Origin of the sequence: Bacteroides sp. AM07-18, assembly GCF_003602695.1 — a bacterium.
GTDB classification, from domain to species: domain Bacteria; phylum Bacteroidota; class Bacteroidia; order Bacteroidales; family Bacteroidaceae; genus Bacteroides; species Bacteroides uniformis.
Genome location: NZ_QTLM01000003.1, coordinates 134,933 through 250,275, shown reverse-complemented (window position 1 = coordinate 250,275; position 115,343 = coordinate 134,933). Strand labels below are relative to the sequence as shown.

Below are 115,343 nucleotides of genomic sequence, written 5' to 3'. Positions count from 1 at the left end.
TTGCCACTGTTATGAAACGTGCCTTGCGCAAATGCCTGTTTCCCATGGGGAATGTAACACGTACACAGGTACCTTCCCCTTCCGTGCTTGATATAATGATCCTTCCCTTATGCAAGCGAACCAGTTTGCAGACCAGCATCAGGCCGATTCCGCTTCCCGGCACTTTCTGATTAACGGCATTGCTGCCCCTGAAAAACCTTCCGCCCAGATATTTCCTCTCCCCGGCGGGAATTCCGATCCCCGTATCACTTACCTCTATGCTCCATGTATTCTGTTCAGTGTAGGCACAAACATGGACATTACCATTTCGGGGAGTATATTTCAAGGCATTTGACAATAGATTCTTCAGTATAGAATCCATTTTGTCCCTGTCAAACCAGACATTCATAAAAGGGAACTTACTTTCACATGAGAGGTTGACGTTTTTCTGTGACGCATATGTCCGGAAAGTTTCGCAAGTACTTTCCAGGTAACTGTGCAGCTCATATTCGCCAACATACAATTGTGAGGTGTAAACGTCCGCCCTTTCGAAATTGATCAGGTCGGTAACTAATTGCAGGAGGTTATTCACGCTTCTCAAGGCCACTCCCACGTTATCCGTCCCTTCCTCTTTTACCTGCTGCCTTTCCACCACTTCTTCCAAAGGAGCTTTTATCAGGGTGAGGGGAGTACGGATATCATGGGCGGTATTTATGAAGAAGCGTGTCTTTTCCTCCGATAGCCTTTTTTGTCTGCGCAACATGACGATCCTGACTGCTATTGTAACGGCTGATATGGCAAGAAGTGCATATCCCGCTATGGCCCATGCGCTCGCCCATGGTGGACGGGCGACAACCACTTCAATACTTTTCTCCTCATAAACTTTGTATTTTTCTTCGTTGGATATGGCACAGATACGCAGGATGTACTTGCCTGGGGAAAGACCGGTGACCTGTATCTGCCCGTCCTGCAACGGGTGGCTCCAGCCGTTATAGGCGCCTTCCAATTTCCATGAGTACAGAATGTTTGAAGAATAATCATAGTTGATGGATATTGCTTCCAGGGAGAAGCTGCTCTGGTCATAAGCCAGTTCAAGTTTGTAATTACCGTCAATATCCTTTTTTAACGGTGACCCTTCCTCACCGGGATAGACCGGACATGAAGAGACTGCAAAATCCCTCAGGAGCATCTGTGAGAACTGTGGAACGGGAATCTGCAAGTCAACCGGGAATATGACGATGCCATCATTGCTTCCGAACACAAGACTGTCCCCATACTGGGTTGCAGCGCCGGCATTGAAGCATACGCTCATCAATCCTTGTTCCGCCGTCCAGTTTTGGAAAGTCCGGTCTTCACACAGGAAAGTAACTATGCTGTTTTCCGTACCGAGCAGCAAGCTGCCATCCGGTCTTGGAATGACAATATAAATGTTATCAGAGACAAGGGCACAGTTTTCCATGTGGTACTGGTGTATAAATTTATCGTTTGCACCGTCATATACAAGCAGTCCCGCTCCTCTGGTCCCCACATATAGTGTGCTGTCCGCAGCCTGATACAAAGTACTGACATGGACTGTCTCGACCGGGAAATCTATGCGGCGGTAATCTCCCCGGAGCTTGTCCAACAGGTATAATCCCATAGTTGTACCTACCCAGATGTGTTCCGCGTCCTTTTCCAGTATGGCGGTAATGGACCCCAGTCCCGGGTAGAGTCGTATGTCACCGCTTTCAGGGTTGATGCGTTTGAGATTACAGTATCCGCCTGACCATACATCCCCTCCGGAGTCCTTTATTATGTCACTGATATATTGGTCAGGGCTTATTCCTGCCAGGGAGGAAGGTGAGATGTATTCCACCGTGCCTTTCTTCTTGTCAATCCTGTATATACCTGATGTATACCCACCTGCCCAGATAATGCCGGGTAATACCTCACAGAGGCTCAGGAAGATATTATTGTCATCGCCTTTCAAGTGCTCGGAACTGCTAAGGAAGGAAGTCCACTGACCGGTTGCGCTGTGAAGCAGGCTGATCCCGTTGCTGGTGGCGAACCACAGGTCACCCTCGCCGTCCCGGACTACATCATGGACCTGGTTATTGGCCAGCGAACTGTTGTTGCCCGGTGAATGCTTGAGCCATTTGTAACTTCTGTAACGGTCGTTGCGTATTGTAATCCCGGTAGGATAATTGGCCATCCATATCCGTCCGTCCCCGTCCACATAAATATCATTGATGTTGTTCCCGTTCATACCGTTATAATTGCTGTAGTCGGCGGTTATATAAGGCCGGGCGGAGAGAGAATCAACGTCAATCTTGTATACTCCCCTGCCTCCCGTGGCTACCAGCAGTTGCCGCTTTCCAAAGGGGGTGATTCGTTTGATTGCCACGTTCTGTAGCGGACCGTCCGCGATGATGGTTGAAGTCGTGTTCATTCCGTATGCTATAATTCCTTCCTTGAAGGTTCCTATGAACAGTTTCTTTGAATCTTGGTGGAAATAAAGCTCACTTACCGGTATACAGATACTGTCAGTATATGTTCCGGCCACAGTTTCCAGGACACCTTCCTTTTCTATGGTTTGCAGTAACCCGTTTGATGTCCCTATAAAAAAGTTTGTACTGTCGGTCTGCGTGATTGCAGTAATATCGTTCGAGGCAGGGGAGTCTATTCTGTCCGTAGTGCCTGCGCGGGTATCATAGCGTATAATACTGTCACCATGGCAGAGCCAGATACGGTCATTACTGTCCATATAGGTACAATTGACGGTGCCTGATGTTACGTCATCCTGCAGGCCGTTAAGCTTGTAGGTCATAACAAAACGGTCACGGGCGGTGTCGTACCGGAATATGCGTCCTTTTCTACCCACAACCCACAGCCTGTGCCTGCTGTCGGTATATAGCCAGTTCAGGTTGATTTGCGGCGCCACCTCCATACTTCCGTCAAAGACGGCATAATGTTTAATCTTGCTTCCGTCATAACGGTCTATCCCTTCCTGGGTAAGGAACCACATGTACCCGTGCCCGCCTTTCTGGATGCGAAAAATTCTCCGGTTGCTTAGTCCGTCCTCTATGCCCAGGTATTTATAAATTTGACCCTTGCAGGTAGTAAAAGTGGCTATTAGTAAAGGGAACAGAAAAAGCGCCCTCTTTAAAATCTGAAAGTATGTCATTTGTAGTAAAAGTGTGTTAAGTTAAATGTTACCCGCAAAAATAATAAAAATAGTTTAAATTTAAAAAGGCAATGCAAGTTAGTCATTGCCTTTTATAATGCGGATATCAGTTGGCCCGATTTCAGAAAAGATATAACATGCTTAAAAATGACATCAACCTGTCATACTGTTTGGGGGACCGAACTTCTTACTTGATTTAATGAAATACTGTCAGATATCCACCCTTTCTTGGGTCTTCCTGCTACCGTAGGCACCTGCAATACAGCACAATACCGCTCCGGAGAGAATTGCAAGGAACGAAATCAGTGCGGACCTCGCTGCGGCATCCGTTGCCTTATCGGCAGCCACGAGTGCCTCATGCTTGATTTCTTTCCATTCCTGTGCGGCTTTCTTCAGGGTCACCTCCAGTTTGTCTATCTGTTTGCCGGCTTCCATACGTGCATTTTCCAGCAAGTTCATATATTGGTCAATAGTTTTATTTGCTTCCGCTTTTGACATATTGGTGTTGTTTGCTATAGCTTTAGCCAAATCATTCCGGTCTATATTTTTGCTGATACTTTCTGTACGTTGTTTCAACCGGTCAAGGAAACTGTCAATGCTCTCATCCGCTTGTTGTGGGGAACGTACTATTTTTTTTACGGACGCTTCCAGGTCATCCTTCACTTCCGCCAGTTGCTTCTGCAGGTAATCCGGCTGAAGTTCCTTCACATCGCTTTTTAGAAGTGCGGTACGGATATTCTGCGGTATATTCCCTTCTTTCAGGGTTGCATTAAAATCGATTTTTCCGAACAGCTCCTTTGCGTCTTCAGATAATGCGGCAACTCCGTTTCCAACGGTATCACCTGTTCCAGACAAAACGCTGCCCGTAACGGACGAGACCGCTCCAAGAGTATTCACCGTCATTTTTGCCGCACCGACAGCCAGAAAAATTCCCAGTACCACAGCCACAATCAGTGTGGTCGCCCAGACCAGAAATCCGTGTATCATTCCGTCCATACCGGCCAGTTTCCCGGCCACAAAGCCTCCTGCAGCCATGCCGGCAACCAGAATGATAGCGGATCCGATTCCAACAGCAGTGCCGATGCCCGCAACCGGGTGATCTGATAATGGATCAAACATAAACAAACCAATACTTGAATTTAAAATAGACAGTAACACGGATATTGCCAATACAGTCATGACACCGCCGAAAACACTGCCCCAGGACACTCTACCCTTCAGTCCTGCGAAACTTAATTTTTTCATAATTGTCAGGTTTTTAATTAATACTATGATTTGTATCTCTATAAAAAAACAGCATTGAAAGAATATTTGTTTGATGAATATTTGTCATTTCAACAGATATTTGTGTTAAAAAACGCATGTATATATAAAGTTATATTTGATGCCGTTATATATAAATCCAAGAATTTGCACCTTATATATCTATGATGTGCTTTCACTGCCAATACAGGCTTCTGGCACCATCCGACTTCTTAAATAGATGTTAAATCCATTTCTATTTTTCGAACCATCCTTTTTAACGGGCTGTTTTTTAAACAAAGGTTATGACAAAGTAATTCATTAGATTATGCACAGTCATAACTACACAACAGACAGTACAACGTGTGTGACATATTTATTGTATCACTATTAATTTATTTAATTATGAAAAAATCTATCTTTGTTTTAGCACTAAGCATGAGTATTCTTACCATGCATGCGCAAAATGACCGTACGGCCCTTGAAGGCACACGCCCTGGTGACAACTGGTCTATTGAACTGAAAGCTGGTGCTGTAACCCCTTTGACTCACAGCTCCTTCTTAAAAAATGCCCGACCGGCCTTCGGATTCGGAATCGGAAAACAACTTACTCCTATATTCGGTCTAGGTATTCAAGGTATGGGATATGTAAATACCTCAGCCAGCAAAACTGCATTTGATGCTTCCGAAGTGAGCTTACTCGGTAAAGTCAACCTGATGAATCTCTTTGGAGGTTATATGGGCGAACCACGCATTTTTGAAATCGAGACTCTGACAGGTATCGGCTGGCTACATTACTATCAGAATGGCCCCGGTGATACAAATTCCTGGTCTACACGCCTTGGTCTAAACTTGAACTTCAACCTAGGTGAGGAAAAAGCATGGACACTCGGTATCAAACCAGCTATCGTATATGATATGCAAGGAGACTTCAGCAAAACTAAAAGCCGTTTCAACGCCAACAATGCCACTTTTGAACTGACTGCCGGACTGACCTACCATTTCATGTGTAGCAACGGCTCACATCATTTCACAACAGTGAAGCCTTACGACCCAGTAGAAGTAGGCGAGCTAAATAATGCAGTCAACCGTCTGCGATCACAACTGAGCGACAAGGACATGCAACTGAGCAATGCCGTACAACAGGCCAACAACTTACAAAAGGAGCTGGCAGATTGCAGAACCCAAGCTGCCAACATAGAAACCGTGGTAAAAACCAACCGCATTCCAGAATCCATCATTACCTTCAGACAAGGAAAGTCCGTGGTTGATGCTTCCCAACTGCCTAATGTGGAACGTGTAGCCATTTACATGAAAAAACATCCTGAAGCTAAAGTCGTCATCAAAGGATATGCCTCTCCCGAAGGTAACCTCGCTTTCAATGAGAAACTGGCAAAAGCACGTGCTCAAGCTGTGAAGTCCATACTTGTAAAAAAATACAAGATTAACGACACCCGCATTACCGCCGAAGGACAAGGAATCGGTGATATGTTCTCCGAACCGGACTGGAACCGTGTCAGCATTTGTACTATCGAAGAAGGCAAATAATCTACTACCGTAAACGGAAAGCAAATTTCAATAAAACGGCTTTCCCATTTCTCACTCCCCCCTTACTTCACTCCTGTTTCTCAACAGGAAGAAAGTAAGGGGGAATTAACAAAATATATTATGGACTTACATTCAGGTTTACCCTATTGGATCGTCAGAAATTCCCTATTGGACTATTTCCACCCTTTGGAGGATGATCTGTCAACAGATATCGTCATCGTAGGTTCGGGTATAACAGGCGCTTTGATGGCACACGAATTGTGTCGTGCCGGAATAGAATGTTGCGTGATTGACAAACGCAGCATCGCAACCGGAAGCTCTGCTGCAAGTACCGCTTTACTACAATATGAAATAGACGTACCCCTCTGCCGGATGGCAAAAATCATCAGGGAAGAAAATGCAGCAACCGCCTATCATGCATGCCTGCAATCCATTTCTGATATAAAGAAAGTACTAAAGGAAACAGATGTCGATGCCGGATTTGAGCAATTGTCCAGCGTCTTTTATGCCAGCTGCTCGGCAGACAACAAACTTCTGGAACAAGAATACGAAATACGGCAAAAGCATGAATTGCCGGTCAATCTGCTCAAGAAACAAGAAATCAGAAAACGATATAAGGTGAAAGTGCCCGGCAATGCCCTGGTGAATGAAACATCCGCACAGATGGATGCCTACAGAGCTGCAACCGGACTGCTCACCTATCATATGAAGGAGAACGGTCTGAAGGTCTTTACCCATACCAACATAAAGAAGTGCACTGAAACATCTGATGGCTGTATCATGATAACAGACAAAGGAAATAAAATTAAGTGCGGATATGTAATCGTAGCCACCGGATTTGAGGCCGGACAATTCCTTCCCAAAAAAATTATGGATTTGACTTCTACTTATGCACTCATATCACATCCGGTAGCCCCCGAATATCTCTGGCCGGAACATTGCCTGATCTGGGAAACAGCCGATCCATATCTTTATATCCGTACCACCGACGGAAACCGTATTATTGTAGGTGGTGAGGATGAAAAGTTCAGCGATCCAGAGCACCGTGACTCACTACTCAGAAAGAAAATCCGTATTTTGGAGAGAAAAGTCAGAAAACTATTCCCCGATATCCCTTTCAAAACAGAAATGGCATGGTGCGGTACCTTCAGTAGCACCAAAGACGGGCTACCTTTCATCGGCAATTGGCCCGGCAAGGAACGAATATTTTTCGATCTGGGATATGGCGGAAACGGAATCACTTTCAGCATGATCGGAGCGCAAATAATTTGTCATAAGCTACAAGATATTAAAGATGAACGTAGTCACGTTTTCGGCTATGATAGAATCGAAAAATATTGGTAAGACAGACAAGAAGAAAAGACCTCTCTCTGTGCATTCTTTTAGGTACGGATTTCACGGTTTTAATTTACCCCGCGTAATCCGTGCCTAAAATATTATCATAATGACAAGTCTCATATACTTTTGACATTACCTTTGTATACTCCTATACAAACATCCCAAAACAAAAATAAATCGGTCACTTCTATCAACCAACACATTTTTATTTTGGGATATTCCTATCTATTCAGCATAAACAGCTATGTGACCATCAATACCTTTCAAGACCGGTCCCCAGCCACTGTGCCATACGAGGCTTACCATAAAAGTAATAGAACAACAATCCTACCCAACTGGTCAAAACTACCAGGATAATGGCTATTAACCTTCTTTCCGCCGGCGCATGAATACGCCATATCTCTAGAGCAGCTTTGATAGTTAAGACCAATCCTATAATCCATATTACAAATCCAATCATAATTCTTCTTTATATAAGATATTACTACTAACAGAATGATATATAAAAAAATCAATCAAGTTTTTTACTTGCTTCTTTTTTTACATCTTCATACCCTTCCTTTATTTCTGTCTTGGCCTTTTCAGCTCCTTGTTTGACATCTTTCTTCGCATCTTTCAATGCGTCCTTTACAGCATCAGCGCCATCTTGAACTTTATCGGCTACCTTATCCACTACAACTTTTCCGGTATCCGCCACTTTTTCCTTAGCTTCATCTAACAGGTCTTCCGTCTGACCGGTTATCTTATGAAAAACGTTACATACTTTTTCCTTCAATTTCTTGGCTTTTGAAGTACGTGAGAAACGATAAGCCAGAGTACCGATGACCGTACCTATTCCCAGGCCGATCCATAAACTAGAATTTCTATTTTCCATAATTAAGTTGGTTTTAAACGATTAAAATAATTAAAGTTCAATTTTCTTTCTGTTATAAGACAGAGAAGCGATCCCGATAACAATGTACCATAAAAAATACATAAACTATTTTTTAAAGTAACACACTCAGTTCTGAAATTTACATGTAAATATATAGATAGATATATCATCCGCTTATTTCCAATATAAAGGCATATCCTGCGATCCTTTATTTTATTATCACTTTACCTACCTGCGGGAACTTGAAAAGAAATAAACTATTGCCCCGATGACAGAACTGGCTATTAGCCTGACCCGCAAATCAAAACTTAGACTTTTCATGGCTGTAGATTTTAATAATGAAACAATCCTGATATTTTATCCTTTCGTAACAATGCAGGTTCAGTCAGTTACGACAATGTAATATACCACTTGCTCCTTTCTCTACAAACTGGCAATTCAAATGTAACCAACTTTAATCCCTGCCATATACTAAAAACACAGCATTAAAAAAAATGGTTCGAGGCATAAAAACGGAATTAACATCATTTTTTGCTTTATAAAAAATTGAGAAAAGCGCTCGTATATTAACATCAAAAGTCTTTGTATATGTAACAATATATAGCAAACAAATGTAAGCAAACGTTTGTTATTTCCATTAAAAGGAGATCATTCTTCTTTTAAATAAATATTTTATTAACTAAATGCCTTAATTATGAAAAAATTATTCTTGCTGGCCATGATTGCATTGGCATCTGTGGGCATAAATGCCCAAACAGTTAAAGGTGAAGGCTCTTTGATGGGCAACATCGGTTATCAAACGAACTATGAGAGGTTCGGTTTGGGAGTACAAGGACGTTACGCGATAGCGAATAATCTCCAGATTGCTCCGGATGTAACGTTCTACTTTCCTAAAGACAAAGTTACCGGACTGGATGTAAGCGTGAATTTCCATTATGTATTCAACTTTAAAGAAGACGGCCAAGGATTTTCGGTCTATCCCCTTGCAGGTATCGGCATGCAGAACAACTTCTATGGCAAAAAGAGTGTTGAGATAGACGGGAAAGAAATGGAAATGGACCGGAGCAACTCTACCAAATTCGCTTTCAATTTGGGAGGAGGTATCACATTACCCATCTCCGAACGGAGTTATCTGAATGCAGAAGCCAGGTTTATGTTTGCCAAAGATGACAATGTGGCAATCATGCTGGGATATGGATACAGATTCTAAAAAGCCAGCACGCTGATAATCTAATTGTTTTTCAAATAATAAACACCTTTATCAGGCATTTACAGTGTCATTTTACCGTTAAGTAAAATGACACTGTATCTTAAGTAACACATCGCTCACGCTCTATATTACCTGCTCTTCCATTACACAAATTCAATGCAGAATGACGGGGTCCTGGTCTACCCCATAATCTTCCGGTTTATAATATCTATCTTTGGAAGGAGTCGCCAAAAAACAACTATTTCCCAACACATCACAAATAGCAGGATACACTTTTCCTCGGGGCGTTCTCAACAGTAAGATACAATATTCGTCCTTAACAACATATCCCAGCTGGAAGGAAGTTCTATCCGGGCTTTTAAGCATCCTGCTATGTATTTCGGGTTCCCCTCCTGCAAAGAGCAAATCCAGTTCTACCACACCATCTTTTGCCAAATCCAACTTTAACAAATTACGATACGGAGAAGCAAACACAGCTCCCAAAACGTACCACTGCAAGCTATCCACTGCCTGTAAACCACCTGTTGCCTGCTCCGGTGCGGACAGCACATCACATCTTTTTTCCCTTATGCGTTGCATCAGGGAGAAATCGAAAGGACTTAACAAGTGAGAATTTCTCATTGCACAATTCACAAACGAAAAATTCCCCTCCACATCATTCTTTATAGCCTCAGGGCCGACATCAAAGATTCTATAACCCTGTTTTGCCACTTCGATGATACAGTTCGACATCTTCGCTTGAAACGGAGTCGCCGCCTTATGGTCCCGATAGAGGAAAGAAGTCCCGAAATCCGACAAATAGGAATAGAAGATGTTCTTGTCCAGCACCAACGTAGGATTCCTGTCTGCCGCAACCACAATGCCACGGTCCACCGTGTCATAATACACCTCGTTAAAAATGAAAAAGCCATCCGCTTCCACACGTATCCCTTCCGTAGAACGGAAACCTTTCAACCCCAAGTCCAGACCGCCAGTGGTGTGCATGGAGAGAATATGCAGGTTATTCAAAATATGTCCTGCCGACTTTGTCACGAGTCCATACTTCGTACTGTATATAAAGGTATTGGAAATCTTACAGTCACAGCAGGCTTGGTCTATATAGATACCATATACCTCTTCGTTGGACGAAATGCCTTGTATGGTCACATTGTCTATTTTGGTGTCACTGCTTCCCGTTCCTCTGAAGTCGTCGGTAACGCCGATGCGGATATGTGTGTTGCGCCCCTTAAACAGACTGATGTATTTCAGGGAAACCAGCTGCTTTAAACCGTTGACCATAATCCCGTTGTCCACGTTAGAACAGTCGAACATTCCTCCTTCGACATAAGAGAAGCGCCGATGAGTAACATCGGGCGTTGTCATCTCCGAATAACCGACTTTCAACAGTGCTTCCATCGGTAAATCGGTCTTTATCAGCGCATTTTTATCAAAGAGGATGTTCACGTTCTTCGTATAGTCGTAGGGAAGGACAACGGGTTCCGACAGATTATATATGCCGGCGGGGAAATACAATGTCTTCCCGTAACTTCTCGTTACAAGTTCATTCAGTTCAGAGCCTATCACAGCCCCATCGTTCCGAATGCCATGCTTAATGACAGAAACAATGTCACTTCCCTGCCCCACTCGCTTTCCCGCCCGGAGCGGCAGGAAAGCATACAGCAGAAAGCCACAAAGAATAATCAAACCATATTTCTTTTCTTTCATGATTCCATTTCTTCAGATTAAAAAAACTACTCAGCTTTGAACACCTTCGTCTGGACATCACGGCTGTTAGGACCGACCATCACTTGAAACTCACCCGGATCATACCCGTATTGCAAGTCCGAATGGTAGTATTTCAAGTCCTCCTCTGTCAACGTGAACACCACTTCCCGCTTTTCCCCCTTCTTCAAGAAGATGCGCCGGAAAGCTTTCAGTTCCTTGACGGGACGTGCCACCTCAGCCATCACATCACGCAGATAGAGCTGTACGATTTCCGTACCGTCACAAGTACCGGAATTGGTGACCTCCACAGAAACCGCCAGTTCTCCGTTCTTGGGAAGGCATTCCGAACCAAGCCGTATATCGCCATACTCAAAAGTCGTATAGCTCAGCCCGAACCCGAAAGGATAAAGCGGTTCATTACTTTGGTCAATATAGTTACTCTGGTAGCGGTTGAACACCCCATCTTGCGGATCGGGGCGACTGGCACTCAAATGGTTATAGTATAACGGCATCTGTCCTACGGCACGTGGGAAACTGGTAGTGAGCTTTCCGGCAGGCACGGCGTGCCCAAACAATACATCGGCTATGGCATCGCCCGCCTCACTGCCCGCAAACCATACGTTCAGTATAGCAGGAACATGTGCCGTTTCCCAATTAAGCACCAACGGACGTCCCGTAAACAATAACAGCACCACCGGCTTTCCCGTCTTCACCAGTTCTTTCAGCAACGCTTGCTGCGCATCCGGCAGTTCCAGTTCCGTACGTGAGGCCGATTCACCCGACATATCCGCACACTCACCCAAAGCGGCAACAATCACATCCGCACGGGCAGCCACCTGCAACGCCTCCCGAAGTAATTTCCCATTGTCTCCACGCTCCAAAGGACGGAAGCCGACGGCGCCTTTCTCCATTTCCTCCTCGTAATAGATATTGCTGCCTTTGGCATGAAAGACTTCGCCCCTGCCCTTCATCGCGTCGCGCATCCCATCGAGCAGGGAACGGTGGTCGGAAGGAACACAAGTCAGACTCCACATGCCGCACATATTGTTGCGGGCATCGGCCATAGGTCCTATCAGCGCTATCTTCTTATCCATAGAAAGAGGCAGCAGACTTCCCTCGTTCTTCATCAGCACGAAGGTTTCACGTGCCACCTCACGCGCTTCCTTGCGGTGCTCGGGCGTAAAGATTTCCTTCTCCGCACGTACCGTGTCGCAGTATTTGTAGGGATTGTCAAAAAGTCCCATTCTATACTTAGTCTCAAGCACCCTACGACAGGCACGGTCAATATCAGTTTCAGAAATGAGTCCTTCCTCCAATGCCGACTCCAAAGTATCCAGAAAACCGGCGGTGACCATATCCATGTCCGTTCCCGCCTTCAGAGCAAGCACGGAAGCCTCTTTCTTGTCGGCCACGCCGTAAGTTTTCATCTCTCCGATGGAATAATAATCGGTAACTACCATGCCGCCAAATCCCCACTCGTTACGAAGAAGATCGGTCAGCAGCCACTTATTGGCAGTGGCAGGAATGCCATCCACAAGGTTGAACGCGCTCATCACGCTCCCCACACCCGCCTCAACGGCTGCTTTATAGGGAGCCAGATAATTGTTGTACATGCTCAATCTGCTCATGTCCACCGTATTATAATCACGTCCCGCCTCGGAAGCACCATACAGTGCAAAATGCTTGACACAAGCCAGTATTTCATTATTAGCCTTCATAGCATCGCCCTGATAACCATGTACGTATGCCCTCGCCATCAAAGCGCCCAAGTAGGGGTCTTCACCGTTCCCCTCGGCAATGCGTCCCCAACGGGCATCGCGGCAGATATCCACCATCGGACTGAAATTCCAGCAGATTCCGTCGGCACTGGCCTCAGTAGCCGCCACGCGTGTCATCCGTCGGATGGCGACAGTGTCCCAGCTACACGACATGGCAAGCGGTATGGGGAATATTGTCTCATAACCGTGTATGACATCGGCTCCTACAATCAAGGGAATCTTCAAACGGGTTTCCTCCACGGCAATACGTTGCATCTCTCTGATTTTCCGTACTCCCTTCACATTGAAGAAGCCCGTGATTTCCTGCTTCCGTATCATTTCCGTGAGTTCGCCGTTCATCACCGTACCAGTCACTAAATCGCCTCCCGAGGGCAGGTTCAACTGGCCCAGTTTCTCCCGTACAGTCATCCGGTCCATCAGTCCGGTCACAAAACCGTCCATCTCCGTGCTATCCTTTCCCACAAACGAAGAACAAGCCTGCAGGAAGCATGCAAGCAGTACAACTGCAAAATATCCAACTTTCATATTTCTAATATTTTAATGGTTCACCTCTTCCAGATACAATATCCGACTGGCATAATCACTCATTTTATCTGCATCCATCCTATGTTCTCCGGGAATCTCCAGTCCGTGGCTCATCAGGAAAGAGCCACTCAGTACCTTTCCTTCAAAGGCAAGAGGAATATTGTCAATGCGGTTCAGCTCACGAATACGGTACTGTTTCCCCGCATCCAATCCTGCCATCCTGACACGCGGCAACTGCCGATTGACAAACTGTTCCAGCTTCCACCAATAGAAGACGGCTTTCGACTTATCTTCGCTGGCATACAACAGTGAGGCTACCCCCTGTCCGTCATACGGTGACACCAGCCGATAAAGTTCACCGAACTGCACCACCGGACGAATCTCTTTGTAAGCAGCAATCGCCTCACGGCAAAGATTCTTCTCTTCATCCGTCATATTCCGGGGTTGTATCTCCATACCGAGCCTTCCGCTCATTGCCACATCAATGCGATATTTCAAGGGCAAGCTGCGATGCGTCTGATGGTTGGGCGCAGCGCTGATATGCGCTCCCATAGCGATAGCAGGAAAGAAATAGGACGTTCCCCACTGGATATAAACGCGTTGCAAGGCATCTGTATTATCGCTGGTCCAGAATTCATCAAAATAGGGCAAATAGCCATAATTGACACGACCGCCTCCACTGGCACACGCCTGAATCGTCACATCAGGATATTTTCTACGGATGCGTCGGCACACATCCTCAAATCCCTGATGATAAAGAATACTCAGATGGCTTTGCTCGTCCTTGTCCAAATGGACAGAACCGTGGTTCAGCACCGGCATATTGGCATCCCACTTGATATATTCTATTTCCGGATAACGGGCCAGCAAGGTATCCACCGTATAAAAAATGAAATCCCGCACCTGGGGGTTGGTAAGGTCAAGCACCGCCTGCGTGCCACCGCGCGCCGTAATGAAGTCTTGTCCGGGGACTTTCATCACCCAGTCGGGATGCTTCTCGTATAGTTCGCTGCGTGTGTTAATCATTTCGGGTTCAATCCAGATGCCGAAACCGATATTATGTTTCGCGGCATCACGCAATAGTCCGGCAATGCCGTCAGGCAGTTTCTTCGGGTTCACCACCCAGTCCCCCAGCCCGGCGTTGTCAATATCACGCGGATGCTTGTCGCCAAACCAGCCATCATCCATCACAAAGAGTTCGCCTCCCATCAAGGCTATGTCTGCCATCATCTGCTCCATATCCTTCTGATTAATGTCGAAATAAACACCTTCCCAACTGTTCAGCAGTATCTTGCGGGGCTTGTCTCCATTGGCCAGTTTATGTTTCCGTCCCCATTTATGGAAATTACGGCTTGCGCCGCCCAATCCCTCTTCCGAGTAGGTGAGCGCCAACGGGGGAGTACGGAATACCTCGCCTTTTTTCAGCCTGAAGGAAGCACCTTCCTCATCCATACCAGCAAAGAAGTGGTGATAATCGCCGTCATCCGTATTGATTTTCAGCCTATAGTCACCGGTATAGCAAAGGGCTGCGCCGATAGTACGCCCTGTGTTTTCCTGTGGTTTCCCGTCCAGCGAAAACATTACTTCGGCATGAGCAGTATGCGAATTGCGTACGCCATCGATATTCTTTATCAGCCTGATGCCGGGTTTTAAAGGTTCCTGAAGCAACCTTGCCTCGTTGCCCCACCCACCGTAGAGGCTGGAAAGCCACACATCGCCTCTGCGGAGAGGAAGATAAGACGAAGCAAATTGAAGGAGCGTTACCGGAGTCTTCTCCGAATGGCTGAATTCAGTCCAGGTTTCAATCACATCCACATCGCGATATGCCTTGTAGCAGAGATTGACGTAGAAGGGATAAACACAATCCTTCAGTTTCACAAGGGTGAGCATAGCATCCGGCTCTTGCCTCACTTCCACATCCTGCACATAAAGCCGGGTGGCTATCGCCCCATCGGCATGTCTGATACGGAGAGCGGATTCACCGGGCCATCCTATTCCATAAGAAGGATAAGCAACATGATGGCACGTACCTGCCACATTCATCTGCCGCAAATCATCCTCCGATAATCCGGTTCCGTAGTAGAGATACCTTAGTTCGCCTCCTACCGGAGCATCAAGCACCAATGCGAAGGAAGGGGTGGACACAACAATCTGCCCGGCGACAGCGGGCAGTGCAGCCAATAACAGTCCTGCCAGACAGAGCCACAAAATATTTTTCAAATTTTCCATACCAATAATCTATAAACCAATTCATATCAATCAAGTCCCGAACAATGCGGCTCCCTGGCGTCACATTCAGGGAAGCATCATCGCAAAGTGTCGAATATCGCCTCGGCTATCTTTCGCATGCCCCGGTCGTCGGGGTGGGCAATAATAAACTCCTTGGTCACGGTATAAGGCTTTCCTTCCACATCATGGAGGGTATCGCCCACCTTGGGACGCGAATCATACAGACGGTCTATCCAGTCAATCGGAATAAAGGAAATGCCGTGGGTACGGGCGGCATGAATAATGGCACGCTCCTTCTCGGCATCTTCCCAAAAGCAACCGGTGATGACCACCCTGCCCGCTTTCTGTTTGCAATATTCCACCAGGCGGAGAATGCCCTGACGGAACGCCTGCTTATCCTGCACATTCTCACCCAGACGAATCACGACAAGGTCTTTGCCGCGAACAGCCGAACCTATCAATGAATCAATATCGCACGCCAGATTGCGTTCCCAGTAAGCGATGTTGAGCGGGGTAACCACCGTGCCGGGATGTTCTGCGCAGAGCAGCTTCTGCAACTGGTGGCAATAGTCGTTCTCTTCCTTCGAAGCTGCCATGCCCCACTCCGAGAACCATTCGATATCAGCCTTATATTCATGCCGCGTAATGGAATTTCCCAGGCAAAGCACTTTAAGGGAAGCTCCGCCCGGTCTAGACTTCTTATTGTTTCCTCCCGAAACGGGAAGACAGATTACGGCCATGATACAGGCCAGTAACAAATGTTTCATACTCTTGCTTGATAAAAATTAAAATTCATTCACCGTCTCTTTACCGTCCAGCCAGGCAGCCATGTTCAGCACCAGCAAGTTCCAGTTCTGGAAGCCCTTGTTGAGAATGGGCTCGCCGTTGTCGGGCATGTAATATTCGTGCAGCGCACCGAAACGCTCATAGTCGCGTCCCAGCAGCAACACGGTCTTCTCCGCCAACTCCCGGGCATCTTCCGTATAGCCGTAGCGGAGCAGTCCCCGGAAAACAAAGTAGTTGACGCATATCCATACCGGTCCTTGCCAGGAAGAAGGATTGCCGCTGGCACGCACGTCGTACATTTTTTCCAATGGAGAAAGAGAACGCACACCTGCCGCTGCATTGAACAAACGGGAATCGCGATATTGCCGTTCCACGATTTCGCGCGCCTGCTCGGGAGTGGCTATTCCTGCCCACAACGCCATGAAGCCGCTCCACACACTGAAACGTTGTATCAGGCAGTCGTAAGTACGGGGCTGCCCGGTGTGGTAATGAAAGCCCGGCGCAGCGGGCTTTTCCACCGGAAGCAGGTTAAGGTCTACACTGTAGTAGAAGCCGTCGCGAGGGTCCCAGCAATGCTTGCGGATATTTTCTTTCAGTTCCTCCGCTTCGCGGGTGAACCGATTTTCCAGATCGGGCATGCGGAGCTGTCTTGCCAGGTAAGCCATGGCAAGCAGTTCCCTATACATCAAGGCATTAAGGAAGATGGAGCCCGAGCTTCCGTGAGGACGATAGAAGGTACTGGGGTCATTGTCCACGCCAATCATTTCATCGTTTTCCCAATAGAGCAATCCGGTGGCCTTGTGGCGATGGTAGTTGAGGTACTTGCCCACAAACGTCTGCAAGTTATAAAATCCCTCACGCAGCCATTCGGCGTCACCGCCCGTCTGCTCCACTACGAAAGCAGCATGCTGCGCCAGGACGGGTTTGTGCATATTGGTCTTCCATGGATTGATTTTCTGCAGCAACTGCCAGCGCTCTTCCGTATTGTCAAAGATGCAAATGGGAATCCATCCGTCGCCTCCGCCATAGCTGAGGAAGTTGAGAATACAGCCTTTCTCGTAGGCAATCAGTTCCTCACGATCGTCACTGGTGCCGTTTTCCACGATGATTTGCCGCAGGGCTATGTCGCTCAGCCATGAATCCCAATCCCACAACTGGTTGGCATACTGCCCGCTGCCGGGCACAAGGAAAGGATACTTCAAAGCACCGACCGGTTGCCGGTACATGCCCTTCATATTCTTATAAATATGCTGCCGGCAGATTGCTTTGTATTTTTTCAGGTTGTCGGCATTCCTTTCGGGTAATTGCGCCGTCAATGAAACGCTGACCACAAGCCCGAAGCACAAAAACAGTATCTTCTTCATATATTTCAAAACACCTATTGATTTTTCATCTTAATCCCTTCTTCTCCAAGGCTGCAATCAACTCGGCAGGCACGTCCGTCTGAATCATCCGCACAGTGGGGAATATGTCAAACAGTTCGTCAAGTTGCCTGTCGTCCAGTGCATATTCGGGTATGGCCTGGTCGAGCACCCACAGCAGGCAGACGGAGGGAATCATGCCCAACTCTACCGAATCGCCCAAAGAGGGGCTTCTGCCTTCGGTGGCATACGATGTCTGTACGAAGAACGTACGCGGCAATCCCTCCAGCAACTTGTGCCCTCCTACCCAAGGATAGACGTTGGCATCCTCCACCACACCGAGCACCTCACGGGTACCCTCTTCCACGCCACTGTAGAAGAATACGGCTTCCATCATACCCGTCCGGCACACCACGTCCACCACTTTCCCGAAGATACCTTGTCCGGTACATTTGTCGATGTCTACATACGCCCGTCCGCGTACGGCGGTCAGATACTCTTCCAATGTGGGCATCTTCTCATCGGTGGGTTTTCCGGCACGGTCTTTCAGGTTGTACTGCAGGATTTCGTCATAGGTCATGTCGGCAATCCGGCCTTGTCCGGTGGTAGTGGCGTCGATGGTCTCGTCGTGACATACCACGAGAACACCATCTTTTGTATGCCTGACGTCGCACTCCAGAATTTCAGCGCCGGCGGCCACGGCAGCCTCTATCGCACTGAGAGAATTCTCGGGAATGGTCTTGTCCTGCGTATGCGCCCGGTGGGCCATGACCCACACCTTCTTGTACGAGGGGTCTTTGAACTGCTGCATGGCAACGCTGAGCGCCGGCAGGTTGCAGACGTGTATACCGGCAGCCAATGTTCCGGTTGCCGTCTGTGCCTTGATGGTGTAATCACCCTCCTTGGTATAAGCGTGTGTCAGGAGTCCGTTGTTCCTGCCCGTTTCCACAGTTCCGTCTCCGAAATCCACCGTCACCTCCATGTCCGGAGCAACGTTGTCCAGCTTTATCTTTACCACCTCATGCAACATGGCATACTCACTTACCGATATGCGGGGTGTTTGTGTCTCTACTTCCTTTTTCGCTCCCTGGCAAGCCGTCAGAAGAACCAGCAGAAGGCCGATGCACAGATTCATTTTCTTGTTATAGTTCATATTTTATCTCTTTAAAGGAATTTCTACCAGTTTTTCCATCAATATTTCCGGTAAGGTTCCGTCATCATATGCAGGGTTTGCGGAATCCATACCTTGTAGCGGCCTTTCGGAGCCCAGTCGTTGCCCGCAGAGGCAAAGTCACAGAAGCGCACGGGCTTGGCCGTCTTGTTGGCGGCATCTTCCAGGTCGGTGCCCAGCACAGCGGGAACTTCCAACGTAATCCAGGCAAATGAGCCGGACATATTTTCGTGTACTGCGGCCTGCACCACACCCCGCTCATCGCTCCGGATGACGGCACACTCATCCACATCGCCGTCGTCGAAACGGCTGTCGCGGGCAAATACCAGCGGACCGCGCACCACTGCCTGGTGGTTATGATTCTTCACTACTTTGGTTTGAAGGTCGAATTCCAATGTCACTTCATCGCCCCGCTTCCACATACGGTCCAGGCAGAGATAACCGCCCCGGTGCAGCACTTCCTGCTCTTGCCCGTTGACAAAGGCCTTCGCCCCGTCTACCTGCGAAGGGATGCGCAAGGAGAGTTTAAAGCGTTCGTCCCTCTGCGGTTCCACTCCGATGCTTACCTTTCCGTTTACGGGATAACCGGTCTCTACTTTCAGGGCCACTGCATTTTTCCTGCCCGTCTTCACCGTAGCTTCCATCGGCACATAGAGATTGAGGAATACACCGTCTTCTTTTGTCGCCACCGCCATCTTCGGAATCAGGGCGAATCCCCGGGGACCATTGGCGTTGCAGCAGTTGATGTGCATGCCGCATTGCTCCTCACCCGGCTGTCTGCGTCCTTCCAACGGACTGTACTTGGAAATCTGTCCTCCGTCGTGTTTCATCGAGGCGAACAAGGCATTGTACATCGTCCGTTCAAACTCCTCGACGTAGAGCGGATTGCCCGTGTCGCGCCACAAACGGCTGCAGAACTGCATGTAGGTGAACGTCACGCAAGTCTCCATCGTATGATAAGCCGGCAGAGTCTGCTTGTCCTTGCCTCCATACCAGCACTCGAAGGCCGCACCCGAACCGGCAATGTTTATCTCGTCGCACCGGATACTCCCGGCCGTACGCTCGGCGGCTTCCTTGTAAAGAGGGTCGTCCAGCACACGCCCCAGTTCTATCAGACCTTCGTAGCAGGACATCATCTCGTAAGCCTTCTGCCCGTTTTCGAACGACCACCACGATGCCGGATAAGCCGAACGTTGCGATACCGGCACATCTTTCAGCGCTTTGGCTATGAGTTGCGAACTGCCCTCCCGCTCGATGCCCGCCACGATGCTTTTGGCAAAGTCGAGGTAACGTCTCTCGCGGGTAATGTCATACAGATAGACCACCGGTTCCAGAATGGAACAACTTGCCATACCAAAGTAATTGCCGGTACGGGCAATGTCGATGTGCTGTTCGTGCAACTGCTTCATCAGGTAATCCACCGAACGCATAGCGGTCTGCAATGCCGCCTTGTCGCCGGTCAGGCGATAGTATGCCACCAAGGCAAGTGCCGAATATTTCCTGCCCCAGATGTCCCAGTTGGTCAGCCGGGCTTCGGGGATGTAGTTACCTATGTAGCCTTCCGGAGTCTGGGTCTGCATGAAACCCCGCACGCCAGTCTTTATCTGCTCCAGCAACGCAGGGTCCTTGCAATACTCGTAAGACGAAATGGCCCCCAGCAGCCACTTGCCAAAGAATTCGGACTGCCACAGGCTTGTCTCCCCGCGATGACGGAAAGGCTCTACCAGATGCTCCACATCCTGCGATTTCACCCGCTGCTCGATGCAGGTATGAATGCGTCCGCCTACAAAACCGCCAATGCGGATGTCCTCTACCCTGCTCTCCTGCCCCAAAACCGGCAAAGAGCCCCAGGCACACAGTCCTAACAACAATACTCTATAATTCATCGTATATCCATATTTTGATAATATCCATAAAAAACATGCAAGTGCAAACAGTATTTTTTGTCCGAATTTATATACACGCAATCCAACATTCCGCAAACAGCTAAGCATCAACCATTTACGGATCATCCTACCTCAGTCGTATACTTAGGGTATCTCACTATACGACTGAGATACCCTAAGTATACGACTGAGGTACCCTCATTATACGACCTTGCCTGAAAACAATCCATCTTGTAATCTTTTTATACCTTATTCCCCAAAAAGACGAAGTGCATAAAAAAAGACAAATCTCCCCCCGCAATCTTTTCCGGAGAACAGAATACGGAAGGAGATTCTTAGTGTTTGCATCCAATCATCATCCTGCTTTATCAATATCCGGGGTTTTGTTCAATCACACCGCCCGACTCGGTAATCACCTTCGGTGGAATGGGGAACAATACCATGTGGTCCTTGGCTGCGGTACATCCGCGATTTCTGGCAAACTCAATATATTTACCGAAGCGTATCAGGTCCTGACGGCGCCAGCCTTCCATAAAGAGCTCGCGCCCTCTTTCCATCAGCAGGAATTCTTTAAACTTCTCCTTGCTGGATTGTATATCTGCCGGAATGGTATGCGTGACGCCCACACGGTCGGTAATCTGTTTCAGATAGCCCAGTGCCTTGTCCGTAGGTCCGTTCAGCTCGTTCTCTATTTCGGCCAGAGAGAGGAGTACGTCCGCATAACGGAAAGCCACGATATGCGTATTGCCATTGGAATACTTCTCGGAGTCGTTACACAGATATTTCACCGGAACAGCCCCCTGCTGGATACGGTCATCACTTGCGCCACCTCCCCCGGGACGGGTATAAAGCGTGCCGTCTGCGCTCTTGTAAGAGTCAAATATCACCTCCAAGCGTGCATCTGCCTTGTCGTACGTATCGTAGAACTCCCACGGCATCAGGTAACCTCCCCAACGGTTTGCACCGGATTTATATTCAAAGTCCTTTCCAAAGGTGATACAGTTGGGCGGGAAAGCATAGAAGAAATATTCATTGCCGGCAAGCTCGCCACTCGGAACAGCCCACACCGTCTCATCGTTCATTTCATTGATAAAGATATCCTTATAATCATCAGACAGTTTGTAGCCCATCGTCTTCATACTCTCGGCATAAGGCAAAGCCTTGTCATACTGATGGTCATTCATATATGCCTTCATCAGCAGCATGGTGGCAAGCCCCTTGTTCACACGCCCCCAATTGCCCGTACCGTTGGTCTTGTCATAGAGGTATGGAAGCGATTCCTGCAAATCGCTCACCATCCGGTTGAAATAGGTCTCTTTCGTGGGACGTGGCGTATAACCGATATTGCTCAATTCTTCCGGTTCGAGTACACAAGATACCGGACCGTACAAGTCATAGAAACAGAACATCAGCCATGCACGCAATGTCTTCGCCTCGGCTATCTTGGTAGCCTTTGCCGCTTCGGGCAGACCACCCACCTTCTCCAGCTGGTCGAGAATGAAGGTGCATCGCGTAATGTTACGGCTAATGGTATAAGTCATGAACGTGTCCCAGGCACCTGCCCAGTTGAAATCGTATAAGCGGTTGCCCTGATGGCGGCATTCGTCCGAAGTAAATTCCGAATAAGCCCACCAGCCATCGCCTGCCGCATAGATAGGCATGGCCCAGCCACCGTTTGAATCGTCCCACATACCGCCTGAATTGGCCTTGAAATTAGCATACATCCCTACCACCAACGCATCAATATCTTCTACCGTTTGCGGAAAGTTTGCATTTGTCAGGCTCGAAAATACTTTTTGGTCCAAGTCGCATGAATGGAGCATCACACCCATGCACAAGGCAACCGCCCAACTGATTATCTTTTTTGTTTTCATCTCTTCTTGGTATTTTTAGTTTAGAAATTAATGTTAACACCCAATACGACTGTAAACGGAATGGGGAACGGTGCAAAGTTGGTTCCCATTTCCGGATCCAGACCATCGTAGTTGGTCAGCATCAGCGTGTTCTGCAAATCCACGAATACAGAAGCATCCGAAGCAATCTTATTTCTCTTCAGGAATTTCTCAGGCAGCATATAGGTCAGCTTGATATCCTTGAAGCGCCAGAAATGTACGTTCTTCAGTGTAAAGTCGTGCATGCCGGTCTTATTGTTTCCGCCCGTCACATCTTGTGCAATACCGGGATACCAGCCGGTAGGATTGTAGGAAGTCCATCTGTCCTTTACGCGTACACTGGTGTTATCGTCGCCGATGCCTCTGAAGTGCCATGCATCGTGTGATTTTCTGCCCAATACACCATACGTGTCAATATCCAGCATCCAGTTTTTGAAGCGCAGGCTGGCACCCAGACCGAAATTGGCCTTCGGATCCCACGTACCCAATTTCACGATGTCATTATCATCCATCACGCCGTCTCCGTTTACGTCCACATACCTCAGATTACCCGGTTTGGCATCCGGCTGGAGCACCTTGCCATTCGAAGTATAGGCTTGCACCTCTTCCAAAGAGTGGAAAATCCCATTGGTTTTCCAGCCGTAAATCGGACTAAGGTCATCTTTTTCCTTCAGCCATGGGCTGATAGCCACTTCCGGATTACGTTCCACCCACTTGGAACGGTTATGCGCCACATTGGCATACGCCGTCAGCGTCCAGTCTTTCTTATCGATGAGGGTACCTTTCAATGACACCTCGATACCTTGGCTTCGGGTAGAACCTACATTCTTGGCAATATTCGTCACCATACCGGTCACGGGAAGCGGAGTGAAATTGAGCAAATCCTTGGCTGTACGCACGTAGTAGTCCACACTACCGGTCAAGCGGTCATCGAAGAAACCGAAGTCGAGTCCGGCATTTATGGTAATGTCCGTTTCCCACTTCAAATCCGGATTACCTTGCTGTTTCTGAATGATACCCTTATGATAAACTCCACCGAAGTAGTAATAGTCACCGTTAATGGCATTGCCATACGTAGTCAGCGAATAAGTACCGCCGGTCAGGATGCTTTCGTTACCGGATGTACCGTAACCGGCTCTCAACTTCAGGAAGCTCAAAGCGTTAAAGTCTTTCATGAATTTCTCCTCAGAGATAATCCATGCAGCGGAAGCACCGGGAAACCATCCCCACTTGTGGTTGTCGGCAAATACGGAAGAGCCGTCGTTACGGAGCGTAACGCCCAGTATATAGCGGTTCTTGAAGGTATAGTTCAAACGGCCGAAGAAAGAGAGCTTGTTGCGCCAGGTCTTCCACGAGCCCAGATTGCTTCTTTCAAGGTCGGCCGTAGAGCCGATGTTGTTATTCTCGTACACATCCGTAGGAAAGTTGTAGCCCATCACGTTGTGCGCCTTGGAAGTGGTGATGTAGTATCCCGTACCCACCACTGCATTCAGGTGATGATTCTTGGCGATGTCCTTGTCGAAAGTCAGGTATTCTTCTATTCCGTAGTTGTCGTTGAACGAATCGGAGAAACCACCGTAGTTCTTTTCTATCTGTGCCGGCAACTTAGCCTTAGATGAGCCGAAAATCTCGCGGTTCTCGTCTGTCTTGTCCACGCTCAACTGCACGTTTGCCTTGAGCCACGGCAGGAATTTCACTTCCAGATTGGGCGAGAACATCAGGCGCTTTGTCACAGTCTGGTTCTTGATGTGGAACCAAACGGCCGGATTAGGCGTCAGCGGAGAGATGGAAGTGGTCGTATTTCCGTTTTCATCGTATAGCGGCATGTTCGACGGGAAGTAAATGGCAGCGTTGGTCTGCACCGCCTCATTGGCATTCGAATGGGTACCCGCATCTCCCGCCGACGGATTGTTTGCCGACAAATGGGAGTACATGCTTGCCACGCTCAGCTTGACGTTCTTATTGAAGTTGGCCTCAAAGTTAAGACGGCCGCTGAAACGTTTCATGTCACTGACCTTCAGAATGGAATTCTGGTCATAGTAGTTGAACGAAGCATAAAGCCTGAACTTCTCCGAACCGGCATTGATAGCCACATTGTGATTATGGATAAGTCCGGTACGCGTAATCTCGTCCACATGGTCGTAAGTCTGCGCATTGCGTATTTCCTCGGCCGTAAATGCCTCTGCCCACCCCGAAGCGGGAGCCGGTTCCGTACCGTAAGGGAAGTAGTTGCCGCGATAGAGGAACTGCTCCATTCTGGAAAGGTTGACGTTGGTCATGTATTCCTGAGCATTGAGTACGTCATAATATTTGCTCAGCCCCTGCACTGAAAAAGAGCCATTGTAAGAGATGCGGGGCTTTCCGGCCTGTCCTTTCTTGGTGGTAATCAGAATCACACCGTTGGCAGCAGACGAACCGTAAATGGCGGCAGCACTGGCATCCTTCATCACATCGATGGAAAGGATGTCATTGGGATTCAACGTAGCGAGCGGACTTCGGTCGGCACCGTCGCGCAAGCTCAGCTGGTTGGGACCTCCGTTGGAAGCCTTGTTTCCAGTGCTGCTTATCACTACCCCGTCAATGACATAAAGCGGAGAGTTAGAACCGTTGGGAGAAAGTTTTCCACGAATGTTCACACTCATTCCCGAACCGGGCTGTGCAGAGTTCTGCGTAATGGTAAGGCCGGCCACCTTGCCTTGCAGCAGATTGTCGGCACTCACCGCATTGGGCGCTTCAAGCTCCTCGGACTTTACGGAAGAGATGGCACCCGTCACCGAGCGCTTCAATTGTGAACCATATCCCACAACCACCACTTCTTCCAGCAACTCGGCATCGTCCTGAAGAACGACGGTATATTCCGACTTCGAGTCTACCGGAAAAGCGTAGGTCTTGAAACCGATAAACGACACCTCTATCACCTGCCCTGCTCCGGCAGAAATCGTAAAGCGTCCGTCTATATCCGTTATCACACCCGACGTAGTGCCTTTCACTATCACGTTGGCACCAATGACCGGTTCACCGGTCTTGTCTTTCACCACTCCGGTCACATTCTTCTTTTGTTGTACCACTTCCGTCCCGTCTGCTGAAGGATTTACGGCTTCTGCGTGTAAGCCCTGAACCGAACCGAATGAAAACAGACCTACCATCCCCACCATCTGGAGAAAACGGCGGCCACGGTATGTTCCGTTCAGGATTGTGCTTACCAAAAGCGTTTCATGCTTTTTCATAATACGAATGTATTTAAGAATTAATTAAAAAAATTTCGCTGCAAACTTACCTGCAAAAAAGATTAAAAAAGGATAATTGCTCTTCAAAAAAGGCAAATATCCGCTCATTCATGCGTTTTGAACAGTTTGTTTTCATCCTTCACCACCTTCACCTTTTCCCTCAACCTGCCTATCCACAAGCTTTTCCGGTGAAACCGGTTTTACCCTATGCCGCTTTCCCGATGAAACCTCTTTTCTTCGCACTTCCAATTCCCGACAACTCCAAAAACATCTGCAGTTCAAATCTGTTTCACTATAATATAACTATGTATAAATCAACAGATAATTACTGCAAAATTCTGCAATAGTTTTGCAGTAACACTGCAACCATACTTGCAGTAACGCTGCAATAGTTTTGCAGTGACGCTGCAACCATACTTGCAGTAACGCTGCAACAGTTTTGCAGTGGCGCTGCAACTAACTTTCAGTAGCGCTGCAACCAATTTGCAATGATGCTGCAAATCGGTTACAGTGAAGTTCGCCGCCGGCAATTGACAACTCCCGAAACATAAACGCGAGAGCGAACACAGAATTAAACCGGTTTCACCGGAAAAGCCTATGAATAGAGGGATTGAAGGAAAAGGTGAAGGAAGTGAAGAATAAAAAAAACGCTTTTATTCCATTTGGTTTACTCAAGTTTCACAAGCTCACTTCCGTAGCAGACTACGAATACCTTGTCAACATAAGAAGTCGGGCTTGCGAAACTTAAAGGCAGGCTATCGTTTGCATTTTACTAAAAAAGCAATCCGAAAACGGGATTAAAAGACACCCCCTATTTACCGGTACGTTGAACCACCTCCTGATACAACCGGTCGAAAGCAGGTTTCAGATGGCAGCTTCCGGTCTTTACACCCGGCTGGAATCCGTTCTGGTTGTAAGTGGCGTCTATTTTCTTCATCAATACCTGGAGGGCCTTGGCATGAGAAGCGGCTTTCTCCAGTTCCGTCTTTTTGCCGTCACACTGTGCCGCCAACATGCACAGCACTTCTCTTCCATATTCACCCAGCAACTTAAACTGTATCAGCCAAGGACTTATTTCCTTGATTAATGCCGGATTTTCATCGGAAGCCAGCAGCAGGTCGGCAGAAGCAATCATACGTTCGCATTCCTCGGTTACAGCCGATGCAGCGGCGACCTCCCGCTTTCCTTCGCGGCAATAAGCATCCAGCAACCGCTCCAAAGCAGGACGAATCTGTTCTGACTCTTCACGACGGAAATCATGTTCGTTCCCGCCAAGGTCGGAATTGTGTGAGGCAAAGACCTGAAGAGCTGCGGCATGGCCGGGCATCAGGTACCGGACAGCTCTTCTCCACGATGCATCACTCTTGTAGGCATCCATGTTCCAAGCATAATCGGCTATACTGAAAAGGGCGATTTTTGAAGCCTCGGCATGTTCCATAGGGTTGGATATAAAAGCACTTATATCGTCATCGATATCTGTCCCATTGCCATAGACAGCCCCCAGCAAAAGGCGGTCGCGCACATAGTCGGACACGGGGAAATTCCACCAAATGAATGCTTTGCGCTTCAACAGCGGATTGACAAACTGCATCGTAGGCTTATCAATACAAGCCACCACTTTATCGCCCGTCCACAAGATGCCTATGTCCGGATGAAGCTTGCCGCCCAGCGTCGCGAGATAACCTCCCTCGAGCTTAGTCCACAGACGGTTGTACTCCGTAGGACACATCAGCAACGGAGCAACATCCCCTTTCACTTTGACGAAGTTATGATAAATATCATTCAACAGCTCCACCTGCTTCTCCGCCGATGTCCCTTCGCCGGAAATATCATCAAAGAAAACGGCAAAGGCCCTTATCCCCAAACGATACATGCTTTCGAACTTTTCCATCAACAAATCACGGTCTTCCGTATTCCAGCGAATGTCCTTTCCCGGATGGATAGCCCAATAGAAAAGCACTTCGTTCCGCCGCGCACATTCCACCAGTTCTTTCAGCTGTTCGGCTTCCTGAGCAGGATAGGGCTTGCGCCAGTTGGGCGAACTGTGGTAAGGGTCGTCCTTAGGACCGTAAATATAGATATTCATCTTGTTGCGGCCATAGAAATCAAGCTGCGACAAGCGTGCTTCCCGGCTCCAGGGAACGCCATAGAAACCTTCCACCACACCACGGTAGGGTACGTCGGGATAATCCGTCACCTCCACCAACGGCAGTTTGGGCAATGCAATCAGTTGGACCAGCGTCTGCACACCGTAAAAAACCCCTCTACGGTCGGCACCGGCAACAACAATACCTTCCTTGTCTATCTTCAGATAATAACCCTCTGCCTGTTTAGGGATACGTGCAGCATACTTCCTCACAGACTTATCCCCCTTCATACCGATACAAACGGAAAAATCGGCAGTCACCGCAGCATCCGGAAAAAGACCGGCCAACAACTGCTCCGCCGCACTTCCCCGCAAAGTGGCTCCTACCTGCAAACTATATCTTGCAGGGATAAAAACAGAATCCTCACTTCCCACATATTTCTGCGGAGTGGGCTGGAGGTGAAAACCCTGCGCATCGGCTTCCGCCCATGAACAGAGAAACAAGATGCACAAAAGCAATACCATGTTTTTCATCAATACCATATTTTTTTAAGATTCATACTCACAGCAGAAGCACACGCAACTGCCGGATGCAAAATAAGGGCATTTTCCATGGAAAAAAGAAGAAATTCCGACCGAAAAAGGAGAATTTCCGCATCCATAAGGCAACTTCCGTGCCGATTTCAATCATCATTCGCATGTGGCGTCCCCGACGGCTTGCGCAACAGCGTATCCTGCCTTTGCGGACATCCCAGTATCGGAATACCGTCTTTGTCCCACTCCACCTTCTGCATACAGACTTCATACTTCTCTAAAGAAATGAACATATCTTCCAAGTCCTTACGCACCTTATACAGATAGTAATACTCCGTCTCGTCCGGCGAGGGTATGAAACAGACGATGCTGGGAGCATAGAGTTTATCGGCGGTGTTCGAGCTGAATACCGGAACCGGGCACTTCTTCCATGAAGCGGAATCAAGCAAATCGGCAGAAGCATCGGCCATCAGCATGCCTTCACAATAATAAGGGGTCCAACGGCCACTGGCAGCATAATAGAGCAGAATCTTGTCTTGACGAAGCGACCTGAACACCTGAGGACACTCATTCACATAAATCGGATAAGCCGTGCGGTTGCCGTCAATACCTACCCACTGGCACTCCCACTCATATTCGGGCCTCGATATCAGCACGCGCTCCGAAGACAAAGTCCAGGGATTCTCCATTTCGGCAATATAGATACACTGGTTTTCTTCATAAACCCTGCGGGAAGGCCAGCCGCACCACACCAGATACAAACGGCCGTCCTGCTGGAATACCGTAGAGAACATGGCCACATGATTCTCCTTATCGGTGTCAATGCGCCCTTTCAGCCTGAACGTACCCTTCAGCGGATCGGGCGAATCATTCTCCAGCACATAGATACAACGATTATCCAGGTTATTGTCATTCCCGGTGAAATAAACATACCATTTGGAATCAATGTAGTGCAATTCGGCATCATCTATGTTTCCGACAGAAGGATCGGCAGAACTCCACACATTCTTGAATTCTTTCTCCTTGAGCAAAGTGGCATCCTCAGCCGCACGCAGGTATATACCCGACATCCACCCCTGGATGCAATAATACATACCGTGATGAAACAAGACATGACACCCCAGAAAACCGGTAGAAATAGGATTGACATAGCACTGCAAAGAGTCTACTCCGTCCACGTTTTCAGAACGCTTTCCCGAATGGCAGGAACTGAACCACCCGACAAGCAAACAAAGAAAAGCACACTTGATTCTCATCATACGGAAATCATTTAATTTAAGGTATATATACTCAAACAGAAATATCCTGCGACTATTTCCGTTTGGCTCCAAATCTTCCAAAGCCGTCGCAAAGTAATGGATTTTATTCTTAAGAAAAAGCAGCTGAAACAAAATTCGCCTTTTTTGGTCAGTTTTTATCCTTTCATAAAGACGAATTGGAGCACCTTTGCCCAAATTCCGCACGACAGACGGAAACAACTATAATTTATAAACAACAGATTGTTATGAGAATGAAAAAATTGGCGTTAGCATGTGCTTTGGCATTAGGCCTGCAAGCCCCCTCCCTCGCCCAATGGAAACCGGCAGGCGACAGAATAAAGACGGAATGGGGAGAGAAACTGGACCCTGCCAACGTTCTGCCGGAATATCCGCGCCCGATGATGGAACGAAAAGAATGGAAAAACCTGAACGGACTGTGGGACTATGCCATCCGCCCGTGTGGAGAAGCAGAACCGAAAACCTACGACGGCGAGATATTGGTGCCCTTCGCCGTAGAATCATCGCTATCAGGAGTAGGCGTGCACTTGGAAGACAGTCAGGAATTGTGGTATACACGGCAATTTGAAGTACCTGCCGGATGGAAAGGGAAAAGAGTACTGCTGCATTTCGGTGCCGTAGACTGGAGAGCCCATGTGTGGGTGAACAACACCAGCGTAGGCAAGCACGAAGGCGGTTATACCCCTTTCTGCTTCGACATCACCGATGCACTGCAAAAAGGAAGCAACAAACTGACCGTACGTGTATGGGACCCCACCAACAATGGTCCGCAACCCGTAGGAAAACAAGCCAACCGCCCGCAAGGCATCTGGTATACAGCCGTCTCAGGCATCTGGCAGACTGTGTGGCTCGAACCGGTAAACGAAAACCATATAGCCTCCATGAAAATCACACCCGACATCGACCTCAACCGGCTGCGGATTGAAGCCCGGACCGGTGAAGGCGAATGGAAAAAAGGATGCCGTCTGGAAGCGGAAGTATATGACAACGGCAAACTTGTAGCCTCGGGAGCAGCCATCCGTGGGGAGGCCATAGACATCACCATACCCGGAGAAGTAAAGCTGTGGTCGCCCGACACACCTTTCTTATATACACTCAAAGTACGTCTGAAACAAAACAGCACGGAAACGGATGCGGTGGACAGCTATGCAGCCATGAGAAAGTTCTCGTCCAAGCGCGACGCAAGCGGTGTGATGAGAATGCAACTGAACAACCGCGACCTGTTCCAGTTCGGCCCGCTGGACCAGGGCTGGTGGCCCGACGGCCTCTATACCGCCCCCACGGACGAGGCTCTGATTTACGACATACAGAAGACGAAAGACTTCGGCTTCAACATGATTCGCAAGCATGTAAAAGTGGAACCCGCACGCTGGTACGCACACTGTGACCGGATAGGCATCATCGTATGGCAAGACATGCCCAACGGCGACAAAATGCACGAATGGAACCAACGTGACTACTTCACCGGTGCCGACCTGACCCGCACTCCGCAATCGGAAGCCATTTACTTCAAGGAATGGAAAGAGATTATGGATTACCTCTACTCCTACCCCTGCATCGGCGTATGGGTACCCTTCAATGAGGGATGGGGACAGTTTAAAACAGAAGAAACAGCCAACCTGACCAAACAATATGACGGCACCCGACTGGTGAACGCTGCCAGCGGTGGCAACCATTATACATGCGGTGACATGCTGGACATACACAGCTATCCGGGTCCCGAACCGTTTCTGTATGATGCCCGACGGGCCAACGTGATAGGAGAATACGGCGGTATAGGCTATGTAGTGAAAGGGCACGTATGGGAGGCCGACCGCAACTGGGGATATATCCGGTTCAATACCTCAAAAGAAGTAACCGACGAATACGTGAAATATGCGCAAGAATTGAAGAAACTCGCCCTGAAAGGTTTCACCGGTGCGGTATATACACAGACCTCGGACGTAGAAATCGAAGTGAACGGCCTGATGACGTATGACCGTAAAGTAATTAAAGTGGACGAAAAGCGTATCAGGGAAATCAACCTGGAAATTTGCAATTCTCTCAAATAAATTCTATTTTCGCCATCACTATGAAAAGACTGTTTCTCATATTGTGCTTTCTTATCGGAATATCCGGTTATCCGGCCACTGCTGCCGAAATATTATCGGTAAGGAGGCTCAATGTGGAAAACGGTCTTTCATACAATACCGCCACTTGTTGCCTGCAAGACAGCTACGGCTTCATCTGGATCGGTACGGAAAACGGCCTGAACCGCTACGACGGCTGCAACAATCGGATATACCGCAGCAGCAACCATAAGCACTCCTTGGGCAACAGCCACATAAAAACACTTGCAGAACTAGACCAAGAGTTGTGGGTAGGAACCGAAAACGGCATCTATATCTACCGCCATGCCTCGGATGATTTCTCACACTTCGACATCACCACACAATTCGGCGTCATCATCAGCAGCGAAATACGAAAAATAGTCAAGACACACAACGGCCTCATGTGGATAGCCACCATAGGCCAAGGGCTCTTTATCTACAATCCCCAAACAAACACAATGAAACAGGATTGCGTATGGAACTCCTTCATCAACGACATCTGCGAAGACGAGGACGGCCGTGTCTATGTACTTTCGCGCCAGAAAGGATTGATGATATATGATGAAGACGGAAACCGGAAACCCGCCGACACCCCCTTGGCCGAAATTGCCGAAGGCACCGGAATAAACTTCCTGCAATGTATCGGCGGCAACCTCTGGTTCAACCAAGGCAGCAAGCTGTACTGCTACCAGAAACTGCTGGGAAAAACCGAAGTGTATGAAACAAACGGAAAACGGTTCGGAACCATCTTCTGCCTCATCAAGTATAGAGAGAAAAGCCTGCTGATAGGAACAGACAAAGGAATTTTTGCCCTGCAACTGCCACAATGCACCTTCGAAGAAATCAATCTGCCCACCAGCTTCCTGAACATCAAGCAACCGCATATCAATGACCTTATGTGCGACAACGAGGGCAACTTCTGGATAATGACCAACTACAATGGAGTGGAAATCATCAACAACCAGCTGAAACGCTTTGAATTTTATACCATTCCCACCACAAACACACAACCGGAAACCGGAAGGACTGAAATAAGAGCCTTCTATGAAGACAATCAGAAGAAAATATGGCTGGGCACCGATAAAGGCTTGTGGATATTCGACCCTGCCAGCAAGAACCTCGAAGAATACCGACCTGAAAACATGCCGCCACACCGGCCTGACATCTGCTGCCTGCTGCCAAGCAAGGAAGATCTGTGGATAGGTACTTACAAAGAGGGCATCTACAGACTGAACATGAACACCGGAAAATGGAAAAACTACCGCCACTCACAACAAACGCCACATACAATACCCAGCAACGACGTATTAAGTCTGTATCAAGGACATGATGGAACCATATACGTAGGCACAAATATCGGCCTATGCCGATACCGTGCAGAAACTGACAATTTTCTGCCTATCATCCAAGTGGGGGCAATGACAGCGGTAACGGACATTCTGGAAGATTCACATCAACACCTCTGGATAGCCACCTCAAACAGCGGGGTTTTCAAGATGATAAACCTCAATGCGGAAAGCACTGTGTGGAATCATTATAAAAAGACAAATCAGAATACCAACAGCATTATCAGCAATTCCATCACAAGTCTGTTCGAAGACAAAGACGACCGGATGTGGTTCGGCACCAATGAATCGGGCATATGCCGTTTTTCCGAAGCAACCGGACATTTCTCAACCCTTCTTCCCGGCAGCCGGACACCGCTGACCGGCAACATGGCATGTGCCATCAGGCAAGACCGCGACGGAGATTTATGGGTGTCGAGCAATAACGGTATTTACCAGATTCCCCAAGATAACCGAAAAGATATCAGGCAGTTCACGATGAACGATGGCCTGCAAAGCAATCAATTCCTGCCCAAGGCATCGCTGCTCTCTTCAGACAACAAACTCTATTTCGGCGGTATCAACGGATTCAATATCCTGACCCCCGAAGACATTAAGAACAATCCATATATTCCTCCCGTATACATCATGGAGATAGGCTTCCCCCACATGAGCGACAAGGAGGGACAAACCGACTTTGGCAATGCACTCTATATGCGGAAAGAAATACGGTTGCCGTACGAATACAACACTTTTTCCCTACGGTTCGTGGCCCTCAGCTATGAAGAGCCGCTTAAAAACCAGTACAAATACCGCCTGAAGGGTGCCGACAAAGAATGGATTGCCAATACCTCCAGCCACTCGGCGTCCTACACTCACCTGCCGCCCGGAGAATATGAATTCCAAGTGAAAGGAGCCAATAATGACGGCTTGTGGAACGACCGGACGGCTTCGCTGCGCATCATCATCACTCCCCCGTGGTGGCTGAGCATACCGGCCTACATAACTTATGCGCTGGCACTCTTTTTCATCATCGGATATATCACCTATCGCTGGAGGATGCACGTCAAACGCAAGTACCATCAAATGATGGAAGACTTCCGCATCACACAAGACAAGGAAATCTACAAACAGAAGATAAGTTTCTTCATCAATCTGGTACATGAAATACGTACCCCACTCAGTCTGATATGCCTGCCACTAGAGAAATTGCGCGACGGGAAGATAGAGGAACATGGCAAACATCTCACCCTGATTGAGAAAAACGTCAGCTATCTGCTCGAAATCACCAACCAGCTTCTTGATTTTCAAAAGATAGAGAACAAAAAAATGAAGCTCGACCTGAAAAGACATGATATAAATGCAATCATAAAAGACATCGCCGAACAATTTAAAGATGCGGCATCCATCAAAGGCCTTGAGCTCTCCGTCAGCCTACCTGCACCCGAAATGGAAGCCATAGTTGACAATGACATCATCCGTAAAATCATGGTCAACCTGATGAGCAATGCACTGAAGTATGCCGCATCAATGATTGAACTGAGCCTGAAGGAATCTGACGGGCACATTGTCATTTGTGTCAGCAACGACGGTCCCCGGATTCCCGAAGGACAAAAGGAAAAGATATTCCAAATCTTCTATCAAATACCGGATGATAAAAAACAAATGCCAGGAACCGGTATCGGACTTGCTTTCTCCAAATCACTGGCAGAATCCCACCAAGGCACTCTGTCCGTAGAGAACCTGCCGTCGAGCGGATGTTCGTTCATCCTCTCACTACCCCTGAAGAGAGCTACGGAAAAACTTCCGGAAACGGAAAGCCATCCGGAAAGCGAAGGGTTTGAACCGGACCTGCCCCAGACAAAGAACAAACGCCACACCGTGCTGATTGTAGAAGACAACATCGAATTGCAGAATGAAATACGGGAAGCACTGGAACAATGGTATAAGGTATATACTGCCGGCAACGGAAAGGAAGCGCTGGAAAAACTTGAAACGAATGATGCCACAGACGTTATCGTCAGCGACGTCATGATGCCCGAGATGGACGGTATAGAGATGTGCCGCCACATCAAGACGAACCTTACTTACTCACACATCCCCATCATCCTATTGACAGCCAAGACCAATCTGGAATCAAAGACAGAAGGCATGGAGAACGGTGCGGAGGTATATATGGAAAAGCCGTTCAGCATCAAGCAACTGCACAACCAGATAGAAAATCTGCTGAAATTGCGTTTGGCCTTCCACGAGCTGATGCTCCGTTCGGCAGGAACCACACACGAAACGCCTATATCGGAATATATTCAGTCCGAATGCGACATCACCTTCATGAAAGAGGTGGATACTGCCCTTACAAAACATCTGGACGAGGAAAGTTTCTCCGTAGACAATCTGGCCGATGCCATGAATATGAGCCGCACGAATTTCTACCGGAAATTAAAAATGCTGACCGGAATGGCTCCCAATATCTATATCAAGAACTTCAGGCTCAACCAGGCAGCCGAACTGCTTGCCCAGAACATGCGCATCAACGAAGTGATGTTGCGCGTAGGATTCATGGCCCCATCCTACTTTGCCAAATGCTTCAAAGCCAAATTCGGCAAACTGCCCAAAGAATATCAAAACACCATCAACAAGCAAGAATGAGGAATCTGCTTGTGAAAAAACAAATATACATTGATATGAAACCACTATCACAGAAGCTCCGGAAAACCGGCTTATCCCTCCTTTGGGGCACAACAGTGTGGCTGTTCTGGAGGATAGTCTATCCGGGCCACCTCCAATACCACGAGCAATACCAACTTTTTTTGTTCGACATGGAATATTGGAAAGAAAGAATCGCCATCCCCGGCGGAATGGCCGACTATATAAGCGAATTCCTGGTGCAGTTTTATTATCATACGTGGATGGGTGCCACTATGCTGGCACTCTTGTTCATAGGGCTGCAACTCCTGACATGGAAATTAGCAAAAAGACAAGGAACACCGGAAGTGTATTACCCGTTGAGTTTCCTACCGGCAATAGCCGTATGGCACTTTATGTGTGACGAAAACGCCATGTTGTCGTTTGTGGTGGCCCTGCTGATGACATTGGTTGCCAACTATTTCTACACCTTCCTGCACACCAAATGGAAACGTGCGATGTACGTGCTGGTATGTTTCCCTGTCCTTCTTTGGATGGCGGGAGCAACACATCTCATCTTTATGGGCTGGATTATCATCAGCGAACTGCACACCTGCTTCAAAAAAAGGAAATTCCTCCAAGGAATCGGAATCGTGGTAGGGATGTTCGCATTGAAAGCCACCTGCACGCTATTGATAAGCATGCAAGTGCAGAACCCCATCTACCAGCTAAGCGGATTTCTCGGCTACTACCGTTTCCCTGCGGTGATTCCCCGGATGGAAATGACAATCATCCTTCTGTTCACCGTGCTCCCCTATCTGCTGGCCCGGCTCCCCCGGACGCACAAGCATGTATCTCTATATATAGCCTTACAGAGCATGGCATTAGTAGCAATAAGTTATCCCTATATTCTTTCAAGCTGCAATTTTGATAAGGAAGAGGCAATGGAGTACAATCAATTGGCAAGAAACCGGCAGTGGAACCAAATCATAGGAAAAGCGGAAAACAAGTCCCCGGTTTCCCCGCTCAGCGTAACTTGCCTGAATCTGGCTCTGAGCAAGACCGGACAACTGGGCAACCGAATGTTCGAGTTCTACCAGAATGGGACGGAAGGCCTGATAGCCAAGTTCCAGCGAAACTTCGTCACTCCGCTTCATACGGGCGAAGTATTATACCATCTGGGGATGATTAACGACGCACAGCGTTTTGCCTTCGAAGCCATGGAAGCCATTCCCAACTTCCGCAAAAGCGGGCGCTGCCTCAAACGGCTGGCCGAAACAAACCTGATTAACGGACAGTATGAAGTGGCGGCCAAATACCTGCGTATTTTAAGCAAGACACTGTTTTATAAAGACTGGGCAAAAAACACGATGACCTATCTATACAATGAAGAGAAAATCGACGCACACCCGGAATGGGGACGGTTGAGACAAATGCGGTATACAGAGAACTTCCTGTCCGGAAGCCACGAAACGGATATCCTGCTGGCACGCTTGTATGAACAAAACCCGCAGAACCGAACGGCTCTTGAATACCTGCTGGCATATACACTGCAAAAACGCGACCTGAAAGGCTTCATGAATTACTATCCTTCAGACGCAAATATCAATCATGAACCCATTCCGCGCAGTTACCAGGAAGCGCTGGCATATATATGGGGACAGACTCACAAGGATTTCCGGGACATACCTTGGAAACTGTCTCCGCAAGTAATGCAGGATTGCAAAGATTTCATGCGGATTTACACATCACAACCGAATGGGCGGCAAATACTGCAAACTCTGTATACCGGCACATTCTGGCATTATCTGTTATTTCAAAAATAGGATAAAGAATGAAGAAGCATTTGATTTGCATACTATCGGTATGGTTGCTGACAACCTGCAGCCATCCGGTAAACAATCCGGAGAAGACGGAAGAATGGCCGGAAATCTATCCCGACTACATAGGAGTGACAATACCCGCCACCATTGCTCCGATGAATTTCGACTACATCGGCGGAAAACACGACCGCATAGACGTAATCGTAACGGGAAGCAAATTCGGAGAAATACACGTAAATGCCCGGACAGCCTCCTTTCCGGAGGACGAATGGCACAAACTCCTGGAATCCAACAAGGGAGACAGTCTGTTGTTTACAGTATCTGTCAAGAACGAAAACAAATGGAAGCAGTACCGCCCTTTCTCCATGTATGTCAGTGACGCTCCCATAGACTATGGAGTGGTATACCGCAAAGTCATTCCGGGATATGAAGTATATAGCAAAATGGGTATTTACGAACGGAACCTTTCATCCTTTGAAGAACGCGTTTTGCTGGAAAATGCGATGGTACCGGGCATGTGCCTGAACTGCCATGCCTTCAACCGGACAAATCCCGGTCACCTAAGTCTGCATATACGCGGACAGCACGGTGCAACCCTCATGCAGATAGAGGGAAACCGCGAACTTCTGGATACCAAGACAGATTCCACACTCTCCGCTTGTGTCTATCCCTATTGGCATCCGGAAGGAAAATACATAGCCTATTCGGTAAACCGGACCACACAGTCCTTCCACACAGCCAAGGTTGAACGCATCGAAGTGATGGACATGGCCTCGGACATATTAGTATACCAACCGGAAACGCACGAACTGCTGCTTTCTCCCCTACTGCAGAAAAAAGAAGTTTTTGAAACCTTCCCCGCATTCTCGGCAGATGGAAAGAAACTGTATTTCTGCTCGGCAGCGGGTAAACCGATGCCCGAGAAATACGATGAGATACGCTATAGCCTTTGCTGCATAGACTTCAATCCGGACAACGGCACGTTCGGTGAACGGGTAGACACGCTGATAAATGCAGAAGACCTGAAAAAGAGCGTTTCCTTTCCACGTCCTTCATACGACGGGAAATACATCATGTTCACATTATCCGACTATGGGAACTTCTCCATCTGGCACAAGGAAGCAGACCTATGGCTGCTGAACCTGCAGGACGGTACCATGCACGCCATTGAAGAAGCAAACAGCACCAATACGGAAAGCTACCACAGCTGGAGCAGCAACTCACGCTGGTTCATATTCAGCAGCCGACGTGACGACGGGCTATATACCCGCCTCTATCTGGCATACATAGAACCGGACGGCCGCGTATGCAAACCTTTCATGTTGCCTCAGGAGAAACCGCTGGAATATTACGACCGGCTGATTTACTCTTACAATGTACCAGAGTTTACAAACAAACCGATACAGCCGGAACCCCGTAAGATAGAAAATGAAATCGTATCAAATAAGCGTGTAAAGGTAAAAATACGTAAATAGCGGTATTACCATTATTGACTGGAATGCAAAACAAGGGCCTCCAGTTGTCAAGCCTCACGTACTTCAACTACTTTCGTTGCTACCGCATATTCATCTGGGAAAATTTTGCTTCCCATTTCATTAGCCCATGCTTTAGTGAACTCTGCACCTGCGTAGACAATAATAGCAGAATAATAAATCCATGTAATAAAAACAACCATGAATGCCGCTGCACCATAGATAGTTCCTACATTCGCAATTCCGATGTAAAAGGATATTCCCCATTGCCCTACCAACAATAATAGCGTTGTCACTACAGCTCCAATAAAAACATCCTTACTTTTTATTTTTGCATCAGGCAGAACCTTAAAAATCAATACAAAAATAATAACTGTAATACCTATGTTTAATATTTGTCCCACAACTTTCACAATAAACCCTGCCACTTCCGGATAGCTGGCCATAAACTTATTGCTCAAGTCTCCAATAATATTGGTTATACTAAATGTTATCAGAAGCACGAAAGCAAATACCAAAATTATCGAGAATGAAAGTAACCGATTCTGAATATATTTCAGCCAACTCTTCTTTGGCACGGCCTTTATTCCCCAAATCGAATTTAAGGAACTTTGTATTTCTGCAAAAATGGTAGTAGCACCAAATATAGAAATTCCCAGGCTAACAATAGCTGCAGATGCGGAAGAGTCCGTTCTTTCTGCATTTTCTATAATTAAGCGAAGTGCCCCAATTACCTCCGCTCCCACTATCGGTTCCCACTGAATATACAACTGATTAGCCAAATCCATATGCAAAGCTACCCCAATAGTAACTAAAAGAGAAAGAAAGGGGATAATTGAAAATAGTGTCGCATAAGCTAACGATCCGCTTAATCTAGTGACACTATCATCAATAAACCCTTGTCCGGTATCCTTTACAATCTTGATTAATAAGGATAGGCTTAACTTTTTCTTTCCTATGAATTGTTCCGTCATCTCATGCTTTTTTTACCCAAACAGCAAGATTACGCGCATCCACAGAGAACTCTCCATTTCCTTCTTTATCCAAAGTTACTTCATCCGGAATACTTCCGGTAATTTCGCACCACACTTCACCCGCATGTTCTTTCCCTAAACACATCGTTTTACTTCCCGCTTCATCATTCGAGATTAAAAATACCAAGCCTGAGTTAACATGTTCCCCATCTCCTGTACGAATAAAGCCTACGGTTGATGGATGGTCGAAATAATCAACTTGATCACCATACGCATACTTTTTCCTTGCATTCAATAGAATATCTATAATTTTAGTATGTGGCGATTTTTCTCCTTTCACCCCATAATAATCACCATAGAACAAACAGGGATAACCATCCTTCAGCAGAAAAATAAGACCATATGCCAATGGCTTGAACCAATCTTCAACCTGTGATTCCAAAGAACTTCCATGCTGCGAATCATGATTATCAACAAAAGTCACAGCAAGTTCACAATGGTGCTCCACTAAAGTATTCTTCAGAATATTCCGTAAATCATAATCTTTTCCTTCTTGTGATGCCTGAAACATATTATAATGTAACGGAACATCAAACAAGTTAACTTTATGCCCTACTGCTTCCAGATAATTATCCAATGTTTCCAAGTCACCGTTCCAATATTCTCCCACAGCATAGAAGTCATCACCTCTCTCACTTCTTACCGTATCCAGAAACTGTGCAACGAACTGATCTTTCATATGCTTAATTGCATCCAAACGCATTCCATCAAGATCAAGTTCATTTGAAACCCATTTGCCCCAACGATTCAGTTCGGCGACAACCTCAGGGTGATCTAGGTCAATATCATTACATAAAAGAAAATCGTAATTGCCATTCTCTCCATCTACACCATCACTCCAGGCTTTTCCTTCTCCTTGAATCTGAAATATACCACTTCGCTTTCGAGCATCATCAAATCCAGTCCCGGAAAAATGATAATAATGCCACTTAAAATCCGAATATTTATCTTTACGTCCATGAAAGCTATATCCGGTCCATCCTTGTATTTCATAAGATTTCCCCAAAGCTTTATTTCTTTGATCAGGATCTACTTCCACCACCATAAACTTTTCCGTAAAATCACCACCTGCTTTATGATTCAAAACGACATCCAGATATACAGCAATCTTATTTTTGTGAAGTTCATCAATCATCTCCTTCAATTCATCTTTCGTCCCGTATTTAGTCCTCACAGTTCCTTTTTGTTCAAACTCACCCAAATCATACAAATCATAAGTAGCATATCCTTCATCCTGCTGTTCATCTGCTTTATATGCAGGTGGTATCCAGATCGCTGTCACACCAATTTCATGTAGATGCGACGCATCCTCTTTCAACTGTTTCCACAACTTTCCGTCATTCGTAAGATTCCACTCAAAATACTGCATCATTACTCCATTTTCCATAACTATTTAATTTAAAATTGATGAGTAACTTAACAAAATAAATAATAAGATGGTTCCCACTATAAATGTAAATTATAGTTTAGTAAGAAAAAAGTATAACACAACATCACATTAAGCATTATAAAAACGCCTCCAAGGTTTTTAACCATCTCCAATAGAGTAATAAAAATTATCTTAATGTTTCTTTTCATATATATAATTTACTTGATTATGAATAGGATTTTTCCTTTATCCGTTTGTTTTTACATCATCCAAAATCAAGGATATTCCATAAAATGTTTAATTAAAAAATTTCCAGCTATGTTAGAAAGAGAAATCTGGGGAAATACTTTAGAAGACTGGGGTATTTCCATACTTATTATTTTAGGAACAATTGTTTTGATGAAGTTAATATCATTCTTCAGCAGAAAAGTACTCAATCCATTTATCACCCGTACCAATAATCGGCTGGATGATATAATTTATTATTCTTTAGAATCGCCCGTCAAGTTTGCAATTATGTTATTAGGTATTTGGATAGCTATTCACAGGCTTGTTTCTCCGGATAGTTTTGTAAAAGTAATAGATAATGCTTACAAGATACTGATTATTCTGGATATCACATGGATATTTGCCCGATTATCCAGTAGTTTATTGCAAATCTACTGGGGACGACAATCGGATGGACAAAACAACAAAATGATGCCCATTATCAGACGGACAATACTGGTCATTGTGTGGATAATCGGTCTTGTAATGGCCTTAAGTAATATTGGAGTCAATATTGGTGCATTATTAGGTACTCTGGGTATTGGAGGTATCGCATTTGCCTTAGCAGCCCAAGACACTGTAAAAAATGTGTTCGGCGCTTTCACTATATTGACAGATAAGCCTTTCAACATAGGTGATACGATTCGCGTGGATAATATCGAAGGTACTGTGATTGATGTTGGAGTTCGAAGTACAAAAATCATGGACTACAATAAACGTATCATCACTTTCCCTAATTATAAAGTTACAGATGCTTCTATCATAAATATCTCTTCCGAACCGATGCGTCGAGTCGTCTTGAAACTTGGATTGACATACAACACAACATCCGAAAAAATGAAAGAAGCTTTAAATATACTGAAAGCCATTCCTAAAAGAATAGAAAATGTATCTTCCAAACCATCAGATACCACAGCTGTTTTTACAGAATACACAGACTCTGCACTGAATATCATGTACATATATTTTATAGAAAAACAGGGAGATATTTTAATGGTAACTTCAAATGTAAATATGGAGATTCTAGACTCATTCAATAAAGCAGGCATTGATTTCGCATTCCCAACACGAACGATTTACGTTGAAAAGGATGAATTGGCTGATTTGGCAAAAGAGAAAAAATAGTACGCACACTTTATCCTCAAATCACCCCACTAATATAAATCCAATGTAACAAAAAAAATCCCGACGGTATATAATGATTTCTATACCGCCGGGATAATACAGATACTTTTTCAATTCTATCACACTCATACCACACCAATACTCAACCCATATCTACCTTATTTACAATCATCTGAAAAAGACTCAAGTACCTTTTTCGCCATTTCAACCCGTTTCTTTAAATACATGCAGACAGTTTCCCATCGATAATAAGGAAAACGGGAAGTTGAAACAGGAAGTGTCATTTCTTTTTCATTCAAAAGAAATTTCACCCATATTTCTCGAGCCTTGTCATGATAAAAAATCCACTGTACATTAGCAGCCATCGGAGCAATCTCATAATCTTTCCAATATTTAGATACAGAATCAGGAACAACAACTTTAACATCCGTTCCTTCTATACCCATTAATGCTACAAAAGGAATAACTGTCTCTGCATGAGCAAAACGAAAGTTCGCCCTGGTATCCGACTTGCCCTTTATCACTTCATCAGCTGAATGAATAAATTCTGATAGCAGAGGCCATGCAATTGCAACAGGCAACATTCGCCCAATCGGCGAAGAACTTTTACTCATATATTGTCGCAAATTCTGAGTCTGCCAGTAATTATCCCATTCACCTATTGTGAAAAGACCATCCAAATTTATCGGAGTACCTGTATCTGGTAGTATGGCAGCAATGGAGAATAAAGCCATGACAAATTCCTCTGCCTCCTTATCTGTTTCCTGTCCTGATTCCAGAAAGAAGTTTTCCATAACAGAAGCAGAAGAAATCTTTCGTCGCACAAAAGTCTCGTATATAGGACGCCAATCACCATTTTCTTTATAATCAACATAAGATTGGTTTAAATCGAAGAAACGAAGAATATCATTATATTGCTTCCCTTCATTGCGTTGTATGTGTAAAGAAGAATTAAACTCTACCATACAAGCAAGAAATGCATCCATACTATGTATACAACGGGGAACATATGTCGCAATTGCCTGCACTTTGACAGAATCACTGAATAACTGTGGATAGCGTTCTATCATACGTCTGGCAATACCCCGTTGTTCCTCCTCTCCCACTACTGATAACTTCCCCCATTGTCCGTCAAAAGTTTCCGATAGATTCTGTATTGTAGAAAGCAAGGTTACCCCTCCTGATGTTAGCCTATTTTCCCGCTGAGCCAATTCCAGAATCTCCTTCACTCTATTCAAAGCCTTTCCTGAAGTTGGAAAACGCGCTCCATGTCTTCCCAAATGGTTAACATAAAACGGAACCATACTATCCTGAAAAAAAACAAACGAGTCTTTCACAATAGGATACGGCATGGCTGTCCCCGCGTATTGTTGTATCCTATCCTGTCCCCATAAGATGGAAACGGGGCAAAACATAAAAATTCCAATTAACAATAATCCTTTCATATCATAAATCTTATATGTGTAGATTATAACGATGAAAGAAGGATTATGTTTACTTATAAACGACTCTGAGAGAATTCAATACCATAGTATGAAGGCATCTTCGGTTGTTATACATCTTCAGCCAACGGCCATCAGAAAGAACGATATATGGAGTTATATCATTTATTATCAAAATATTAAGCCACAACTTTTATCTATTACAAGTTTGAAATATTGACTGCACGGCATAGTTACTTAGCAATAAAACACTACATGGGATAAACATATAAATAGTACTAATATAGCCAGCCAGCCTATTATTAAAATGAAAATTGTTGTTAAATCCTTTTTTTACACCCAAACCATTTTCTTACACAACATGTTTTTTTTCAAAACGGGACCGATGGTTTTCCGTCTGATATGATTCCTCAAACCATCTGTCCCAACAATATTATTTTAACTAAAACTTAATATTATGTATTTTATTTGGTACATTATCATTGGAATCGTTGCCGGACTCATAGCCGGCAAGATTATGAGAGGAGGCGGTTTCGGACTTCTCATTAACCTACTCGTAGGTATTGTAGGTGGCGTATTGGGTGGCTGGGTATTCGGCTTGTTGGGAATTACTACCACAGGCCTTCTGGGTAGCCTTTTCACCTCTGTTATCGGTGCAGTCCTATTATTGTGGATCATATCCTTCTTTCGTCATCCCAAGAGAACTGATATTTAAATTTTTATTAACCTAAACCCTTTTTGATTATGGAAACTAGTAAATCTAACTTTTTGATTGGGCTGGCAATAGGTTCGGCCATCGGAGCACTTGCTCAACGTTTTTCACGTACGGCAAAAGCCAAGATGCTAAAAAAGAAAATTCATAATGCCATGGCAAAGATTGCCGATCGCGCTGAAAGCCTTACAGAAACCGTGAGAGACAAAGCACTGGATGCAAGTACCAAAACCGCCGACAAGGTTGCAGATGCGACCTTTGACGTTGCCGAAAAGGCTGACACTCTGAAAAGTAAAGTCCATGCAGCTGCTTTAGAAGCCAAAAAATAGGCTACTATAACAAACAACTAAAATTACGGGATGTATTTTCAATGCTTCCCGATCCATTTCACCTGAATTAATGATTAATGAATATGAAATGGAACAATAAATGCCAATATACTCCCGCATCCCTGCGGGAAAAGAGTTATGAAGAACTGTACACGCTATGCCTGTCCGCCTATACAGAGGGCCGTACGGATGAGAGGAATAAAAGCTTGGAAGCGTATAGACTCAGGTGCAGCTGTCTGTTCGGAAACAAATGTATGGACTCTTCCCTTTCCGTGGGAGTGCGGAAAAGGATATGCGACGGAAATTGTCATTATATAAAGAAATATATGTCTGAACTGGACAAACTGGAGGAATAAAATTCATTTTCTCCGATCCTTTCTCATTTATATCTCTACCGACAACTTTACCCTCTTGACTTGATTGGACAAACCTCTTCCGGTCTGTACATACGGCCCGGCAAGGATATTCCTATCTTTAATATACAGATGTACATCTAAAATTAACCTGAATTATTAACTTAAAAATGAATCTGTTATGTTTTACCATGTAAAAGATCTTCAGTTCAATGCCCGTGTATCACAGCCGGATCCTCGTTTTGCTCGTGTGATGCTTGAGGCATTCGGAGGGGCCAACGGTGAGTTGAAATCCGCTCTACAGTACTTTGTACAGGCATTCAGTTGCCATAACCCCTACCCTGACAAATATGACATGCTCATGGATATTGCCACTGAGGAATTCGGCCATCTTGAAATCGTAGGTGCAACCATCCAGATGCTCCTCGGACCAGTAAACGGAGAAATGAAGGATGTATTGGAAGATACTCCTCTGCGTACCATGATGGGAGGAAAAGCAGGCAAAGAGGATCTTATCCACCAAGCCTTCACCAATCCTGCGTTTCTGGTAACAGCTCCCGGTAGTCCCGTACTGACCGATAGCAACGGGAACCCATGGTGTGCCACCTATGTATCGGCCAATGCTGACCTGACAGTGGACCTGCGTTCCAACATGGCGGGTGAAGCACGTGCCAAGATAGGTTACGAAAACCTTATCCCACTTACGGATGACCCACTTGTAAAAGAAACGCTCACATTCCTTATGACTCGCGAAGTGACCCATTTTCAACAGTTTGAGGCCGCTCTGGAAACTATTCAGCCTAACTTTCCTCCGGGAGTATTCCAAACATCCCCCCGATACAGTAACCTTTATTTTAATGATTCCAAAGGAAAGGAAGCCCGCGGACCATGGAACGAAGGCAAAAGTACGAGGCTCAAAGAAGAATGGCAATATATTGAGAATCCACTGGAGGAAGTCAGAAGTACTGACGGACTACTTCAACGTAAACCTAAAGGCACCAAACGTACGGAAAAGGAAGTACGCCAGACAGATGAAAAACTAGCCAAGGAACGGAGCAGCGAGATACTCTCCCATATCCCTAAAGGAGAAATGCGTTGGTGTGAATATGGAAATGCTAAGAACGGAAACAAATAAGACTTCCAGTTCTACTATTGTTTAACTTAAAAACTAAATTTTATGACAACAAAGAACGAAAAAAAACAGATGGAAGCAAAGGGTGGCAAAAAGTGTACCCAAAGCAAAGCTAAAGAAAGTAAGCCTGCTGCTTCAAACAAAAAATCGGAAAAGAAATAACTTGATCTTCCGACAGTATGAAGTCTAAATCTTCATCCCGGTGGAGAACTGGTTTCTCCACCGGAAATCCTAAAGCATATTGTATAACAAGCAAAAATAGAGAACTATATGAAAAAGATAATGTTTATCACACTGACAATTTTATTTGCACTGTCCGCATCATCCTGTCGGGACAAAAAAGAACAGAACCGGACAGAACAGCAGATTGAAAATGCAAAAGAAAACGTAAATGACGCATTAGACAAGGCCTCTAACAAAATAGAGGATGGTGCCGACAAAGTTAAAGATGCCTGGAAAGAAACCAAGAAAGACGTGCAACAAGGTACAGAAAAGGTAAAAAAAGAAATAAAAAAGGATTATAACAAAGCTAAAGATGAAGTAAAAAAGCAGCTTGATTAAGACTGCCATATAAGCCTTTATATCTCGATTTACTATCTCTCATTTAATTTATACAGGTATGAATATTCTTGCTATTTGGGTCGTTGGAATAGTTCTGACTATAAGATGCGCCTGGGAAATAGGTTGCCTGAGAATACCGAAAGAAAAAAAACTTATGGCAATCCTGCTGGTAGTCCTTACAAGCTGGATAGGAGCATTCCTCTATACTTTCTTCTTTAAAGAGAAGGTAGGAGCATGGCTAGACAGGTAATGACGAAAACCAAATTGGTAAGATATTCGGGTGTTTAAAGTTCTAATAAGAAAAGGACAGTGCGTGATGCATAGTCCTTTTGAAAATATGGCAAAAAAAGAATACTTGGATATGTTTATTTGATACAGTTTTAAGTTGTTATTTGACTGTAAACAGATTAAAAAGAATACACATGAAGTGTACACTGCGGGGGCGTAAAATAAACTGTGTCATGCGGCGTTTTCTTCCAAGCTCATCGGTCGGGGATCGGCCAGCGCCAAGGGGGTGCACCAGCACTCCCGACGAGCGTAAAGTTACAACAATTTAAATCTGTCTCCAAACTTTATCGCTAATTGTTGTGCGATGGCCGCCCAGTTGGCTATGGGCATGGTCCATTTCTTACGTATGTTGCGGTAAGCGAGATAAACCAACTTTTCAAGGGCGGTGTCGTTAGGGAACACGCCCTTGTTTTTTGTCACTTTCCGCACTTGGCGGTGATAGCCCTCGACTGTATTCGTGGTATAAATCATACGTCGTATATCCGACGTAAACTGGAAGTATTCAGTAAGCCTTTCCCAGTTATCCTGCCAAGACTTGATAACGATAGGGTATTTCTCACCCCATTTTTCTTCCAGATTAAGAAGTCCTGTCGCAGCGGATTCCTTATTTACCGCACCATAGACATGTTTCAGATCCCTCATGAACTCTTTTTGGTGCTTGCTGCCGACATACTTGACGGAGTTACGTATCTGATGGAAAATACAGAGCTGGACAATAGTATCAGAAAACACACTTTGGATAGCATCTGGGAAGCCTTTCAATCCGTCAACACAAGCTATGAGTATGTCACAGACACCACGGGTCTGCAAGTCTGTCAATACATTCAGCCAGAAGTTAGCGCCCTCATTCTTAGAGATATACATCCCTAACAGATCCTTATGTCCCTCGCTGTCCAGAGCCAGTACATTGTAAATCGCACGGGTTACGGCACAGCCTCTCTCGTCCATTACCTTATAATGGATGGCATCCATCCAGACTATCGGATAAACGCTCTCTAGGCTACGGGAACGCCATGCCTTTATTTCCGGAAGTACACGATCGGTGATGGCGCTAATCGTCTCGGCAGACACACGATTACCCAAGTTCTCCTCCATCCAGTCACTTATCTCACGTGTGCTGTTTCCCAAAGCATAAAGTCCGATGATGCGCTCTGCAACACCTTCCGCAAGAATGGTTTCACGCTTCTTTTCCAGAACCTTTCCTTTTGCCGCACTCCAGAATTCCGGAAGAATTGTTTTCTTCACTGAAGCATCAACCCGCACTCCATTCACTGTAATTCTCATCATTATCGGAGCCTCACCGTTCCGATTCAATTTCGTCCTACGAATGTAGAACAATAGACAAAATGTTGTTCTTTCCATCTTACTTGTTTTTTAATCACAAAACTAAATTTCCAAGAGCAACAAGTAAAGACACAAAACACTGATAAACAATCAATTATTTACTTAACAGGTGTACCTAACATTGAAGGTAATCAAGTACACCGAATAGTACACCGAAAGAATGCTTTGATATGCTTATTTTTGCTATGCACCAAAAACAAAAAATCCCCGTAAAGTATTAATTTACAGGGATTTTCTTTGTTTTGCAATTCTTTTCAGCGGAGAGACAGGCTCTCGAACCTATACATTCAAGAAATATCATAAAATTGCAAATTACTGATAATCACACACAATTTGGAATACATAGTAAATCTAAATCTTTCTGAATATCTTTTGCTATTCCAAATATTGGGTGTATATTTGGGTGTAGAATTTCAAACGCACCCAATTATGAATATCAAACGAAACATCATTTTTGCATTGGAAAGCCGGAAAAAGAACGGTGTGCCAATTGTGGAGAATGTCCCCATCCGTATGCGCGTCATATACGCAAGCCAGCGCATTGAGTTTACAACGGGTTACCGCATCGATGTAGCCAAATGGGATTCCGACAAGCAGCGAGTAAAGAACGGGTGTACCAACAAATTAAAGCAAAGTGCATCTGAAATCAATGCCGATCTGCTGAAATACTATGCCGAAATTCAAAATGTGTTCAAGGAGTTTGAGGTACAGGAAACCATGCCAACTACCCAACAACTAAAGGATGCATTCAACCTGCGGATGAAGAATGCCAACGAAGAACAGCAGGAAGAAGCACAGATAAGTTTTTGGGAGGTGTTCGATGAATTTGTAAAAGAATGCGGCAATCAGAATAACTGGACTGAATCCACATACGAAAAGTTTGCAGCCGTTAAAAATCACCTCAAGGAGTTCAAGGAAGATGTGACCTTTGAATATTTCGATGAGTTCGGATTGAACGAGTATATCAATTTCCTGCGTGACAAAAAAGACATGAGAAACAGTACCATCGGTAAACAAATGGGATTCCTCAAATGGTTCCTGCGATGGAGCTTCAAGAAAGACTATCACCAGAATATAGCATACGATACGTTCAAACCGAAATTGAAAACCACCCCCAAGAAGGTAATCTTCCTGACATGGGAAGAGTTGAACAGACTAAAAGACTATCAGATACCCAAAGACAAACAGTATCTGGAACGTGTCCGGGATGTTTTCCTGTTCTGTTGCTTTACCAGTCTGCGTTATTCAGATGTTCGTAACCTAAAGAGAAGTGATGTCAAGTCCGACCATATAGAAGTCACCACCGTTAAAACGGCAGATAGTCTGAGTATTGAACTGAACAAGTACAGTAAAGCCATACTTGAAAAATACAAGGACATCCATTTTGAAAACCACATGGCATTGCCTGTTATCAGCAATCAGAAAATGAATGATTATCTGAAAGAACTGGGAGAACTGGCAGAAATTAACGAACCTATACGTGAAACCTACTACAAAGGAAATGAACGTATAGATGAAGTTACACCGAAATACGCATTACTCAGCACACATGCAGGAAGAAGGACATTCATCTGTAATGCACTGGCTCTCGGTATTCCTGCACAGGTTGTAATGAAATGGACAGGGCACAGTGATTATAAAGCCATGAAGCCTTACATTGACATAGCAGACGATATTAAGGCCAATGCAATGAACAAGTTTAACCAACTCTAAAAGTATCAGTCAGTTTCACAGATTATCCATTATTAGAGTTATCTTTGTTAAGTAATAGTTAGTGATATGGAAAATAACAACGAACATAATATAAAGAAAGGTCATTTTGATGCCTTTGTCCATGCTGTCGGTTCGGAAATAGAACAGGCACAAGTCCGACTCATTACCGCAGCCAATGCCCAGATGTTGTTCCATTACTGGAAAATGGGGAATTATATACTGTACCACCAACACCTACATGGGTGGGGTGGTAAAATTATCAAAAAATTGGCACAGGCAATCAGATTCAATTATCCTGAAAAGAAGGGATATTCGGAACGTAATCTTACTTATATGTGCCAGTTTGCCCGTTTATATCCGTTAAATGTACTTCGTAGTTTTATTGAAGCAGATTCAATACTGTCGGTCCCAAATATTCAAAACATTACTAATGAAGTCCTTAAGCTCAATAGCGGACAATTTACGCAGGAGCTTACTGCGCAAATACAATCAGCTGATAATCAATCTTTAGAAATTACGCAGGAGGTTCCTGCGCAATTTCAGAATGTAGCAAAAACAGTAGCAACCATCTATAAAATAAAAATAGAGGATATAGAAGATTTATTCTTGGCGTCACCGATTGCAAGAATAAATTGGGCAAGCCATATGGTCATACTCAATAATCCGCTACCATTGGGCGTAAGGTATTGGTATATGAAACAATCTGTAGAAATGGGTTGGAGCAGTAATGTGCTGAAAATGCAGATTGAAAGTAATCTGTATGACAGACAAATCAAGAGTAACAAGGTAAACAACTTCACTGCCACACTTCCGGCACCTCAAAGCGATCTTGCCAATTATCTGTTAAAAGACCCGTATATCTTTGACTTGGCAGGAGCAAAGGAAAAGGCTGACGAAAGGGATATAGAAGAACAGTTGGTAAAGCATGTAACCCGTTACTTGCTGGAAATGGGTAACGGCTTTGCTTTTGTTGCCAGACAAAAACATTTCCAGATTGGGGACAGTGACTTTTTCGCCGACCTGATCCTATATAATATCAAGCTCCATGCCTATGTTGTCGTGGAATTGAAAGCAACGCCATTCAAACCGGAATATGCAGGGCAGTTAAATTTCTATATCAATGTTGTAGATGATAAACTGAGGGGAGAAAATGATAACAAGACCATCGGTCTTTTGCTGTGCAGGGGTAAGGATGAGGTCGTGGCACAATATGCCTTGGCTGGATATGACCAGCCGATAGGTATCAGCGACTATCAATTGAGCAAGGCAGTACCCGAAAATCTGAAATCTGCCCTACCGAGTATAGAAGAAGTGGAAGAAGAACTGACCTTATTCCTTGACAAGGACAAGAACCCATAATATAAAGTATATGGCAGGAAAGATACAGACGATGATTCCCCAATATGGAGAACTCAACAGAATATACAGAGACTATATAGATAATTACGCTTTTTCTTTTGACAGGCAGAAATTCATATCGGATTTCTATCAGGAGTATAATGACATGAAATCCTTTGAAGCCGCTATCCTTGAACTGGTGCTTGACAAGCAAAAAGAGCAATACACCTTGATACTCAACAGCCTGAAAACTGAAATAGAAAAGAGCATACAGGCTTATGAGATACGCCCGTTAAGTGACAGAGCCATAGAACGTGCTTGCTATCAGCACATGGAAAGGTATTCTCAGGAAATTGAAGCCCAGCTGGATGTTACAAGAAGTCTGAGCAAGCCGCTGAATGAAGCCAACAACAGGTATGATTCCATTGGTTACAGGGAGCATACAGCCGAAGAGGAAAAACAGGCAGAGAAAGAATATGAACGCTGCAAGGCTGAATATGACAGGGAAAAAGCCAAACTGAACAAACTCTATGATCAGCAAAAGGCTGCAAGAACAGAGGCATTCCAATACATGAAGAACTGTTGTGCGGACATATACCGTCAAAGCTGCCTTTTTCTGGATATATTGAAGAAATACATTCCTGACGGAAAGCAAGAGAATAAATCAAGCGAGCCAATCAGTCAGCAGGAAACGACAGAAGAACAACAGGAATATTTCAGCATGAAATTACTTTCGCTCATTCATGAGGTGTGCATAGGAGAACAGTTCGAAGAAATTTCCGCACTGGATTTCTATGCCAATATGAATCTTCACCCCTGCAACTGTAAGCTGAAAATAAAACCGAGAGAGAAAATACGTGTATGCTATCTGATATTCCTGATGAGCGAGAAACTCTCCAAACAGGACAGGGACAAATGGAAAGACAGAATACTGAAACTGCTGGATATTGACGACAGCTACTACAAATCCAAGTACAAGGAGCCTGTTTCAGATTTCCCCAGTGACAGCAACCAAAATTTCGCCAAGGAAATGGAACATATATTCAGATAATCCGTAATATATCCTGATACTTTACGAAAGTTCCACTTTTACCACTCAAAATAATTTTTGAGTGGTATTTTTATTTTCTGATATTCAATAAGATACAATGATATTCAGTTTGTACCGTCCCCATCCTTACCACTCATAACCCTACCTAATTTTGCATCGTTCGAGAACAGAAATAACAGCCAGTGCGCAGGGCTGATTGTTTAACGACTAAATAGATTGGACGATGACAAATATCCAAGAATTATTATCAAAACCCGTCTGGCAGATGACAGGCGAAGAATTCATATTCCTGAGTAAGCACGCTTCAGGTCAGGCCGAAGCATTGCCGCAACCCGTTACAGACACGGAAAAGAAGTATGTGTACGGAATACTCGGTATAGCCAAACTGTTCGGGTGCAGTCTGCCCACTGCCAACCGCATAAAGAAAAGCGGTAAGATAGACAAGGCGATTACCCAGATAGGGCGCAAGATTATCGTAGATGCGGAATTGGCTCTTGAGCTTGCCGGGAAGAAAACAGGAGGACGGAAATAATGGGAGGTATGCTTATGGACTATATGAAAGAAATAAAGGAGATTTCGGCAGAACAGGCAATAATCCTTTGGCAAGCTTCACGCCTGAGTCTGTCGAAAATCTACGAAAAAGCACCTGAGATTCTAAAAGTGCAAGGTTCGGTCATTGGTACACTGGGCAATTTCAGTGCATCCATCGGCAAAGCCAAGAGTAAAAAGACTTTCAATGTATCGGCTATCGTAGCCGCCGCATTGAAAAACGGTACGGTACTGCGGTATGTTGCGGAACTACCGGAAGAAAAAAGGAAGATTCTTTATGTGGACACGGAACAAAGCCATTATCACTGTCTGAAAGTCATGAAACGTATTTTACGGCTTGCTGGTCTTCCTGATGACAGGGACAATGAACATCTGGAGTTTCTCGCTTTGAGGAAATACACGCCCGAACAGCGTATCAGGATTGTCGAACAGGCTATCTATAATACACCGGACATAGGGCTTGTAATCATAGACGGCATCCGTGATATGGTATATGACATCAACAGTCCGGGAGAATCGACACGCATTATATCCAAACTGATGCAGTGGACGGATGACAGGCAGATACACATCCATACGATACTCCACCAGAACAAAGGCGATGAAAACGCAAGAGGGCATATCGGTACGGAGCTGAACAACAAGGCGGAAACCGTTCTGCTGGTGGAAAAGGACAAGAGCAACGGGGATATAAGCAATGTTTCAGCCATGCACATCCGTGCAATGGATTTCGAGCCTTTCGCTTTCCGTATCAACGACAATGCATTGCCTGAACTCATAGAGGGGTACAGACCCGAAGCGAAGAAACCCGGAAGACCGGAAGAGGAAAAGTTTGACCCTTACAGACATATTAGCGAACAGCAGCACCGCATAGCACTGGAAGCGGCTTTCGGACTGAAAGAGGAATACGGCTACAAGGATCTGGAAACCTCCTTAATCAAGTCATATATGTCGGTAGGTGTAAAACTGAACCATCAAAAAGCGGTATCACTTATCACCATGCTCCGGAACAAACGGATGATAGTACAGGAGAACGGCAGGAAATACACGTTCAAGCCGGACTTTCACTATTAGACCGTATAACCTGTAATCACTTCACTTTATTCGGCAGGTCTATATATTAAGAATAAAGCGAAGCGGTTGTAGGGAATAGAAAAGCGCTTCACTTTATTACCGTATCCTATATATACGAAGATAAAGTGAAGTGATTATACAGACCGTACTTCATAAAAAAGTACGGGCGAAAAGAGAAATAAATATTCCAACCATTATTCAAACACTCATCTTATTATGGATATACAGACAGCAAAACAAATCAGGATAGCGGATTTTCTGTACAGTTTGGGATATTCTCCCGTCAAGCAGCAAGGTATTAACCTATGGTACAAATCCCCGTTACGGGAAGAGACAGAACCCTCGTTCAAAGTAAATACCGAGCGCAACCAATGGTATGATTTCGCAATCGGCAAAGGTGGAAATATCATCGCACTGGCACAGGAACTCTACTGTTCCGACTATGTGCCTTATCTTCTACAGAAAATCGAAGAACAGATACCACACATACGTCCCGTGTCTTTCTCTTTTGGCAAGCAATCATTTTCCGAACCGAGTTTTCAGCAATTGGACATTGTGCTGCTGGCTTCTCCTGCCCTGCTTGCCTACCTACAGGAAAGAGGGATAAACACGGCACTGGCGAAAAGAGAATGTAAGGAAGCCCGTTTCACCCACAACGGCAAACGGTATTTCGCCATTGCCTTTCCGAACATATCAGGCGGATATGAAATTCGCAACCGATATTTCAAGGGATGTATCGCACCAAAAGAAATATCCCATATCAGACAGTCAGGAAAACCAAGGAGTACATGTTACGTTTTTGAGGGATTTATGGATTACCTTTCCTTTCTTACTTTAAGGCTGGAAAGCTGTCCGCAATCACCCGACTTCGACAGACAGGATTACATAGTTCTTAATTCCGTAGCCAATGTTCCCAAGGCACTCTATCCGTTGGGAAGCTATGAGCGCATCCACTGTTTCTTTGACAATGACCGTGCAGGAATGGAAGCAATACAGCAAATCCGAAAGGAGTATGATGCTACCCGGTATATACGTGACGCCTCGCAAATCTACAGTGGATGTAAAGATCTGAACGAATATTTACAGAAACGAATAGCCGATAGGAAAGAGCAAGCGCAATCTGTCGAAAAGAGGAATGATACGCTATCCAAGAAACCGAAAGGCTTCCGGTTATAGCCCACTATAACTACACGCTTCGCTTTCGTAGTTGTGGGCTCTCCCGAGGGGATTAGGGCTTTGCCCTAATGACCCACTCAGGGCGTTTCACCCCTGAGAACCCCGAGCAAAGAGTGACCCTCTCTTTGCAATCTCCGCTTATGGGTTACCCCTAAGAACCCCTCTGCGAAAGCGAGCAAAGTAAATCAATTGTAAACAAAGGAAAGAAGCTATGGCAACAAAATCAAGCATACATATCAAGCCTTGCAACATCGCATCGAGCGAGGCGCACAACCGAAGGACTGCCGAGTATATGCGTAATATCGGGGAGTCCAGAATCTATGTCGTTCCCGAACTTTCCACCGATAACGAACAGTGGATAAATCCCGACTTCGGCACTCCCGAACTGCGAACTCATTATGACAATATCAAGCAAATGGTCAAGGAAAAGACCGGACGTGCCATGCAGGAAAAGGAAAGGGAACGCAAGGGAAAGAATGGAAAGATTATCAAGGTGGCGGGATGTTCACCCATCCGTGAAGGAGTATTGCTTATCAGACCGGACACCACACTGGCTGATGTACGCAAATTCGGTGAAGAGTGCCAAAGACGCTGGGGCATCACTCCGCTACAGATTTTCCTGCATAAAGACGAAGGGCATTGGCTGAACGGTCAGCCGGAAGCAGAAGACAAGGAGAGCTTCCAAGTCGGTAACAGATGGTTCAAACCAAATTATCATGCTCATGTCGTATTCGACTGGATGAACCATGAAACTGGAAAGAGCCGAAAGCTCAATGACGAGGATATGGCAACCATGCAGACCCTTGCTTCCGATATTCTCCTGATGGAACGTGGACAGGCAAAAGCTGTCACAGGTAAAGAGCATCTGGAACGAAATGATTTCATCATTGAGAAGCAGAAAGCCGAACTGCAACGTATAGAGGAAACCAAGCGACACAAGGAACAACAAGTAAGCCTTGCCGAACAGGAACTCAAACAGGTAAAAGCAGAGATACGCACGGACAAACTAAAGAAAACAGCCACCAATGCTGCTACCGCCATAGCAAGCGGTGTAGGTTCTCTTTTCGGAAGCGGTAAGCTGAAAGAACTGGAACATCACATCGAGCAGCTACATCAGGAAATTACCAAACGGGACAAAGCTACTGATGAATTAAAAATTCAGATACAACAAATACAGGAACAGCATAGCAGACAAATTCGTAATCTTCAAAGAATACATAATCAAGAACTTGAAGCCAAAGACAAGGAAATATCACGATTGAGCACCTTGCTTGAAAAAGCCCACAAATGGTTTCCCATGTTCAAAGAGATGTTGAGAATGGAAAAATTATGCGCTGTTATCGGGTTTACCAAAGACATGATAGAAAACCTCTTGACAAAGAAAGAATCCATACAATGTAGTGGCAAAATTTATTCCGAAGAACACAGGTGGAAATTTGACATCAAGAATGATATTTTTAGGGTTGAGAAACATCCGATGGATAGTGGTAAGCTTATGCTGACCATAAACCGACAACCCATAGTACAATGGTTTAAGGAACAATGGGAAAAGTTACAGCAGAATCTACGTAACTCGGTGCAGAGAGAGCAAAAATCCAGAGGATTTAGAATATAGAATAGCCTATTATTAATAAAATCAAGTATCTATGCATCCAAACAGATTGTTTTTATTACAGAATCAAAATCCTAAGAATTTATAAAAAATGAAGCCTAAAGAAGTTTTGGAAAAATGGATAGATTGCTTTAACAAAGCAGATGCTTATCATATAGCAGAGCTGTATGCTACTAATGCAGTAAATCATCAAGTCGCAAACGAACCAATAATAGGTAAAGAATCAATCTACAAAATGTTTGTGAATGAATTTGCCACTGCTAAAATGGTTTGTATGGTGGAAAATATTTTTGAAGATGGCGAATGGGCTATCATGGAATGGAAAGACTCTCTTGGACTTCGTGGATGCGGATTTTTTCATGTAAAAGATAACAAAATCGTCTTTCAAAGAGGGTATTGGGATAAACTTTCATTCTTGAAGCAACACAATCTTCCAATTGAATAAGTACTATCAGAATACGGACTGGGAAATTGAAATACCCAGTCCGAGTTATATAATGAATTTTACTTGTTAAACTATTTAAAGTCAGTTGGATAACAAACCATACCTTTCACATTCTCAGTAGCTCCAGGTATTAATTCAGCCACCATGCAATATTCATGAGAGACTTCGAAAGGAAATTCAATTCCTAAATCGATAGCCTTGCGATAGCCAAATCGAGGATAATACTCTTTATGCCCCAATACGACTGCTGTGCCGTAACCCAAAAGTGCTGCCCTCTGATGGGCTTACTGAATCAACATCCCCCCCCCAATTCCCTTACGCTGGAATTCCGGCAAGACTGCCAATGGAGCTACACTCAGGGATGTGACAGACTGGGTGTCACTGTCTATCTTTACTTCTGTAAGTAAGATATACCAGACAATTTGTTTTTCTGTCATTTTCTTGTTCTTATCTAATTGTTAGGCTCATTGTTGTTATACATTGTTTAATTATAGATAAATCGTGAATATCCTTCTCTCTTAAATCGTAGCCCGAATGGAATACTTGTTGCCCTTTTGCAGAAATGCAAGGGATGCTTCTGCCTTCAAAGACTGCTGTTCCAAAATAGTCCGGTTGAAATTCATACCAGCCTCCATCCAAGTCGGCTTGTTTGGAAGTGCCGTCCGCATTCAAGACAAAAGGATGGATATCAATATAGCCTAATTCTTTGCTATACAGTTCCACACGGGTGGGCAACCAATTTGTTTCAATTTGATATCCTCTCTCCTGCAAAAGATCAAGGAGTTGGTCTGTATAATTGGCATCAAAATCAATGTCAATATCTCTATGCAAGCGGGTTTGCTGTCCGTACAAGACATCCACTCCCCAGCCTCCATCCAACCAAAACTGCATGTCCAGGCTTTCCAACAAGTCCAAAACTTGAAATAACTCTGTAATCGTAGTGTGTTCTTTCTTTGTCATATAATAATTCTTTAATAAATAATACTATGCGTAATTATCCAACTGCTTGATTGAAGAAATAAAATTTGCACCCACTCCAATCAGAAAGATAACCCATCCGCTGATCATAAAGACGGATGTGATACCCCATGCTTCCACCCAATATCCTGAAGCTACGATACCCAGCATTGATGGAAAGGTACTCAAACTAAAGATGAGAGAAAAAGTCCGTCCAAGCATGTCCGAAGCCAAGTTCTGCTGAATAATAGCGATGAAAAGCGCATGGTAAATGGAATAGGCTATGCCTCCTGTAAATGTTAGGCAAACAAAACCTATAAATGCGCTTGATGGTAAATAACTGGCGCTAATCAGATACAATCCCAATATCACATAAGCCGTATGCATCACTAATGTTTGCTTGCTTTTCAAAGCCTTACAGGCAAGTACTAAACCGCCCAACAATGCCCCTGAGCCCCAACCCATTTCCACAACTCCCATTTGCAAAATGTTTCCGTTGAAATGCAGAAGCGTCATAAAAGGAAATAACGTAAAAACAGGCATAAGGACAAAAGTCACCAGCGTAAAGCATACGAATAAAGGCAAAATGCCCATTGTACGCCGCAAGGTATGCCAACATTCCGTCAGTTCTTTTTTGAAATCTGGAAGAACTTTCGTTTTTTGAAGAGAAGGAATCTGGACACAAAGTAAGGTCAGACAAGCAGCAACAGCTCCGATCACATCTATGAGCAGAATATACTGTATGGGAAGCCAAACAACGAGGCTTGCCCCTACAACGGGAGCTATCACCTCACTGAAGGATTGAATGGAATGGTACAAACCTGATACCCTGACAAGATGGTGCTTGGGAACCAGTAGAGGGATGCTTGCCTGTAAAGCAGGTGCATGAAACGTACTGCCTATTGAACGACAAGCAGTCAATAGATAAAAAAAAGAAAGGTCTTTATAACCCTTGGTTATCACAATAAAAAGACATAGGGTACAGAACGCGATGAACAAGTCCGAATAAAACATCGTTTTCTTTCGATTCCATCTGTCAACATAGACCCCGGCAAACAAGCCTAATACAAATTGTGGTAAAAATCCAGCTAAAATAGCCAGAGATAAAGCTGTCGGGGATTTAAATTCGTTGCTAATCCAAAAAATAATGGAGAAGCCAACAATCGTACTTGTTAAAATAGATATGAGTTGGCCTATTCCTATCACGGCCAAAGTTGATTTCCAATGATTCATTGTGCTAATATTTCATGCGTTTATAGATAAGTACTTTCGTACATTAAGCAAAACGAAATTCTATCCACACAAAAAACTTGTATTATAATCCACTCCTGACGTTGGAATACAATAACAAATACTTTCAGGACGATGTAAAGTCCTGAAAAATCAAACTGAATGGATAGATAAATATTAGTCTTTTCTCATCGGATTCTTTTAATATCGCTACTCTTTTATTATGTAGTGGTTGTATTATCTTAAATAAAACAAAAACACCGACTTTACATTCTTGGGTGTAAAACTGGGTGTTTGTTTTGCAATCTGCTGATTTTCAGCGTTTGTTGCGGAGAGACAGGGATTCGAACCCCGGGTGCCTCGCAGCACAACGGTTTTCAAGACCGCCGCAATCGACCACTCTGCCACCTCTCCTAAAACTTCCTTTTCGGGAAGTGCTTTCCTCTTTAAAGCGGTGCAAAGGTACAAATCATTTTTAATTCTGCAAACTTCCTTTCTCTTTTTTCATGAATTAATAGTACTTTTGCACCATGATATATCCGCAGAACTTTGAACAGAAAATAGGTTTCGACCAAATACGCCAATTGCTGAAAGAAAAATGCCTCAGTACACTTGGCGAAGAACGGGTGATGGACATGGCATTCTCCGACCACTTTGGAGAGGTAGAGGAGCGTTTGGACCAAGTCACTGAATTTGTACGCATACTCCAAGAAGAAGACAACTTCCCGGCACAATACTTTTTTGATGTACGCCCGTCACTGAAACGCATACGCGTGGAAGGCATGTATCTGGATGAACAAGAGCTCTTTGACCTACGCCGTTCACTGGAAACCATACGTGATATTGTACGTTTCCTACAGAAAAGCGACGATGATGAGGAAGAGGGCGCTTCCCCCTACCCTTGTCTGAAAAGATTGGCAGGAGACATCACCGTTTTCCCACAGCTCATAGCAAAAATAAACGGCATCCTCTCTCCTTACGGAAAAATCAAGGACAATGCCTCTACAGAGTTGGCACGCATCCGCCGGGAACTGGCAAGTACTATGGGAAGTATCTCCCGCTCACTGAACAGTATTCTACGAAATGCCCAGTCCGAGGGCGTTGTGGACAAAGATGTAACGCCCACCATGCGTGACGGCCGTCTGGTCATTCCCGTTGCACCAGCACTGAAACGGAAAATACGCGGTATTGTACACGACGAGTCGGCCAGTGGTAAAACCGTATTCATCGAGCCTGCCGAAGTAGTGGAAGCCAACAATCGCATACGAGAACTTGAAGGTGACGAACGCAGAGAAATTATCCGCATCCTGACGGACTTCTCCAACCAGCTGCGCCCCTCCATCTCCGACGTACTGCTATCATACGAGTTCCTTGCCGAAATAGACTTCATACGTGCCAAAGCATTGTTTGCCGAGCAAATATCCGGACTGAAACCGGCTCTCGAAAACAAACAACTGCTGGACTGGACAATGGCGGTACACCCACTCTTGCAACTTTCTCTCGCCAAACATGGCAAAAAAGTCGTACCGCTTGACATCGAACTGAATGAGAAGCAACGTATCCTCATCATCTCCGGTCCGAACGCAGGCGGCAAGTCCGTCTGCTTAAAGACAGTAGGCTTATTACAATACATGCTGCAATCCGGACTACTCATCCCGATGCACGAACGCAGCCATGCCGGAATATTCAGCAGCATATTCATCGACATCGGTGACGAGCAGTCCATCGAAGATGATTTGAGCACCTACTCCTCCCACCTTACGAACATGAAAATCATGATGAAAAGCTGCAACGAACGGAGCCTCATCCTGATTGATGAATTCGGGGGCGGAACAGAACCCCAGATAGGAGGTGCCATTGCCGAAGCCGTATTGAAGCGTTTCAACCAGAAACAGACGTTCGGTATCATCACCACACACTACCAGAACCTGAAGCATTTTGCCGAAGACCACGAAGGTGTAGTGAATGGCGCCATGCTCTACGACCGCCATCTGATGCAGGCACTGTTCCAACTACAGATAGGCAATCCGGGCAGTTCGTTCGCTGTGGAGATTGCCCGCAAGATAGGTCTGCCGGAAGATGTCATCGCCGATGCCTCGGAAATTGTGGGCAGCGAATACATCAACGCCGATAAGTACCTGCAGGACATTGTGCGCGACAAACGCTATTGGGAAGGCAAACGCCAGACAATACGCCAGCGTGAAAAGCACATGGAAGAGACCATCGAGCGTTATCAGACCGAAATCGAAGATTTGCAGAAATCCCGGAAGGATATTCTGCGCAAAGCGAAAGAAGAGGTGGATCAACTGATGCAGGAAGCCAATGCACGCATCGAGAACACCATACGCTCCATCAAAGAAGCCCAGGCAGAAAAAGAAAAGACACGCCAGGCCCGCCAGGAGTTGACGGACTTCCGCGAATCAATGGAAGCGCTTGCCAACAAGGAACTGGAAGAAAAAATTGCCCGCAAGATGGAAAAGCTGAAAGAAAAGCAGAACCGGAAAAAGGAAAAGAAAGCAGGCGATGGAAAAGAGAACGGACCGTCTGCCCAGGCTTTGGCAGAACAGCAGGCGCGGAAAGAAGCGGAACGCCTCGCGGCAATCGTCCCCGGCTGCAACGTCAGAATAAAGGGACAGACCTCTGTGGGCGAGGTAATGGAAGTGAACGGCAAGAATGCGATTATCGCGTTCGGCAGCATCAAGACTACCGTCAAGCTGGACAGGCTGGAACGCACCAACGCGCAGCCCAAACAAGCTGACGTGTCCGCCAAAAGCACTTTCATCAGCGTCCAGACCCAAGACAGCATGTATGAGAAGAAACTACATTTCAAGCAAGACATTGATGTCCGTGGCATGCGTGGCGACGAAGCGCTGCAAGCCGTCACCTATTTCATTGATGATGCTATCCTCGTCGGCATGTCGCGTGTGCGTATCCTTCACGGAACAGGAACGGGTATCCTGCGCACGCTTATCCGCCAATATCTGGAAACCGTTCCCGGAGTGCGCCACTTTGCCGACGAACATATACAGTTCGGCGGAGCAGGCATTACCGTAGTAGACTTGAGTTAATGGATAATTGACAGTTGATAATTAAATCATAAATCTGAAATCATAAATCTGAAATATATGAAATCAATCAAAGAACTCTACCGTATCGGTACCGGTCCATCCAGTAGCCACACTATGGGGCCGCGCAAGGCAGCTCAGATATTCCTGGAAAGGCATCCCGAAGCAGCCGCCTTCCAAGTAACCCTATACGGAAGCCTCGCCGCTACCGGCAAGGGGCACATGACCAATGTTGCCATCACCGAGACACTGCAACCCGCAGCACCGGTAGAAATAATCTGGGAGCCCAAAATATTCCTGCCCTTCCATCCCAACGGTATGAAATTCGTCTCTTTGGACAGCGAAGGCAAGGAGACCGACCAATGGACCGTATTCAGCGTCGGCGGCGGTGCCCTGGCAGAAGAGAATGATGGAGCATCATCCGTAAACACCCCGGATGTATACGAAATGAACAGTATGACCGAAATACTGCAATGGTGTGAACGTACCGGAAAAAGTTACTGGGAGTACGTCAAGGAATGCGAGGAAAGCGACATTTGGGATTACCTGCAGGAGGTATGGAAAACCATGCAGGCTGCCGTAAAACGGGGATTGGATAGTGAAGGAGTCTTGCCCGGCCCTCTGAATCTGCGCCGAAAGGCTTCTACCTATTATATACGTGCCAGTGGCTACAAGGCTTCCCTCCAGTCGCGCGGACTGGTATTTGCCTATGCCTTGGCAGTAAGTGAAGAAAATGCGTCAGGTGGGGTCATTGTCACTGCACCTACCTGCGGTTCGTGTGGCATTGTACCGGCAGTGCTCTATCATCTGCAAAAAAGCCGGGAGTTCAGCGACACACGCATACTTCGTGCCCTTGCCACAGCTGGACTGATAGGAAACATCGTGAAGACCAACGCTTCCATTTCGGGAGCGGAAGCCGGATGCCAGGCAGAGGTAGGTGTAGCATGTTCCATGGCATCAGCCGCAGCCAACCAATTGTTTGGAGGCAGTCCGGCACAAATAGAATATGCCGCCGAAATGGGATTGGAGCATCATTTGGGTATGACCTGCGACCCAGTTTGCGGACTGGTACAAATCCCGTGCATCGAACGTAATGCCTACGCCGCCGCACGCGCCTTGGATGCCAACCTTTACTCCTCCTTCACCGACGGCATGCACCGCGTGTCATTCGACAAAGTGGTGGAAGTCATGAAAGAAACCGGAAACGACCTGCCCTCCCTCTACAAAGAAACCAGCGAAGGAGGACTGGCGAAGGATTATAAGCCGATGTAGTTAAGGATAAGGGATTAAGGATTAAGGGATTAAGTTTTCAATATGATTGCACAACACTAATGTCCTTAATCCCTTATCCTTAACTCTTCTCTAACCAAGTTTTACCGGCCAATGCGTATCATCCCTATTACCGCTCACATCTTTTGTCTGTAGCAAGCCGCCTTCTTCCGAATAGAACAATTGATACTCTGCATTTCCCTTTTCAACTTCAATGACAAACTGCATAGGCACTACCGGATACTCCAAAAGAACAATCTCCTCTATCTTCCAACCGGCATACTCACTGGCGCTGAAAGAGGTCTGTACTGTTCCCGGAAGATTATTCCAAAGCAATTCGGTTTCCGTCAGTTGCCATTCCGCCTGATTATTGAACCATACATCCTTTTCCTGCCCATCCACTTTACAATCTGCAACGAAATAGCCCCCTTTCTGTTCCCATTCCACATGGATTGCGGAAGGGTATTTGGACTTCAATGCTTGTGACATTGCTTCGGGCACTTTGACATCATCCTTGTCGTCATCATCACTGCATGCACCAAGTGCCAAGGCGGCGATGAACATCATCGCCAACATTTGAATCTTCATTCTCATCATTTCTCTATAAAGTTTAGGTTAATAGTTACTGGAGAATCAATCGTCCATGCTGACGAACTTTCCCTTTTTGTTGAACTTCAAAGAGTAGTCATTACCCAATTCAATTTCCACACCGGTACGTCCGCGTTCGATTTTAGTAATAATCTCTCTCGGGAAGTTAGCCTTCACATACTCCTTTACCGGAACCGGAATCAATGCTTCGGGAACAGCGGACTTCTTGCAATCCACTTCCAACCAATTTCCTTTCTTGTCGAAGTCTATTTCCGTACGGTCTGTCAACAGCACTTCATATTTTTTAGTCTGCAATATTTCACTTTCAATCTTGATGTGTGAAATGTGCGGTTTCGAGAAATACTGGTTGATAAAGTTGCGTGCCGTCAGCGGAAGCTGCTTGGCATCCTGAGTGATAACATCACCGGCAAAGGCAAACTGAACAGCTACAAGAGCCAACACAAGAATAGACAATACTTTCTTCATAATCGTTATTTTTTAATGTTACTAATAAATTTCATATTATTCACACTGCAAATAACGGTAGAGAATTAGGAAAGATTTGGGAATAACCGCAGTTAACGGTAAATTTTACTTTCTTTAACCAGACGGAAGGTATGCATACCATTCTGCCATTCATACGTGAGCTTCAATGAAGACGACAACGCAATGGAACGCGCTATGGCAAGCCCCAGTCCGGTGGAGTCCTTCTTGCCATCCATGCCATGATAGAAACGCCGGAACAACTTCTCTCCATCCAAAGGGGCATCCCCCGTATTCCTGATGACCAGAGAAGCGGGAGTAGTAAACACCTGCAACTCTCCCCCTTCCCTATTGTGCAGCAACGAGTTCTTCACCAGATTGGAAACCAGTATTTGCGCCAGCGAATGGTTGCAACGGATGATAAAAGGCTGCTCCTCCCGTTTTCGTATCAGTCTCACCTGCTTATGTTCATAGATATCCATCAGGTCGGGCAAGAGTTCATCCAATATCTCATCCACCGAAACATCTTCCATCTCGGTATACTGCCCGTTCTCTATACGGGAAAGCAACAGCAGGGACTTGTTCAGTTTTACGGCACGCCCCAGCGTGGCATATATCTCGTCCAGCTGCTCCATTTGCTGTTCCGTCATCCCTTCACTCTCAGCCAACAGTTCCACTTTTCCCCTCACGATGGCAAGCGGTGTCTGCAACTCATGCGAGGCATTCTCGATGAACTGCTTCTGCTCCTCGTATGCCTTGTAGCTGCGGTTACCCATATCCAATGCAGCATCGCTCAGCTGGCGGAACTCCCGTATCTTTGTCGGGTTGTCCAATGGAGGCACCTCCTTGCCGGGCTGAATGCAGTGCAGCCAGTCAAGCAACCTATGTAACGGACGGAACACTCCTCTCAGCACCAACTGGATGCCGATGGAAGTACAGATGAGAAACAGCAGGAACAGCGCTCCCAGATACCAAAGCATAGCCTCCACCATGTCATCCCGCTCCAAAATGGAAATCATCAGTTTCAACTCATAATATTGCCCGTCGGGCATACGGAAAGCGGTACACATGACACGTACCGGTTCGTCTTCGTCCTCCAGTTCGATATAAACCGTAGCATCATAGAACACTTGTCTGTAATGCCGCCCTTCCTCTTCGGATATAGGGGTGAACTTATAGAAAGACATCAACGAGCCTTCCGTCTCAAGTATAGAGGGGTCGTGAAGCGCACTCTCCATCAATATCTCACCGTAATTTTCCAACGTATCGTCCGTCTCATCCACCACCTCGTCAATGATTGCGTAATAGAACAGCACACCCCACACCGCCATCAACAGAAACAGCAGCAATGCAAGTTTGCGGTAGGTGTAGCCCAGCAATTTCATAGTTCGGAGAGTTTGTAGCCGAATCCATAGACGGCCTTCAGTTCTATGGTAGCCTCAGCCTGTTTCAACTTCTTGCGCAGGTTCTTCACTTGCGAGTAGATAAAATCCAACGAATCCGCCTGGTCTATATTGTCTCCCCACACCGACTCGGCAAGGCTCATTTTATTGATGACCCGGCCGGGGTTGACTACAAAATAATAAAGCAGGTCGAACTCCTTGCGGTTCAGTTGCAAGGGTTTTCCGTTTATCTCTACCTGCCGTTTGTCGGGGTAGAGCAAAAGGTTTCCAAGGGTGACGGTCACATCTCCCTTCGCCTGCCGTCGACGTATCAATGACTTGACACGTGCATTGAGTTCCGCCAGATGGAAAGGCTTTGTAAGGTAATCATCGGCTCCCAGTTCCAGCCCGTCCACCTTGTCGTCCAGCGAGTCTTTGGCCGAGATAATAAGCACACTGTCACTGCGGTGCAGCCGCTTCAGCTCACGCAGCAAGTCCAGACCGCTCCCGCCAGGCAACATGATATCCAGCAGAATGCAGTCGTAATCGTAGTCATTGATTTTATCCAATGCCGAAAAATAGTCGGCAGCGGTCTCTACAACAAACTTTTCTTTCAGGAGCGAAGTGCGGATGGTTTCCCGCAAATCTTGCTCATCTTCTACAATCAGGATTTTCATACCGGCAAAGATGGTCTATAAAACTGGAAACAATCTGGAAAACTATCCACTAATCAATGCTGTCTGTCTGATAGTCCTCCATCAGTTCCTCTTTTGCCATGGAGATTTTCCCGTCAGCCGTAATGGTCAGTCTGATGGGAACATAAAGGTCGGATTGCGGATAGCAGACGCTGGCCGCGTATATGATTCCTTGCGGAGTGGTCTTGTCATAGACCAGCCCCTCAAGAATAGAGTACTTCATGAACTTGGCATCCACCAACGAAGCAAAATTATCTTTGGTGAACACTTTATCCACCACCTGCTTCCCGCCGCACGTGATGCGCAAGGTGATACGGTTATCCACAAATTTCTCCCCCTGCTCGTTTTTCACTATCGGCAGAGATTCATCCGGCCGGCGCACTACAGAAGACTGATACTCTTTTCCCTTATACGTAAAGGATGTTTTTACATCAGACACCTGCATGCGCTGTGGGCCGGCAATTTCTGTACTATCCTGCATCAATACCTGCGTACCGTCTTTCTTATTCTTGTCTTGCGACGAACAAGCAGTGAAGAAGATGACCGATGCACACACTAAAATATAGACTATATTCTTCATCGTTCTGTTTTTTAGTAGTTGACCGGACAAAAATAGTACAAATTGAATGCAATAGAAAATTTATTTTCTTTTAGATTCCATTTTTGCTTTTCTATCCTGCACTTTCTTGCTGTATGCAGCATATTGTTCTTCCGTCATAATCTTCTGGAGCTGCGAATCATAAGCGGTACGGGCAGCGCGCTGCTCATCCGTCAATTGACGGCGCTTGCCATCTCTCTTAGGATGCTTGTCCGCTTTCGCATGAGGTCTGTCCGCATGGGCACAGCAACATGAATCGTTCCGGTTCTTGCCTTTCCTCCTATCCGGCCGGCGATGCATCGGCATATCTCCCATTTTATCGGCCAGTGTCAGATTAGCCTCCAGCAGTTGCTGCTTCTGCGTATCGTTCAAGGAATACTCCTTCACCATCCGTTCCGTCATGCGCTCGGCACGAACCTTCGAATCGGGCATTTTATCACTGCGACGGGCATGTTGCGCCATTACCATGCCACCCATCAGGAAGGCGGCCATCCATATCAAGACTATTCTTTTCATCATTTTTTCTCTTTTTAAATTAATACACTATATTAGTTATACCTATTGTGTTGCAACGTATCTATGACAAAAACAAAAGCGGGAAGTTTAACCACAACTTCCCGCTTTAACATAATAAATGAGGTTGAAAAGAATATTAAGGTTCGTCCGGATACTGTACGATAAAAAGAACGAGGATAGTTCTGATAAGACTATCCTCGTTCAACAAACAAACAAAACGTCTGCAAAATTGCATCTGCAGATTTACACCTACCCCGCTGGGTAAGTATCTCTTTAATGGCTTAAATATGCCATCTCATTATATTTCAATTAGCAGGCTTCTTACGTACAGCACGGACATGAAGATTAGTGGCACGGTTTTCTGTGTCAGTGCCACCGCCGACGACAAACTTGTATGCCGTAGCATTATCATCAACTGCTGTAGAAGTCCAATAGGCTTTGTCATTGAACAAAGGAAATTCGCTGTCGCTTATTTGAGAAGCCTCATCCTTTGCAGGAAGATACCATACTAAATTCTCCGAATTCAGAACCGCCCGTTCTGCACCTTCATTAATTACCTTATTGAATTTGTTTTTCATAGCGCAAGAGCGAGCAGCAAATTCAGTAGGATTCTGTGGTAGTTGTTTATCAGGTACACATCCCCAGCTTTCTAAATAACTCATTAAATTTGAAGCATCACTAATGCCTTCAAAATTATATAATTCATTTGTATTTGCACAACCATCGCTCATACTTTTGGCAACATCTAAAGTGGGTACTAAATCAAAATTAATAATAATGTCTGCACCGAATGTAACCAAACCGTCAATCACCACATAATCGGGCTTTTCCCATCTTACCAAAATGCCTAAAATTAAGCGTTCAAGCACATTTAAGTTGTTTGTTTTATAAGTTATTTTTGTTCCCTTTTCCCACTTAAATCCCCACGGATAATCTCCATCCTCAATTCCTTCGCAACCAAGCATCCCGTTCCAACTTGGGCATAGTTGTTCCACTGTAGCAGTTATAGGATCAGGCGTTGTACCGGTAGTGACCGGAGCAACTTGAAATTCTATATTACGGGATTCATTACCAATATTTTCAGTAACATAAACATAGTAAGTAAAAACACCACTACCTGTTCCGGTAATTTCAGCATTCCCTTTGTCCTCGTCAATCCAATAACCTTGTCTTTGCAATTCGGTTTGTATCTGTGTAAAATACACGGCATCGGGCAGGTTGGAAGTCAGTTTCCAGTTCCCCGTATAGTCTTTCACATTCACGGTAATCGGAAACGAGATGTAGTGAGCATCTTGTTTCTCTTCCGGAACTTCAATATCCATGTCATATTCCGGAGTAATGGACAGCTTGTAAGTAACGGTTTTGCCTATCGGCCATTCCGTTCCGGCTATCGAAGCAGAGAGTGTTCGATCCTGATTGCTCTGATTGTCGCGAAACACCACTTCTACCGTAGCTCCGTCAGCCAACACCTGCGGCAACATCATGAATGTACCCTCAGCAGTAGTAATTTCCGCACCGTCGGTTTCGCTACCGGACGTAACTTTGTCTAATGTCTGTGAAAAACCCGCAGTTCCTTCCGCCAGTGTCCATGGTGTCGCAGTGCCCGACATATCATAGGCACCGCTATTCTTGATGCCTTTCAGAGTTATACTCTTAACTGTGCCCGGCTGAATCTGACCGCCTACCACAAAACGGACAGCTGTGCAGATGTGCTTGAAAGTAAGAGGCACTCGCGTTTGGCTGTTACCATTCAGATAGTCGGTAGTAGCCACCACAATGTCTTTTTGGTTACCGACTTCGGCAGGAACGGTATAGCTCAGCACAGTACTTTCAGGAGAATCCGGTGCCACAATGCCAGCATCTGCCGGTGCATAAGCATAGAAACGAAGCGTATGACCGGCTCCCGGCCAATAGTAAGGCTGAAGGGTACTCCAGACATCGCCTCCCTTATTTGTTACCGCTTCGTCCATATAGAATTGCGACTGTAGCACGTTGCCTTTTTTCCAATAGGCCAGCACATTGAAACTTCCATAGGCATCCAAAGAAGTAATAGGCGCAGAGCGCGTTACTGTCTGTTCGCCATCGAATCCGGAAAAGCCACACCCGTCTGAAACGGTTGCACGGACACAGAGTGTATCTGCCACACCATCGTTTCGCAACACAAAACGCCGGGTGATACAGTCCTCCTCCTCACTACCGGATACTCCTCCTGTCAGGACACTCTCTGCCCGGGATACACCAAAACAAATGTTATCTCCGGCTTTCTCCAATTCATTTTCACCGGGAAGATGATTGCTGTCGCACGAGAGAAGCAAGACACCTGACAGTATGCCAACTATGCAACTTGCTGCTATACAGAAATTCTTATGTCTTTTCATTGCTGTAACTGTTTTTCTTACTAACACAGCAGACGGTCATTCCGCTGCTCTTAATTGTGAGTATAAGGGGACATTCAACCCCTTATACCCTAAAATCCTACATCCCAACTTACCAGATAAGGCAGTCGAAAATGGTTTATGGTTCGGGAGTCGTCGTCTCAGGTATGGTTACTGTTTCTCCTGCAAAATCTTCCCAGTCCTCAACTTTCGTTACAGTAAACTCGATAGGATAGAGTTCACCGTCCGGATCGATATTCTTCGCCGTCAGTTCAGCATTGAATACATAGCTGAAGCCGGCAGCCATTTCTACTTCAGGCATCTCCACACCAGTGTGAGTGTAAGTGGCAGCTTCCACTGCACCTTGATACATAACCACCTTGAAACTTAACGTATAAGCCTTCTTCTGCGGAATCATATACTTGTGGTCGGTAGCACTGCTACCTGCATTTGCAATCTTGGCATCAGTCGCCAATACGGAGCCGAATGCCAAATCGCCTGCCACGTTGTCGGTTGCAGGTGTCCATGTCTTGGTTGCAGCCGACACATCGCAAGTTGCCTTGTTGTCAGCATCGGTAATTTTCACCTCTGTCACCTTCAATGTAATATTGTCGTTGCCCATGGAATTGGTAAAGTTGAACTTTACACGAGACAGCAGATGGTTGAAAGTAAAAGAGACCGCGCCCTGCTCAGCAGGTGTTGTACAAGACACCTTACCGGAATAAGCATATAGCAAATCCTGAGTACCGTCCCCATTTTCGAAAGTGATAATGCCGCCTTCTACCTTACTGTTCACAGCATAAGTCCATTGCGCATCCGTTGTAGGAGCGATTGCCGAGAACCAATACTCTTTACCGGCAGTCCAGTACTGGGTATTGATGTAAGTCCACGCATTATCAGCACCCTTTGTTACAGCCTCACCGGTAAAAATCTGGCCGGTCGCATCTGTCATAAATCCATATACACTGAAGTTGCTAATGGAGGCAGTGGTGATGTCGTCAGCTACCCCACGTGTACTCTTGTTCACAAAACCGTCGAACCGAATGGCACCCGACTGCGTTGTTTCTACCATCTCGTCATTGCTGCAACCGGCTAACATGGCAGTTGCAACCAAACTAATGAATAATAACTTTTTCATCTGTCCTAAAATTTAAGTGAGTAAATAAAAGATTCAAATATTATAATATCCCATCATTAAAAAGGGAGTTCAATATCCTCGAATTCGCCCCAGCCATCCACATCCACATCAAAACCGGAACCTCCTTCCATCCCTTCTTCATCAGGAATTTCGATACCGCTAACCACGATGACACCCCCTTGCGGCTGCGCCGCCACCTAGTCGGTCACGTCAAAGTCGAACGATTTCAGATTTCCGTTCTTCAGCCTGACTTCCAGATTCAACGCATAACTGCGTATTGTCCTTGTGTAGTGCTCGTTAGGAAAATCCGGAATTCCGAAAGACCTGACCAAAGACTGCACGCCAAAGTCCTGCAAAGTGCAATCATAGAGCACGGTGGCATCTTCTGCCGAAGTGCGTCCGCTGTTCAGATAGACCGATGCAGCCATCCCTGCCAAGGCACCGCGAGCCATTGCCACATACTTCAAACCGTGGCTGAACTCGTAGCGCACCAGATAGGTGAACACCAGCGGGTGCATGGCGACGGGCAGTACTTCCGGTTCTACCGTACGGCACGCCGTATACGACTCCATATAGTTCCCATAAAGCATATCCGGCGGATTGACCGTATTTTCCGATCGGCTCTCCATATAGGAATTGCCGTTGTAAGTGGTACGGGTACGCGCACGGGTAGTTGCCCGTGCCGAAATGTAGGATTGCATATCGTCAAACACGATGTATTCCGTATCGTTATTGTAGAACAGTAAAGAACACTCTCCTTCACGCAACTGCACTATGCCCCCCTCCGGAGCAATATTGAGGATGTGGTCGAAGCCGTCAGCACCATATACCTGCACACGAAGGCCCTCCGGGATTCCAGGACAAAGCAAGTCATACCCCATCCCGAACGATTCCTGCCATGCGGAGTAGTTCTTCCAATCCACACCGTCGTCATAAGTGTACTGCCATTCCTTCTCATAGTCCGCTTTTATCATCACCTGCGATTTTGGCGCATGTGCGTCATGGTCATAACACAAGTCTTTATGCTCACAAGAGGAAAATGTAGTCAACATCCCTACTGCCGCCAACAGTGGAATATACATTATCAGATTATAATGCGCCTTTCTTTTCATTTTGTACCTCCTTTCTTACTGTTGTTGCAACCCGGTCCAAGTAGCCAGACCAGCGACACTTCTGCCTTGGTGGGACCGAACCAATGACGGTCTTTGGTAGCCTTCCATACATAATGCCCATCGCGGGGGACGTATTTCTTGTACTCACCACCCAAGTAACCCACTCCGAGAGTAAAGTCAATATTCAGCCTACGGGCAACCGGCAACGAGTACCCATATTCCACACCTCCGGCATAGCTCCATCGGTCACCCAAATAGCCCTTGCCCTCCCATTCGAAATCATAGGTCAACATCTGCCCGTACAAACCGAGGTGATGCCCCGAAAGCGTTTTTTCACCGGCCTTCCTGCCAAACCACTTGCGCACTGCAATATCACCACCGTATGTTCGCCAATAACGATGATGCTTGTCCGTCTTCCACCAGGCGTACATCCAATTGGCAGCGATGCTCCAATTTTTACCCAGATAGAACTCTATACCTATATTAGGCACGGCAAGAAGGTCATAAAGCATATTGGTTTTTAGTGACATACAGAACGAGGAGTTCCGGACAGCCACAGAAAAGGAATCGGGAGTTTGCAAAACAATAGCAGAATCGACAGGTCCGGTAACCGGCAAATCCTCCTCCTTCTCTGCTTCTTCCACTACCGGTAACAACGGCTTATTTCGTACAGTCAGAAATATGGCACAAGCATTACGCATTTGCCGGAAATAATGCTCTTTCAAAAAATGCCATGTCCGTCCATACTGCAACATCATAAGCTGCTTTTTGCGGCTATCTACGAGTTTGCCTCCCTCATACGTATATTCCGGGACATTACGCAACACATGCAGGGTTTCCTCTTTGTGCAGCATATCGGAGCTTTCAACCAGTCCGGCCAGAAGTTTCCAAGCAATAGCCCCGTTACATCTTGTGATGATGCTGTCAGGAATGAAGACACGTTCCCGGACATACCGTTCAAGTGAAGCAAGACGGTCTGCCGCCAACTGTTCGTTCAACCGGAAGCGTCCCTCAGGCGACGCTGCCCCACAAAAAGAGACCTCGACAAGTTCAAGCGTACTGTCATTCCTGATTTCATCCAGATGTGATATAACTTCCAAAAGGCGTACAGCATTGTTTCCATAAGCCGTGTCTACCGTTCCGATGCCCACACGAAACTCAATGCAGATTTCCACAGAGCTGTTCTGCCCGAATGCCGGAACACACCCGATGAACAGGAACATTGACAATATTAAATTTCTCATAAGCAAACCTTTATTAAATATAATCGATAGCACTTCTCTTTTGAAGAGAAGTATTCAAACTGCATACAATTATTATTCAACTATTTGCAACATGAAAATTCAAAATCGTGTAACATTCCATGGAATTTCGCACAACATTCCCCCAGCTCAACATTAAATTTTCTTTGTTTTAATAGTCTATTGTTTTAATTTTGCTTATCTTTGCAACGATTGATACTTCTCTTCAAAAGAGATGCTTTGATTTTTCCTTCATTTTTTCTTTCCGCACATTTACACTTGATACACAATTGATTACACAAATAGAATTTACTATATTTCCAAACAGTAGAAATATAAAATTCCAACGCAGCAATTAAAAAAGTTTTTAAAGTGTCCAAAACGCGAACAGAGTTTCAAGATAAGATTTCAAGACAAAGTATAGAAATAGAGTTTAAGTATGGGGATTTGTTTGAAAACCCATTTCATTATTACATTTGTTCTGTTATTCTGTGAAACGAAAACTATACTTTAATAAATAATCAATAGTAATATAAATATGCCGACAATCAAAATCAAATTCAGACCCTCAACCATAGAGGGGAAAGAGGGTTCACTGTTTTATCAAATAATTCACAAAAGAGTGGTACGCCAGATTCGTACAAGATACAAACTGCTTCCCCACGAATGGAATAATTGCACCGCAGAAATTGTTCTGCCGCTATTCAGCGACAACAGAAGAGACTATCTGCTGACGGTAAAGGAAAAGATAAAAACAGACATACTGAAAATAGAGAAAACGATTGCTGAGCTGGAGAAAGGAAAACAGCCTTACACAGCTGATGACATAGTGGCTTCCTGGCTGGCACCGCCAAAACAGGACACACTTTTTTCTTTTATGAACCATGTTATCGAATACCAAAAAAGTATTGGCAAGATACGCCTCAGCGAAACATATACCACTACCCTAAACAGCTTTTCGCGTTTTATGAAGGGAATAGATATACCGCTCAAAGAGATGGATTCTGATCTGATAGTGGCCTACGAAGCATACCTTGAAAGTAAAGGGATATGCCCAAATGGTTCGTCATTCTATATGAGAAACTTACGTGCAGTCTATAACCGTGCAGTAGAAAAGGAACTTACTCCGCAACAGCACCCGTTCAAGCATGTATATACCGGCATAGGCAAGACGATCAAACGCGCCATTCCACTACAGGAAATCCGCCAGATAAAAGAAGCCGACCTGACTCTGAACCCGACACTGGAATATGCACGTGACCTCTTTCTTTTCTCACTTTACACAAGAGGAATGTCATTCGTAGATATAGCATTTCTTAAGAAAAAAGACCTGAACAACGGAATTTTGTCATACCGTAGAAAAAAGACCGGCCAGCGGCTTCTTATCCGTTGGGAAAAGTGCATGCAGGAAATTGCCGACAAATATGGCATCACCGGTTCTCCTTATTTGTTGCCCATCATCAAAAAATCAGGAGAAAATGAAAGAAAGCAATACCTGAATGCCGCTCATTTCGTTAACAGTAAACTGAAGGAAATTGGCAGAAAGCTAAACCTGTCTGCTCCACTGACAATGTACCGGGCGCGCCACAGTTGGGCCTCCATAGCCAAAAGCAGAAATGTTCCGATTGCCATCATTTCTGAAGGAATGGGACATGATTCAGAAGCTACCACACAAATCTACCTTGCCTCGCTGGACTCATCTGTGATTGATAAAGCAAATCGTTTGATTTTGAGTTCTCTATAAGATAACTTTTTTTCATACCAGCTTCATCTCTTTCCGCTTTGACATAAATAAATGAGGTTGAAAAGAATATTAAGGTTCGTCCAGATACTGTACGATAAGACCTACCTGCTTCGGCATGAATGTCCGTGTCCTTACATTGTACCCGGTATGCGCCAAGGCTTCATACAGTTCGTGATTCCGTTTTATCCACCGCGTCAGGGTGCGGATGGCGCAACGTGCAGTAGCATTGGGGCAATAGAGGCATGCCAAATCTTTCTTTTTATAAGTCGTGATACGAAAGCCATTTTCTGTTTCCATAGCAGTTTGTCTGATTTTTAAATGATTGATGTAAAGATACGATATTCAAAAGGCGAAGTCAAGTATTTCAAGGAGAATATGAACCTTTTTCTGAGAAAGTTCATATTCTCCTTATTTACAGAATGTTTATCCTAACGGATTTTCTCCCTGGTCGCCATCGGAACCGCCGCCATCCGGATTTGGTTTGGAGCTACCCCCGCCAGAAACGGTGCCGTTGCCCGACCAATCCATCTTCTCTACGCTGGCGCGGGTCAGCATGTCCCTAAAGTAGAAGCCCGGGGTGAAGATAATCTTGCGGCGATAAATCGTGCTTGCCTTCACATCTTCCAGCTTGTCCTGGCTCTTGGCATTGATGCCGGGACGGAAACAGCCGAACTCACCCAGCTGTACTGAAAATCCCTTGTTGATATCCATATTCAAGGTGTCGATCAATCCGTCCAGCACCAACTTCACCACACCGCGAGGCGCCATGCCTATCTTGGAAACCTCGTCGCATAAATCCTTAAAACCTACCACACCCAAAGTTTTCATCTGCGCCACGTACTTTTCCGTTTTTGTCTCGTCAAAACCGAATACTCTCTTTTTTACTTCATAATTCAAAGCCATAGTTTTTTAATTTTAAATTGATTAATAAAAGTCGGTCTTGTTCGCTCGTCAGTCTGCAAAACCAGTTTCTTTGTGACCACGATGCAAAGATACAACGGGCAGAAAACGGGGTGGTGCTTTAACGGAGGTTTAAGGAGGTTTTCGTAGGATAAAAAAGGATATTGGAGAAAAAGAAAGGAACTGATAGACAATGATTAAGAAATTTTATTCCTTAATCATACATTGTTTTTATCCTTTACGGCATCTTTAATTGACAGCGTAAAAAAGTTCAAGTTCTTTTCTCTCTGAATTTGCGCTTGCAAACTCCAAACTCTTTTTTCCGAAAAATGGATAGTGGTAGTTTCGTGAGCCGACAGGACATAGGGCAATGCACCTTCCACATGAAATACATTGACTTTCATCTGTCTTTATGGGGTTCTCCGACGCAATGGCACGTGTCGGGCACTCTTCCTGAATAGGACGGCACGCCTACGACCAACAATTCATTGCGTCCCAATCTCAAACCGGGGGATTAAAACATTACTCGTAATGTCATGTTGGATATTATCGGCGTGCAGCTGCTTGACGATACCCTGCACGATGGCTTTGGTAGTAAATGTAGCACTGAAAAAAACAGAATGGACTTTATGTATCTCCATAAATCTTAATTTATCCGATTAAATTTCTAATAACCGTAAATTTATTGGTATCCGTTCAAGGTCAGGCAGAAGAAGTCACTGTCATCATACGGATAATCGTATTCGATGGGGAGTTCTTCTTTCTCTATTTTCTTGAATCCGGCTTTCTCATAAAACAGATGTGCTCTGTCCGTATTCTTGGGGGTGTCGAGAATGATTTACCTCCAGCTTTTTCAATATGCGGGATAACAGCCCTTTATCCATATTGAGCTCACGGGATATGTCCTTTGCATTTCGATTCGGATGCAAATACACATCTTGAATTTTACCTCTTTCTGGCATACACCACACTCGGCCCCATCCCATGCCTCATCAGCATCCCCTCTTCTATAAACCTATTCAAATCGACAACCGCCTGCTTATAACTACGTCCTGCCAGCCGTGCATACTGAGAGCGATTGATGCAGGGATACTGCTGCAAATACTCATCCAGCAACTGCCAGCGCTGCTCCACGCCCAACGCCTCATCGGCAGACGAAGCAGGCGCCGATGCCGATTGCGGACAACGCTCCAACTGCATCTTACCTTTCAAATCCTTATAGAACTCCCTGCCCAGACGGAAATTCAACCCGCGCAAAGCGATGGAGGCAGCACGAAGCTCTTTCTTGTCCGTCGCCTGGCGGGTACAACTCAAAGAGGGGGTGAAGTAACCCAGTTCGCCCAGCTCCACCGTCCAGCCATTGGCAAGGCAGTCGCGCAACTCGTCCATAAAGCCTGCCATCGCTCCTTCCAGCAGGCTGCGGCTGAGGCCGGTGAAAAGATGTACACGCTCGATAAATTCCTTGCGGTCGATGGTACCCTTGGGGACAAAGCGGGCATAAAGGGATTGTTGCTCGCCGGTCTGGCGGACGTCGGGTTTCTCGAAAAGGTCGTAATACGCACTCATATATATTCTGTTTTTAAATGGTCCTGCAATTCCGTTTTTTCTTCTTCCACGGCATTAAGGAGAAGAAATGCTATTCTTTAATCGTTCCACCATGGAGAAAATATCATTCCACCACAGAAGAAAAATCGTTCCACCATGGTGGAACGATTTTTTCCACACGATGGAACGATTTAATAGTAGCATACAAATATACTAATCGAAAGGAGGAAAAACAAGAAAATTCCCATAAAAAACATATCTTTACGCCGGAAATGAAACATATAAAAAATACACACCAAACTCACTTTAGAGTCATGAAGAAAATATATCCCAAAGAATGGTTGGAACTGCATCCGTACAAGCAGACAAACAGCGTTGACCAGTACTACGTCGGCATTGCAAACGAAATCCACAAAAGACTCTACTCTTCAACGATAGCCGACGCCTTCGAAGAAGAGGAAAACATACGCTATACAAGCCTCTGCCTCGCCGCATGGTTTGAGGACGTCATCTCCCAGACCGGCATCTGGCAGGCATTCACTGCCGAGTGCCGGAAGCGATACGGAGCCTATCTGCCCTTCTACCCCATCAAAGGCGATTATTTTCCGGATGAAATCAATCTGGAGGACATACGCTTTCTGCTTTGGCACCATATACAATATCTGTGCCGGGGAATAAGCGCCATCAACCCCGAGAATCCCGGAATAGAGCAGACTGCACAAGAGATATACGGACTGCTTGCAGAGGAATACGAAACCGCTCCCGAAAATGAAAGGATGCAGAAATTTCTATACCACTCTGCCATGGGAGAAGAAGACTTCTTCCGCTACCGGGAGATACTGGATTGGTTTCACTACCAATGCTACTTCAACATCGAAAATGTCGCCCAATACCGGGACGAAGCTGAACGGTTGCTGGATGATGAAAAGATTACTCCCGAAATGGCAGAGACCCTCATATATGCCACACGCACCTCACTGACGTTCAAAGGCCGCCGCAACCTGCTGTCGCTGACCTCACCGGAATGGCTGGCTCTCATCGGAAAAGCCCATCCCGAACATCAGCTTTGGGGCAAGGTGAAGGCACGGGAAAACAGTTGCTATCTGCTGGAGAAAGAAGACGACGAGTATCTGTACGTCAAAGATTTGTGTAGTGAAGACGAAAGCGAATTCAAGATAACCAAGAAGTCCTTGAACCTCTCGGCTATCCGTAGCAGAGAAGTAGGGAAAAGCACCCTTATCTGCGAACTGATTTATTTTGGCAACGCATGGTGGCAGTGCGGCATGCTTCTCGAAAACAAGTACGACCAGAAAATAGCGGAATATGTGGACGACTTGACGAAACAGAAAGAAAAGACGAATGAAAAGGCTGCATTCCATGATTTCATAAAAGCATCCGGCGGGAAATCTTTTGTATTCTGCCAATCGCAAGAGGAAATCTCTGATTTTCTGCTGAACAAGATGGAATACGGCTTGAAAGAAGACCTGGACATACCACGCATACATACAGAAACCGGAGCCATGCTGATGGCCAACCCGCACACCGGCCTACATATCCAATTCAAGCTGTGCGAATGCATCAAATCTCCGGACAACCCCAATTATAATAAGGAGGAAGCAGAGAAAAACGCCATTATGTTCATCGTCAACCCAGACATTATCCCCTACCAATTGAGTTGCACCCTGCAAGACGAAGGCATGCTTCCGGACGCTTATCTGAACAGTTTGCAAGGAAAAGAATACGGGCAAGAGTTCATACGCAAGAATGCACACTTCCTGACTGATTATTTCCATTATCGGTGTCGGGAGAAGGACTATGATTAGTTGAAAATGGGGGTGAATACCACTTTTGACACATTTCCAACTACCAATTATCATAGTGCTTTCCAGAACTTCTGGAAATCCTTATACCGTCCGTAGCACACTAACTGGTCGCCGGCTTGTATCTGGTCATTTTCCGGCAGTTCGTTCAGTACATTGTATTCCACATACGAGATGCCCAGGCAATTCTTCAAAGTCTCGGCACGTTTCAAGGCGAGCATCTTCAGGCCAAACTCCTTATCGAGATTCAATTCGTTGGCATAATAGCCAATGAACTTGTCCGGAACAGTGAACTTGACTACATAATAATCCGGTGCCACGCGGAAGGTCTCCATATCGGCACCGAATTCCAGCAACTGTACCAGTCCGCGTGCGGCATCCTCCTCGGGAGTAAGAATGCGTTCCAGCTCAAAAGCCTCGAGTACGGAACGGTGGACAGCGTCAATGGCGCGGGCATAGATATGCTGCACCTTCTTCTGCTTCAGCAAAGCCACTACACGGATGGATGCACCGAAATTCTCGCCGATGGCAACAATCACCACATCCACACTGTTCAGCGGCAATACGGACAAGGCCTGCTCGTCCGTAGCGTCGATGACAAAGGCTGTAGCAATCTTTTCCTTCAGACTATCTACCCTGCCGGCGCTCACGTCCGCACCTATCACTTCGTGCCCCAGTGCAGAAAGCTCCTCTGCCAGCACGTGACCATAATTCCCTAAACCGATAATAATATACTTCATCTTATTTAATTGATTATAATCTGACCACTCGGATACTGATACTTCGTATGCTTCTTCTGCTTGATGATGCCAAGCATCAGCGTAATCAGTCCCACACGCCCCACAAACATCAGCAGTGCCACCAGTAGCTTGCTGTCGTCTCCCAACCGCGGGGTAAGGTTCAAACTAGACCCCACCGTGCTCAATGCCGACACACACTCGAAGGTAATAGCCAAAAGCGACGCACCCGGCTCCAGAATGCTGATGATGAAAATAAACAGCAACAAGACGCCGAACGACATCACCACCGTGGCATTGGAACGACGGATGGAATCGTGTGACAGCTCACGGCCAAACACCTCTACCCGCTCCGTGCCACGTAGTACAGCCACCAGATTCAGCACCACTACCGCAAAGGCATTTACCTTGATACCGCCTGCCGTAGACTGTGAACCGCCTCCCACCCACATCAGAAACAGATATATAAGCAATGTCTGTACCCCCAAGCCTGCCAAGTCCACACTGGTAAAGCCTGCCGTACGGGGACACGTGGCATTGAAAAACGCCTGCGTCCACTTGTCGGCCACCGACATGCCGGCGAAGGCGGCATTCCACTCAAAGACAGCAATGCCCACCGTGCCCAGTACCAGCAGCAGGAAGGTGACTATCAGTACAATCTTTGTATTCAGGTTGTACAGATGGTAAAAACGCTTGCCGTCCCAATGCCACGTACGCAGAAAGTGCCACAGACGACGCAGATGGTAAAGAATAATATCCTTGAAATTCACCAGTATGGGGAAACCGATACCCCCCAGAATAATCAGCAGAGATATATAGATGAAGAACGGGTTGTGCCCCGTCATCACCAACGGATTACCCAGATTTCCGGGCAACGTGGAGAATCCCGCATTGCAGAAAGCGGAAATGGCATGAAAAGCGGAAAAGGCCAGCTCTTCTTGAAGGTCCATCCCCATCGTCCCGTGGATGTCTCCCCAGATAGCAAGCATCCCTATTCCTTCAATCACCAGCGTAAAGGCCAGAATATAGACCAGGGTGGAGAGCAGGGAATTTAAGGAATTGGAACTCACCATGTCGCGCACCACCAACTGATTGTACAACGAGGTATTACCCATGAAGAACATGGCAAAGAAGCTCGTCAGTGTCATCACTCCCAGACCGCCTATCTGAATCAGCAGAATGATTACCACAAAACCGGTCGGGGTAAAAGTGGACGCCACATCGACAGACGTCAGCCCCGTGACGCACACCGCACTGGTGGATATGAACAGCGAGTCGACCCACGATATGCCGTTCACCGTGCAGCGCGGCAACATCAACAGCCCCGTGCCTATCATTATGATTATCAGGAAACTTGCAGCCAGAATAAGCGAAGGGTTCGTACGCCGCCCCAGCAACCGTACCAGCCCGTTGGAAAGGCTGAAAAAGGAAAACACCAGCAGCAGGACAAGATGATAGGCCTTGCCATGCAGAAATTCCCAGAACTGCAAGATGGCGCCCTCCTCCTCCGGACGATGGAAAATGACCGGGATAAGAGTCAGATAGAGCAGAATGGTCAGTATCCAGGTGAGCTTACTGAAGGTGCGCCGGGTATCCTTGTATTCCAGCAAAATGCGAAGGGTGACATCTACCAGAAAAACAATCCACACCCCATGGTACAAGCGTTGGAGCTGATGCGCCTCGACCTCTGAAATCGTAAAGCCATGCTCATAGACCACGCCGACAATCAGCAGGATGGAGGCCAAATAAGTGATGGAAGTCATTACTCCCACTGTCATCCGTACGTAAGGGTGAATCCATTTATTTTGATACAAAAGGAATTTATGATAAATCTTCATAAATGCATCGATTAATGAAACGCGGCAAACTTAGACAAATATACCTTGATATACAAAAAACAAAAGGAAAAAGAAATTGGTTCAAAAATAATAGCTACATTTGGGCATTGAATTATTAATAATTTTAACCACTATGAGCAACAAAAAGAAAAGATTCATTCTCCCGGAAGAGGAAATCCCACAGTACTGGTATAACATACAAGCCGATATGGTGAACAAGCCCATGCCACCGCTTCACCCCGGCACCAAGCAACCGCTGAAAGCAGAAGACTTGTATCCTATCTTTGCCGAGGAACTCTGCCGCCAGGAACTGAATCAGACCGACACGTGGATTGAAATCCCCGAAGAGGTCCGCGAAATGTACAAATACTACCGCAGCACTCCGCTGGTGCGCGCTTATGGATTGGAGAAAGCGCTCGGCACACCGGCACATATCTACTTCAAGAACGAGAGCGTCAGCCCGATGGGCTCGCACAAGCTGAACTCCGCCATCCCACAGGCATACTATTGCAAGCAGGAGGGAGTGACTAACGTGACCACCGAAACCGGTGCCGGACAATGGGGAGCTTCCCTGGCATATGCCGCCCGCCTCTTCGGACTGGAAGCCGCTGTCTATCAGGTAAAAATCAGTTACGAGCAAAAGCCCTACCGCCGCAGCATCATGCAGACATTCGGTGCGCAGGTTACCCCGTCTCCCTCCATGTCTACCCGCGCCGGAAAAGATATACTGACCGCCCATCCCAACTATCAGGGCTCGCTGGGAACAGCCATTTCCGAAGCCATAGAGCTGGCACAGACCACTCCCAACTGCAAATATACCCTCGGCTCCGTATTGAGCCACGTGGCCCTGCACCAGACCGTCATCGGACTGGAAGCCGAAAAGCAGATGGAAATGGCGGGTGAATATCCCGACACCGTCATCGCCTGCTTCGGAGGAGGTTCCAACTTTGGCGGTATCGCCTTCCCCTTCATGCGCCACAACATCCTCGAAGGAAAGAAAACACGCTTTGTCGCCGCCGAACCTGCTTCATGTCCGAAGCTGACACGCGGCAAATTCCAATACGACTTCGGAGACGAGGCCGGATACACTCCGTTGCTGCCCATGTTTACACTGGGACACAACTTTGCCCCTGCCAATATCCATGCCGGCGGCCTACGCTATCACGGTGCAGGTGTCATCGTATCACAACTGCTGAAAGACGGTTATATGGAAGCGGTGGACATCAAGCAGCTCGAATCATTCGACGCCGGTTGTCTGTTTGCGCAAGCAGAGGGCATCATCCCCGCCCCCGAGTCCTGCCATGCCATTGCCGCCACCATCCGCGAAGCAAACAAATGCAAGGAAACGGGTGAAGAGAAGGTGATTCTGTTCAACCTTTCCGGTCACGGACTTATCGACATGGCATCCTACGACAAGTATTTGTCCGGCGATTTAGTGAATTACGAGCTGACGGATGCCGACATCCAGAAGAATCTGGACGAGATAGGCAATCTGGCTTAATAGATATTCGCCATACTGACAAGCGGTTCATAGAGTTTCTCTATGTCCTGCGAGTCCATCTCAATCTGTACCTGGTCCCCCGGAATCAAACGAGTTCCTGCGGGGACCAGATTTTTTCCATCCCGATGTACATTGATAATGACGCAACGCTCCGGCAGGGACAGTTCGTCCACCAGTTTCCCGTCCAGATAAGAATCCGTCATAATCTCCACTGAAAGCGTATAGCGTTTCTCTTCTTTAAAATCGGGAGCATGAATCATATCTTCATAGAGGGAGACGTTGGAAGGCTTCATTTGCAGAAGTTCCGTAAAATAGTAGGTCAACCCACCAACAACCACCGAAGGGTAAAAGACCTCAAAATGCCCCGTAATCTCCGTAATCAGCACAATGGCCGTGAGCGGTGTACGGACCACGGCCACCAGAAAAGCCGACATGGAAACAAGCATGATATAACTGACATTCTCTTGCCCGATGACACCGTACCTCACTCCTACCAGACCGACAATCTGTCCCAACAACCCTCCCGTAACCAGCGTCGGAATGAAACTGCCGCCCGGCAATCCGGAAGAGACAGAGAAAACGGAAAAGACGAAATGCAGCAACATGACAGCCGTCACCCACATAATCTGCGTACTGCCGTTCTGTGCCTGGGCCAGCAGAAACTGCTCCCCGCCTCCAGTCAGATTGACCTGCATCAGCGAAATGATGTAGGCCACCAGCACCAGATAGAACATCTTGACATACGCCGGAGAATTGACTTTGGCATACACATGCCTGAAAGCATTCATGGTGGAGGAGTAGAACTTCCCGCATACGGAGACAATCACCGCCAATATCAAGAAATACTTCATCTGGACAAAGAAGGCGAAAACCGGTTCCGTTACTTCTATCAGATGGTAAGGATTCACAGGAAAGACCATGCTTGCCACGGCTCCTGCCACAACACCCGCCAGCAAGGTAGTGATGGCCGTCTTAGGGGCATCGAAGCGTTCAATGGATTCTATTACAATGAGCGAGGAAGCCAGTGGCGCTGCAAAAGCCGCAGCGAGCCCCGCTCCCGCCCCGGCTGCCAGCAACTGTTTCTGTTCGCCTTTCAGGATATGAGTCCAGCGGGATACCAGGCTACCCACATAAGAGCCTATCTGCACGGAAGGTCCTTCGCGCCCCAAAGACAACCCCGCCGAGAAGGACAGAATGCCCCCTACAAACTTGGATACCATCTCGATGAAAGGATGCCGGTAAGTGATGCGCCCGTTAATCACGCCGCGTGTCTGCGGAATACCTCCCCCGCCGATAAGCGGCATTTTCCCCACGAGCCACATGACGAAGACGAGAATGCCCCAAGAAAACAGAAAGAGTGGAATGTGCCAGTACCAGGCCGGATGCGAAGCGAAGAAACCACTGCGGAGGTGGAACAGATAATAGAGAAGATAGTGATAGGGCACAGCGACCAGTCCCGTCAGCAAACCGACGAACATGCTGACGAAATACAACCGGGCATCCACCAGCTTCAACTTCCAGATGTGCCAGCCGCGTACTGTTTTCCAGTTCTCGACCCTCGTCCAAAGACGTTCTGCCTTATCCCATAGTTCCATAACAAAACAACTCCCGTTAACTTGCGCTTTACAACAACAAGGAACGGGAGTTGTTTTATACAGAAACATTATTTACCAAAATCTGTTCTTTGCAGGATTATACTCAAATCCCACGAGCTTCAATTTTCGTACAATGTCCTCTTTCTCTACGTTCATATCCTCGCAGAGCGCGTCCAGCGAAGGATAGAAATCACGCAGTTTCATGTTGATGAAGCTGTACAGCATCACCGGGTCCTCAGGTAATCTCATAGTTACAATCTTTAAATTTAAACTAATACCGGGGACAAAATTACAATAAAAAAACAAAATAGAGATAATTTTAGTGTAGAATATACAACCTACCCACCGCAAACGATTGAGGGCCATGTTTACGGAGCTTCCGTCTGCTCTATCTTCAGGGAGACCTTCTCGATAATCTTTCCAAGCTCCTCTTCCAGCGGAATCACATTGAAGTCGCCCCAGAAATCGGCGTCATACTTGAAGTCGGTTTCAGAGAAGACGGTATGCACCGGCAACCGTTCCGCACGCGGGAAGCGCGTCACGTTCTCCCCGTCAATCCGGCAGGTCACCATCTCGAACCAGGTATACAGAGTGGGATTACTGAAGAGCATGCGTTTTCTCTTCATCTTGAAGTAAAGGTCGCCACGGATGTGGTGGACATAATAGGTACCGTTCCAGGGTTTGTATGAGACGGTATAGACAAGTTTCTCCGTTGTCAGCCTGATTTTCGGAGCCTGGCGTATCACGAAAAGCCGTGTGGCGGCCTTCACATACCGGGGATGAATTTCGAAGCGGGCACGCAGCAAGGCGCTGTTCTCCGAGTCTATATAGAGTTCTCCGCAGAACAAAGGCTCCTTTACCCCACGTTTCTGCTCAAAATAGACGACGTTGGCAGTACGGTCGTCCACCGATACGATGTCGCCCGAAGTATAGGTATAAAGTTCCTCGCCGGATTCCAGCAAGAGGAAGTCTGGAAGATTCTTCATGATGTCCAACTGCAGACATGCCTCCACCCCGGAGCTGATTTTGGCAAGCACACTGTCCGTCTGCTCCCGGTTATCTATCTTGCTCATCTTGAGCAGTTTCACCTGGTCTTTCTGTCCGGGTTCCATCGTCGGTGATTTGTAGACCTTGAAAACGGCCTCCGTCAGGCTCTGGAACTTGTTCTTCAGTTGTACACCTTCCCGGTAGAAGGTGGTCAGATAGACCGGAGAAGTGGAGCAGTTCCTATCCCGGTGCTCTATCATCTCGCGAAGCAGCTTTTTAGGCTCCACCAAGCGGATAAGCACTTCTTGCAAGGAAATGACTTTCGGCTCAAGGCTCAGGACATTGCTGCGTCCTTCCAAAGCAGAGGCTTCCACCGTTTGCCCCACATAACCCAGATGGGAGAAGGAGAGCATGCAGCGCCTCAACGAGTCGGGCAGGTTGAGCCGGAATTCACCGTTCTGGTTGGTAATGTTACCCAGTGAGGTTCCTTGTGCGATGACCGACGCACTGACGACGGGCTCTCCCGTCTCCTTGTCCAGCAGGATTCCGGCAATGGTGGAATATGCCGGTCGGGGCGGCAGGGGTACCGTTTCTTCCATACTCTTCCTTTCTGCCGCCCGTGTTATCAATATATGGTTGCCTAATACCTTCAATTCGAGGTTCCGGCTGCCGGTTATCCTATGAATGGCCTGTCTCACGGAACACTCCTGCTTCCTGACCCTCACTACTGAGTCGTTATGGATGACCTTGCTGTCATAGATAAACAGATAGCCGGACTGCTCCGAGACTTTCCCCAACAGCGCATAAACCGTTCCCTTCATTCCGGGCAGCCGGACGATGCGGTCCAGCACATCGCCTCCGTCCGCTCTTGCACTGCCCGCCAGGAAGAAAATGAAGAGTGAAAAATGGAGAATGAAGCATTTCATTGAATTCATTGTTCCGACAATATCAGTCTATTGCCCTGACGTGTACACTTCAAGTCGAACGTCCAGCATATCAGCTCGGCCACAGACTCCGGGGAGTTATTCGAAAATTCGACCGTCAGCCGCCGTTTGCCCAGGGTTGGCGACGCGGCTTCTATCTGCCAGCCGGCAGACTCCTTATTGATGGCACGCAGCACATCCTCCAGGCACTCGTCCTTGAAACGGATGTTGCTGGTGTAACGGTCAAAGAGCTCCGGATTCTCCGTCTCGCTGACGAGCAGACTGCCCCCCTGCAAGATAACCGTTTCTCCCGCCTCTACAAAGACCGTCTGTTCCTCTTGTTTCAGCAGCACCTTCACCTTCCCGCGCTTCACGGACAAGCTGAAGGGGGCCCCTTCATTGCTCCTGACATTGAAAGCCGTGCCCAGCACCTCCACACGCACCCTCGCCGTCTCAATCGTAAAAGCCTGCTCGGGTTTCTTTGCCACATCGAAGAAGGCTTCACCCTGCAGGTTCACTTCCCGCTTGTCTTCCGCAAAATGTTCGGGATACTTCAGCGTGCTTTCCTGCGCCAGATATACCACCGAACCGTCTTCAAGGGTCTTGACCAGTGTGGGCTTCTCCCGGTTCTCCTCCGTCAGCAAGCTACGACTGTCCCCACCTTGTTCCGGTACGGCCCACCATGCGGCAAAACATACGATTCCGGCAATCACGGCTGCCGCAACGCTCCCCCACTTGAGGTAAAGCCTGCGGTGCATTGCCGGAGCATGTTCCGCATCTGCCGGCAGCAGGCAGTCCGTTTCGAAGCGGGCATAAAGCCGTACCCATGCCTCGTCGGTCCTTGTCTTCTTTTTATCTACTTCCATCATTGTGTCCGGATATAATTATCAATTTCATTTCGTAAGGTTCGGAGTACCTTGGTCATTTCCGCTTCCACCGTCTTGACGGACAACGAAAGCGACAAGGCAATCTCTGCATATTTCTTCCCCTCCATGCGGTGCATCCTGAAAATCTGCTGCCGGCGCCGGGGCTGCTTGTCGAGCGTATGCCGGATGAGGGTCTGGAGTTCCTCGTACTCCAAATGCGCGTGGGGGTCGGACGAATAGCCCGGCCCGGACTCCGTACGGACAGATGCCCGATAGCGCTCCTTGACCTCCTGATGCTCACAAAACTGCACGGCTTCATTCCTCACAGAACGGTAGAGATAGCTTTTCACGGACTGGAATACTTGTAACCGCTCCCGGTTCTTCCACAGCACGTAGAACAGCTCCTCCACAATTTCCTCGGCAGACGCCGTATCACCCGTGATGCCCGCAGCATACCAGCAAAGAGGGGAATAATACCGGCGGAAGATTCCTTCGAACGCCTTTATATCGCCCTCCTTTATTCTGGCCAGTATCATCAGTTCGTCCAGCATACACGGTGTTTTTTCTCGGTTGCTCCAAATATAAGGAAAACTATCAGATAATCAATTGGATTGTTTCCGCAATTTGCTGACTGCATTCTCCAGGGATTCCGTAGGTTCTATGATATTGTAGTTCCTCCAGAAGTCTTCGTTCCAGTACTCATCCACCAGGTCGTAGAATACCTGCTTCCGTTTGAAGGTGTTCTTGTTGGAGATGCCGGAGAGAGGGCTTTCCGTCCTGTCGGTCACCACCATTTCAGAGAAAGCGGTGTAGCTGGAGGAGAACAGCCTTTTTTTCCAGTCGCATTTAAAGCGGATGACATTCCGTATATAGTTCAGGTAAGTCTTGGCCCCCTGCTGCTTGTAGGTCACCAGATAGGTGACTTCCTGCGGGCGGAACCGTAAGCCGACGGGCTTCTTATGCAGAATGGCCTCCACTGCCTTCACCCGGTTTGCCATGTCCAGACCAAACTCGGCACGTGTAAAGGAAAGCCGTTCGTAGTCTATATACAGTTTCCCGATGAACAAGGCATACATCAGGCTGACCCGCGGACGGAAGCTGACCACATACTGCATGCGGTTATCCAAATTGACGGGGTCCTCCATACGGAATTCATAATAGTCCAGATTGTCCGTGCTCAACAGCGCATCGCCATTCTTCACAATGTCCAGATAAAGGGACAAATTGGGACCTCCCACCACTTTCACAGCCAGCGTGTCACTCTGCTTTTGGCTCAGCAGGCGGCGGCCTTTCAGCAGCTGCACCTTGTCGCGGTCCACATCGCGGGAGTTATAATCCGTCTTATAGACATCCATCACTGCCTCGGACACGCTGATATAGCGGCGGCGCTTCTGCACGGTTTCCCGATAGAAGGCGGTCAGCATGTTGTCATTGCCAGAATAGTTTACTGGAATTTTCTTGATGGCCTCTTCCACTATGACGCGGGGATTATTGCCATAGACCACAATCTCGCTCAAAAGATTGGGAGCCGGTATCATCCAGATGGTCAGCCCGCCCGTTTTTTCAAGTTCTTCCAGAGAGAGGTGTGTAGTGAGATAGCCGATATGGGAGACTTCCAGTCCACGGAAAGCTTCCGCTTCCGCTACTTTCAAGGAGAATGTGCCGTCGGCATTGGTCACCGTTCCGATATTGTTGCCGACAACAGAGACGTTCACGTTTTCGAGTTTCTTCCTGCTGTCCTTGTTCTTGACCGTACCGGTGATGACGAGCTCGTTCACTGCCGCGTCCTGCGCCATCAACGGGGTGATACCCGAAGATAAGAATGCAAACAAACACCCAAGTGTAAATCCTACAAAGTTTTTCATAAGGCATGTTTTTAAGGGGTTTCTATTAATAAGAGCGGTGAGGAAGATAAAACCCTATAGAATGGAGAGAAAAATACAAAAAAAGTAGCACGTTGATAATCAGAGAGAAATTTTGCCAAGACATTGCCATAGGTTTGGCAAAACGTTGCCATGCCTATGGCAAAAGTTTGCCAACGCGGTGGCAAAGTCTTGCCAATAGTAAGGCAAAAACTTGTCAAGCTGTCGGCAATAGCTTAGTTGAATTGTTGGGGCTTCCGCTGGCTCAGAATAACGTAGATGATGACCGGCGCACCGATAATGGGCGTGACGGCATTCAAGGGAATAATACCCGCTTCGCCGGGCAAGACGCAAATCAGATTGCAAAGCAGTGCCACTGCACCGCCACTCAGGATGGTGACCGGCAATAGGGAATTGTGATTGGTTGTCCCCAATATCATGCGGGCCACATGCGGCACGGCCAGGCCAATAAAGGCGACCGGACCACAGAAAGCGGTGGTGACAGCCGTCAAGAGCCCGGTGATAATCAAAAGCCAGTTGCGCACACGGCGGATATTGACACCTAGATTTTCGGCATAGCGCTCTCCCAGCAACAAGGCGTTCAGGGGCTTTATCAACAATAATGAGCCGAACAGTCCCACAATGGTGACCAGCGCAAAGGCCGGCATCTGCTGTAGGGAAACTCCACCGAAGTTGCCCAGCCCCCATATCATATAGGACTGCACCCCCTCTGCCGTAGCAAAGAAGTTCAGCAGGGCAATGGCCGAAGAAGCGATGTAGCCTATCATGATACCCGTTATCAGCAGCATGATATTGCTCTTTATCAGCGTGGAAAAGAAAAGGATAAGTGCCATAATCAGCATGGCTCCGATAAATGCGCCAAGCAGTACGGAGAAGAAGCCGGACAGACTGAACGCCCCTGCCGTGATGCTACCGCCAAACAGCAGCATGACGAAGGCCACTCCCAGACTTGCCCCGGCGTTGATGCCCAGAATGGATGGTCCTGCCAGCGGATTCTTGAAAGCCGTCTGCAACATCAGTCCGCAGACAGCCAATGCGCCACCGCAAAGCAGCGCCGTCAGCGCTTGGGGCAAACGGGATTCCCAAAGGATGAAGCTCCAGCTTGCCTTCTCCCCCTCTCCACCGAGCAGGATACGGAAAACATCGGCAGGCGGAATCGAAACCGACCCTACCAGCAGATTGCCCGCAAAAAGCAATAAGATTACTACTCCCAACCCGATACCATATTTCCAGCCTTTACTCATAGTTACATTATTTAGCACACAGAGACACGGAGGCACAGAGTTTTCTATTACTTTCACAAAAGTTCCGTATCTCTGTGTTCATCACTCCTTCAGTCTGCAAAAATAGCGCAAGCCTCCCAAATCTCCTATTTCGGGATGCAGAATCTGTATCAGGTCGGATAACAAATAATCGGGACGGAACGGAGCCTCCTCGTAGAAAGGAACTTTCGCCGTATTACAACCATAGACATTCCGGGTCTTGAAAGCCTTGAAACCGGTGTAGCCGATATAATCCGCCTCCAAATCAGCATAGCTCATGTCGCGGTCACGGTTGTACTTCACCAGCCAGACGTCGGCATCGCCCGCCTTGTCGAAAACGGTCTCGAAAGCCAGAGGAACAGAGCCGCTGTGGGTATCGTCGGCAAAAGCGTAACGCCCGCAAGCATCCTGAAAAAGCCTTCCTATGGTGCTACGCCCTCCCGGCACGTACCATGCCGAGCCGCTTTTCAACTCACTGACAACGGAGAACGAGGTGGATGAAAGTTGCGCACGCATCTTGAGGCGTTGGTAACAACTGTCCACTTCAGCAAAAAGGTTGTCGGCTTGTGGCGCAACCCCGAAGAGCAGTCCGTAGAAACGCATCCACTCGGCACGTCCCAAAGCGGAGGTTTCCATGTAGTCGGCACATTCGATGATGGGAATATCCAGTTTCTCGATACGGCCATAACCGCCACTGTTCTCGAACGGAGACAGAAGGATGGCATCGGGATGCAGGTCGATGATGCGCTCCATATCGGGATTCATACCGTCGCCACAATCGGCGATGGTGCCCCGGCGGCAGGCTTCGTGAACGGTGGGCAGTTTGATGTACTTCAAGTCGCAGACACCGCCGATGCTACCAAACACACCCAGATTATCCATCAGTCCGCAGTGGACGGAAGAGTAGATGACTGATTTGGAGAGCGGGGTACGTACCACAGTACCTGCCGGAAGATGTGCCGGGAGTTCGCGGTCTTTCGGGACCAGTATATAGGTATGTAGCGTGTGCAACGTATCCCAAGGATTGCGCAAGGTGGCAAGGGTATAGCCGGGATAGGACACTAAGGTAAGATTCTCTGCATAACGTAAGGGAATGGTGTCACCGTTGGCCAAAGCAGAGGCAGTCTTGCCCCTTCCTCCGCAGGAGGAAAGAAACAGGACTGCGAACAGACAGATAAGTAAACTATTTCTTTTCATTGATATTAATTGAAGAAGATAGCAGAATTAGGATTCATACCTCCTGCATCGAACTGCTCTATAAAGGTACCGTCTTTCTTGAAACGATAAATGGTGCCGTTCGTGGTATATTCAGAAGTACCAATATAGAAATCACCGTTATTATCATTTACTTCCAACATATAAATCGTAGAAGTTTTCAACTTTTCCGGTATATCCTTCAAGAAAGAAGCTTCATCCATCTTTCCAGTCTTTATATTATAAGTAAAAAAAGAAGCGGTAGGATTGGTGTAATTTGAATAAGTCAAATAGAGAATATCATCAGTAGCACACATACGGGTGGCACTGCCTAATTCCGTCACCTTATTGTTGGCAGCAGGGTCTATCATCTGTAATGAATAGCCAATATCAACATAATTACCCCATGAAATCAAAAAAACCTTATCATCCTCTTCAACCAAAGCATTGGGGTTCAAACCTACCGTCAACGTCTCTTTCAACTTGAAAGTACGCAAATCTATCACCTTTACGTCATTGTGATAAGTGCTCCAATCAGCAGTACAGCTATTCGCCACATAAAGCATATCCTCGCAGATTGCCACACCTTCCAGATTGTCGCCAAGTCCGGTCAATTTATCCACTACCTCCAACGTTTTCGCATTGATTTTAGCTACAGCTCCTCCGTAGAAGGAAGCATAGATATATCCATCCTCAGCATCGATATAACGAATGCCTGCACTGAGGTCGTTGTCGTCTACAAACGAAACACGTTTCAACTCCACACCCGCAGCATTCAGCTTAGTCAGATAATTGGAACCACTTACAGCTATATATATTTCATCTTCATACTCAATCATACTCTGACCAAGGTCACCCAACTTGGCGTTGTTTTGAGTCTGGTAAATATCACTGATGAAATCCGCATCCTTATTGGGTGCATAAAAGGCAAGTCTTGCGTTATTAGCTCCCCAACCACCCTCATTCAGAATATAAACACGCGTCTGCGGCAGTGTCACCTTCGACCCGCCGTCATCCAGAGAATCGTCATCGTCGTCACTACAAGATGCCAAAGAGGCACCCAAAGCAAGCATGCAGAGCATACCGAATAATAAACTTCTTACTTTCATAATCACAGTTGTTATTGTTTATAATTAGTTTTTGTTGTTCATAAATAGATTATTCAAAACTTGAAAGTACCCGTCAACCGCCACGAACGACCCGGCATAGGATAATATTTTATCACGTCATACTGTTCATCGGTCAGATTTATAATCTCGGCCTGCAACAGAAGCCGGCAACCGCCCAAAGCAAACTCATGAGAGAGGCTCATCGTATGCTCCAGATAGCCCTCAATCTCATTCTCCGGAATGTTCTGCGACAAATAGTAACGCTTTCCCACTCCTACCGCCGAGTAGCCCACATTCACCCACGGCGTTTCTACAATGGCGGACGCGTTTCCGCTATGAAGAGGAGTATAAGGCAATTGGTCCTTATAGTTCTTCGCGTCGGAATCGGTCAGGTCAATGGCCTTTTGCCATGTATATCCGCCCGACATAATCAGTCTTATTTTCTCCGTCAATGGAACGGTTGCCGCCAAAGTGGCATCCACACCTGCGGCATGCACCTTGCCGTAGTTCGCCATCTTCCACGCATAGGTGGTGGGAAAAGCCACAATCTTATCCGTCACATCATTATAGTAACCGTCGAGCGTAACGGAGATATAGTCGAACACAGACAATCCGGATTTGCTCCATGTGATACCGACATTATATTCGTCTGCCTTCTCGGGTCGCAGATTACGGTTGCCCAGCCGGTAGTAATAGAGGTCGTTGAAAGTGGGCAGACGGAACGTACTCTTATACATCAACCGGAAATACAGCGACTCGTCCTGCCAAGGCTGCATACTGACTGATAAAGAGGGGGCAAAGCGATGGAAGTCATCGGGGACCGTACCTTTCTCGGCATGCTCCGAAGTGGCAGTATGCACCAGCGAAGCCGTGGCCGTGAGCCATCCTTGCCGGTAGCGTGCATTGAAGGCACTGATGGAAGTATATCTTGTAGGGAAAGGACATTCCGGCAAACTGTTGCGCAACTTGTTTATCACCCCATCCTGCGCCAACGAAAGGGTCAAAGCTTCCAAAGGACGGTAGAGAACGGTCGCGGAAATATAATATTCGTCTTGCCGGTGATTTTCCCGATAATATCCGTCGGCATATTCCTTGCCCTCATCCTTATATTGGTTCCAGCCATGATTATACTTTGCCTGTGCCTGCAAACTCCACCGGGGCGAAAAATGCTTCCTATAACGTGCCTGCACAAAAGTATTCTCATCCCAAAGCGTTTCATCGGAAAGGGGATTATAGAGCGTAACCGCCCCTGGAAGTCCCCGGCGGGAATAGAAGTAATAACCCTTCACATCCAGTTCGCTGTCATCCTTGAAAGTATGATAAAAGGTAGCTTCGCCCTGCCAGGAATAGATGCCGGAGTTGTTACGTTTCTCTTCCGTCACGTATTTCCCATTGACCAGCGTGAAAGGGTAATTACCGTCTGCCCTCATATAACCGGCATCTACCGCCACGCGTGTACGGCAGCCCAGTTTCTGCCACCAGCGCAGCGAGGGGCTGACCATGCCGAACGACCCTCCGCGCACCCGTGCCTGAAAAGCGGCATTGCGCCCGTCATCAAAATGAGGTTTTTCCGTCTCTATGCCCAGCACACCGGCCGACGCATACAAGCGGGCGGACTGCAACAAGTCCTCCGACTGCCCGATGGCGAGCGAAAGCATGGAAACATTGTCCAGCGAAAAACGCCCGATATCTATCTGCCCTGCCTGACAATTGCTCACCGCCACCCCGTCATAACTGACAGCTGTATGGGCTGCTCCCATATTGCGTATGGAAACCGTTTTCAGTCCTCCAATGCCTCCATAGTCCTTTACATTGGCTCCGGCAAAACGGCGTACAGCATCTGCCATATTCTGTATTCCCAGCTGGCTGATATCCTGCCGTGACATTGTCTGTATGGGTACGGCAGAAGTCACTTTATTGGGCGACCTGCGTGCTGTCACTGTCACTTTCTCTATCTGATGCACTTTCCCCGTAATCGTATCTCCCCCCACCTCCTGGGCAGAGAGCCGGAGTATACTTGCACCCAATGAAACAGCACAGACCAGTAATACCTTAGTCCTTCCTGACATAGAATAAATGAAGATTATCTTAAACCATTTGCGCACTGCCCACTTTCCTCGAATGGACAATTTTTCGACTTTGTTTTGCAGGTCTTCTGACTCGTTCCCGGTACATCGCCTTCCCGTTCTTTCCGAAGAACAGTGGCACAAGTATGATACACCGAGCATGGAACTCACAGCAGCGGGACTGTTCGGGACTTTCACCCGATTCCCTTTTCATCCGCTTCTCCGGATAGAGAACGCGGAACAAAACGTGGACAAAGATAGGATAAATAAAAGAAGTTTCAGTAAACAATAAAACGAATATTACCGTTTTAACAGTCATTTTTTTAACTTTGTAACATAATGACCCCAAAATTGAGTTGCCATGAAATATAAGTTATTGGTTCTTGATGTAGATGGAACGCTACTCAATGATGAAAGAGAAATTAGTAAAAGGACATTAGCTGCTCTGCTAAAGGTCCAGCAAATGGGAGTGCGCATAGTTTTGGCATCCGGTAGGCCGACTTATGGACTGATGCCACTAGCCAAAACCCTCGAACTCGGCAATTATGGAGGGTTTGTTCTCTCCTATAACGGTTGCCAGATAATAAAAGCACAGAACGGAGAAATATTGTTTGAACGACGCATCAATCCGGAAATGCTGCCTTATCTGGAAAAGAAAGCCCGCAAGAACGGCTTTGCCATCTTCACCTACCACAATGATACCCTCATTACGGATAGCCCGGACAATGAATATATAAAGAATGAAGCCCTACTAAACAATTTGAAGATAATCAAGGAAGATGAATTCTCTACTGCCATAGACTTCGCACCTTGCAAGTGCATGCTGGTGAGTGACAAGGAAGAAGCTCTGATAGAGCTGGAACAACATTGGGAAAAACGCCTGGCAGGTACTCTGGACGCTTTCCGTTCCGAGCCTTACTTTTTAGAGGTGGTGCCCTGCGGAGTCAATAAAGCGAATACGCTAGGCGCCCTATTAGAGCATTTGGGAGTAACACGGGAAGAAGTCATTGCCGTTGGAGATGGCGTATGCGATGTGACCATGCTCCAATTGGCCGGCATGGGGGTAGCTATGGGACATTCACAAGATTCTGTAAAGGTCTGTGCAGACTATGTGACCGCATCGAATGAAGAAGATGGAGTGGCCCTGGCCGTAGAAAAACTAATATTGGCAGAAGTGCGTGCAGCAGAGGTGCCTCTTGATTTACTGAACGAACGGGCACGACACGCATTGATGGGAAACTTGGGCATTCAATACACATACGCTTCGGATGAGCGCGTAGAAGCAACCATGCCGGTCGACTACCGTACCCGCCAACCCTTCGGCATTCTGCATGGCGGTGCCACCCTTGCCTTGGCAGAAACCGTTGCCGGGCTCGGCTCCATGATTATCTGCGAACCTGATGAGATTGTCGTGGGAATGCAAGTCAGCGGAAATCATATTTCTTCTGCACACGAAGGAGATACCGTAAGGGCAGTGGCAACCATCGTTCATAAAGGGCGTTCATCCCATGTGTGGAATGTGGACGTATTTACTTCCACCAATAAACTGGTTTCCTCTATACGGGTAGTGAATAGTGTTATAAAGAAAAGATAAAATAACTGTTATAAACTACGTAATGTAAATGCATGAAAATCAAAAGGGAACGAGGGGGGTTAACCAATTCCTCGGTTTTATCCTTACTTTTGTAAACTATATTAGAGAGTTATCCCGAACAACAAAAAGAAAACGATGCAGATACGCAACAATACATTGATAACGGAATGTTCAGCTTATGATTTCAAGGAAATGTTGGAACGTAAGAAAGTGAAGTCATGGCTTAAATCCGTGTCGGCTTTTGCCAATACGGAAGCATCTTCTTTCTTCACTACATTCTATAATCTGAATTGGGGAAAGAACGAAAGAATACCCGTAGAAGAAGTGGCCGAAAGGGTAAACAGTCCCCTCAAAAAGTATCCTGCAAACGAAGAAAGTTCGGTCGAAAAGTTCGGTGTAAATGCGAAAATGTTCGGTGTAAACGACAAAAGTTCGGAGACAAGGTTCGGAGAGAGCACAGATGCCCCTAAAAACATAGGAAAGACAGCACAGAAGATTATCGATTTCGTCATTTCCGATCCTCCTATGTCAGCCGAAACTATGGCTTACAAGATTGGTATAAGTTCTCGTGCCGTAGAAAAACAAATTGCAAAATTGCGGTCTATGGGTATCTTATCTCGTGAAGGTGCGGACTTTGGTGGCTATTGGCGCATTGTCATTAATCCTCAAACTGAAAAATAAGTATATAAGATTGACTTGAAATTCAAAAACACAAGAGGCGTGCAACTTAATGGATTACACGCCTCTTTTTTCTATAAAATCACCTATTGCAACTTACTTCACTTCCTCAAAATCAACGTGATATATCTATCAGCGACTTGCGTACACGTGTTGCAAATATAACGCAAACCCGAAAATAAGCATTCATAAGCAACACACGCTCTTGCTCACAAAAGTACGATTTTTATTCATAAATAACGAGATGTAAACGCATAAAAATCAAAAGAAAACGATGTTTTTAACAGATTCTTCGGTTTTATCCTTACCTTTGTGTATGATATTGGGATGTTATACCCAAACAACAATAAAGAAACTATGCAGATACATAACAATACATTGATAGCGGAATGCTCGGCTTACGATTTCAAGGAAATGTTGGAGCGTAAGAAAGTGAAGTCGTGGCTTAAATCCGTATCGGCTTTTGCCAACACGGACGGTGGCAGCTTGTTCTATGGAGTGAACGATGACGGAGTGATTGTAGGTTTGGAGAATCCACAAGCCGATGCTGATTTTATCAGTGAAATGATAAAGGCAAGACTTGACCCTGTGCCGGAAGTTCAACTTATTCCGATAGAACATGAAGGGCATACCCTGCTTGAAGTGAAAGTAAAGTCAGGAACGCTTACACCCTATTACTATTATCAGGATGGGACACGTACCGCATATGTACGAGTTGGCAATGAAAGTGTAGAATGCAACTCCCAACAATTACTTTCGTTGGTATTGAAAGGTACGCACATGACTTGGGATTCACTGCCTACCCAAGTGGATGCCAGCAAACATTCTTTCATCATCCTTGCCAATACTTTCCGTGAGCAAACCCATCAGGAATGGAATGACAAGTATCTGGAATCATTCGGACTGGTAACTCCTGATGGCAAACTGACCAATGCAGGATTGCTGTTTGTAGATAATTGTACCGTATTCCAATCACGTATTTTCTGTACTCGTTGGACAGGACTCTATAAAGATGATGCCATCAGTTCCATAGAGCATAGGGAAAACCTCGTATTGTTGTTAAAGTATGGTATGGACTTCATTAAAAATTATACCATGAGTGGTTGGGTAAAGATGCCTAACTATCGCCTTAATCTTCCCGACTATTCCGACCGTGCCATCTTTGAAGGATTGGTCAACCACCTTATCCATCGGGATTACACCGTGATGGGCGGTGAAGTGCATATTGACATTTATGATGACCGCGTAGAACTGGTATCACCCGGTGCCATGCTCGACGGTACACAGATTCAAGACCGAGACATATACAAAGTGCCGTCCATGCGCCGTAACCCCGTCATTGCGGATGTGTTCACGCAGTTGGACTATATGGAGAAACGTGGTTCGGGTTTAAGGAAAATGCGGGAGCTTACAGAGAAATTACCTAATTTCTTGCAAGGAAAAGAACCGCAATATCAAACGGAAGCGACTTCTTTCTACACCACGTTCTATAATCTGAACTGGAACGAAAGCGGAAGAATACCTGTGGAAGAAGTAGCCAATAGGGTAAATAGTACCCTCGAAAAGTACCCTGTAAATGAAGAAGGTTCGGAGAAAAAGTACCCTGTAAACGGAAATAGTACCCTCGAAAAGTACCCTGTAAATCGCAACATCAACAAACCTGTTGGCAGAACGGCTCAACGTATTATAGATATGGTTATATCTAACCCGATGATAACTCGTGAGAAAATGGCAGAGGAATTGGGTATCTCTTTGGATGGTGTCAAGAAACAGATTAAAAATCTCCGTGAAAGAGGTATTCTTACACACGAAGGTTCTGATAAATCCGGCTATTGGCGCATTATTGTTAACCCTCAAACTGAGCAATAAACCTATGGGAACACCTTTCATACCACTCGGTGCAATAATTGCCGCTTTGATTATCGCCTTTCTGTTTGCTTCCTTACCGCAGGTAAACCACAAGACGCGATACAGGGTACTTTATGCAATAGCCATCATCATGTTATTAGCCGTTATTCCTATTAGTGAGTATATGGCTGAGGACACCAAAAATTCAAACAACAATTACCTGCTTGTTCTGATATTCGAAATTGCAGTAGGGTATTTCTGTATGTACATTGCAGCTTTGCTGAAATTCAATGTTCTTAAACGAAAGAACCAAGCCTTAGAAAATGCCTTGACAGAAAAGCAACAAGAAAATGTAGCAATCCTATTGGAGCATCAGAATGAAAAGCAACAAGCACTTCAGCAAAAAGAGCTTGAATGGTTAGCTGGGAAAATAAAGATGTTTACCGAAGAAGAACAGGAAGTTATTCTTGCTAGTGCTCTATCATTTGCTGAACATGACTTGATAGTTGCTCCCTCAATAAGTATACAGCCCAAAGAAACATGTAGTCAGCAAGAATTAATGTACTTTGTCTGCTCTGCTTTTTACAATATGGATAAAAGTCGTAGTGAAGTTGTGGGTTTCTTATATAAAGTTTTTCCTCTCTATTTTCCTGCCGGAGAAAGTGCATTGGCTAAAAAGATGCCGGGATTAGAGAAGGTTAGGGAGAGAAGAGAAAAGGAACAACAGCACTAGTGTCACGTTAAAACTGTAACACTAGCGTTTGGCAATTAATTTAATTTCCCCATTCAAGGCATCCTTTAAAATTGCCTTGATAAACTCTTGAGCATCAATAGACATATTTATGGTTTTGTTATTTTGTTCACACTCATATTTTATAGCTCTAATCTTTACTAAGCCCCAAGGGGTATCTACATAAGAATCTTCCAAAGAAAAAATACGGTCTTTATTAGGCTGCAACTGATTTTCCAAATTATCCAATGTGTCTATAATTTCTCCTTTTGCATTACAGATTTTCCCACCTTTAACTTGTAAAGGAATATAAATGGAATGAACCCATTTTTCTTTTGGAGGAAAGTTTAGATAATCCAATTGTTGCTTATATGATTGAAGATTTAAACCGTTTTCTTTCGCCCAAATTTCATCTACCTCAAAAAGACAATGTCTGATTGATACGTTTATACAAGTTTTTACTTCTGCAATAATGGCCTCTCCTTGATTAGGTGTTCTTAATTCTTTTAGGCTTATACCATAATGGTTGCCAATTTTTTTAGCCCCTTCCTGATAACCAATCTTTGTAACCATAATTCCAGATACATTATTTAAATCCGATAAAACACCATAAAAATCACGAACCTTGCTGACGGGAACAGGCTTATTATAATTTTTGCACTCAATAGCAACTTTGTGTAATACTCCTGCTATTTCATACTCCCAATACACATCTATTTGATGTTTCTGCCCTGATTTACCAAGAATCTTTATATCATGCCTGACTTCAGTACTTTTTACAACATCAGCGTTTACTAATTCTTGATAAACCTCTTGGGCAAATTTTTCATACTCTATGTTAGCATTATTCATATTCGGCAACAAATTAATGTCACAAACCACCTTTTACACTTGTAAAGATACTATTTTTCTTGCAAAATATGACACCTCAGGAAAAATATCTTTAGCCAATCTACAGAATTACACGAAATAAAGTATATGTAACTATATCGAATACTCTTTTTAGAGAAAACCACAGCCAACAAACACTTATATAATTGAAATATATGTCAATATAGAGTTGTTTTCCAACATATTTTCATCCCATAAATCCTATTATAAGACGAAAACTCAAAAAGAATGATTAACTTTGCATCCAAATATCTACAATATAAGTTATATGAGTAAAGATATAAATCGGCTAAAGGTGGTTTTGGCAGAAAAAAAACGCACTAACAAATGGTTGGCTGAACAGCTAGGAAAAGATCCAGGAACTGTTTCAAAATGGTGCACAAACACCATGCAACCTAATTTGGAGACATTAGTTGAAATCGCAAAAGTCCTTGAAGTGGACATCAAGGATTTATTATGGTCAATTAAAAATACTAAGTGAAAGAGGACAGACATCAATGAAGAAAAAATATAAGGGAATAGATTTGTTTTGTGGTATAGGCGGTTTTCGACTTGCCATGAACAGCAGTCAGGTGGAGTGTGTATTCTCATCTGATAATGATAAGTTTGCACAACAAACCTATGAGGCGAATTTCCATGAAGTGCCGACGGGAGATATAAAGGCTGTTGATGAAAAAGACATTCCAAAATTTGACATCTTAACAGCTGGGTTTCCATGTCAACCATTTAGTTATGCAGGAGAAAAACAAGGTTTTAATGATGAAGTAAGAGGTACACTTTTTTTTGACGTATGTCGAATTCTAGAATACCATAAACCTCCAATGGTATTTCTTGAGAATGTAAAAGGTTTGAAATCCCACGATAAAGGGAAAACGCTTCAGACCGTTCTGGACACTCTAAAAAAACTTGGTTACTACCCACATTGGACTATTTTATCTTCCTTAGATTATGGTCTTCCTCAGAAACGGGAAAGATGGTATTGTGTAGCCTTTAGAACCGATGTCGATTTTGAATGGCCTAAGCCCATAAAAGGACATCCTGTATTACGTGACATCATAGAAATGAATGACAGGAACCCATCTTTGGCTATTTCTAAATTTGAATTAGACAGAATAGATTATCATTTTGCAAACGCCAAACCTGGCGATAGAATCCAACATGACAACTCGAAATATAAGCCAAATACAAAAAAAGGAAAATATGGTGTTTTTTCTTTTCAAAAGACAGACGGCTCTTTACGATTTCATGTTGGGGATCCAGCTAAAACGCAGATTCAAGAGGCATTCTATTCTTGTCTTGACACATATGCTTCTACAATTATAGCTAATAGGACTCCAAAACTTTGGGATATTCGCAGAAAGCTGTCTGTACTTGAATCTAAAAGACTTCAAGGCTTCCCAGACGACTTTGTATTCCCTGTGTCCGATGCCCAAGCATATAAACAGTTAGGAAACTCTGTCAGTGTGCCAATTATCGTAAAGATAATGAACAATATGATTAAAACTTACGAAAAAACTCTTGAAAAATGAAATACATAAATGTAAAGTCTGTCGTTGAGGCCTACAAAGGCTTTCAAGATTGCATGACCAATAAGTCATGGGGCTATTTGGCTTTGCTAAAAGGATGCAAGAATAGAGTTTGCCCTTCAGTACCTTATGAGGTTGATCTTGACGAAGTATCAAACTTCCTTGAAGATATATTCAATTTAAGTCAAACAAAAAAGAAATATAAGAGTGGACGTACATTGCATGTTGTATTCTCGAACAAATGGGATAAATATTTTAACGACCAAGGAAAGCACCTCCCTAATATCTATGATGTAGCAATTTGGGCATACAGAAGAAATTCTTTTGAAGACAATGTGACCAAGGAAGATATTCTCCAAAGGTTTGCAAAAGAATTCAATATTCCATTGAACATCATTTCAAGTAGTTTCAACACTCGTACCAAAGAAACTGTGTTTACGGATTCCTTGTATTCTGAGTCTGTACTCAAATCAGAACTGAAAGCTATCGGTGTCGATGTGTCTAAGGAAAATATTGATGCAAAAAAAGGAAGCGTTGTAGCTTCTCCTGGCGAAATAAGCCGTGGCCCTTTTGTTCAAACGTTATATGCTGGACTGGAGATTACAGACTATGTTCTTATCTTACAATCAGACTACCTGTCTCTTTATGGCAATACCGTAAAGTCTAATAACAGCATAGATTGTATTAACTACAAAAAAAGTTCTAACTACCGTCCCTATATCACCGCTATCAAGTCCAAACCTTTCCTGTTACTAGCCGGTATTTCCGGTACAGGCAAGAGCCGTATTGTTCGTGAACTAGCTCGTGCTTGTTGGGATGAAGGCTCCACAGAGTATAATGCTCATAAACCTAAAAATTTTGAAATGATTCAGGTGAAACCCAATTGGCATGATTCCACTGAATTAATGGGGTATATCAGTCGTGTTAGTGGGAAACCAACGTATGTGGTAGGCCATTTCTTAAAGTTTATTGTACGAGCTTGGGAAAATCCAGACATACCTTATTTCCTCTGTTTAGACGAAATGAATCTTGCCCCTGTAGAACAATATTTTGCAGAATATCTGAGCGTAATCGAATCTCGCAAGAGCCATGAAGGCGGAAACGTAACAACAGATCCAATACTTGAGAAGGTAGATGAAGAATGGTATTTCAATTTAACCGCATCCTTGACCACAGTTGAAGACATTAGAATGAGATTCAATGAAGAAGGCATTTGCATACCTCAAAACTTCATAGTTATCGGCACAGTTAATATGGATGAAACAACCTTCTCTTTTTCCCGAAAGGTACTCGATCGCGCAATGACCATAGAAATGAATGAAGTAGATTTGTATGCCGGATTAGACAGTAAATATGAGCGTATTGGCAAATTAAACAGTGATATGCTTATCGGTACAGCCGTAGAAGGTGTGGATATTTATGCCGATAATGAGGAGGTTTGTAACAAGGCACTAACCTATTTGCAAGCTGTGAATAATGTCCTTGATGGCACACCGTTCAAAATCGCCTATCGCGCACGAAACGAATTCTTACTTTATGTGGTAAACAACTTGCCATACAACACGGATGAAAACGGAAATGATTTCAGTGAGGATGAAGTTATAGCGATAGCATTGGATGAAATAACAAGCATGAAAATATTGTCGCGTATTGAAGGAGACGATACAAAAGTCAAGCATTCACTTCTTGAAAAGTTGATTGCCACTATCGAAACGCAGTTGTTGGCATTGACTGGAGAAGATAAGAAAATAGAATCTGTCTCCATAGCCAAACTGAAAGAAATGCAAGGACGGCTGTCATCCGGTTATACAAGTTTTTGGAGTTAAAACTATCAGACTTCTGCAAGAGACAATGGAACTGCTTACCATAAGACATCAGGATTTTGAAATGATTGTCGAATGTACAAAGTTCGATGACATTTGGCGCAAGGCTAAGAGTTATGTGGGAGGAGAAGGCTTACACTCTACTTACTCTTGGTCGGAGGGAGTCGTATCTGTTACTCTAGACCATATCGGAGAAAGAGTTACAATTGAGAATAGCCAACAGGCCCCTGCCGTATTTTTTGATAATGTCGATTATCCTATTTGGATTGAATTCAAGGATTATGTAAAAAAAGCACAGTTTGGTTCCATTCTTCAAAATGAAAATGAGAAATTTACTTTTCGCAGACAGATATTAGCCGGTTTCTTGAATTATGGCAATGAGATTGGGCGCAGTGAAATACAGCTCATATATCAAATAGGGACAGAGACCCGTAGGTTTGCCTTCTCCTTTGAAGTATTAAGCACAAAACTCAACTATCACGAGCATTGGAAAACCATTATCGAGGATATTGAACAGGAGTACAGGATGCTTTCACTTGATTATATGCGAAGAACCTTTCATGGCTTTTCGCCCGATGCAAGTGGAGAAACTCCGGAAATAATCTGGTGGAGCGTATTTGCCAATGAACAACAGAAATTCATAAAGGCTTGTAAAAATATCATTGACCGCCCACGACATCGATTACATGGAAAGGATGCCTATAAACGTGCTGACAAGCTGACATTTATCCCCTCTTACATAGAAAACGAATTGGCAGAACACAGAAATGGCTGTGCTCATTTATACCGTGTAGAGGAACATGTTTGGACAAACGATACGCAGGAAAACAGGTTCTTGAAATTTGCTCTTGGCCAAATTACTGACAAATATGAGGTCTTGAAGAAGCGTATAGAAGCAGTGAAGAATGCCTCTGATGTAATGAAGGATGATATGCAAGCCACGTTAACGATACTGAAACATCTACAACGAAATCCCTTTTTCCGCACTATAGGAAATTACAAAGGTATGAATCAAGAAAGCTTGGCCTTACAAAAGGCTACCGGATATAGTCAGGTATATCGTACATGGAGCCTACTCCAACGCTCCTATTCACTGAATGATGGCATATATCGCTTGCAGACCAAAGACATTGCAACGCTTTATGAAATCTGGTGTTTCATAGAAGTAAGCCATATAGTAAAAGAAAAACTGCACTTATCTGATGAAGATATAGACCATAGAAACCGTATGGAAATGAATGGTCTGTTTACATGGGATTTAGGCAAAGGTGAACATTCGCGTATTCTTTTTAAGAAAGATAATGTGGAACTGGCGGAACTAATCTATAATCCAAAGAGTTCAGAACGTGAAAATAACTCTGTCGGTATAACTGATTTGGTAGTACCAACTGTGCCCCAAAGACCGGATATTGTGTTGCAGCTTACCAAAAACGATTTGCAAGAAGGAATGAAAATGACTTACTTGTTTGATGCAAAATACCGTATTGATGGAAAGGATAGAAATGGAGTAGATGTTCCTCCCGAAGATGCAATCAACCAGATGCATAGATACCGTGATGCCATTTATTATAAAGATTGTCAATCGGATGCTTTGAAAAAAGAAGTAATAGGCGGTTATATCCTGTTTCCAGGTGATGGTGAGCCAACTGATGTTGCCGTATCTAAGTTCCGTAAGACTATAGATGAGGTAAATATTGGAGCATTCCCACTTCGTCCCAAAGACACACACAACCGATTGCTTTTAGAGCAATTCATAGAAGAGCTAATTCAAAATAAGTCACATGAAACAATATCGAAAGTAATACCACAAAAGGGCACGTTATTGCAAGTGCCTAATCGTATTCTTATTGGTTTAGTCGGAAATAGTTCACGACCTGGATATACACAAAGTTTCCTTGACGGTAATGCCACATTGTATTATACAGGGCCAAAGTTCCCAACAACCATTTCATTGCATGACCTTCACTACTTTGTTCCTTATATAAAAGGTGAAGGTGTTCGTGATATATATGAAATTATCCGTATAAGAACTATAACTGGCAAAGAGGCAAAACAAGCCGAAGGTGAAGATGCAACAGATGATATGCGTTTAGCATTTGAATTACGTTTCAGCCGTAGGTTATTTGAGGATTATCGGCAGATAGATACTCACAAGATGATTAATTATACTTTTATTGACACTACGTTTGATGAGACAGAAAAGTGGTTGATAGTAAATGAGTCATAATTATCTTTACACCAACAAATGTAATGACCTATTATACAGTTAACAAATAGATATTTATATAAATATAAAATCCCATTATTGCAAATTATGATACAAAAAATAAAAATTGATTGGAGAAATTGTTATGGTATTAAGGAACTCAACCAAGAATTCCAGTTTACTTCTGGTAAACAAATACATTTAATCTATGCTCCAAATGGTTCAATGAAAACATCTTTTGCTAAAACTATGCGCTATTTATCAGGGCAGTCCAAAGAGAAACCATGTGACAAGCTACACGATAAAGACAAATCAAGTTTCATTCTAAAAGCGGACGGTTTAGATGTGTCTAAGGAAAATATATTCGTAGTTAATGGAGATGATGATATTGATTGTTCAAAGTCGTTTGTGAATTTCCTTGCAAGCTCAGAATTAAAAAACAGGTATGATTCTATATATCAACAATTGTCTGAAAAGAAGGAACTCCTAATAAGTAAATTAAAAAGTGCCTCTTTAAGTTCCGACTGTGAAAAAGAGATATTCGGTACTTTCAAACAAAATGATGCTGACACTATCTTTAGCATACTTGAGCGTTTAAACAGTGAAGTCAAATCAGGTTTACCAAAGTTTGAATTTAAGTATAATGATGTATTTGACACCAAAGAGAATGTTAAGAAATTTATAGAATCTAATAAAGATAACCTGAATATATATATCGACAATTACAATAGACTTTTAGAAGATTCCAAGCTATTCCGAACTGTGGCCGGTCATACATTTGGAACGTATCATGTTGCGCAATTACAACAGTATGTTTCTGATGGTTCATTTTTCGGTGTTAATCATAAAATTGTACTTCAGGACAATACGGAATTATCGTCCGAGACAGAGTTGCAAGAACTTATTAATAGTGAACAACAACGTCTTTTAAAGGATGAAAATTTAAAGAAAGCTTTTGATAAAATCACAAAAGCAATTGACAAAAATGTCGAATTGAGAGGTTTTAAATCTGTTTTGAACAATCATCCTGAATGGATACCTGAAATCATTAACTACGAAGTATTCCGAAAAAAAGTCTGGTTAGGGTATTTATCAGACAATGAGATAAAGCCTCTGTTTGATGCTTATATACAAGTTTATAATGAAAATAAAGAGGCACTACAGCAAGTCTTAGAAGAAGCCAGCTCGCAGCAAGAAAGATGGGAACAAATTATAGCCCTTTATAATGCACGTTTTCATGTACCAATAAAAGTTTCTATAGCCAATCAAAAGGATATTATACTAAAACAAGAAGCAGCGAAACTACAGTTTTCTTACGTTGAAACTTCAAGTACAGAAACAACTGTGGAGAAAGACGTGCTGGAGAAAATCCTTAGTCGAGGCGAAAAACGCGCTTTCATTATCCTGCAATTTCTCTTTGAAATGGAAGCACGTAAGACTATGGATCATGATACAATTTTAGTTATGGATGATATAGCAGATTCATTTGATTATCAAAACAAATATGCGATAGTAGAATATATTAAAGACATTGCTGCTGACAATAGCAATAAGTTCTATATGCTCGTGTTGACTCATAACTATGATTTCTATAGAACATTGTCATCCCGTCTTAGTCTATTCCCACCAAATCTATGGATGGCAGAACGCTTAGCTAATGGAAAGGTAATCATCAACCAAGGTCAGTATAAAGGCAATATATATACTAATGCTTTTATCAAGCATGATAATGACGATAAAATATTTATAAGTATGATTCCTTTTGTTAGAAATCTGATAGAATATACTAAAGGGGAAAATGATGATTACAGAACATTAACAGAATGCCTTCATAAAAAAGCAAATACACGAACTATAACAATTGAGCAGTTGATAAATATTATGACTGATTTTACACAAGGTAAAGGTATGAAACGCCCTAAATCAACAGATAAAATTTACGACTTGATTATGCAAACCGCAGATAGCATCATAACCGAAACCAATCCTAATCAAGTGCTAATTGAAAATAAAGTGTGCTTATCTATTGCCATAAGACACTTGGCGGAAAATTATATGTACGACAAAATGATAGCAAAAGGTAAAAGTGAAGAAGATTTAGCTGTAACAGGTAGTCAAACAGGGAAGTGGACAGATCTATTTAAAAAAGCCTGTCCGAAAGATGCTCATTATGATATTATAGAGCGTGTTAATATGATGACCCCTGAACTAATTCATGTAAACAGTTTTATGTTTGAGCCTCTCATAGATATGTCTATATATCATCTAATTCAACTGTATAAAGACTGTAAAGAACAACTCAAATAAACGATATGGCTGATGTACTGAATAGAGAACAACGCCACCGTTGTATGTCCGCTGTAAAAGGGAGGGATACAAAACCTGAATTACTGGTTCGCAAGTTCCTTTTTAGCCGTGGCTTCCGCTATCGGCTAAACCATCCACGCCTGCCCGGACATCCTGATTTGGTACTTCGCAAATATCGAACAGTTATTTTTGTGAACGGCTGCTTTTGGCATGGTCATGATAATTGCAGATACTTTCGCCTACCTAAAACAAACATTGACTTTTGGCAAAAGAAAATAGAACGAAACAAAGAGCGTGATAAAAAAGAGCAATGCCAGCTTGCAGCTATGGGCTGGCATTGCATTACAATTTGGGAATGTCAACTAAAACCTAAAGTCCGCATACAAACACTTGAATCATTAGCATATACATTGAATCACATTTTTCTTGAAGACCGAAAAGTCAAAACATATCAAATAGCAGAAAATGACAATAATTTCATGGCTGCAGAACCGGAAGTGTCATATGGTAAAATAGACAAATAGTAATCTATTAAAACTTATTATTCCGCATCAGACTTAGATTTTACATAAGTAATTTCCACTAAATGCTGATATTGTTCCTTCACTGCCCTATACATAGAATAATGCGCAAAGGATTCTTCCTTAAACTTCATACTACTAGCAGAAGCAGCAACAGCCCATATAATAATAACGGCAATAATGGGTACAATATACTGGAGTTTTATATGATAGCCATATATAAACAGCCCACTGATATTAGGTGAAATAACGGTTACAGGGCTTTTCAGCTCATTGATTTTTGCCAATATCTCATCCTGCCGTTTCAATATACATCGGGTATTAGTTTCGATAGTCATACGATTCTGATTGTAATCGCAAACGTGCCGATAAAGATATTCAAGAAGTTTGGACTTCTGCTTGAATAAATCAATGAGTTTCGGGAACCATAGCGAAAACGGCAATGTGTTGGGCTGCTGTTGCCAGATATGTTTCTTGACCACAGACAAGGCTTCATTCCAGCAAGTACAGAAACTGTTGGCAATTCCTGTATAAATGGCCTTTTCATTGAAATCCGTTTTTACAGATTGTTCCGGTGTAGAAACAGTGGCATTCTGTTTTTCAATACACACTTTCAGTTCGTTGATACTTTGGCGCAAATTCGCAAGATTTGCAGCTACTACATCTTCTTTCATTATCTTCTACGTTTTGAGGTTTTATAAAAGGGTTCGCTTCTTTCGTTGTCTTTGTTTTTATCGTCTCGCCATCCTTGTTCATTGTTGGCTCCTCCACCTCCACTAGGAGTTATGGCTTGATGGGGTTGAATAATCAGTTCTGCTGCCACATTACCCAATGTAGCACAAAGACTGTTAAAACTCAAATCACGGTCAAGTTTAGAACCAGCCATGCTATACTCATCCTGACAGAATGATATACCACGAATTTTATCAGCATTCTCAGCGTGATTAAAACGCATATCTATACCCAAGCCTTTGAGAATGCTAAAAAAGTCATTCCACGAATGAGAATTTGCTCGTGCATCAAGCACAGAGGAACGAAGATTATACTTCCGTAGTTGATGAGGACGCAAACGGCTCTTATTTCTGGCTTTGCTATTTTTAGGGGCAAAGTAAAGTCCATACTCTTTAGTCAAAGCACGACAGATTTTTGCATTGCGTATTCTTTCATTGCTGTCAGAAATGAGATTGCCTTCATTGTCTATCCGATTGAATACCAAATGACAATGAGGATGTTTCGTATCGTGATGCCTAGCTATGATATATTGAGTATTGCGAATCCCCATTTGTTCCATCCATTTCTTGGCAATCTCCACCATAAGCGCATCCCCTTCTCCATTATCAGGAAAACGGCTAATATCTTGCGAAGAGAAAGCAAGTGATACGTGCTTCACAGGACTCTTTACTTTCGGGCGCATGGATGCTTGAAGGCAAAAAGAATCGGTGATCAACTTATTACTAATGGCACATACTCCTTCGTGCGCTAAAAGTGTAGCGCATTTCTTCTTGTTCTTTTGGTCGTTGGCATAGTTTACAATACCTCCGAAATCAACTCTTGTTTTAATCTTCGCTATCATGACAGGTATTCTTTACTTGGGTGATAATTCTACTAACTTCCGAGATAATAGAAAAACATTGTTGTTTGACTGTTTCCAATCCATCGATGTGCATCTGATGGGCAATCTGATTGACATTATTGGCGATGCCGGAAAGGTCACGAATTGCCGATACCATTTCCGGACTGATACGTTGACAGACTTGACAATCCATTGCAGCCTGATGGCAAAATTCATTGACAGACAATCCTGCCTGTTCCGCTTTGGATTGGATATAAATGTAGTCGTTCTCAGTAAACATTACCCGAAAACATTTGGTACGTTTCTGATAGCTCGCCAACTTTGGGCGGCCACCAAGTTTCTTTTCCTTTATACTCATATTGATTCTCGATATTGATAAATTATTTTTTGAGAGTGGCAGTTCTATCGCTTGCCGCATAGGTTTTAGTGGCACTAAAACACAAACTTGCCACTCAAAAAATCTTCCTATATTTCCCCTGCTCTATTCGGCATAGCTTGCCATCTTTAATAAAGGCTTCTATCCACTTGTTTGCCGTACTTCCATTCTCGCCCAAAGTTAAAACCGCCGCATCATAATCTTTCTTTGTGAAAGTGTCAGGCAACATATTATAAAGGGTGTTCCTTCGTGCATAAACGCCCGTCTCTTGCGAAACGGTATTGAATCGTTTAGACTGATTTCCTGACAAATTCTGATAAATGAATACGGCATGATAAAGCAGGGTGTCGCAAATACTCATGGCTATGGAATAGTCAAACTCATGGCAAACCAATTGTGTAGTCTCGTCAGAAGAAGATTTGTGAATCACATTATCCAGATGTCGGACAGCAGTCAACACCATCATTATACGATAAGCAATCAGTCCCATCCGTCTGACTACTCCTTGCATCTTGTTATCCACTTCGTCACAACATTCCTCATTCACCCGACTGAGATATTCAATAAAATGTTCCTGTAAATCAGAGGGAAGAGAAAAGGAATAATTACCCTGCCGTACAAAATTCTCATGTAAATGGCAGAATTTATCTCCCAACAGTTTGAACATGGCATTCTTGGATTGAGAAACGTCACTTGTGGCAAACACATTTCTTATACCTCGTTTGAAGCGGATAATATAGAAACAAAAGCGACTCATCAATCCGTTCTCTGCATCAGGTATCAATCTTCTTACCTGTTCTGGAGTTCCAGCCAAAGCTACCGAAACTCTCGGATTAGCTACTTCGCAATACTCCCTGTCCTTGCGCCGACTCAAACTTACCAACTCATGGTGAAATGCCTTTCGCAACACATCGGAATAATTGCCATAGTCAGACTTCAAAGTCTGGCTTAATGTGTCTCCTTCCGATTCAAACAACAGCCCGATTCCGTCATTATCCCCCAATATCTTCAAGAAAGAACTTGCGCTACTATTGGCAGGAATGACGAGCATACGCATGGGCGGTTCTGTTGGCATAGTCATTCCATCAGTTTTCTTACCTTTGATATAAGCGCTCATCGCTTCTTTGTATTCCTGCTCTAATCGTTTGGAAAGTTCATGCAAATTACGATTGATGGGAGCTACCAATTCCCGGCATAAGGTCAATGCTCCTTTTCCCATACCTGCATCTGCCACAACGAACAGATAGAGATTCGGATAAACAATGCGCTCATCGTAAACACCACAAACATTATGAAAGCAGACCGACAAACACACAATAGCCCCAATCAGTATCGTATCACGGTCATCTACTGAAATGGAATTATTGACAACCTCATTTAGAAAAGGAGGAAGATGCTCAAACACACATTCAGGAAATACAGGAAGTTCCTCTTCTGATTTTATCCATTTACCCGTTTTACCATTTTGGATATTTGGTAAAATGGATAAATGCTCTTTACTGAACGAAGCCAATGGGATTCCGGCTTGATTTGCCAAATGGAAGAAAGAACGGATAGTAATGCCTTGCCCTTTGGAGTGCAGACAATGCGTATATTGTTTATCCGTTTCTTCCCTTTGATAGGTAGGGTAAAACCTGCTGATGCGGTGATAATACTCCCGTCCGTTCTCTCCCAATCCATTCACAAGCGCAAAGCCCAACTCCACCCAATCTTTATAATGAGGGGCTATATCAATGGCACACTGTTCTATCTCCCGAACAACACTTTCCACATCATCCTCCACCTTATTATATATAGGGGCAATACTTGGTGTATGTGCCTGTTGTATTTCAGAAGGGACATTCTCCCAATCTTGGGCGGAAAATATTTTCTTCGACATCATCTTTGTATTTATGGTTAATATATGCTTGTGGGTCGTAGGGTAAGAAGCATGAACGAGCCACATCACTGCCGGACATATCTACTAATGGCAAACCTGTTGCTTTGATGCAGTTGGCAACAGCCTTAAAGTACCGGGAATGTTCCCAGCCTTTCAAGTCAACAGGTATTATCCACTTCAATCCATTACCGGATGGACTGACAAATAACAGTTCCGTATCAAAATACCCATGGTTGAGCAGTTGCTGTTTTAACTCCCCTATGTTATCCACATGATCGAAATCCAAACACATCAATCCTGAGTGCATAATCAGTTCCTTCTCATTACGCTTGCGAAATAATCCCGAAAAAGTACAATAGTCAAAATGAGTGACTTTATATCTTTGGGCTTCGGGAGAAGATAGCATCAAACGCAGGGCTTCGGTTTGTGGTTGGGCATAATGCCCTATGATATAACGATACACATCCACAATACCTACCGCCCTTATCGGTTCGATGTTTTGAATAGGCTTGCGAAAGAACGAAAAGCAATAGTCTGTCGTTTCCATCATCTGATAATCTTTTTAGATTCGACAAATCGTCTGGCTTCTTCCATTAAGTCATCCTGTGTCTTATGCGATTTGTTCTTCAACCAATCGTCAATCTCTGATTGCAGGAAAGCCAACGCCTTATTTATTTTATGTACGGGAATCTGTTTGGTTGATACCCATCCAT

90 protein-coding genes, 1 tRNA gene, 3 pseudogenes and 1 riboswitch (2 of these 95 running past the window's edge) are annotated in these 115,343 nt (G+C 45.2%); of the genes and pseudogenes, 37 read left to right on the top strand and 57 right to left on the bottom strand.

Annotated features, from left to right (window positions below; translation table 11 throughout):
* Together DW096_RS06910 and DW096_RS06905 are read right to left on the bottom strand one after the other, a co-directional pair.
* Nucleotides 1-3,142, bottom strand: a pseudogene (locus tag DW096_RS06910) (ATP-binding protein) (it extends 907 nt beyond the left edge of the window).
* A 210-nt stretch (nucleotides 3,143-3,352) separates the two neighbouring features.
* Nucleotides 3,353-4,387, bottom strand: a complete 1,035-nt coding sequence (locus DW096_RS06905; protein ID WP_057089087.1) for a hypothetical protein — start codon at nucleotides 4,385-4,387, stop codon at nucleotides 3,353-3,355.
* A 402-nt stretch (nucleotides 4,388-4,789) separates the two neighbouring features.
* Between DW096_RS06905 and DW096_RS06900 the strand changes: the two genes are divergently transcribed.
* Together DW096_RS06900 and DW096_RS06895 are read left to right on the top strand one after the other, a co-directional pair.
* Nucleotides 4,790-5,932 carry an OmpA family protein gene (locus DW096_RS06900; RefSeq protein WP_016272741.1) on the top strand — a complete coding sequence of 381 codons (1,143 nt, stop codon included), beginning with the start codon at nucleotides 4,790-4,792 and terminating at the stop codon, nucleotides 5,930-5,932.
* 120 nt (nucleotides 5,933-6,052) lie between these two features.
* The gene (locus DW096_RS06895; RefSeq protein ID WP_117867101.1) at nucleotides 6,053-7,276 is read left to right on the top strand and encodes an FAD-binding oxidoreductase; all 1,224 of its coding nucleotides are present in this window, start codon (nucleotides 6,053-6,055) and stop codon (nucleotides 7,274-7,276) included.
* 247 nt (nucleotides 7,277-7,523) lie between these two features.
* On the opposite strand, the gene DW096_RS19550 is transcribed toward DW096_RS06895, so the two are convergent.
* Nucleotides 7,524-7,730, bottom strand: coding sequence for a hypothetical protein (locus DW096_RS19550; RefSeq protein WP_007665878.1), 207 nt, complete (start codon nucleotides 7,728-7,730; stop codon nucleotides 7,524-7,526).
* 51 nt (nucleotides 7,731-7,781) lie between these two features.
* Complete coding sequence (locus DW096_RS06885; RefSeq protein WP_016278370.1) at nucleotides 7,782-8,144, bottom strand: YtxH domain-containing protein; 363 nt, start codon at nucleotides 8,142-8,144, stop codon at nucleotides 7,782-7,784.
* A gap of 694 nt (nucleotides 8,145-8,838) precedes the next feature.
* Here DW096_RS06885 and DW096_RS06880 point away from each other — a divergent pair.
* Nucleotides 8,839-9,354 carry an outer membrane protein gene (locus DW096_RS06880; protein ID WP_117867100.1) on the top strand — a complete coding sequence of 172 codons (516 nt, stop codon included), beginning with the start codon at nucleotides 8,839-8,841 and terminating at the stop codon, nucleotides 9,352-9,354.
* Nucleotides 9,355-9,507: 153 nt separating this feature from the next.
* Here DW096_RS06880 and DW096_RS06875 read toward each other — a convergent pair whose 3' ends face one another.
* From DW096_RS06875 to DW096_RS06820, 11 genes are all read right to left on the bottom strand, one after another.
* Nucleotides 9,508-11,058 (bottom strand): right-handed parallel beta-helix repeat-containing protein, encoded by a 1,551-nt coding sequence (locus DW096_RS06875; RefSeq protein WP_057089093.1) that lies wholly within the window; start codon nucleotides 11,056-11,058, stop codon nucleotides 9,508-9,510.
* Between the two features lie 26 nt (nucleotides 11,059-11,084).
* The gene (gene bglX / locus DW096_RS06870) at nucleotides 11,085-13,361 is read right to left on the bottom strand and encodes a beta-glucosidase BglX (RefSeq protein ID WP_117867099.1); all 2,277 of its coding nucleotides are present in this window, start codon (nucleotides 13,359-13,361) and stop codon (nucleotides 11,085-11,087) included.
* A gap of 12 nt (nucleotides 13,362-13,373) precedes the next feature.
* Nucleotides 13,374-15,590, bottom strand: coding sequence for an alpha-galactosidase (locus DW096_RS06865; RefSeq protein WP_118930864.1), 2,217 nt, complete (start codon nucleotides 15,588-15,590; stop codon nucleotides 13,374-13,376).
* Nucleotides 15,591-15,667: 77 nt separating this feature from the next.
* On the bottom strand, nucleotides 15,668-16,357 hold the full coding sequence (locus DW096_RS06860) for an SGNH/GDSL hydrolase family protein (RefSeq protein WP_057089100.1): 690 nt from the start codon (nucleotides 16,355-16,357) through the stop codon (nucleotides 15,668-15,670).
* A gap of 18 nt (nucleotides 16,358-16,375) precedes the next feature.
* Nucleotides 16,376-17,740, bottom strand: a complete 1,365-nt coding sequence (locus tag DW096_RS06855; protein ID WP_117867098.1) for a trehalase family glycosidase — start codon at nucleotides 17,738-17,740, stop codon at nucleotides 16,376-16,378.
* Nucleotides 17,741-17,765: 25 nt separating this feature from the next.
* On the bottom strand, nucleotides 17,766-18,890 hold the full coding sequence (locus tag DW096_RS06850; protein ID WP_227212687.1) for a glycerophosphodiester phosphodiesterase family protein: 1,125 nt from the start codon (nucleotides 18,888-18,890) through the stop codon (nucleotides 17,766-17,768).
* A 38-nt stretch (nucleotides 18,891-18,928) separates the two neighbouring features.
* Nucleotides 18,929-20,794 (bottom strand): beta-L-arabinofuranosidase domain-containing protein, encoded by a 1,866-nt coding sequence (locus DW096_RS06845; protein WP_120151109.1) that lies wholly within the window; start codon nucleotides 20,792-20,794, stop codon nucleotides 18,929-18,931.
* Between the two features lie 368 nt (nucleotides 20,795-21,162).
* Complete coding sequence (locus DW096_RS06840; RefSeq protein ID WP_016272753.1) at nucleotides 21,163-22,668, bottom strand: RagB/SusD family nutrient uptake outer membrane protein; 1,506 nt, start codon at nucleotides 22,666-22,668, stop codon at nucleotides 21,163-21,165.
* Nucleotides 22,669-22,688: 20 nt separating this feature from the next.
* Nucleotides 22,689-25,913: a TonB-dependent receptor gene (locus DW096_RS06835; RefSeq protein WP_117867096.1), complete on the bottom strand. Its 3,225-nt coding sequence runs from the start codon at nucleotides 25,911-25,913 to the stop codon at nucleotides 22,689-22,691.
* Between the two features lie 811 nt (nucleotides 25,914-26,724).
* Nucleotides 26,725-28,533 carry a beta-N-acetylglucosaminidase domain-containing protein gene (locus tag DW096_RS06825; RefSeq protein WP_117867103.1) on the bottom strand — a complete coding sequence of 603 codons (1,809 nt, stop codon included), beginning with the start codon at nucleotides 28,531-28,533 and terminating at the stop codon, nucleotides 26,725-26,727.
* 149 nt (nucleotides 28,534-28,682) lie between these two features.
* Entirely contained in the window at nucleotides 28,683-29,792 is a 1,110-nt protein-coding gene (locus DW096_RS06820) for a glycoside hydrolase family 43 protein (protein WP_080782251.1), read from the bottom strand.
* 251 nt (nucleotides 29,793-30,043) lie between these two features.
* Here DW096_RS06820 and DW096_RS06815 point away from each other — a divergent pair, with 251 nt between their 5' ends.
* Genes DW096_RS06815 through DW096_RS06800 form a run of 4 tightly spaced genes read left to right on the top strand, consistent with a single transcriptional unit; the run spans nucleotide 30,044 to nucleotide 39,148 of the window.
* On the top strand, nucleotides 30,044-31,861 hold the full coding sequence (locus DW096_RS06815; protein ID WP_035457718.1) for a glycoside hydrolase family 2 protein: 1,818 nt from the start codon (nucleotides 30,044-30,046) through the stop codon (nucleotides 31,859-31,861).
* Between the two features lie 20 nt (nucleotides 31,862-31,881).
* Nucleotides 31,882-35,874: a hybrid sensor histidine kinase/response regulator transcription factor gene (locus DW096_RS06810; RefSeq protein ID WP_016272759.1), complete on the top strand. Its 3,993-nt coding sequence runs from the start codon at nucleotides 31,882-31,884 to the stop codon at nucleotides 35,872-35,874.
* Between the two features lie 35 nt (nucleotides 35,875-35,909).
* Nucleotides 35,910-37,676 carry a DUF6057 family protein gene (locus tag DW096_RS06805; protein ID WP_117867102.1) on the top strand — a complete coding sequence of 589 codons (1,767 nt, stop codon included), beginning with the start codon at nucleotides 35,910-35,912 and terminating at the stop codon, nucleotides 37,674-37,676.
* 8 nt (nucleotides 37,677-37,684) lie between these two features.
* A complete protein-coding gene (locus tag DW096_RS06800) occupies nucleotides 37,685-39,148 on the top strand; it encodes a PD40 domain-containing protein (RefSeq protein ID WP_016272761.1) in 1,464 nt (487 codons plus the stop codon).
* Nucleotides 39,149-39,195: 47 nt separating this feature from the next.
* Here DW096_RS06800 and DW096_RS06795 read toward each other — a convergent pair whose 3' ends face one another.
* Nucleotides 39,196-40,119, bottom strand: a complete 924-nt coding sequence (locus DW096_RS06795; RefSeq protein WP_117867095.1) for a YihY/virulence factor BrkB family protein — start codon at nucleotides 40,117-40,119, stop codon at nucleotides 39,196-39,198.
* A 1-nt stretch (nucleotide 40,120) separates the two neighbouring features.
* Nucleotides 40,121-41,566 carry an alpha-amylase gene (locus tag DW096_RS06790; RefSeq protein WP_044469252.1) on the bottom strand — a complete coding sequence of 482 codons (1,446 nt, stop codon included), beginning with the start codon at nucleotides 41,564-41,566 and terminating at the stop codon, nucleotides 40,121-40,123.
* Between the two features lie 300 nt (nucleotides 41,567-41,866).
* On the opposite strand from DW096_RS06790, the gene DW096_RS06785 reads away from it, so the two are divergent.
* A complete protein-coding gene (locus DW096_RS06785; RefSeq protein ID WP_016272765.1) occupies nucleotides 41,867-42,940 on the top strand; it encodes a mechanosensitive ion channel family protein in 1,074 nt (357 codons plus the stop codon).
* A 158-nt stretch (nucleotides 42,941-43,098) separates the two neighbouring features.
* Here the strand turns inward: DW096_RS06785 and DW096_RS06780 are convergent, their stop codons facing one another.
* A complete protein-coding gene (locus tag DW096_RS06780) occupies nucleotides 43,099-44,385 on the bottom strand; it encodes a histidine-type phosphatase (protein ID WP_035457719.1) in 1,287 nt (428 codons plus the stop codon).
* A 454-nt stretch (nucleotides 44,386-44,839) separates the two neighbouring features.
* Between DW096_RS06780 and DW096_RS06775 the strand changes: the two genes are divergently transcribed.
* The 6 genes from DW096_RS06775 to DW096_RS19545 all read left to right on the top strand — a co-directional run bounded on the left by DW096_RS06775 (nucleotide 44,840) and on the right by DW096_RS19545 (nucleotide 47,719).
* On the top strand, nucleotides 44,840-45,097 hold the full coding sequence (locus DW096_RS06775) for a GlsB/YeaQ/YmgE family stress response membrane protein (protein WP_007665893.1): 258 nt from the start codon (nucleotides 44,840-44,842) through the stop codon (nucleotides 45,095-45,097).
* A 29-nt stretch (nucleotides 45,098-45,126) separates the two neighbouring features.
* Complete coding sequence (locus tag DW096_RS06770; protein ID WP_016272767.1) at nucleotides 45,127-45,423, top strand: YtxH domain-containing protein; 297 nt, start codon at nucleotides 45,127-45,129, stop codon at nucleotides 45,421-45,423.
* A gap of 83 nt (nucleotides 45,424-45,506) precedes the next feature.
* Entirely contained in the window at nucleotides 45,507-45,779 is a 273-nt protein-coding gene (locus tag DW096_RS06765; RefSeq protein ID WP_016272768.1) for a hypothetical protein, read from the top strand.
* A gap of 178 nt (nucleotides 45,780-45,957) precedes the next feature.
* The gene (locus tag DW096_RS06760; protein WP_007665899.1) at nucleotides 45,958-46,911 is read left to right on the top strand and encodes a manganese catalase family protein; all 954 of its coding nucleotides are present in this window, start codon (nucleotides 45,958-45,960) and stop codon (nucleotides 46,909-46,911) included.
* 267 nt (nucleotides 46,912-47,178) lie between these two features.
* Entirely contained in the window at nucleotides 47,179-47,469 is a 291-nt protein-coding gene (locus tag DW096_RS06755; protein WP_016272770.1) for a hypothetical protein, read from the top strand.
* A gap of 58 nt (nucleotides 47,470-47,527) precedes the next feature.
* Nucleotides 47,528-47,719, top strand: coding sequence for a hypothetical protein (locus DW096_RS19545; protein ID WP_016278380.1), 192 nt, complete (start codon nucleotides 47,528-47,530; stop codon nucleotides 47,717-47,719).
* A 293-nt stretch (nucleotides 47,720-48,012) separates the two neighbouring features.
* Here DW096_RS19545 and DW096_RS06740 read toward each other — a convergent pair whose 3' ends face one another.
* The gene (locus tag DW096_RS06740) at nucleotides 48,013-49,119 is read right to left on the bottom strand and encodes an IS256 family transposase (protein WP_081027343.1); all 1,107 of its coding nucleotides are present in this window, start codon (nucleotides 49,117-49,119) and stop codon (nucleotides 48,013-48,015) included.
* Nucleotides 49,120-49,530: 411 nt separating this feature from the next.
* Here DW096_RS06740 and DW096_RS06735 point away from each other — a divergent pair, with 411 nt between their 5' ends.
* The 8 genes from DW096_RS06735 to DW096_RS06700 all read left to right on the top strand — a co-directional run bounded on the left by DW096_RS06735 (nucleotide 49,531) and on the right by DW096_RS06700 (nucleotide 58,059).
* Nucleotides 49,531-50,814, top strand: coding sequence for a site-specific integrase (locus DW096_RS06735; RefSeq protein ID WP_021992115.1), 1,284 nt, complete (start codon nucleotides 49,531-49,533; stop codon nucleotides 50,812-50,814).
* A 66-nt stretch (nucleotides 50,815-50,880) separates the two neighbouring features.
* Nucleotides 50,881-52,173, top strand: a complete 1,293-nt coding sequence (locus DW096_RS06730) for a YhcG family protein (RefSeq protein WP_007842332.1) — start codon at nucleotides 50,881-50,883, stop codon at nucleotides 52,171-52,173.
* Between the two features lie 10 nt (nucleotides 52,174-52,183).
* On the top strand, nucleotides 52,184-53,203 hold the full coding sequence (locus tag DW096_RS06725; protein ID WP_007842331.1) for a hypothetical protein: 1,020 nt from the start codon (nucleotides 52,184-52,186) through the stop codon (nucleotides 53,201-53,203).
* Nucleotides 53,204-53,426: 223 nt separating this feature from the next.
* Nucleotides 53,427-53,735 carry a DUF3853 family protein gene (locus DW096_RS06720; RefSeq protein WP_007842330.1) on the top strand — a complete coding sequence of 103 codons (309 nt, stop codon included), beginning with the start codon at nucleotides 53,427-53,429 and terminating at the stop codon, nucleotides 53,733-53,735.
* A 14-nt stretch (nucleotides 53,736-53,749) separates the two neighbouring features.
* Nucleotides 53,750-54,826, top strand: coding sequence for an AAA family ATPase (locus DW096_RS06715; RefSeq protein ID WP_007852816.1), 1,077 nt, complete (start codon nucleotides 53,750-53,752; stop codon nucleotides 54,824-54,826).
* A gap of 216 nt (nucleotides 54,827-55,042) precedes the next feature.
* On the top strand, nucleotides 55,043-56,002 hold the full coding sequence (locus DW096_RS06710; RefSeq protein ID WP_007842328.1) for a toprim domain-containing protein: 960 nt from the start codon (nucleotides 55,043-55,045) through the stop codon (nucleotides 56,000-56,002).
* Nucleotides 56,003-56,213: 211 nt separating this feature from the next.
* On the top strand, nucleotides 56,214-57,617 hold the full coding sequence (locus DW096_RS06705) for a hypothetical protein (protein WP_004308779.1): 1,404 nt from the start codon (nucleotides 56,214-56,216) through the stop codon (nucleotides 57,615-57,617).
* An 88-nt stretch (nucleotides 57,618-57,705) separates the two neighbouring features.
* Nucleotides 57,706-58,059 (top strand): nuclear transport factor 2 family protein, encoded by a 354-nt coding sequence (locus DW096_RS06700; RefSeq protein WP_004308780.1) that lies wholly within the window; start codon nucleotides 57,706-57,708, stop codon nucleotides 58,057-58,059.
* A gap of 284 nt (nucleotides 58,060-58,343) precedes the next feature.
* On the opposite strand, the gene DW096_RS19400 is transcribed toward DW096_RS06700, so the two are convergent.
* The 4 genes from DW096_RS19400 to DW096_RS06685 all read right to left on the bottom strand — a co-directional run bounded on the left by DW096_RS19400 (nucleotide 58,344) and on the right by DW096_RS06685 (nucleotide 60,660).
* Nucleotides 58,344-58,496, bottom strand: coding sequence for a hypothetical protein (locus DW096_RS19400; RefSeq protein WP_005786088.1), 153 nt, complete (start codon nucleotides 58,494-58,496; stop codon nucleotides 58,344-58,346).
* A gap of 10 nt (nucleotides 58,497-58,506) precedes the next feature.
* The gene (gene lnu(AN2), locus DW096_RS06695; protein WP_004308783.1) at nucleotides 58,507-59,019 is read right to left on the bottom strand and encodes a lincosamide nucleotidyltransferase Lnu(AN2); all 513 of its coding nucleotides are present in this window, start codon (nucleotides 59,017-59,019) and stop codon (nucleotides 58,507-58,509) included.
* A gap of 24 nt (nucleotides 59,020-59,043) precedes the next feature.
* Nucleotides 59,044-60,249, bottom strand: a complete 1,206-nt coding sequence (mef(En2), locus tag DW096_RS06690) for a macrolide efflux MFS transporter Mef(En2) (RefSeq protein ID WP_005786079.1) — start codon at nucleotides 60,247-60,249, stop codon at nucleotides 59,044-59,046.
* Between the two features lie 326 nt (nucleotides 60,250-60,575).
* A tRNA-Ser gene (locus DW096_RS06685) sits at nucleotides 60,576-60,660 on the bottom strand.
* Between the two features lie 116 nt (nucleotides 60,661-60,776).
* Here DW096_RS06685 and DW096_RS06680 point away from each other — a divergent pair.
* Nucleotides 60,777-63,314 carry an endonuclease MutS2 gene (locus DW096_RS06680; RefSeq protein ID WP_118930865.1) on the top strand — a complete coding sequence of 846 codons (2,538 nt, stop codon included), beginning with the start codon at nucleotides 60,777-60,779 and terminating at the stop codon, nucleotides 63,312-63,314.
* Between the two features lie 57 nt (nucleotides 63,315-63,371).
* Nucleotides 63,372-64,583, top strand: coding sequence for an L-serine ammonia-lyase (locus DW096_RS06675; RefSeq protein WP_005831694.1), 1,212 nt, complete (start codon nucleotides 63,372-63,374; stop codon nucleotides 64,581-64,583).
* A 90-nt stretch (nucleotides 64,584-64,673) separates the two neighbouring features.
* On the opposite strand, the gene DW096_RS06670 is transcribed toward DW096_RS06675, so the two are convergent.
* From DW096_RS06670 to DW096_RS06625, 10 genes and pseudogenes are all read right to left on the bottom strand, one after another.
* The gene (locus tag DW096_RS06670; RefSeq protein ID WP_118930866.1) at nucleotides 64,674-65,177 is read right to left on the bottom strand and encodes a PepSY-like domain-containing protein; all 504 of its coding nucleotides are present in this window, start codon (nucleotides 65,175-65,177) and stop codon (nucleotides 64,674-64,676) included.
* 36 nt (nucleotides 65,178-65,213) lie between these two features.
* Nucleotides 65,214-65,654 carry a PepSY-like domain-containing protein gene (locus DW096_RS06665; RefSeq protein WP_005832634.1) on the bottom strand — a complete coding sequence of 147 codons (441 nt, stop codon included), beginning with the start codon at nucleotides 65,652-65,654 and terminating at the stop codon, nucleotides 65,214-65,216.
* A 92-nt stretch (nucleotides 65,655-65,746) separates the two neighbouring features.
* A complete protein-coding gene (locus DW096_RS06660) occupies nucleotides 65,747-67,036 on the bottom strand; it encodes a HAMP domain-containing sensor histidine kinase (protein WP_118930867.1) in 1,290 nt (429 codons plus the stop codon).
* The gene (locus DW096_RS06655) at nucleotides 67,033-67,710 is read right to left on the bottom strand and encodes a response regulator transcription factor (RefSeq protein ID WP_005832639.1); all 678 of its coding nucleotides are present in this window, start codon (nucleotides 67,708-67,710) and stop codon (nucleotides 67,033-67,035) included. The genes DW096_RS06660 and DW096_RS06655 overlap by 4 nt, the downstream gene beginning before the upstream one ends.
* A gap of 49 nt (nucleotides 67,711-67,759) precedes the next feature.
* The gene (locus DW096_RS06650; protein ID WP_005831701.1) at nucleotides 67,760-68,308 is read right to left on the bottom strand and encodes a DUF4738 domain-containing protein; all 549 of its coding nucleotides are present in this window, start codon (nucleotides 68,306-68,308) and stop codon (nucleotides 67,760-67,762) included.
* 60 nt (nucleotides 68,309-68,368) lie between these two features.
* Nucleotides 68,369-68,842, bottom strand: coding sequence for a DUF4890 domain-containing protein (locus DW096_RS06645; RefSeq protein WP_165853746.1), 474 nt, complete (start codon nucleotides 68,840-68,842; stop codon nucleotides 68,369-68,371).
* A 305-nt stretch (nucleotides 68,843-69,147) separates the two neighbouring features.
* Complete coding sequence (locus DW096_RS06640; protein WP_118930868.1) at nucleotides 69,148-71,220, bottom strand: fimbrillin family protein; 2,073 nt, start codon at nucleotides 71,218-71,220, stop codon at nucleotides 69,148-69,150.
* 136 nt (nucleotides 71,221-71,356) lie between these two features.
* Nucleotides 71,357-72,355, bottom strand: coding sequence for a fimbrillin family protein (locus tag DW096_RS06635; RefSeq protein WP_117680879.1), 999 nt, complete (start codon nucleotides 72,353-72,355; stop codon nucleotides 71,357-71,359).
* Nucleotides 72,356-72,411: 56 nt separating this feature from the next.
* Nucleotides 72,412-73,467 (bottom strand): annotated as a pseudogene (locus DW096_RS06630) (DUF5119 domain-containing protein).
* A complete protein-coding gene (locus tag DW096_RS06625) occupies nucleotides 73,464-74,711 on the bottom strand; it encodes a DUF3575 domain-containing protein (protein ID WP_117680881.1) in 1,248 nt (415 codons plus the stop codon). The pseudogene DW096_RS06630 and the gene DW096_RS06625 overlap by 4 nt, the downstream one beginning before the upstream one ends.
* A 535-nt stretch (nucleotides 74,712-75,246) precedes the next feature.
* Between DW096_RS06625 and DW096_RS06620 the strand changes: the two genes are divergently transcribed.
* Nucleotides 75,247-76,452, top strand: coding sequence for a site-specific integrase (locus tag DW096_RS06620; protein ID WP_117680882.1), 1,206 nt, complete (start codon nucleotides 75,247-75,249; stop codon nucleotides 76,450-76,452).
* Nucleotides 76,453-76,521: 69 nt separating this feature from the next.
* Here DW096_RS06620 and DW096_RS06615 read toward each other — a convergent pair whose 3' ends face one another.
* From DW096_RS06615 to DW096_RS06590, 5 genes are all read right to left on the bottom strand, one after another.
* Complete coding sequence (locus tag DW096_RS06615) at nucleotides 76,522-76,749, bottom strand: DUF4248 domain-containing protein (protein WP_117680883.1); 228 nt, start codon at nucleotides 76,747-76,749, stop codon at nucleotides 76,522-76,524.
* A gap of 126 nt (nucleotides 76,750-76,875) precedes the next feature.
* Nucleotides 76,876-77,355 carry an HU family DNA-binding protein gene (locus DW096_RS06610; RefSeq protein WP_087331939.1) on the bottom strand — a complete coding sequence of 160 codons (480 nt, stop codon included), beginning with the start codon at nucleotides 77,353-77,355 and terminating at the stop codon, nucleotides 76,876-76,878.
* 246 nt (nucleotides 77,356-77,601) lie between these two features.
* Nucleotides 77,602-77,742 (bottom strand): hypothetical protein, encoded by a 141-nt coding sequence (locus DW096_RS19715; RefSeq protein WP_369904466.1) that lies wholly within the window; start codon nucleotides 77,740-77,742, stop codon nucleotides 77,602-77,604.
* Between the two features lie 95 nt (nucleotides 77,743-77,837).
* Entirely contained in the window at nucleotides 77,838-77,993 is a 156-nt protein-coding gene (locus tag DW096_RS19395; protein ID WP_165853744.1) for a hypothetical protein, read from the bottom strand.
* 304 nt (nucleotides 77,994-78,297) lie between these two features.
* A complete protein-coding gene (locus tag DW096_RS06590; RefSeq protein ID WP_117680884.1) occupies nucleotides 78,298-78,918 on the bottom strand; it encodes a DsbA family protein in 621 nt (206 codons plus the stop codon).
* 293 nt (nucleotides 78,919-79,211) lie between these two features.
* Here DW096_RS06590 and DW096_RS06585 point away from each other — a divergent pair, with 293 nt between their 5' ends.
* Nucleotides 79,212-80,720 (top strand): DUF3843 family protein, encoded by a 1,509-nt coding sequence (locus DW096_RS06585; RefSeq protein WP_227212689.1) that lies wholly within the window; start codon nucleotides 79,212-79,214, stop codon nucleotides 80,718-80,720.
* Nucleotides 80,721-80,770: 50 nt separating this feature from the next.
* On the opposite strand, the gene DW096_RS06580 is transcribed toward DW096_RS06585, so the two are convergent.
* Both DW096_RS06580 and DW096_RS06575 read right to left on the bottom strand, forming a co-directional pair.
* Nucleotides 80,771-81,457 (bottom strand): TrkA family potassium uptake protein, encoded by a 687-nt coding sequence (locus DW096_RS06580; protein WP_120028695.1) that lies wholly within the window; start codon nucleotides 81,455-81,457, stop codon nucleotides 80,771-80,773.
* 5 nt (nucleotides 81,458-81,462) lie between these two features.
* Complete coding sequence (locus tag DW096_RS06575) at nucleotides 81,463-83,292, bottom strand: TrkH family potassium uptake protein (RefSeq protein WP_120028696.1); 1,830 nt, start codon at nucleotides 83,290-83,292, stop codon at nucleotides 81,463-81,465.
* A gap of 133 nt (nucleotides 83,293-83,425) precedes the next feature.
* On the opposite strand from DW096_RS06575, the gene DW096_RS06570 reads away from it, so the two are divergent.
* Complete coding sequence (locus DW096_RS06570; protein WP_005831725.1) at nucleotides 83,426-84,793, top strand: TrpB-like pyridoxal phosphate-dependent enzyme; 1,368 nt, start codon at nucleotides 83,426-83,428, stop codon at nucleotides 84,791-84,793.
* Here DW096_RS06570 and DW096_RS06565 read toward each other — a convergent pair.
* The 10 genes from DW096_RS06565 to DW096_RS06520 form a co-directional block, all read right to left on the bottom strand.
* Nucleotides 84,790-86,388: a ClC family H(+)/Cl(-) exchange transporter gene (locus tag DW096_RS06565; protein WP_120028697.1), complete on the bottom strand. Its 1,599-nt coding sequence runs from the start codon at nucleotides 86,386-86,388 to the stop codon at nucleotides 84,790-84,792. The two genes, DW096_RS06570 and DW096_RS06565, sit on opposite strands and share 4 nt — an antisense overlap.
* 72 nt (nucleotides 86,389-86,460) lie before the next feature.
* The gene (locus DW096_RS06560) at nucleotides 86,461-86,637 is read right to left on the bottom strand and encodes a DUF4250 domain-containing protein (RefSeq protein ID WP_005832662.1); all 177 of its coding nucleotides are present in this window, start codon (nucleotides 86,635-86,637) and stop codon (nucleotides 86,461-86,463) included.
* Between the two features lie 119 nt (nucleotides 86,638-86,756).
* Complete coding sequence (locus tag DW096_RS06555; RefSeq protein ID WP_057281695.1) at nucleotides 86,757-88,310, bottom strand: carboxypeptidase-like regulatory domain-containing protein; 1,554 nt, start codon at nucleotides 88,308-88,310, stop codon at nucleotides 86,757-86,759.
* Entirely contained in the window at nucleotides 88,307-89,167 is an 861-nt protein-coding gene (locus DW096_RS06550; RefSeq protein WP_044468136.1) for a FecR family protein, read from the bottom strand. The genes DW096_RS06555 and DW096_RS06550 overlap by 4 nt, the downstream gene beginning before the upstream one ends.
* Nucleotides 89,164-89,715 carry an RNA polymerase sigma-70 factor gene (locus DW096_RS06545; RefSeq protein WP_009038152.1) on the bottom strand — a complete coding sequence of 184 codons (552 nt, stop codon included), beginning with the start codon at nucleotides 89,713-89,715 and terminating at the stop codon, nucleotides 89,164-89,166. The genes DW096_RS06550 and DW096_RS06545 overlap by 4 nt, the downstream gene beginning before the upstream one ends.
* A 51-nt stretch (nucleotides 89,716-89,766) precedes the next feature.
* On the bottom strand, nucleotides 89,767-91,029 hold the full coding sequence (locus tag DW096_RS06540; RefSeq protein ID WP_044468135.1) for a carboxypeptidase-like regulatory domain-containing protein: 1,263 nt from the start codon (nucleotides 91,027-91,029) through the stop codon (nucleotides 89,767-89,769).
* Nucleotides 91,030-91,262: 233 nt separating this feature from the next.
* Nucleotides 91,263-92,291, bottom strand: a complete 1,029-nt coding sequence (locus tag DW096_RS06535) for an iron ABC transporter permease (RefSeq protein WP_008665021.1) — start codon at nucleotides 92,289-92,291, stop codon at nucleotides 91,263-91,265.
* Between the two features lie 81 nt (nucleotides 92,292-92,372).
* The gene (locus tag DW096_RS06530; protein ID WP_008665023.1) at nucleotides 92,373-93,506 is read right to left on the bottom strand and encodes an ABC transporter substrate-binding protein; all 1,134 of its coding nucleotides are present in this window, start codon (nucleotides 93,504-93,506) and stop codon (nucleotides 92,373-92,375) included.
* Nucleotides 93,507-93,511: 5 nt separating this feature from the next.
* Nucleotides 93,512-94,612, bottom strand: a complete 1,101-nt coding sequence (locus DW096_RS06525) for a YncE family protein (RefSeq protein ID WP_005831744.1) — start codon at nucleotides 94,610-94,612, stop codon at nucleotides 93,512-93,514.
* Between the two features lie 53 nt (nucleotides 94,613-94,665).
* A complete protein-coding gene (locus tag DW096_RS06520; RefSeq protein WP_034526139.1) occupies nucleotides 94,666-96,681 on the bottom strand; it encodes a TonB-dependent siderophore receptor in 2,016 nt (671 codons plus the stop codon).
* 58 nt (nucleotides 96,682-96,739) lie between these two features.
* Nucleotides 96,740-96,939: riboswitch (cobalamin riboswitch) on the bottom strand.
* 100 nt (nucleotides 96,940-97,039) lie between these two features.
* Between DW096_RS06520 and DW096_RS06515 the strand changes: the two genes are divergently transcribed.
* From DW096_RS06515 to DW096_RS06500, 4 genes and pseudogenes are all read left to right on the top strand, one after another.
* Nucleotides 97,040-98,272: a Cof-type HAD-IIB family hydrolase gene (locus tag DW096_RS06515; protein WP_117945627.1), complete on the top strand. Its 1,233-nt coding sequence runs from the start codon at nucleotides 97,040-97,042 to the stop codon at nucleotides 98,270-98,272.
* Between the two features lie 246 nt (nucleotides 98,273-98,518).
* Nucleotides 98,519-98,953, top strand: a pseudogene (locus DW096_RS06510) (HTH domain-containing protein); the annotation flags it as partial.
* 354 nt (nucleotides 98,954-99,307) lie between these two features.
* The gene (locus DW096_RS06505) at nucleotides 99,308-100,819 is read left to right on the top strand and encodes an RNA-binding domain-containing protein (protein ID WP_118930870.1); all 1,512 of its coding nucleotides are present in this window, start codon (nucleotides 99,308-99,310) and stop codon (nucleotides 100,817-100,819) included.
* Nucleotides 100,820-100,823: 4 nt separating this feature from the next.
* A complete protein-coding gene (locus DW096_RS06500) occupies nucleotides 100,824-101,531 on the top strand; it encodes a hypothetical protein (RefSeq protein ID WP_118930871.1) in 708 nt (235 codons plus the stop codon).
* Nucleotides 101,532-101,552: 21 nt separating this feature from the next.
* Here the strand turns inward: DW096_RS06500 and DW096_RS06495 are convergent, their stop codons facing one another.
* Nucleotides 101,553-102,380 carry a restriction endonuclease gene (locus DW096_RS06495; protein ID WP_165853745.1) on the bottom strand — a complete coding sequence of 276 codons (828 nt, stop codon included), beginning with the start codon at nucleotides 102,378-102,380 and terminating at the stop codon, nucleotides 101,553-101,555.
* 307 nt (nucleotides 102,381-102,687) lie between these two features.
* Here DW096_RS06495 and DW096_RS06490 point away from each other — a divergent pair, with 307 nt between their 5' ends.
* The 6 genes from DW096_RS06490 to DW096_RS06465 all read left to right on the top strand — a co-directional run bounded on the left by DW096_RS06490 (nucleotide 102,688) and on the right by DW096_RS06465 (nucleotide 110,805).
* A complete protein-coding gene (locus DW096_RS06490; RefSeq protein ID WP_118930872.1) occupies nucleotides 102,688-102,900 on the top strand; it encodes a helix-turn-helix transcriptional regulator in 213 nt (70 codons plus the stop codon).
* A gap of 16 nt (nucleotides 102,901-102,916) precedes the next feature.
* Nucleotides 102,917-103,948: a DNA cytosine methyltransferase gene (locus DW096_RS06485; RefSeq protein ID WP_118930873.1), complete on the top strand. Its 1,032-nt coding sequence runs from the start codon at nucleotides 102,917-102,919 to the stop codon at nucleotides 103,946-103,948.
* Complete coding sequence (locus tag DW096_RS06480) at nucleotides 103,945-105,771, top strand: McrB family protein (protein WP_118930874.1); 1,827 nt, start codon at nucleotides 103,945-103,947, stop codon at nucleotides 105,769-105,771. Before DW096_RS06485 ends, DW096_RS06480 begins: the two co-directional genes overlap by 4 nt.
* 25 nt (nucleotides 105,772-105,796) lie before the next feature.
* Nucleotides 105,797-107,995 (top strand): DUF2357 domain-containing protein, encoded by a 2,199-nt coding sequence (locus DW096_RS06475; protein WP_118930875.1) that lies wholly within the window; start codon nucleotides 105,797-105,799, stop codon nucleotides 107,993-107,995.
* 87 nt (nucleotides 107,996-108,082) lie between these two features.
* On the top strand, nucleotides 108,083-110,281 hold the full coding sequence (locus tag DW096_RS06470; protein ID WP_118930876.1) for an AAA family ATPase: 2,199 nt from the start codon (nucleotides 108,083-108,085) through the stop codon (nucleotides 110,279-110,281).
* A 5-nt stretch (nucleotides 110,282-110,286) separates the two neighbouring features.
* The gene (locus tag DW096_RS06465) at nucleotides 110,287-110,805 is read left to right on the top strand and encodes a very short patch repair endonuclease (protein WP_118930877.1); all 519 of its coding nucleotides are present in this window, start codon (nucleotides 110,287-110,289) and stop codon (nucleotides 110,803-110,805) included.
* A gap of 17 nt (nucleotides 110,806-110,822) precedes the next feature.
* On the opposite strand, the gene DW096_RS06460 is transcribed toward DW096_RS06465, so the two are convergent.
* The 6 genes from DW096_RS06460 to DW096_RS06435 form a co-directional block, all read right to left on the bottom strand.
* On the bottom strand, nucleotides 110,823-111,476 hold the full coding sequence (locus DW096_RS06460) for a hypothetical protein (protein ID WP_118930878.1): 654 nt from the start codon (nucleotides 111,474-111,476) through the stop codon (nucleotides 110,823-110,825).
* Nucleotides 111,476-112,375, bottom strand: a complete 900-nt coding sequence (locus DW096_RS06455) for a relaxase/mobilization nuclease domain-containing protein (protein WP_120028698.1) — start codon at nucleotides 112,373-112,375, stop codon at nucleotides 111,476-111,478. Before DW096_RS06455 ends, DW096_RS06460 begins: the two co-directional genes overlap by 1 nt.
* A complete protein-coding gene (locus tag DW096_RS06450; RefSeq protein ID WP_199711481.1) occupies nucleotides 112,359-112,733 on the bottom strand; it encodes a MobC family plasmid mobilization relaxosome protein in 375 nt (124 codons plus the stop codon). Before DW096_RS06450 ends, DW096_RS06455 begins: the two co-directional genes overlap by 17 nt.
* Nucleotides 112,734-112,827: 94 nt before the next feature.
* The gene (locus DW096_RS06445) at nucleotides 112,828-114,630 is read right to left on the bottom strand and encodes a DUF3987 domain-containing protein (protein WP_118930908.1); all 1,803 of its coding nucleotides are present in this window, start codon (nucleotides 114,628-114,630) and stop codon (nucleotides 112,828-112,830) included.
* Nucleotides 114,581-115,180 carry a BT4734/BF3469 family protein gene (locus tag DW096_RS06440; RefSeq protein WP_118930879.1) on the bottom strand — a complete coding sequence of 200 codons (600 nt, stop codon included), beginning with the start codon at nucleotides 115,178-115,180 and terminating at the stop codon, nucleotides 114,581-114,583. Before DW096_RS06440 ends, DW096_RS06445 begins: the two co-directional genes overlap by 50 nt.
* Nucleotides 115,177-115,343: the end of a helix-turn-helix domain-containing protein gene (locus DW096_RS06435; protein ID WP_004290508.1), read on the bottom strand. The gene runs 187 nt beyond the window's last position; only the last 167 of its 354 coding nucleotides appear in the window; its start codon lies off the right edge, out of view; its stop codon occupies nucleotides 115,177-115,179. The genes DW096_RS06440 and DW096_RS06435 overlap by 4 nt, the downstream gene beginning before the upstream one ends.

Bases quoted from the DNA above. Each gene is read 5' to 3' on its own strand.
- DW096_RS06875 (WP_057089093.1), bottom strand. From the start codon at position 11,058: ATGAAAGAAAAGAAATATGGTTTGATTATTCTTTGTGGCTTTCTGCTG.
- DW096_RS06800 (WP_016272761.1), top strand. From the start codon at position 37,685: ATGAAGAAGCATTTGATTTGCATACTATCGGTATGGTTGCTGACAACC.
- DW096_RS06805 (WP_117867102.1), top strand. From the start codon at position 35,910: ATGAAACCACTATCACAGAAGCTCCGGAAAACCGGCTTATCCCTCCTT.
- DW096_RS06885 (WP_016278370.1), bottom strand. From the start codon at position 8,144: ATGGAAAATAGAAATTCTAGTTTATGGATCGGCCTGGGAATAGGTACG.
- DW096_RS19545 (WP_016278380.1), top strand. From the start codon at position 47,528: ATGAATATTCTTGCTATTTGGGTCGTTGGAATAGTTCTGACTATAAGA.
- DW096_RS06675 (WP_005831694.1), top strand. From the start codon at position 63,372: ATGAAATCAATCAAAGAACTCTACCGTATCGGTACCGGTCCATCCAGT.
- DW096_RS06570 (WP_005831725.1), top strand. From the start codon at position 83,426: ATGAGCAACAAAAAGAAAAGATTCATTCTCCCGGAAGAGGAAATCCCA.
- DW096_RS06505 (WP_118930870.1), top strand. From the start codon at position 99,308: ATGCAGATACATAACAATACATTGATAGCGGAATGCTCGGCTTACGAT.
- DW096_RS06755 (WP_016272770.1), top strand. From the start codon at position 47,179: ATGAAAAAGATAATGTTTATCACACTGACAATTTTATTTGCACTGTCC.
- DW096_RS06735 (WP_021992115.1), top strand. From the start codon at position 49,531: ATGAATATCAAACGAAACATCATTTTTGCATTGGAAAGCCGGAAAAAG.
- DW096_RS06760 (WP_007665899.1), top strand. From the start codon at position 45,958: ATGTTTTACCATGTAAAAGATCTTCAGTTCAATGCCCGTGTATCACAG.
- DW096_RS06725 (WP_007842331.1), top strand. From the start codon at position 52,184: ATGGCAGGAAAGATACAGACGATGATTCCCCAATATGGAGAACTCAAC.
- DW096_RS06670 (WP_118930866.1), bottom strand. From the start codon at position 65,177: ATGATGAGAATGAAGATTCAAATGTTGGCGATGATGTTCATCGCCGCC.
- DW096_RS06530 (WP_008665023.1), bottom strand. From the start codon at position 93,506: ATGAAAAGAAATAGTTTACTTATCTGTCTGTTCGCAGTCCTGTTTCTT.
- DW096_RS06810 (WP_016272759.1), top strand. From the start codon at position 31,882: ATGAAAAGACTGTTTCTCATATTGTGCTTTCTTATCGGAATATCCGGT.
- DW096_RS06895 (WP_117867101.1), top strand. From the start codon at position 6,053: ATGGACTTACATTCAGGTTTACCCTATTGGATCGTCAGAAATTCCCTA.
- DW096_RS06540 (WP_044468135.1), bottom strand. From the start codon at position 91,029: ATGAAAAACTTTGTAGGATTTACACTTGGGTGTTTGTTTGCATTCTTA.
- DW096_RS06635 (WP_117680879.1), bottom strand. From the start codon at position 72,355: ATGAAAAAGTTATTATTCATTAGTTTGGTTGCAACTGCCATGTTAGCC.
- DW096_RS06565 (WP_120028697.1), bottom strand. From the start codon at position 86,388: ATGGAACTATGGGATAAGGCAGAACGTCTTTGGACGAGGGTCGAGAAC.
- DW096_RS06535 (WP_008665021.1), bottom strand. From the start codon at position 92,291: ATGAGTAAAGGCTGGAAATATGGTATCGGGTTGGGAGTAGTAATCTTA.
- DW096_RS06515 (WP_117945627.1), top strand. From the start codon at position 97,040: ATGAAATATAAGTTATTGGTTCTTGATGTAGATGGAACGCTACTCAAT.
- DW096_RS06445 (WP_118930908.1), bottom strand. From the start codon at position 114,630: ATGTCGAAGAAAATATTTTCCGCCCAAGATTGGGAGAATGTCCCTTCT.
- DW096_RS06495 (WP_165853745.1), bottom strand. From the start codon at position 102,380: ATGAATAATGCTAACATAGAGTATGAAAAATTTGCCCAAGAGGTTTAT.
- DW096_RS06680 (WP_118930865.1), top strand. From the start codon at position 60,777: ATGATATATCCGCAGAACTTTGAACAGAAAATAGGTTTCGACCAAATA.
- bglX (WP_117867099.1), bottom strand. From the start codon at position 13,361: ATGAAAGTTGGATATTTTGCAGTTGTACTGCTTGCATGCTTCCTGCAG.
- DW096_RS06795 (WP_117867095.1), bottom strand. From the start codon at position 40,119: ATGACGGAACAATTCATAGGAAAGAAAAAGTTAAGCCTATCCTTATTA.
- DW096_RS06720 (WP_007842330.1), top strand. From the start codon at position 53,427: ATGACAAATATCCAAGAATTATTATCAAAACCCGTCTGGCAGATGACA.
- DW096_RS06650 (WP_005831701.1), bottom strand. From the start codon at position 68,308: ATGAAGAATATAGTCTATATTTTAGTGTGTGCATCGGTCATCTTCTTC.
- DW096_RS06715 (WP_007852816.1), top strand. From the start codon at position 53,750: ATGGACTATATGAAAGAAATAAAGGAGATTTCGGCAGAACAGGCAATA.
- DW096_RS19395 (WP_165853744.1), bottom strand. From the start codon at position 77,993: ATGGAGATACATAAAGTCCATTCTGTTTTTTTCAGTGCTACATTTACT.
- DW096_RS06775 (WP_007665893.1), top strand. From the start codon at position 44,840: ATGTATTTTATTTGGTACATTATCATTGGAATCGTTGCCGGACTCATA.
- DW096_RS06655 (WP_005832639.1), bottom strand. From the start codon at position 67,710: ATGAAAATCCTGATTGTAGAAGATGAGCAAGATTTGCGGGAAACCATC.
- DW096_RS06770 (WP_016272767.1), top strand. From the start codon at position 45,127: ATGGAAACTAGTAAATCTAACTTTTTGATTGGGCTGGCAATAGGTTCG.
- DW096_RS06780 (WP_035457719.1), bottom strand. From the start codon at position 44,385: ATGAAAGGATTATTGTTAATTGGAATTTTTATGTTTTGCCCCGTTTCC.
- DW096_RS06815 (WP_035457718.1), top strand. From the start codon at position 30,044: ATGAAAAAATTGGCGTTAGCATGTGCTTTGGCATTAGGCCTGCAAGCC.
- DW096_RS06705 (WP_004308779.1), top strand. From the start codon at position 56,214: ATGGCAACAAAATCAAGCATACATATCAAGCCTTGCAACATCGCATCG.
- DW096_RS06860 (WP_057089100.1), bottom strand. From the start codon at position 16,357: ATGAAACATTTGTTACTGGCCTGTATCATGGCCGTAATCTGTCTTCCC.
- DW096_RS19400 (WP_005786088.1), bottom strand. From the start codon at position 58,496: ATGACAGAAAAACAAATTGTCTGGTATATCTTACTTACAGAAGTAAAG.
- DW096_RS06825 (WP_117867103.1), bottom strand. From the start codon at position 28,533: ATGAAAAACATGGTATTGCTTTTGTGCATCTTGTTTCTCTGTTCATGG.
- DW096_RS06620 (WP_117680882.1), top strand. From the start codon at position 75,247: ATGCCGACAATCAAAATCAAATTCAGACCCTCAACCATAGAGGGGAAA.
- DW096_RS06465 (WP_118930877.1), top strand. From the start codon at position 110,287: ATGGCTGATGTACTGAATAGAGAACAACGCCACCGTTGTATGTCCGCT.
- DW096_RS06480 (WP_118930874.1), top strand. From the start codon at position 103,945: ATGAAATACATAAATGTAAAGTCTGTCGTTGAGGCCTACAAAGGCTTT.
- DW096_RS06450 (WP_199711481.1), bottom strand. From the start codon at position 112,733: ATGAGTATAAAGGAAAAGAAACTTGGTGGCCGCCCAAAGTTGGCGAGC.
- DW096_RS06560 (WP_005832662.1), bottom strand. From the start codon at position 86,637: ATGAGATTACCTGAGGACCCGGTGATGCTGTACAGCTTCATCAACATG.
- DW096_RS06455 (WP_120028698.1), bottom strand. From the start codon at position 112,375: ATGATAGCGAAGATTAAAACAAGAGTTGATTTCGGAGGTATTGTAAAC.
- DW096_RS06710 (WP_007842328.1), top strand. From the start codon at position 55,043: ATGGATATACAGACAGCAAAACAAATCAGGATAGCGGATTTTCTGTAC.
- DW096_RS06850 (WP_227212687.1), bottom strand. From the start codon at position 18,890: ATGAACTATAACAAGAAAATGAATCTGTGCATCGGCCTTCTGCTGGTT.
- DW096_RS06845 (WP_120151109.1), bottom strand. From the start codon at position 20,794: ATGAATTATAGAGTATTGTTGTTAGGACTGTGTGCCTGGGGCTCTTTG.
- DW096_RS06550 (WP_044468136.1), bottom strand. From the start codon at position 89,167: ATGATGGAAGTAGATAAAAAGAAGACAAGGACCGACGAGGCATGGGTA.
- DW096_RS06590 (WP_117680884.1), bottom strand. From the start codon at position 78,918: ATGAGTGCGTATTACGACCTTTTCGAGAAACCCGACGTCCGCCAGACC.
- DW096_RS06730 (WP_007842332.1), top strand. From the start codon at position 50,881: ATGGAAAATAACAACGAACATAATATAAAGAAAGGTCATTTTGATGCC.
- DW096_RS06880 (WP_117867100.1), top strand. From the start codon at position 8,839: ATGAAAAAATTATTCTTGCTGGCCATGATTGCATTGGCATCTGTGGGC.
- DW096_RS06645 (WP_165853746.1), bottom strand. From the start codon at position 68,842: ATGAAAAGAATAGTCTTGATATGGATGGCCGCCTTCCTGATGGGTGGC.
- DW096_RS06660 (WP_118930867.1), bottom strand. From the start codon at position 67,036: ATGAAATTGCTGGGCTACACCTACCGCAAACTTGCATTGCTGCTGTTT.
- DW096_RS06785 (WP_016272765.1), top strand. From the start codon at position 41,867: ATGTTAGAAAGAGAAATCTGGGGAAATACTTTAGAAGACTGGGGTATT.
- DW096_RS06835 (WP_117867096.1), bottom strand. From the start codon at position 25,913: ATGAAAAAGCATGAAACGCTTTTGGTAAGCACAATCCTGAACGGAACA.
- DW096_RS06575 (WP_120028696.1), bottom strand. From the start codon at position 83,292: ATGAAGATTTATCATAAATTCCTTTTGTATCAAAATAAATGGATTCAC.
- DW096_RS06475 (WP_118930875.1), top strand. From the start codon at position 105,797: ATGGAACTGCTTACCATAAGACATCAGGATTTTGAAATGATTGTCGAA.
- DW096_RS06610 (WP_087331939.1), bottom strand. From the start codon at position 77,355: ATGGCTTTGAATTATGAAGTAAAAAAGAGAGTATTCGGTTTTGACGAG.
- DW096_RS06700 (WP_004308780.1), top strand. From the start codon at position 57,706: ATGAAGCCTAAAGAAGTTTTGGAAAAATGGATAGATTGCTTTAACAAA.
- DW096_RS06525 (WP_005831744.1), bottom strand. From the start codon at position 94,612: ATGAAAGTAAGAAGTTTATTATTCGGTATGCTCTGCATGCTTGCTTTG.
- DW096_RS06555 (WP_057281695.1), bottom strand. From the start codon at position 88,310: ATGAATTCAATGAAATGCTTCATTCTCCATTTTTCACTCTTCATTTTC.
- DW096_RS06580 (WP_120028695.1), bottom strand. From the start codon at position 81,457: ATGAAGTATATTATTATCGGTTTAGGGAATTATGGTCACGTGCTGGCA.
- DW096_RS06900 (WP_016272741.1), top strand. From the start codon at position 4,790: ATGAAAAAATCTATCTTTGTTTTAGCACTAAGCATGAGTATTCTTACC.
- DW096_RS06585 (WP_227212689.1), top strand. From the start codon at position 79,212: ATGAAGAAAATATATCCCAAAGAATGGTTGGAACTGCATCCGTACAAG.
- DW096_RS06470 (WP_118930876.1), top strand. From the start codon at position 108,083: ATGATACAAAAAATAAAAATTGATTGGAGAAATTGTTATGGTATTAAG.
- DW096_RS06440 (WP_118930879.1), bottom strand. From the start codon at position 115,180: ATGATGGAAACGACAGACTATTGCTTTTCGTTCTTTCGCAAGCCTATT.
- DW096_RS06820 (WP_080782251.1), bottom strand. From the start codon at position 29,792: ATGATGAGAATCAAGTGTGCTTTTCTTTGTTTGCTTGTCGGGTGGTTC.
- DW096_RS06520 (WP_034526139.1), bottom strand. From the start codon at position 96,681: ATGTCAGGAAGGACTAAGGTATTACTGGTCTGTGCTGTTTCATTGGGT.
- DW096_RS06615 (WP_117680883.1), bottom strand. From the start codon at position 76,749: ATGGAAACAGAAAATGGCTTTCGTATCACGACTTATAAAAAGAAAGAT.
- DW096_RS06545 (WP_009038152.1), bottom strand. From the start codon at position 89,715: ATGCTGGACGAACTGATGATACTGGCCAGAATAAAGGAGGGCGATATA.
- DW096_RS06485 (WP_118930873.1), top strand. From the start codon at position 102,917: ATGAAGAAAAAATATAAGGGAATAGATTTGTTTTGTGGTATAGGCGGT.
- DW096_RS06640 (WP_118930868.1), bottom strand. From the start codon at position 71,220: ATGAAAAGACATAAGAATTTCTGTATAGCAGCAAGTTGCATAGTTGGC.
- DW096_RS06765 (WP_016272768.1), top strand. From the start codon at position 45,507: ATGAAATGGAACAATAAATGCCAATATACTCCCGCATCCCTGCGGGAA.
- DW096_RS06490 (WP_118930872.1), top strand. From the start codon at position 102,688: ATGAGTAAAGATATAAATCGGCTAAAGGTGGTTTTGGCAGAAAAAAAA.
- DW096_RS19550 (WP_007665878.1), bottom strand. From the start codon at position 7,730: ATGATTGGATTTGTAATATGGATTATAGGATTGGTCTTAACTATCAAA.
- DW096_RS06840 (WP_016272753.1), bottom strand. From the start codon at position 22,668: ATGAAAACAAAAAAGATAATCAGTTGGGCGGTTGCCTTGTGCATGGGT.
- DW096_RS06460 (WP_118930878.1), bottom strand. From the start codon at position 111,476: ATGAAAGAAGATGTAGTAGCTGCAAATCTTGCGAATTTGCGCCAAAGT.
- DW096_RS06865 (WP_118930864.1), bottom strand. From the start codon at position 15,590: ATGGAAAATTTGAAAAATATTTTGTGGCTCTGTCTGGCAGGACTGTTA.
- DW096_RS06740 (WP_081027343.1), bottom strand. From the start codon at position 49,119: ATGGAAAGAACAACATTTTGTCTATTGTTCTACATTCGTAGGACGAAA.
- DW096_RS06665 (WP_005832634.1), bottom strand. From the start codon at position 65,654: ATGAAGAAAGTATTGTCTATTCTTGTGTTGGCTCTTGTAGCTGTTCAG.
- DW096_RS06905 (WP_057089087.1), bottom strand. From the start codon at position 4,387: ATGAAAAAATTAAGTTTCGCAGGACTGAAGGGTAGAGTGTCCTGGGGC.
- DW096_RS06500 (WP_118930871.1), top strand. From the start codon at position 100,824: ATGGGAACACCTTTCATACCACTCGGTGCAATAATTGCCGCTTTGATT.
- DW096_RS06790 (WP_044469252.1), bottom strand. From the start codon at position 41,566: ATGGAAAATGGAGTAATGATGCAGTATTTTGAGTGGAATCTTACGAAT.
- DW096_RS06855 (WP_117867098.1), bottom strand. From the start codon at position 17,740: ATGAAGAAGATACTGTTTTTGTGCTTCGGGCTTGTGGTCAGCGTTTCA.
- DW096_RS06625 (WP_117680881.1), bottom strand. From the start codon at position 74,711: ATGAGAAATTTAATATTGTCAATGTTCCTGTTCATCGGGTGTGTTCCG.